This is a genomic window from Candidatus Agathobaculum pullicola, from assembly GCF_052117205.1.
Taxonomy (GTDB): domain Bacteria; phylum Bacillota; class Clostridia; order Oscillospirales; family Butyricicoccaceae; genus Agathobaculum; species Agathobaculum pullicola.
The window spans coordinates 1-101,913 of sequence record NZ_JBQKJP010000005.1 but is presented as its reverse complement, the minus strand read 5'-3'; the positions used below and the strand labels follow the sequence as shown (position 1 = coordinate 101,913).

The window sequence follows — 101,913 nt, the reverse complement described above, 5'->3', positions numbered from 1 at the left end:
TACATGAATATGAAGCACTTGGAGGCGGCTCTGGAAGACGTCTCTATTGCCGGCTGACCTCATTCAGCCAGAATCTGCAAACATTTTTGCGCATAATTCTTGACAGCACCCTGCAAACATTTTTGCGCATAATTCTTGACAGCACCATAATCCGCTGCATTTAGAGCAGTTATAACGTAAAAACCCGACTGCACAACCGGCAGTCGGGTTTTTTATAAGCTATATCAATGTGTTTTTTCGCTGAGCAAGCTGTATATCGCCGCTAATTCCATCGGACGATAATAATAATAACCTTGAATCATATCGCAGCCCGTATCACGGATAATGGTATTCTGGTCAGTCCGCTCTACCCCTTCCATACATACCTTCTTTCCAAATTGATGGCAAGCGTAAACGATACTGCGGATAAAGTGCATTTTCTGATCCGACTCCGTGATTTCCTGCAGCAAAGAACGATCCAACTTGATGATGCTGGACGGATATTGCAGCAGCATACGTAACGAAGAGTAGCCGCTTCCGAAATCATCCAGCGCAATCCGCATACCCATTGCGCTGCAGGCATTTACAAAATGCTCCAACATTTCCGGCTGCTCATCCAGACAGCTTTCGGTCAGCTCTACCACAAGATGAGAACCATCCAACTGATATTTTTCTAAGGTCCGCTGCATGAATTTCAAAAGTTCCGTATCGGAAAGCTGATGTAGGCTCACGTTAAAGGTCAGATAGAATTCCGGATTATACGCAATCATCTGCATACAGCTTCGGGCCGCCTGCTCAAAAACCCAACGGCCGGCCATATGAATCATATTATCCTTTTCCAAAATCGGAATAAAGACGGCTGGAGAAACATCCTTCTCTTTGAACGTCCAACGCAGCAGGGTCTCACCGCCAATGACGCTGCCATCCTTGGCCGATACCACTGGCTGAACCACAACCCGGAAGTTATTCATATCATGAAGGACATCTTGCTCAAGTTCCAATGCCATATTCGACATTTGCTGGATGCGTTTGATGCTTTCTATGGAATATTCCATAAACGACCGATCGGTCTCCTGTTTGGCAATCCGAATTAAGGCAACCAGATTCTCCACCATATCTTCGGGCGTCAAATCTTCACAGGGATACTCCATCAACGCAAATGAGCATACATGATGAATTGCGATTCCCATAGACTCATAACACTCTTCTATGATGTCACGAATCTGTTCGACAACCGCTTTATTTGTTTCCACACACAGCGGATTGACCACCGCCATGCAGCGCATACCCTCCAAACGGTGGAACGTCATTTTCCATGACAGTTCTTCTGTCAGCCGATGGGCAATATTCTTGACCAGCCTATCGGCATAAGCACGTCCCTTTGTACTGTTGATCTCTGTAATGCTGTTGAGGCTAAAGCCAACAATCTGTGTTTTTTGCCCGGATTTCCGCAATTCATTCAACTGGCCAAAAGCAGCGGTTTCCCGCGGAAAATTGGTAATGGGATCAATTACAAATTCGTTATCTTGATGCGAAACACGTCCAGAAAAGAACAAAGGCGTGCTTTTATCTTGACTCCATTTCATGATGCCATAGCACTGAATCCACTTGATATTTCCATGGACATCACGCACCTGATATCTCAGATTATGCGAGGTGCGCTTTTCACGCAACATGGCAGAAACATCCTGCCAGAAGATGTCCTGAAATTCCGGCGTACTAATCCGTCGCGACCATGCCCGGAACAAACCGGGAACAACATTGCTTTCAAAGCCGAAATCGTCTCGCATGTTATCAGAGATATAGAACAAATCCTTTTGCATATCGCCAAAATAAAAATAGCTTGACAAATTATGCTGCGCAATGGATTCAAACACCATTTCCATATCATAGTAGGTGTTTTCCAGAAATTTTCGGAACTGACTTTTGGGTCGATCTGGATGTTCCACATCTTTGGTCACGCCATAGCCTTGGTTTGTATCATGCACCATGTTCTTCCACGCGTAATAATTTTGTTTGTTCTCATACATCATGTGGTCTGCTGTTGCGATTAATTCATCAAATTGCAGCGGCTGCTGATCCGACCACGCATAACCAATCGCAATGTGGTATTCATCCTTATGAATCATCCGCCTTAATCGCCGCACTTTTTCATTAAATTTGCTTTGTTCGCACTCTGGGCACAATACTACAAACTCATCGCCACCGGTTCGGTAAATTAAGTCGGTATCCAATGCTCTATGAATCAGCTCGTAGCAATGCCGTATTATCTGATCGCCTTTCACAGGGCCAAAGGCATCATTAAGCTTTTTCAGGTCGGTAATATCACAATAAATCACACCAACCGGAGCGATGATTGACTGCCGATCATATTCAACGAGCGCATTTCGATTAAAAGCACCGGTTAGCGGGTCACGAAGCCCTGTTTTCTCCAGATACTCAATCCGTTCCCGCCCTTTCAGCAATGAAAGCACAAAGTAGCCAATTACTTCCAGCACCGACTTGATTACCGGCAACATACGTGTATCCGGCTTATCTACACCAACAAACCCGATGATTTCACCATCTCGTTTGATTGGCCCTACGGCAAACGAGGATATATCCTGAGACTTTAAAAAAGCATATGAAGCAGGATATTGCTTTCTAATCTGCGCTACATCATCAATGATTATTACTTTTTCCTTTTCCAATATCGGAAAAAGCCATTGGATACTGTCCACAGACTCGTTCTGCAAAATTTTCTTTTGCGGTACTACGCCCTCTGCACACCATTCATGGACATTACACATCCTGTCCGAATGATTCCATTGAAAAACATAGGCCCGATCGCATAACAAGTTTTCGCCCATATACGATAACACATTGTCTATGGCCACATCCGGACTGGTCGTTGCAATCATCCGCTGCAAACAACCGTTAAAAATTTCAATGACACGCGAAGGCAAAGACTGCAGTTGATTTGTTCCCACCGAATCCATATCAATTGCAACTTCTATCCGATACTTTTTTCCTTCTTGGCAAACCACACTATCCTTTGCCAGAAACTTTCTGTTCAAAATAAAATTTTCACGGGCCCATGTGAGACATTTTCCCGGCTCAAGTTCCGCATTGTTACAAAAAGGGCACTGTGAATCATACCCTTGAAGAATATTGTAGCACTTCTTCCCCACATATTCTTCGCGGGACTGGTATCCCAATACATTTCGCAGGTTTGCATTCATATACACCAACGTATCGGTTTCGAGATCAGAAACATATACCATTTCTCCAAGTTCTTCAAAGAACTCCCACGGAAAAGCCATGCTCAACCTTCTCTCTCTTTCACAGATTATTTTCCATATAACCTTGATAATACCATTATTATATCACAAATCTATAAATTTGTCTCCATCTTATCCTATCTGTGAAAAATTTATTGCATACTCGACTGCGTGAATTCATAATACTTGGCGTAGATTTGCTCAAACGCCTCTGCTGTACGCAATCCTTCCTCCAACACCGCATGATAGATGGAATCGGAGTGATCCTCCAGCATTTTCATTACTCTGGGACAAATTTTTCCTGCATGACACATTTGACCGAGAATATTCATCACTTCATGCAATGGAAATGCCTGCTTATAGCTTCTTTCCTCCGACAGCGCGCTGACAATATCACCGACCGCTACGATACGCTGCGGCAATGTCAACTCTTCCCCACTGATGCCACGCGGATACCCTGAGCCATCCAACGTTTCATGATGACGAATGGCAATTTGCAAAATTTCGTCACTGACGCATCCCTTCAGAATATCCTCCGTAATCATGACATGAGATTTCATAATCTCCCACAAACGGCCATCTAATTTTCCAGGAGATTCCAATATCTCAATCGGGATTGCTATTTTTCCCAAATCATGCAAAATTGCACCAATATGAATTTCATTTTTAACTTTTGGTTCCAATTCAAAGCAGTCTGCCAACATATCACTGGCTCGTACCATCATAGAGCAATGCAACGCTGTATAATGGCTTCGGAAGTCCATGGAGCAAACCAATGTGCGCAGCAGTGCTTCCTTTTCCCCACTGGAAAGCACTTGACGTTTAATTCGCTCCAACAAACGATAGTGTATCGTATCCATATCGCACATCACGGAGAAATCTGTGCTCCCTATTGGTAATCCGGCCGGGAACAATCTACGCGATAGATTCTGGAAATAAGTATAGGCCTTATCGATATCTTTCCGCCCGTTATTGACAAAATACAGATCGGACGCATCCACAATGCGTAGGCATTTAACCACCCATTTTAACTTTTGCTCAATGCAGGCATTCTCAATTTCTGCATCTGTGGAATGGTGGTATCGAACGATTGTCGCGTACTGCGAAAACGGAAAAAAGGTCTTGAGGAACAAAAAGCCATAGATTGCATGCGAATAATCCTGATCGTTTTCCAGCTGCACTAGATTCCAAGTATCCGTTTTACGGAAATTTCCAATGTCGTGGAACAATACTGTCCATACAATCTTACTGATTTCTTCTTCTGAAAAACGTCCATCCTGTTCTAAAAGGCGCATTACACTATAAGCGACTCTTTCGCCATGACCTACCAGCAGATCATTGACACGATTCAATGAACGGATGATAACTTCATATAAATCTTCATTGGGTAACTCTATCATGAGGCTATTTCCTTTGCGATTTCAGATATGCAACAAAATAGATTTGAAATACGACGGCAAGGCTGTTTTGGCTTCCTTGCCGCCGTTATCACTGCAATCATCTTACAATGTTTCCGCTCTAACTTACTTCTGTTCCGTAGGCTGCTCCTGTGCAGTCTCTTGTTTTGCCGACGGAGGGGGATTCAGCATCTGATCCCAAATTCGGTTGACCTCTTCCATGCAGTTAAAATAGATGGTCGAAAGCTGAGCGGATGGAATACCAAGCAATTCCGCATCTTCGGTAATTTTCTTCCAATCGGCTTTTTCATAGCTGACAACCAGTTCCAACAGCAAGCCGCCTTGCCCTTCATGATGAAGCAACGCATTCTTCAGTTCATCCACCATCGGAATATCTGCAATGATTTCTTCCATCGGCGCATCGATCAAATACTCCAATGTCGAGAACATACCGAGCAAAGACGCCTCAGAGCGCGTCAGCACAGGTTTCTTCACATATTTTTGCAACTCGCTTGCAAAACTTGCGCGCATAAAGGAAATCTTGATAAACTCCTCAGAATCGCTCAGATGCGCTTCATCCTGCTCCCCGGCGCTCAACAGGTAAACCCAACGCTTGAGCTGACTCAAACCAAGTGTCACAATCGCCTGCTGAATGGAAGTTGTCTGTGTTCTGCGCGCAAAATATGCAGAGTTAGCGATTTTCAGCAAGCTGTATGACAACGTAACATCGGTTGATACAATCTGCTCAATCTCATGAATATCCGGTTCTTCCCTTGTGACCGCAACCACCAGACGGAAGAAATTGCTGCGCAGATAGGTACTCTGGTGTACCTTATTGGCCATCTTATCAGCAACATATGTACCCTGCATGCCATAAACACCCAGACTAATCGCAATATCACGCAATTCCTGTGTGTCTATACCGGTCGCAATGACTTTTTTGTGCATGCTGTGCGCTACCCGCATAATGTTTTCTGCCGATGCCTGACTGATCTGGTTCAAATCAATTTTGATGTACGCCAAATACTCCATCAGCGCCAGATATCTCGGCATAAATTGAAAATCATTTGCAGCAATTTCATAACCTTCTTTGACATACTGCTGCACCAAATGCATAGCAAACGGATGAATAATCACGCTATCGTCAATCTGAATCACAAGATCCTTGCTTTTGAACAGATGTGGCGTTCGTTTCGCCAATAGAGAACTGGTAAACGTCATAAAATTGCAGGAGTCACGAAGTGCCTTTTCTGAATTCTGCATCAAAAAATTATAAATCGTTTCCGCTGCTGAAATATCGTTTCCACTTTCTCCGCCATAGGCTTCGTTGCCGGAATATTTGATTTCATATCCAAGGATCCGGTTATCCGCATCCTTAATGGCCTGTCTTACGATGAATCTGCTTCTTTCCATGGTTGCCGCCCCCGTTTTCTCAATTCATGTTACTGCCTTGACGCTCCAGTAGTTCATCCATAACATCTACCAAATGGCCGATTTCCGGTTTGGACAACTGCTCATCTGCACCAAGCTGCTTTCCTTTAATTCGCATTTCCTCAGTGACAAGTGAAGAGAAAATAATAACCGGCACCCGTTTCAGCACATTATTTGACTTAATCAGCTTCGTAAGGCGGTGTCCGTCCATACTTGGCATTTCAATATCCGTAATTACCATCGCCACCTTCTTCGGCAAGGTTTGCGGATCATCTGCCAACGGCTTAATATAGTCCCACAGCTCCTGTCCATTGGAAAACATCGTCAAGTTCATATATCCTGCCTTATTGAGCGCTTCCTGAATCATGCGAGAGAGTAAAATTGAATCCTCCGCAATCAAAATAGGACAATCCCGGTTCACACGGTTCCCCATCTTTTCGATCTCACGCATCTGAATGGTGGTTTCCGGTGCAATCTCCGCCACAATTTTCTCAAAATCCAACACGGTAACCAATTGGTCATCGCACTGCGCGATACCGGTTGCCACGCCCTCTTCTCCACCGGAAATGGTCTTATCCGGCTTTTGAATTGCGGTCCACGAAATACGGCTGATACCCACTACCGTATGCACGCGAAAAGCAATGTGCATCTTGTTGAAGTTTGTTACGATAAACAGTTGCTTCGGATCTGGCTCAGACCGCTTTCCTGTCAGATAATACGGCAGATCCACTACGGTCAGAACAATATCACGAGGCTTAAAGATACCCTCTACTGCGGGATGGGCATGCGGCATCGGCTTGACGGGCGCACTCATCATAATTTCTCTTACCTTCGCCACATTGATACCATACAAGTTATCATCAATCGTGAACTGCATAATCTCGATCTCATTTGTACCGGATTCGAGCAATATCTTACCGCGTTCATTGGTCTGCATTTGTCTCACTCCTTCTCAGTCGCTATCAAAGAATACGCTCCGCCTTGCCATATATTTTAATACAGCCCTCTCCTGTTGCTACATCAAACAAAAGGGTGCGCGCGGTTGACCCGCCAACATCCTCTCGCAACAGTCGGATACGCTCCTGCTGCAGCACATGATGCACACTGTCAATGTTGCGTTGTCCAATATTGCCCAGACTGCCATTACCAGCAACATCAAACATTTTTGCACCGCCCGCAATCTTTGCAACAATGCGGGCACGCCGTGCTCCCATTTGCTCCATTTTGCTTAACGTCAGGCGGATACCTGTATCCGCATATTTTAGCGGAGAAGTCCGATTTGTCTCCATATTGATTGGTAGCATGATATGTACCAATGCACCCAAACGAATGAAGGGATCGTAAAGGCAGATGCCGATGCACGACCCCAACGCATAGGTGATCAACACCCCTTCGTTTCTGGCGATCTTCATATCCGCTATGCCAATAGTCAGCTTATTCATTCACATATCCCCAATTTATGCAACAGATAGTTCAGGGACCGCACATCAGGTGCGAGCAGCAACTTGCACGGCACCTCTTTTCCTTCCACCAAAAAGCTTCCTCCAATCAGCATAATATAATCCGACTGGTTTCCATATGCCGCCATCGGCACTGTAATAATTGCACCCTGCATGTCAATTGACAATTGCGGCACAGAAGGTGTAATACGGACGCCCGACAATTCGGACAACGCATTGATAAATGTAGAAATCAAGATATTTCCAATTTCTATGACAGCGGAATTTTCGATTTCAGTTAATTCGCTGTAATCATTAATTTGCTTGCCCAAGGTTCTTCCAAGCAGCAGATTGATTGCATCCAGCTGGAACAGTGCCAGCATCAGGCCGTTGATTTCACCGCGCAAATCCGACATGATTCCTGCAGAAATCGTCTCAAAACCACCAAGTTTTTCCACCGCGGCGTTAAATTCCAGAATTTGAACTTCCGGCAGCGGAATACGTACTTCAATCCCCAATAAACTAGACAGCGATGTGGCAGCGTTTCCGGTTCCGATGCTACCAATCTCACGCAGCGCATCAATTTGTAAGGAGTTCATCTCCTCATATTTCTTTAATACCAACTACCACACATCCTTTAACCGTTTCGCAATCCATTGATCGTGGACTCAATTTCATCCTGTGTCTGAACCATCTTCAAAGCATAGGAAAATGAACGCTGCGCCTCAATCACTTTTGCAAATTCCGTACCAACATCCGCATTAGACGCTTCCAACATGCCATGGATCGCTCTGCCCGTTCCCGGCATCACCGGACCATTCTTTGCTACTGGTGCAAAACGGTTGCTGCCCAGATGCTGCATATTATCCGTGTTAGCAAAATCAAATACACCCACCGGATAATCGCCTTCCGCATCCTGCCCCAAGGCTATAGGCTGCTGGTTTTGGTTTAACACATAATATCCATCGGGATCACAAAGGTAAAAGGTTTCCTGATCGCCCTGCACAACACTGCCCCAATGGAAATTACCCGCACGGGTATAACTAATTTCTCCTGTTTGCGGATTTTGCAGCGCAAAAAAACCGCTGCCATTGATGGCGTAATTCTGGCCCCCCTGCCGCGCCATCAATGCGCCTTCTGCAAAATCAGTTGTCGTTTGAATCATGCGGCTACCCGAACCGCGAGGCAACTGCGCATCATCCGGCCCGATCCAATTACGGTACAGCAAATCAGAGAAGTTGGCTTGCTCCGACTTGAAGCCAACGGTATTAACGTTGGCCAAATTGTTCGCTGTAACATTAAGCCTTTGCTGCTGCTGTGATGCCGCAACGGCCGCAGCATAGAAAGATTGGTTCATCTGGATTGACTCCTTTCCCCATTATACGCGGCCCAATTCGGTCGCCGTTTTCGACATGATCTGATCGTACATCTTGCTCAGCTGCGACGCGCTTTGCAGCGCACGCTGACAGGTAATCATTTCCGTCATTTGCTGTACCAGATCGGTATTGGCACGTTCAATCATCTCATGGTGTACCACCGTATCAATCGCCAACTGCGGCTGTCCGGCAGCGGTGAACATGCCTTCTCCTGTCTTCTGCAAATCCTGCGCCGGATCAGCAAAGGTGAAAACACCAAGCTGGCCCAATACCTGACCAGCCTCTGTGGAAATGGTCCCATCGGCCGAAGCTTTGATCTTATCTGTTCCCATATAAATCTGTTGTCCATCACGCCCAAGCACGCGGCCTTGTCCGGCCAGAGCCAGATATCCCTGATCATCCAGCATAAACGATCCGTTGCGGGTATACACCCGTCCGGCATCCGTCTGAATGGCAAAATAGCCATCCCCTTCCAGACCAAAATCCAAAGGTAGTCCCGTGGATTGCAAAGCCCCCTGAGAATGGTCGGTATATACCTCATCCAATGCGGTGATGTAGCTGGTTGTCGTTCCCAGTTCCTGCGGATTCTTTTGCTTGTTACCAATCTGGCTACGCATCACTTCATCGAAAGTCGTGTCCGCATACCGGTCAGCCTTATAGCCCGCCGTTGCCGTATTACTCATGTTGTTGCCCACAACATCCAGATTTCTGGTCTGTGTCAGCATTGCGGAACTCAAATCGTAAAACCCTTTAAACATATCCTCAATCTCCTCTGCTTTATGTACCGTATATATATTTTTGCATTGAGGTGCGTAATTTGCGGATCGCATTGGAATGTATCTGTGATACGCGCGGTTCGCTTACGCCGAGTACTTGCGCAATTTCCTTCATCTGAAAGGACTTTTGATAATATAGGGACAAGACAAGTTGTTCCTTTTCCCGTAATTCGCTAATGCTTCGCTTCAGTTCTGCGTACAGCTCTTTTTTCTGATAATTCTCCTCGGGCTGTGCATCTACATCGGACTGCGGTAAATGCTTGGTTGGCACATCCGAATCCCGCTCATCCAGAAGCATATCCAGCGACAAAACGTTGCACAGAGCCGTCTTAGCCAGTTCCTCCTGATAACGCGTCTCGGTCAGACCCATGTGCTCGGCAATTTCCTTATCGGTCGGTACGCGACCAAGCCGGGTAAATAATTCGCTGTTAGCCGTATCAATCTCGCGCATACGCTTGCGAACCGACCGAGGCAGCCAATCCTGCCTACGAGCCAAGTCGATAATCATACCACGCAACCGTTTGGACACATAGGTTTCAAACTTGACATTTTGACTTAAATCAAATTTATCCAATGCACCCATCAGAAGGATAATTCCCTCGTTAATCATATCATCGACCTGCGCGAAGCTTAAATAAACCCCGCGCAGCTTCAATGCAACATTTTTTACAAGATAGGAGTATCGCATCACGAGGATTTTTTTCAGTTCCTGATCTCCGCTTTGCTTATATTCTGTGAGAAGCGCCTCATTCGTCATATTCTCCCATCTCTGTTGTGATTCCAAGGCGTTTCCCCCCTCACTCTAAATCATATCGTTACGAAAGTGTAATGTTGCCCAGCGCCTGTATCTGTACGCTTGTAATCACCTCGTTAAAGGATAGCACAGTAAGGTCTGGATAAAATTGCTCGAGCAGGCGGCTTAAATAGATACGGATAATATGACTGGTGAGCAAAATCGGTTTTTGCGAGAGCTCTGAGAACTTTTTGAGATGCTCGTTCAACTGCGACAGCAGTTTTTGCATCAAATCCGGTCCCAATGCAAGATACACTCCCTGATCATTTTTGGTCAGGCTGGCAACAATCTTTTTCTCCACCTCCGCATCCAACGTAATAACGCTGAGTCGACCATCCTCACAGAAGCGATGCGTAATGGTTCGCTTGAGCTGCGCACGCACACTCTCCGTAATCAGGTCAATGTCGTGGGTGATCGACAATGCGTCGACCGTGGTCTCCACAATTGTGCCCATATCCTTGATCGGAATACCTTCCTTCAGCAGATTGCAGAGAATTTTCTCAAGCATAGCGTAGGATACCACATTGGGGAATGCTTCTTCCACCAGCTGTGGCGCCGAACGCTTGAGGTTTTCTACCAGCTGAATGGTCTCTGCACGGTTGAGCAATTCATAGGTGTGCTTCTTTACGGTTTCAGACAAGTGTGTCAGCATAACAGACAGCGGATCAATAACCGTATAGCCGTAAATTTCGGCCATTTCCTTGTTTTCCGGCAAAATCCACCGCGAAGGAATACCATATGCCGGTTCAATAGTCTCAATACCCTCAATATCACCCGCTGGATTAGCCGGCTCCAACGCAAGGAAATAGTCGAGTAGAATTTCACCGCGGGCGACTTCTTCACCCTTAATTTTGATAATATACTGGTTGGTGCCCAGCATCGAGGCATCACGCAGACGAATAGACGGTACCACAAAGCCCATATCCTGCGCATATTGCCGTCGGAAAATGACAATTCGGCTAATGAGCTTGCCGCCGCGTGACTCATCGACCAACGGAATCAGGCTATAGCCAAACTCCATCTCTATCGGCTCGACGTTAATCAGAGAATAAATATTGTTAACGTCCTTATAGTAATCCATCTCGCTTTGCTGTGCTTCCGCCTGTTTTCGGGCGGCTTCCTGCGCAGCAGGCAATTCTTCTTTTTGCTTTTCTACTGCCTCCATTTGCTGTGCCACACGACGGCTGACAATCAGCAACACTGCGGCAATCAATAAAAGCTGAATATGGGGCGTACCGGGGAAAATTGCAAATACGCCCAGAATCAAGCCGGCGATCATCAGAGCCTGCGGCTGCGCAAGGAACTGCTTAATAACATCGTTATTCAAGCTGCCCTCAGACACTGCTCGGGTAACGATCATACCAGTAGCAGTAGAAATCATCAGTGCTGGCAACTGCGAGACAAGGCCGTCACCGATCGTTGCAATCGAATAGACGCTCAGTACCTCGCTCAGTTCCATACCCGACTGAACAATGCCGATGATAGAACCTGCGATAAAGTTTATCGACGTGATGATGATTGACATGATCGCGTCGCCCTTGACGATCTTCGTTGCACCGTCCATTGCGCCGTAGAAGTCCGCTTCGCGCTGCACCTTATATCGTCTAACCTTGGCTTCCTGCTCATTGATCAGGCCGGAAGACAAATCAGCATCGATAGCCATCTGCTTTCCGGGCATGGAATCAAGCGTAAAGCGGGCTGCAACCTCAGCAACGCGCTCCGCTCCCTTAGTGATAACAATGAACTGCATCAACACGATAATCAGGAAGATGATGACACCGATAACCACATTGCCTTGGATAACAAATTCACCAAATACCTGAATAACTTGACCTGCTTGACCTCCATTAGAAAGGATCAAGCGTGTGGAAGATACGTTCAGTCCCAGTCGGAACAGCGTTGTAATCAACAGGATCGATGGGAAAATTGAAAATTCCAGCGGCTCGTGGATATTCATGGTGATCAACAGAATAATCAGCGCCAGAGCAATATTGATGATAAAAAATACGTCCAACAGAAACGGCGGAAGAGGGATCAACAGGAACAACACGATGACCACGACAAACACCGATATTACGTTGTCAAAAAGTCGTTTCATAACTCCACCATTTCCATACTAGTTTCAAAATTATTGCGGAAAACTCCGCTTATTAAGCTTGTAAACATAAACTAAAATTTCAGCAACCGGACCGTATTGATCGGCCGGAATCAAATGTCCAATCTCAACGGATGCGTATAATGCACGTGCCAGCGGTCTGTTCTCGATCACAGACACGCCGTTTTCTTCTGCCACCGCGACAATGCGGAGCGCCAACTCATCCTGCCCCTTGGCCACCACCACTGGCGCGGCATCCTGCCCCGGTTTATATCTGAGCGCAACCGCAAAGTGTGTCGGGTTACGAATAACGACATCCGCGCCGGGGACAGCCTGCATCATGCGGGACTGTGCCATCTTGCGCTGCGCTTCTTTAATTTTTCCCTTAATCTTCGGGTCGCCTTCGGTCTGCTTATACTCTTCCTTGATTTCCTGCTTGGACATTTTGAGCTGACGCTCAAATTCCCACCATTGATACAAGTAGTCAAAGAAAGAAAGGACCAGAAATGCAACACCAACCTCCAAAATCAGCTTAAAACCCAGATCACGCATCGAGGCCAGCGCAACACCGATATCACTGCTCATATAGCGTGAAAAAACCAGAAGCGATCCGCTGACAAACCTATAGATCAAAACCAGAAGGATTGTGATCTTCAGCACGCCCTTGAGCGACTCAATAATACTTTTCAACGAAAACAACCGTTTAATGCCCTGCAATGGGTTCATCCGGCTGAATTGTGGCTTCAAGGATTCAAATGAGACCAGCAGCTTAGTCTGTGCGAAGGTTGCAATTACAGCCGCCAGTACCGTCGCTATCAGCGGAATAGCAACCGACTGCGCCAACGCCATAATAGATTTGCTGCTCAGTTCAGTCGCAATGGCGCTCGCGCCGTCGGTCGATACGCTGCCAACCAAGCCGATACAATATCGGAAAAATCCGGTCATCGCATCTACCATAAGAGAGAGTCCAAACCGCAGCGCAGCATAGCTTGCAAACAGCGTCGCCACCGCCACGACATCCTGACTCATCATGACGTTACCTTTTTTTCGCTCGTCACGTCGCTTTTTTGGTGTGGCTTTTTCTGTTTTTTCGCCCGATCCGCCCGGCATGCTTGATTCCCCCCTTTGGGCCTACCTAACCACCTGCAACCACTTTTACAGCTTGCTCGATGGCAACCAACATCTGTTTTTCCAGCCCAAGAACAAATTCGCCCATGAGCGGCAAAAGCAGTATCACCATAGCCATCCCCAAAATGATTTTCAACTCAAAATTGATTGCAAAAACATTGATTTGAGGAATTACTTTCATCAAAATACCCATTCCCAACTGACCAATGATCTCAGCCGCCAGGATTGGTAAACACAACTTCATTGCCAGAACGGCACAGGATGCAAACATTTCCAGCATATAGGTGGATGCCGATGTGCCGAACGAGACGCCTCCATAAGGAATTATCTGGCCGGAGTTAAGGAGGATACGAAGCAGGGTGATATGTCCTCCCGCCACAAAAAACAACAGTGCCATCATGATGTTGAGTAGCGTACCTGTCATCGAGACATTGGTTCCCATCGCAGGATCATAAGTCTCCGACATATTCATGCCCATTTGCGCATCAATCATCTGGCCAGCCTGTAGAACCACATAAAAAAAGAAGTGGACCAGCAAAGCAACCAAATATCCTAATGCAAGCTCAAGCAGAGAACGAACAGCAAATTCAATTACTGTCGTTGGTACTGTAGGCAACGGAAGATCGGTTAAAGAATATACTGCCACGGCCAGCATCAAGCTTGCCCCCGCCTTCACCAAGCTAGGAACACCGGATCGGCCGCCCAGTAATGGGTTGAACACCATAAATCCGGTCATACGCATCAGAATAAAAAGGAACAGCGTCAGTTGTGCATAATCTATCATTGTGCTCGCTGTCCCCTTCCTTTCAAGCAATCATTTGGGTAAATATCATCCTGGTAAAATCCTGCACTGTATCGAGCATCCAAGTGCCTGCAAGGAGGAGAAACGCAATGATTAACAAAAGCTTGGGAATGAAAGCCAGCGTTTGTTCGTGAATCTGTGTTGCTGCCTGAAAAATTGCCACCAGAACACCAACCGCCATACTGGCAATCAGCATCGGTCCGCCAATTTTGAGTGCAACCCATATCCCCTCCCGTAGAATATCAATAATCTGGTTCTGATCCAACGCTCAACCTCCTCCCATGTGCTATCGGAAGCTCTGCGCCAGCGTAGAAAACAAAAGCTGCCAGCCATCCACTGTGATAAACAGCAAAAGCTTAAACGGCATGGATATCATCGCAGGCGGAAGCATAATCATACCCATACTCATCAAGGTCGAAGAAACCACAATATCAATCAGCATAAACGGGATATACAGGAAAAAGCCAATCTGAAATGCCGCCTTTAATTCGCTGGTCATATAGGACGGAATGATAACACGCATAGAGAGCTCCATAGCCTCTTCATCCGTTGCCGGTTCGTTTACGCCGGCCAAATCACAGAACAATGTCAGCGACGAAGGCTCTGTATTCCGCAGCATGAACTCCTTCAAAGGAACCGTCGCTCGGTCAATCGCTTCCTCCTGCGTGATTTCCTGCCTTGTATATGGTTCATATGCTGTCTGCTGAATCTGTGTCAACACCGGGTTCATAATAAACAGTGTCAGAAATAATGCAATGCCAATCAGTACCATATTGGGTGGGTTCTGCTGCGTTCCCATAGCCGTTCGCAGAAAAGAAAGCGAAATGATGATTCTTGTAAACGAAGTCATCATGATCAGCATGGACGGAAGCAGTGCAATGACAGTGGTCAAGAAAAGTATTTCCAGTGTTTGTACGCTGTCGCCGTTTACATTAATTAGGCCATCCGGCATAAAACACGCTCCTTCCTACTTCCTGTCATTTTTTCTACGCAGCACATCCGAAATGATATCAGAAAACTTCGGTGCGGCAGCTTCACTACCCACCTGTTTCGTCTGTCTCCAGATCCGCGATTCTTCCTCGGTCAGTTCGGTAAGCAGTGTAATTTGCTCATCTGAAACACCAAGCACAAACCAGCGCAGTCCAATGCGCGCTACAACCACCGCTTTGTTTTGTCCCAGCGGCAACCGATCGTAGAGTCGCATATGACCGCCCGATGTAATGGTCCCACTCAAATTACCCATAGCGATGCGGCGCGTAAACCAATACGCCAGAAATAAAATCACCGCAACGCACAGGCACATACCAATTAAGGAAAGCCATTTCATCCTATCACGGCTGACCTACGATCGAGCTCACCGTTTTGACGATACGCTCCGGCTTAAACGGCTTTACGATAAAGTCCTTCGCACCGGATTTAATGGCTTCGATAACCATTGCCTCCTGACCCATTGCGGAGCACATAACAACCGATGCATTCGGATCTGCCTTGCGAATTGCTTTCAAGGCTTCCAAACCATCCATATTAGGCATGGTAATATCCATAATAACCAGATCAGGCTGGATTTCTGAATATTTATTAACTGCTTCCGCACCGTCGCTCGCTTCATATGTTTCGGTGTAGCCATTCTCATTGAGGGTATTTTTTACCATCATTCTCATGAATGCCGCATCATCTACTAACAAAATCTTTGCCATGATTCATCCCATCCTTTTCGCTTATCAGAATAATATGTCAAGTATTATTGTTCGTTAAAGGTCTTCCAGCGCAAGAGGCTCGATAATTTCGGCAATGCGCAATCCAAAGTTATCATCCACCACAACGATGTCACCTTTGGCGATGCACTTACCATTTACGTAGAGATCCGCTCTGTCACCTGCCAATCGGTCCAACACCACTAGCGAACCCTTGGTATAGTTCAAAATATCCTTTACTCTCCGACGTGTCCGACCAATTTCAACTGCAACATCAACCGGAACAGACATCAGCAGATCCAGATTGCCTTCCTGCTCTTCGTTCAGGATGGTTGTATGCTCTTCAAATGTTGGCATAGCCGGCTTGGTTGTCTTAATGGCTTTCGGCTCCGGAGCAGCCTGCTGAGGCATATAGTACATCGGCGGATACGGCATCTGCATTCCATATGGCGGATATTGCATTGAAGCATATTGCTGCTGCATCTCCGGCGACATCTGTTGCATCGTCTGCGCAGCCGCCTCTTGCTGTGGCTGGGCCACAGGCTGCACGGGTGTTTGCTGTGGCGCAGGTGCTTCAGCTACCTGCGACTGTGCCGATTGCTCCGCAGATGCAGCAGGCTGCGAAGCTGCATTTTTCTGCATCGCCTGCTCTTCTGCAAAACTCTGCGTCATTAGTCTTTCAATCTCCTCCTGGCTCATGGGTGCACCGCTATCGCTAGATGTCTCCGACTCCGCTGCCACAGCAGGCTGAGTTACAGACTTTTCCATCAACTCTTCGCCAATCACACCGACGTCCTCCCCTTCAATACCAAAGCCCTTCAATAGCTCTCGTACCAAATCCATGCTGAGCGCACTCATAAATTCGCTTTCTACCGTATCTTCAATACTAAATTTAAAGCGAACTATCACCAAAATACCGCTTGAAGGAAAATATGTATCAATAAATTCCTCTAAACTGCCGATTTCAAACGCCTGCGGCGTCGAGATGTTGACCATTCTGTTCAAAAAATCGGACATCGCGGTAGATGCAGCACCCATCATCTGATTCATGACTTCACAAATTGCGCTCATGTTCAGTTCATTGATTTTGAAATCCTCATCTTTTGTCGTGCTGCCCATGAGGATATCAACAATTTCCCGCACATCGCTCCGTTTGAGCAACATGATATTGCTGCCACTGAGGCCTGCTACATAGTCAATTTTTACACCAATGGCAGGCTGTAAATCACCTAACGTAAACTCATCTGCAGAAACTACACTCACCGTTGGCGTTGTGATATCAACGCGACGTGCGAGCATATTGGAAACCGCAGTCGCGGAGGAGCCCAGACTGATATTAAAGATTTCCCCAATCGCATCAATTGCTATTGGGCTAAATACATTCGATCCCATTCTTACTGCCTCTCTCCTTCATCCTGCATATTTTCCCTGTCGGATAGCACATAAGTTTTATCTATCCGCACAGCCTTGTTCTTTTGAAATACACCCATCTTGCCGTCGAACCATCGCTTTCCACCAATATTCAAAAAGATTTTTGAATCTTTTGGCTGATCTAAGAAGATTATATCACCAACATGCAGATGGTATATATCCTCCAGCTGCAGGGTAGTATGTTGAAATTCAGCTGTAATCTCCAGATCTGAACCACGCAAGTAATCCATAATCTCTTCGCTGTCATGTTGATTGGTCTGCCTGATGCTTGCCGTTTCCCGGTTCATCAAGCCGAACACATCGCTGAGCATGGTACCTGGCAGAACAATGCTGAAACGCCCTCTGCTGACCGGAGTACGAATTGTGATGCCAACAATGACAACAGCCTCTTCCAATCCGATTAACTGCACCAGAGTGGGATTGACCTCAACTCTTTGGAATTTGAAATTGAGATCAATATAATTCTTCCACGCACTGGACAGACTGTCAATCAAATTATTCATGAGGTCCGTATACAGGCGTAATTCAATATCCGTATATTGATAGTCCGAACTCACTTCCCCCTCGGTTTCACCATCGCCACCGAGCAAACGGTCAAGCATACTTAACATGATGCCTGTTGTAATATGAAAGAGAACCGGTTCCTTCTCCGCCGTATCATCAAACGAATCCTCTGCCAGTGTTAACACATCTCGCTCTGATAAGGCATTGGAAAACTCGAAATACCGTTGTTCTTCTACCGAATCAACCTCTAACTCGCACGACATATGTAGTAAAGCATTCAGCCGAGAGGATAGAATCCGCACATAGCTTTCAAAAATACTGCTGATCATTTTCATGCGATCCCGCGTGAATTTTTTCGGGCTATAGAAATCGTATTTCGGATACTTCTTTTCCTCGGATTTATCCTTTTCGGCCGTTGCCACGTCCATGTCACCGTTTCGAGCGGCAGCAAGCAAGGCATCGATCTGACTTTGTGATAAAACTTCAGACATTTATAACAAATCCTTTAACTCTTAACTCTACTCGGCTTCGCCTTCGCGTATCGTAAAATACTTATCCACGCTGTTTTCCGCGCTGTCCGGATTCATGCCGGTAATCATAATCTCTACACGGCGGTTTTTAGCGCGCTCTGTGTCATTATCAAAACCGGCAATCGGACGCCATTGTCCATATCCGACGCTAACTAACTTATCCGGATCAATTACATTCTTTTCCTGCAAATATACCGTTACCGTTGAAGCACGGTTAGATGCAAGAAAGCGGTCCACTGTAGGATTATTCGGCTTTGTTGGATCACCCTGCGAGGTATGGCCCATCACACGCATTTCATCAATCAGATTATTCTGCGGCGCAATTGCATTGGCCACCTCATCAAGCATACGCTTTCCCGAATCCAACAGCACATAGCTGTCACCTTCAAAAAACACTGCATCGCGGAACGTAATAAACACATAATCCGCGCCTTGTGTGATTGACATCTGCTGTTGCAGATTATTTTTCTCGCTGTATTCATTGAGCGCCATTGCGATTTGATTGAGCGCCTCAGTGACATCCTCCTTCGAAATCTGATCATCAGTCTGATCACCGGATCCCTCACCATGCGTGTCCATCGTTTGCAACGTGGCATCGCGCTTAAAACTTTGCACAATCAGTGCCCATTTCGATTCATTGATGGAGGACATACTATACAGCAGAACGAAAAAGCAGAGAAGCAGCGTGACCATATCGCCATATGTATCCTGCCAGTTAGCTCCGCCCCCACCCTTTCTCCGTCTTTTCACATCTGCAACTTCCTTTCTCTCATTACCAAGGTTGAGCAATTATTCCTGCTCGTTTCCTCGTCTCCCGCGACCTTTTCTCTTCTCAGAACCGCCACCTGTTGCGTTCTGTTCCAAATATCCTTCCAGCTTCTCCCGAATAAACTTGGGATTTTCACCAGACTGAATCGCCATAACACCTTCGACAATTATCTGCCTACAGAGACACTCTTCTTCATCTCGAGTCCTCAGATTGTTGGCAATCGGGTTGAAAACCAGATTTGCCAGAATAACACCATAGAAGGTCGTAATCAACGCAGTGCCCATATCCTGACCAATGCCGGATGAACCATTCTCGACATCCAAATTGACCAGCATATTGATCAGACCAATCAGAGTACCGACCATACCGAAAGCGGGGGCGGCAGCTGACGCCTTTTCATACATCGAAGCAACATCATCATGACGTGCGCTCAGCTGCTCTATATCGCTTGCCAGCATATCCCGCACTTTATCTGAATCGTTGCCATCCACAATCAGCATGATGCTTTTCTTGAAAAATGGGTCTTCCAGTTGATTTGCGCGTTCTTCCAGGGCCAACAGGCCGTTTTTACGAGCAATCTGCGCGAACTCAACAATTTCGTCAATTACAGATGCCGGATTAAATTTTTTCTGATTAAAAATAATTCCTATATGCTTTGGAAATTTTGCAACCATCTTGCCGGGGTTACCGGCGATAATCGTTGCCAAGGTACCGCCCAAAACAATAAAAATACTGGCGGCATCACCGAAGTTTGCAAGCTGTGTAAAATCGAACGGTCCAAAATTGGCCTGACCACCAATCGACATACCTAAGATCAGCAGAATGAAACCGCCTACAATGCCAAGAATAAAAGTTAAATTCATTTTCTCACACGTCCCCCAATCTGAATCCGCCTAAATGACGAGTTGTCAGAATGCAGTTCTATCTATATTCAGTCTCCTCTTTTATCGGAGATCGTGATTTCACGGTAAATATCCCGCACCCTTGCGGTATAATTTTCAATTTGGCGAACCACCGCCTCCGGCGTTTCCCTTACAATGTAATAATCATGATTCATCATAATAATTTTGGTTTCGGGAATCATCTCAATTGTCTCGATCTGCATGTGGTTTAGCAAAAATGGTTCTCTATTTAATTTAGTCAGCCGGATCATGTCGTTCACCTTTCCCCACTTCAAAAGATTTCAGGCCTCGGGAGGGAGGGGATGTTACCCTCCCCCCAGTCGCCTGTCTTTACGTAATATCACCCATTAATGAGATTCATTACCGCTTCATGTTGACCAAATCAGACAACATTTCATCTGTAACAGTGATAATTTTGGTATTGGCCTGAAAACCGCGCTGCGTCGTAATCAGATCGGCAAATTCGGTTGCAATATCTGTTTTCGAAGATTCCAAACCACCGGACAAAATCTTGGTATCGCCTGCACCTGTCAAGGTGATCCGATCGGGATTTGTAGCATTGGTATTATTATTCAAATCGCCTACCACAGTCCCACCGCAAGTACCGACTACAACATCGCCTGCGTTATTGCCTGCCTTATAATAGCCATCGCTTTCCTTTGTAAGACCATTGGGGTTGACAACGCTGCCAATCGGGATAATACCAACAGCAATCGCAAGGTTATCCTGCGTCACCGCAGTGACAACACCATTTTGGTCAACGCTCAGATTAACGCTTTGTACATCAACTCGCTTATCCTGATTGACCGCGGTACCGTTAATATCTGCCGGATAGGCCGGGATGTTTGTATCGACCGCGATCTCAGGATACAGCGCGCCACCCTCTCTAATACCTGTAGCAGTATTGCTTGCGGGCGCTGAAACCGGCAGACGAATCGGGCGCAGGCACGTATCCCACATCACACTACCATCAGCATTTTCTGCCATGGTTCCGTCTGCGGTGCCCTGCGGCATGAAGCCATAAACACAATAGCCGTTGCTATCGACCAGATAACCGTCCGAATCAAGAAAGAAATTACCCACTCGCTTGAGCGTCAGGTTATTCGGATCTGGCTCATAAGTAATTGTCGCATCCGGCTTCGGGCCGACCATAAAGAAACCGTTGCCATCCAGATAAAGATGGGAATTGATGCCGGTCGGCGCATAAGTACCACCGGACATGTTCAAGTCAATCGACGCAACCTGAGAGCCATAGCCAATCTGCGATGCGTTCGTACCACCATATTGGTTGCCGCCCTCGGTACTGTTGCTGATTGAAGTATACATGGACTCGCTGAACGAAGTAACGCCCGGCTTAAAACCATAGGTATTAGCATTGGCGATGTTATTACCGATTACATTCATTTTCTGCATGTGGGTCTGCAAACCCGCAATTGCAGCGTACATAGAACCTGTCATATGTTTTATTTGCTCCTTCCAATTCATACGGTGCCGTCGGCAGCCGTCATACGGACAGACTTCCAAAGCACCCATAAAAGGACCTGCTTTCTTACTTTAGAAGAACAGCACCGTCAATATTGGTAAATACATTGTCACGCATTTCGTCTTGCGAAATCGCCGTGATCACTCTGTTTTGCGGCACATTTACAATAAACGCACGTCCCGCATCCAGCACCAGAATATTCTTAGCACCTTTTTCCTGTGCCTTGCCAACAGAATGAGCAAGTTGGCTCATCAAAGCATCAGTCATTTCAATGCCCCGCTCTTCCGCACGCTGCTGCGCATGCTTGGAAAATTCCACGGTCGGCGCTGTCTGCTGGCCTGTGCCAAGTTGCTCCATGCGCTGTCGGAGCAGATCACTAAAAGTACCCGTTGAAATTTGTGACGTCTGCTGAACCTGCTGGCCAAGCAAATTACCGCCACTAATTCGGTCGATCATGTTTTATCGCCGTCCTCGCCGGAAACGGGGGTGTCAGAACCATCCGTTCCACCCGTTCCTTCCTCTGGCGTTTCCTCTTCCGCCGGCAACTCACCAACCGCCATAATGGAGCTGAGAGCATACGACTTGCCATTTACAAAAATAACCTGCTCGCCGTTATATGTTCCTGTACCTGTCACCTGGCCAACAATTTCCTTCAAACCACTGGCACTGGTATATTCACCGACAGTAACCGTTTTGCCAACCAACGAAGCCGCATAGGACATCGTAGCCGCATCCGTCATGGTGGCCATAGCCTGAATCGTCGACATCGAAAGCAACTGGTTCATCATATCGCTTGTAGATGCCGGATTATCAATATCCTGATTCTGGAATTGAACAATCATCATCTGAAGGAAATCCTCCATTGTCAGCGCCAGATTATCCCCGCTGCTATCCTTCAAATAACCGACATTATTGTCCGTATCCGCACCAGATGCCTTGGTGTTTTTTGTGTTGCCAGTAGTATTAGGGGTGGAAGTTCTTGCTATCGTAGGCATAAACAAATCGCTCATTATATCTTCTCACTTCCTTTCCATCAAATCGTATCCAGTTGATAAAGACCCAAGCGCAGTTGCCCCAAAAAGCTATCCTGCTCTGCCTTGCTCTGCTGCGGGCTGGATTGCCGCTCCTGCTGCTGCCGGTTCTGCTGGTTATGCCCATCGTACTGCGGCTGCTTAGGCTCCTGCTGATGCACCTGAATTTGAACTGTCTGACCCGTACGGTCTTCCAGTATTGCACCCAGATTGCCCATGTGCTGCGCCAGCAGCGAAGTAGTTTTTGAACTTTCTGCGTAGATGACCAGTCCGAGCTTGCTGCCATTCTGGATCAACTCAATCGTAATGTGACCAAGATTCTCCGGCTTCAACTGAATTTGAACCTTATCACCCACAGTGCTCAGATTTGCCTTGATGGTATCTGCCAGTTGCTTTTCCATATCCGGCGCATTGACATCAGCCGTGGGTGTGGCATCGCCTACCTTAACGGGCATTGTCTCCACATCGCGGAACAAAGTCTGCTCCTGCTGCGTCATAACAACAGGCTGATCGTCCTGCTGCGCTGCTTCCATCAGTTTCTGCCCAACAGCGGTATCGGTAGTCGGCTGCTGTTCTGTATGCGCTGCTGCATCTTGCAATCCTTGCTGCTGCACACCTTCCTGCGCTACGACTACTTCAGGAGCGGTCTGCACCTGTTCCGTCACCATCTGCTGTGGAACCTGAACGGTCGGCTGCACTGTCTCCTGCTGGACTGCGGGTGCCATCGTTTCTGCTGCAACCGCTGTCTGCACGGTCTGGGTAACAACCGCATCCACCGTCGGCATCGTAGTTGCAACATCCACATTTTGCTGCGCTGTCTGCTGCACCGCAACATCCTGCACAACATACGGCTGAAGCAACATTCCCGCCAACGCCTGCCGCACCTCATCCGATACCTGAGGAATATTCTCCTGCGGATTTTGCTCGGTTTGCTGCGCGGTATCATTCTGGACTGGCTTGGATTGAGTCTGCTGATCATTCGAGCTGGGTTTATTGGACGATATCGATTCTTGCTTCTGAGACATCATATCCTGAAAAGAATCGCCATTCGAATCCTGTCCCGCACCCGAACCGGACACCTGACCTTGCTGTATCATCAACTGCATCATCATGTTGATCTGCTCCATATTCATTTCACTCTCACCTCCTTTCACCTGAGAATAAAGGCAGGCGCGGCACAAACAACGCCCGCGGTGCCCTTTTAATGGACAGCCGCGCCTGCCATCACACGGGCGTTGGATACAAATTCATCAATAAACTGTTCTTCGCTCTTTTGCACAGATTTTTGATAAAGCTTCCATTTTTTCTCTTTGAGTTTTTCGATAGTCGCTTTATCCGTTTTCGCGTGAATCACTTCGTTGCGCTTGATTTCTTCTTCCTTTTTGCGCAAAAGAAGTATCTCAAGTGCTTTTTGGATTTCTTTTTCCTGTACACGCAGCATCAGGTCATATCCAACCGCATCTGCAATGGTCATACCTTGCTGCTTTCTGTCACGATACTCTTTGTTGACCTCATCAAACCGCTGCTGCAACGCTGCGACAACCGCTTCTTGTTCACGCATACGCGCAATTGCGGCCGCATGTTCAATGCGGAGCGTGTCCAAGAGCTGCTCTCGATAATGCAGCACCGTCTCCATCGAAAAACGAAACTTCTTCATTGGAATCATCCCCTTTTCTTTCGTATTCCTCTACGAATCACTGTAAAATTGACTCCAACTGATGCAGGCTTTCGTCATAGCTGAAAGATTCATTGATACCCTGCATCAAAAACGCGTTGATTTGATCTATTTTTGAAATCGCAAAATCCAATCGCGGGTTTGTCCCTGCCTTATAAGCACCGATAGATAGCAAATCCTCGTTTTTTTCATAGACACTCAGAATATCACGCAATTTACTTGCAAGCTCTCTGTGCTTGGGAGAAACAATCTCAACCATCAGACGGGAAATACTCGCTGATACATCTATTGCTGGAAAATGGTTTGCATTGGCAAGCTTACGAGACAGAACGATATGTCCATCCAGAATACCACGGACGGTATCTGCAATAGGTTCATTCGTGTCATCGCCCTCTACCAATACAGTATAAACACCGGTGATAGAGCCGCGTTCAAAATTACCGCTTCTCTCCAGCAATTTGGGCAACTCCGCGTAAATAGACGGCGTATAGCCACGTGCTACCGGGGGTTCACCGACCGCAAGACCAATTTCACGCTGCGCCATAGCAAAACGCGTCAGCGAATCCATCATCAGAAGAACATCTTTCCCCTGATCCCGAAAATACTCTGCAATTGCAGTCGCAACAGAGGGGCACTTCATACGCAGCATAGCAGGCTGGTCAGAGGTTGCAACCACCAGTACTGAGCGGCGCATGCCTTCTTCACCCAAATCCTTTTGGACAAACTCCAGCACCTCACGTCCTCGTTCGCCAACCAGTGCAATCACATTGATATCAGTTTTTACGTTCTTCGCGATCATACCCATCAGAGTGGATTTACCGACGCCTGAACCTGCAAAAATACCGATACGTTGTCCCTTGCCAATCGTCAGCGTTGAGTCAATCGCGCGCACGCCAAAGTCCACACGTGTGCGAATCGGCGGTCGCGTCAGCGGGTTGATATACGGACTGTCCACGTAGTAGCTATCCCCTTCCGGGAAGGGGGCCAGTCCGTCAATGGGTTTGCCCATCGCATTGATAATTCTCCCACGCAGGAAATCTCCAACCTGCAAACGCAGTCGACGTCCGGTATTCCGCACAAAGCTGCCGGGCGCAAGTCCATTCATATTCTGATACGGCATCAGCAGCATGCGGTCACTCTTGAAGCCAACCACCTCGGCCAGCACCTGACTGTTCGACTCTGCAGAATAGATGCGGCAAATATCGCCGATTGCCCCGCGTCCACCTGACGCTTCAATTGACATGCCGACAATATTCTCGATTTTGCCGGTGCGGCTCAACATATCGCCGTCTTTAATTTGTTGAATGACTTGCTCAAACATAGGTTTTCTCCCCGAACAGGCTATGAAAAATTCTCATGGATGACCGAACGAATATTTTCAAGCTGCGTTGAAGCACTTGCATCGATAATCTCATCCGGCATTTCCACAATGCAGGTTCCTGTCTCGGCATCCCGCATGGGAACAATTTTAATGTGATCTGATAAGCTGGACAATGCCGCTGTCAGGGATGGATCGCTTTGTGCAACCCCTTTCACATCGCAATCTGCAACATAAATCTGTACCCATTCGCGACGCTTCATCTTTTCAGTTGCTGCAATGATCATGCGTTTGATAATCTCTTCACTGCTTTTTAAGCTGACATGGATCACCTTTTCCGCCACAGCTACAGCAACATCCAACACCTCGCCACTAAGCTTATCAATCTTTTCATCACGCATATTGCTTGCCTGCGTGAGGAACTGCTGCACTGCCTCCACAGATTCCTGTGCCGCCTTAAGCATCGCAGCGGATGCTTCTTGCTCACCTTGACGCCGCCCCTCCGCATAGCCTTGGCTATAGCCTTCTTCGGATGCCTGCTGGTGAATTCTCGCTACTTCCGCTTCGGCAGCCTGCTTCGCCTCTTCTATAATATGCTCTGCCTGGGCCTGTGCATTACGGATTAATTCATCTGCCTGTGCCTGCGCCAGCGACAGTGCTTTTTCAAAGCTTCCGCCTTCTGGCTCCTGTATTTCCTGCTCCTGCGCTTCCGCCTTGGCATCATGTTCCGCCTTGCCCTCTTCCGCAGGTTTTCCATCCGCCGCGTCTTCACTATGGATACTTTCCTTGAAGCGGATCATCTCCTCCAGCTGGCTTACCAACTGTTCCTCATCCGGCAGCTCGTATTCTTCAGCCTTCGGTTTCATGAAATACTTCAGAATACTAGGCAATGATCTCATCCTTTCCGCCCTTCAGAATAATGATCTCATTGCGCTCTTCCAGATCACGAATGATACCGACAATACGCTGCTGTGCCTCTTCCACATCACGAATACGCACATTTGTAGTAATTTCGAGGTCTTCTTCGATATTCTGACGCATACGCGTAGACATGTTGGAAAACAGCTTGTTTGTAACATCCTTGTTGGCCCCCTTGAGTGCCAGGACAAGATCGCGCATATCGCAATCGCGAACAAAACGCTGTACAGAACGGTCGTCCATATGTACGATATCCTCGAATACAAACATACGCTTGCGGATTTCTTCGGCCAGCGTACCATCGCTTTTCTCCAGACCGTCGAAAATCGACTTCTCGCTCGAACGCTCCAAATTGTTCATAATCGCAGCAATATGATCCAGACCACCAATCTGCACATTCTCCGTAACAATCAGGCTGGAGAACTTCTTCTGCAGCTCGTCCTCTATCATCTTTACTGCCGTCGGTGAAGCACTCTCCATGCGCGCAATATTCTTTACCACACGCAGTTTCTTCTTAGGCGGTAATTCTTCCAGTACCGAGGCCGCCTTCTCCGGTTCGATATAGGACAAAACCAGAGCAATAGTTTGCGCACGTTCATGCTGCAGCGTAGAAAGCAACGTTTTCGCATCTGTCTTGTTGAGGAACGAAAACGAGCGGTTGCTGAGCGCCTTGGTAACCTTACTGAGCAGCTGCTCTGCCGCCTGTTCACCAAATGCCTTTTGCAATACCGAACGGGCATATTCCATACCACCCTCGGTAATAGCCTTGTTGGTTAGGCACATCTGATAAAAGTCTTCCAGCACCTGCTGTGTTGTTTCGGGATCGACATAGCCAAGCTTCGCTACCTCAATGGTCAGCTGCTCCAACTCGTCCGAATTCATGTACTGATAAATTCGAGATGCCTTTTCCGTGCCAATGGCAACGATCACGGTTGCCGCTTTTTGTGCAGGCGTCAACTCTTGCTCAGCCATTTGCACCCTCCCCTCTAAGCCATGTGCGGATCATCTGTGCCGCAATTTCCGGATTCTCCTCCGTAAACTTGCGAATCTCCTGTTTCAGTTCCATACTCTTCTCGTTCTTGATTTCCAGAACATTATCAATCTGCTCCTGAGCCTGCTCGGCAGCTGCAGCCTCTTGTGCCGCAAGCTCCTCAGCCTGCTGCGCCAACAGCAATTCCTGCGCCTTTCTGCGGCGTTTGGAACGGATCACCAGCAAGACAATCAACAGCAACAGCAGACCAATTACGCCTGCACCAGCATACAGTGCCCACTTCGGAATCTGTAGGCCCGAAAGGAGCGGCGCAGTTACATTCCCTGCATCCGGATTATAGAAAGGTGCGACCAGCACATTGATCTTATCCGCCTGCTGGTCTGTAGAAATACCGGCCGCACGTGCAATATGGCTGATAAGCTGCGCCGTACCCACATTACCGGCAGTATCCTGATTGATGGTAACCGCAATCATTACATCGGTCACGACACCAAAGTTTTGCTCACTCTGCTCGGTAGAGGTGTTGACATTCATGTCCTCGGTACCGCTATTTTTAATATACTGCTCATTGCCATTTATGACATTCTGCGACTCCATATAAGTCGGAATATCAGCATTGGTCGCTGTACCAACGACACCGCCGTTTGCCACATCCTCGCCGCGTATCAGTTCCTGATCGTACTCCCGACGGCCGATGATGCCCTCGCCGTCCGGCGCACCCTCAGGTGTAGTGTACTCAGTGGTCTCCTGCACACGATGGCTGACATCCACTGTACTGGTTACGCTAACGCGTACGTTATCCGAACCGTAAATTGGACTGAGCGCCTGCAAAACTTCATTGCGAACACGATTATTTACCTGATTCTCCAAGCGCATCTTAAGATCCGATGCGGATGCCGTCGAAGTATCCGTATTGCCCGGTGTATAGCTATTGCCAATGGAGTCCGTAATCGTTACGCTTTCAAAATCCAGACCCTTTACACTATGCGCAACAAAGTTACCGATTGCATCCACATAATTTTCCGGCAACGCACCGCCATCCTGCATCTCAACAAAAACAGCAGCGGTCGCAGGTGTCGCGTTATCACTGTCCAGCACATAGCGCTGATCGGAGCCAGGCGTAATATCCACGACTGCATTCTTAACACCCGAGAAGTTGCGGATGACCGCAGCCATGCGATCCTGCAACTCATAATTTCTCAGGGTTTCCCGATCGGATTCGCTCGACATCATACCGACGTTATCCAGATAAGTACCGTACAGGAAGCCACTCTTAGGATATCCGTCCACCAGTAGCTTTGCCTGCAAATTGGTAACCTCATCCTTGGGCACCTTAATCGTGTCACCCTCTATTTTGTAATTTGTCGCACCATATTCATCCAGTTTACCAACAATCGCCGAAGCCTCGTCCGTCGTCAGTCCGGTGACCAGCGTTTCATATGGACGATTGTTCAAGACCAGTGCGAGAATTACGGAAACAGCAATAACCACGACCAATGCGACCGCGGTGATCTTAATATACTTGGACTTGTGTTCCCCTACATATAAGTCTTTTACCTTGTTTAGACCGCTCTGAAATTTCTCTTTCACTATACTTCTCCGCCTCATCCCAGAGTTTCCCTCATACTGGAGGGTTAGCAGTTACATTATATGCTCATGCGCGAAATCTCACTATAGGCATCCAGTGCTTTATTTCTCAATTCCGCAAGCAGCTGAACAGAAAGCTGTGCTTTCGTGCCGGCAATGGTTGCAACAGCTGGATTGTCCAACTGGCCTGTCGCCAACAAATACTGTGCCTGACTATACTCTGCATCGGTTTGCTTCACATTATTAATTGCATTCTGAAATACATCCGCAAAGACCGGAAGACCGTTTTGCGAAGAAGCTGTATTCTCCTGTGAAGTCATTCTATTCAGAGAAATCGAATCCCACAAGGGCTGTATCGAACCAATCGTCGCCATTGTATTTTCCTCCTTATTTATCTACCAATATCAAGTGCCCGCGTGGCAACCGTTTTTAAGGTATTAAATGCTGTGACATTGGCAGAATACGCTTGCGTTGCCGCCATAGCATCCGTAATCTCCTTGACTAAATCCACATTCGGCATTTCCACATACCCGTCCGCATTTGCATCCGGATGGTTAGGATCGTACTGCAACTTAAAAGGGCTGGTATCCTCCACGATTTGCGTGACACGGACACCGCCCGTTTGTGACAAATTATATGTTTGCGCGGGAACACTACCCGCAGCTTGCGCGAGCACCTGACGAAATGTATTTCTTCCTCCATCCGCTTCCATCACCACCATCTTGCGCTGATAAGGGCCTTCTCCCCCTTCTACACGTGTGGTATTGATATTGGAAACATTTTCCGAAATAACATCCAACCGGAGCTGTTGCGCTGTCAGCGCAGAGCCGGTAATGTTCATCGAGCTTAGAAATGCCATGACTTATTCTCCTTTCCCTTATTGTCCGCGAATCGCGGTCCGAATCAGCGCCAAATCCGTAGAAATCGCATTCATCACATGCTGCTGCTGCAAAGCGTTTCTGGCTAACTCAATACTTTGCTCCGTAGCATCCACACCATTACCGTCCATACGGGCGGTTTCGTTGTCGGCAACGTGAATTGTAGCCTGTGCACCTTCCAACGCATCTCGCATATCTAATGCACTGCCATTCGCTGCAGCCTGTAAACGCGACCGGAATGCTTCCTCAAAAGTAACATATTTGGTTTTGTAATTTGGTGTCTCCACATTGGCGAGATTATCCAAAATCGCCGTCTGCTTTGTCCACAAGAAGTCCATGGAACGCTCCATCATCAAAAGCGTATTGTTGGTTATCGAATTCATTTTACCGGACCTCCAATACCAGCGTAATTAAATCAACCTAAAGATTTATTTATATTGTACTATAGATTGTTGACTTTTTCAACTACTTTCGACACCAATTTATAACATTGCTGGGCAAATTGCACAATCATAGTCCATTTTTCATTTTTTACATGCTTTTAGGAATTTAACGCAGCGCATCGCATGCGATTTGCAAAATTTTTTCATTTTGAAAGCATCAGACTATGAAACGATTTGGTAATTTTGTTGGATATATGCACTGTAATGTATTTATACTTGTATAATATCATTACATTTCTGTTCACCTTTCAAATAATTAACGGATCCGGCTTTATTGCCGGATCCGTTACTGTATTATATATAGGAAGATGCAAGCTGAATATAGCGATATGCCCAATATGTATACGGAACATCCTTATAAGATATGCCGCCACCGCCCGATGAGCGATTCAATACTCGGGTCATCATTGTCGCAACCTCGCTGCGTGCAATATAGGCATAGGGCCGGAAGGTGCCGTCCGGATAGCCATTGATCCATCCAGCCGAAGTAGCATAGCGAATCGCATTGCTGTTTGATGTCCCGCTGACATCACTAAATCGCGTCGCGCTGCTGCTCACACTCGGTGAGCCAGATAAGCGATAGAGCATCTCTGTCAATTCTCCGCGTGTAATATATTGATCCGGATAAAAATATGTTGTTTGATCAATAATACCTGCTCGCGCGAAAGCGTTCACTTCCTGCGTACACCACATCCCCAGCGGCACATCACGATAGACACTTGTTGTGTAGTCATTTTCAATATTGACCGTACACATCCGGTAAAGCATCACTACTGCTTCCGCACGTGTCATGTAATTTTCCGGCCGGAAGGTGCCGTCAGAATAGCCGTTCATAAACGCACTGCGAGTGGAGGTATTCAAGCGTATCGTATTTGTTGGTGCCACAGAATCTGTGGAGTAATATGCCCGCCCAGAAACCGTCACATTTTCGTTGATATTTGTCAAATAGAGCGATACGACACCGTTAGAATTACGGCTCATCTGATAGGTAGTGCTGCCGACTCGTATTGATGTTTTTTCCGCGCCCACAGTGCGGCTGTTGTCGCCTATTTTGACAGTAATCTCGTCAATTTGATAATTCCTGTCCGGTGTGAAGTAAAAGATAACATCGTCCCCTGCATCAATTCTGCTTGAGGACACGCTCTTTGTAATTGTCATGCGACTGGAGGAAGATATAGTCAATGTCGGTCTGGAAACGGAACCAGAGGAGGACGAGGTAGCGTATAGCTTTACCGGTTCCGTCACATTACCGACGTACACCACATATTCTCCGCCGCCCAAATCCTCAATCTCATAATTCTTGTTATTCACACGGATTTCGCCAGCCGATGGCTTCACAGAGCTTGAACTGTTGCCAATAGTAAGCGTAATTTTCTCCACTGAATAACGATCTGATGTTGTGCTGACATAAAACTCAACATCATCTCCACGCGCCACGGTATCTCCGCAATTGGTATCTATATTGATGCGCGAGCCTTCCTCGGTTTCAATCGGAATATTATTTTGATCATACGTCGACGCAAAAGTCACCGCAGTGTCGACATACATTTCCGGCAGGAAAAACCAGACCTCGTCTGCGTTCTCATGTACCTGCACACGATCATTGCCCATCGTCAGAAAAGTTTGTCCGGTTGCCCAGCTTGCATAACTTTTTCCGTAAGCCACAGTAAAATCACTGATGATATAGCCAGGGCGCGTGCTCACACGCACCTCGCTCGTATAGCCTTGCCCTACACTGGTCACACTGCTGCTTGGCCGCTCCAGCACCAGTCCATCGCTCACATTTACTGTCAGCTTATACACAATCGGGATCTCTTCTACAACGACTTGTACATCCAGATCTGCATACAGTTCTCCCGAAACCGTACTCTCCCCTTCTGCATTCCACGTCACATTCAAGCCGTTCCAATTTGCGTTGCCCGCTGTCAGTGTTTCCTTAATTGTGCCGTATTGGATAATCAGGCTATTTAGTCGATATCCATCCTCCGGCACAGCACTAAGCGAAATCTTTTTCCCGCGCGCAACCTTGCTGCCCTCATTGCCGTTCACCCTCGCATTCCCGGTTTCCTCATGAATGCGCATATTATAATCCTCAAATGTGCTTTGGCAACTGATCCCAGCATCCATCAAGCCCGATATGGCTCCGGCAGAAACCGTCAGCACAAAGCTGCGCGACCGCTCCGGCCAAGCATTCATCTGGATAGTAACGTCCTTAGCCGTAGCCTCTAGATGCGTACTGTCAAGCGTAACTTCTTCCTGCTGTTCCGGCAAAGAACCCTTTACAGTAAAAGTAATTTTATCCAGTCTCCGCCCCTCGTCCAGCGTAATTTTGAAGTCTTGTTTCTCGTTTGGCTGAATGAATGCCGACGCTTCTTCTGGATCCACAGTAAACGAAGATGTCTGTGTGAATTTCACCGTTACACCATCTTTTTGTTCCTGCTCCACTTCCGAATCAGCCGCAAATGCTGCGGACGGGAGCATGACAAGCGCCGACAAAACCAGCGCCAACAACCTTTTACAGCTCCGTTTCATCTCAGAACACCATCTCCTTCCTATCCCTAAAAGATATATGATAGTATATCGTCAAAACCATAGCAAAAATAAGAATAAAAACGACAACCCCCACCTACAATTGGCGGGGGTTGCACTGCACTTATAAAATTATTCCTGCCGCAGCTGGAAACCGCCAATCAGACTTTTGAGCATCTCAGACTGTCCGGACAGCTCCTCACTCGCTGCCGCAGACTCTTCCGCAGTTGCAGAGTTTGTTTGCACAACGCTGGAGATTTGGTCAATGCCCTGCGTAATCTGGACAATCGAATCCGTCTCACGCTGAACCGCCTCGGCAACCTCATCCATACCGGATACCGCGATGCCTGCCGATTCCATCACACTACCAATTGCCTCGCTTACCTTCTGCATCATGGTAACGCCTTCATTAACCGCGCCAATCGACTTTTCAATCAGATCCTTTGTTGCCTTGGCCGCCTGATCCGACTTGTGAGCCAGATTACGAACCTCATCCGCAACAACCGCAAATCCCTTACCAGCAGCACCCGCGCGTGCAGCTTCAACCGCTGCATTGAGCGCCAAAATGTTAGTCTGGAATGCAATATTCTCAATGGTCGAAATGATCTTGCTGATTTCCTGAGAAGACTCAGAAATATTGCTCATAGCATTACCCAGTGTTGCAATGTATTCTCCGCTCGCTTGTACTTCTCCACCTGCTCTATCCGCAGCTTCTTTCGCCTGCATTGACAATTGCAATGTGCGCTGACTATCAGCCGAAATATCATTAATGGTGGCAGAAAGTTCCTCAACCGCACTTGCCTGCTCCGTTGCACCCTGTGCCAGCGACTGTGCACCGGAAGAAACCTGTTCTGCGCCCGCAGATACCTGAGCGGATGCTGTATTGATTTGCGCCAATGTATTGCTCAACCCAATATTGATACCACGAACATGCTGGAGAAGCTGCTCGTAATCACCAATGTAATAATTGCAATCACGGGAACGAACATTGAAGTTGCCATTCGCCATCTCGCCAAGTAGATAACCAACGTCACCAATCAGATCCTGTAGGTTCTTTACAATGCTTGCCATCTGTTTCGCCAGTCTGCCAGTTTCATCCTTGGTATGGATTTCAGGAACCGGAGAAGAAAGGTCACCCTCACTCAGCTTGCGAATGCGCTCAGCGCAAAGTTGAATCGGCTTACTAATCGACTGTGCCAGACGAATTGCAATGATCGTACCAATCAGAAGAATCACAACAATCAGAATGCCCATAATGATTGCTGAGGTGTAAACCTCACCCATGAAATCCGACTTGGGAACAGAAATGCCCAAACTCCAGCCATCCGTATTATTGACTGGTGCATAAGCGAATAATTTGGTCACCCCATCGAGGCTATACTCACCGACACCGCTGTTTCCTGCTCGCATATCCACCGAGTAAGCAGCCAACTGCTCCAACGAAGAATTTGATTTCGCTTCTTCCTCGATATTTTGAGTAGTAACCGTGTCCATCGTAACATCCGCAATTATAGTACCCGTCTTATCCATCATAAGGGCCGAACTATTGTCGCTGACATTGATAGTTGACATGATATTATTCAAAAAAGTTTCTTCCGGAACAAAATACACGACGCCTACAATTTCATTCCTGCCATCGCCATCCCGATAAACCGGAGCCGCAACCAGAACAGAAAGTTTACCAGTCACCTTACTTATCATCGGCGTGGAGACAAAGCTATCGCCATTTTTTGCACGCTGGAAATACTCTCTATCTGAATAGTTGTTACCATCAAAATAGCTGTTGCCCTGTAAATCAAGCAGATTTCCACGCGTCATATTATTATTGATTGCCAGCTGCTTGATGTACTCCTGCTTTTCTTCCAGCGGAACATCTTCGCTTCCCAACACTTGGCTTTGTCCCGCCGCAGTAGCAATCTCAGAATAGGAAAGCAGTTCATACTCCACGCGGCCCGCAGCAATTTCGGCCGTACCTGCCATCGCCGTTTTGAGCATGGCATTAGAGCTTTGCAGGCTCGTTACAATGCTCACAATGCCGATTACTAGCATACCTATTACTATTGTGGCACTCATGCCTAGCAATATTTTTCCTTTCACACTCTTCATTTCATAACCACCCTTTTACCGTCATAGGATATATCCTATATCGTCAGAATTTGCTTTTAAATAACGACAGATTTCGATTATTTATTATTTTTTATTTATCGCCAGCTTTTTCTTAATATGAATTTTTTTTGCAGGTTTTCCCTTGCGTTTCCTTGCAAAAACATGTACTATTATATTGTAAACTTTTTAAAAGGAGAATCAAAGAGAGCGAATGAAAAAACAAGGATTATTGTTTTCCCTAATCCTGTGTGCGCTGCTTTCTGCCTGTGGCGGCAAGGGGGAGTCGGCCGAGGATCTTCTCGCTTACTATACGTTTGAAGGCGATACCATCCCCTCTATCGAGCAGTTCATAACCGGTGAGACCGGCGGGCGTTTGGTTGCAACGCTCAGCCCGGATACAGCAGCCAGCGATCAAAACGCTACTGCAGGAACCGATGCACAGGATACCTCGGATGGCACCAGCAATGGGGAAACCGGGAACGCCGGAAATGCTGTTGCCGCAACGGAAGCGCACAACTATCTTTCCTACGACTATCAGCAGTTTGTAGAAGGCCAACCGGCTTCTATTGCCAAATCGTATGTCTCTCTTTTAGAGAGTGATGATATTGCACTGCACACCGAAGGCAAGAATGAACCGTCCTTTAATAGTGATGCCGGTTCTGTTATCCTCATACGTCAAGCGGTAGCAACCGACAGCAGCGGTGCACCGCAGAAAAAGCAATCGCCGTCTGCTTCAATGGATATGGAGGCAGATTCCTCAGAAAATACCGAAGCATCTGAAGATTCCGCACCGCTTCCCTACTCTTCCTATGAATATGATACTCAGATGCGTTTTCGGGTGCGCATCGACTGGACTCCTACCAGTTTCCTCATTACATTGGATAAAACCGATGGACAGGATTTCGTCACTTCCTTGGAGGAAGCCGGTACATTCCTTTCTTTCTCCGGCGCAAAAGCGATGATGAGTACGGTCACGCCGGCTGAAATCGGACTTCCCGGCCAATCTATGTCGGAATACAGTCTCAAGCCCGGTCCCGGCTTCGTTATGGTGGACGGGCAAGCATGCTTGACGGTGTATGTATACGGAAAGAATTCTGTGGGAACCAACTCTCTAATGGGTACTTATTTTATATCCTCTGACTACGCCTCCCTGTATCGTCAAGTCGGGGAAACCTCTGACGAAGTGGAGCAAATCGAATTCCCAACCGATATCCCTGATGATCTGCTGACCCAAGGTGAGACTGCGGTTAAAACCACGCCAACTTCCTAATGGAAAACGCATAAAAAAGAACGGCACTTTCGGTGCCGTTCTTTTTTATGCGTATGTGTCAATGACCTGTCCCATGCCGGAAGTATCCGGAAGCATCCTCAATAATTCCTGCGCTGCCAACTCTGTGGAGTCCATTGCTTTCTTCGCTACCGAGATAGAAACGCTCTGCTGAAACTGTGCCGCATACGTGTTCACAGACATTGCGGCAATGCTGTCCATCATTTCAAGCCACCTCCCTTTGCATTTGCGACCCTTTTTGAGAATCGCTATTATTTGTATCGACCACGCAGCAGCGCAGTTAATACCATACATTAATCTTTTAAGATGTACACTTTGGCCGGACGGATGCCAAAATCAGTTGCCTCTTCACCTGTCATAAAAAACAGGTCAATCTTGGCTCCCTTAATCAATCCACCGGTATCCTCTGCCAGACCCGGTCCATAGGACCAAGATTTATCCCCGCCATCCGATACCACATACAGCCTACTGCCAAGCGGAATCACACGCGGATCAACCGCAATGGTTCCGTATTGCGTCACCGTACCGGATGCGGTGATTTCACCGCCATCTTCTATTCGATGATAGGCGGTTGCGGTTACATCAATCACAGCCGTATATTCATAACTCGAACCGTCGCCCGCTGTAATAATTTTCTTCTCTGTATCGTCTTGGATTCCTGCGGGAACAGACCAAACCTGTGAGCGCCCCGCCGTCGACAGTTCACCGGTGCTCTCCGTTTCCGGCTGAATTGCAGGCAAAGTTTGATTGTTTGCTGTTGCCTGTGGCTCCTCAGAAACGGCCAGCTCCTCCTGATTGCTCTGGACAATCCGGATTCCCTGCTTAACAATGCAATTGATGGGGGACTTTACTTCTTCCTCCTTGATAACCTCGCGAGAAACCTCTTCTCCATCATGTTCCTCAACCCAGTATTCAATACTTTTTTCTCCATTTTCACCATATCTGGCAATTTCCTGCTTTCCCTTAAGCAGTTGGTCATCGTACTGTATCTCTACGGAGAATGGGATGTCTTCTGTTTCTGTTGCTGTTGTAAAAGTGACACGCGTGACTGTGATATGGGTGCTTTTCGACAGCCAATCGTCCATATCCGGTGTTACAATATCATCGCTGCCAACACTGATACCGTTTGCCTCCAGAAGCTCCCCTACTGTACAAGGAGCCGTGCGTACGGTTAATGTCTCGTCACTGGTCTCGATTGACACATCAAAGGTTTCTTTGAGTGTCAAATAAATAATACCGTCATCATCTTTCCGATTGACAACCTCAACATTGCGGAACCCGGCTTTACTGCATGCCTCCTCCACCGTTCCGGGATAGAGACGCACAGTTTCATGCCGCTCACCGTCTGTCATCACATATGTGCAGGCTGCACTACGGATAATGATGATCCGGAATAATCCAAAAAGCAGCAAACAAGTCATAACAGCTGCTATAGCAAACAGCTTGAGATCTATTTTACACTTTTTGGACTCTTTCTTATTGCGCAATCCTTCCAATCTGCCAACACCGCCCCCAGTCAATCAATATTCCAATTTATTAATATACTGCTCTCTTCTGGATTTTACAAACACAAATACAGTTTTGTAAATTTAATAATATTATATATGTTAATCCAGATAATTGCAATGGATAAATACCCGGGGGCTTCATTGGATAAATGGATTAGCGCCATATTTTTCTTCCATTTTCCGCAGCGTTATTCCACCAAGTAAAGCCTTAATCTGTGTATCCCGATACCTCATGCTGCTTCACTTGTTGGAATATTAAAACCAAATTTTATGCCTTCTCAAAAACAAGCATTCAATATCTTATACTTTACTCTTGTGAGCATTGACTCATAGTCTGCATCATCCACAGCCCACCTTTGACAATATTAGTGTGACTAATCTTTCTTGTGCATTCCATCTATCCATACGAACTATTGGTGAATGCAGCCAAAATATATATCTATGCAATATTGATGATCTATTCGGTATGCTACAGGCGATCAAAGAAGCGTATCGCAAGAGCCGTCGCAACGGTGGATCGTCCATCAGGTTTGCATTTTCACTCGATACGTCAACTGGTGGGACATCGAAACGTAATCCCTGACCTGGAAAAGAGCTGTACCGCTGTAACCGTGGAAGAAACAGAACAGAATCTGTGCCAGTTTTCTAAAACCTATCGCAAGCAATATCCTTTCTGAAGGTATTTATTCCAACTTTTGTCCGTACCTCCCTAGTCTGAATAATTATTACATGAGCAATTGGTATGGTGGTTTAAAATCATTTCTTCCATCAATCACCACAGCTTTTTTTATTTGGGATCCAATTACACAGCTTCCGTTAAACAATACACCAAAAATATCATCACAAAAATGACGATATGTTCCATCTTCCTCTGTATCAATGAGCTCAGACCAAGCTTGAAAAGATCGATCAAAACATAAAATGCCCTGTTGAATCTGAGCCAGTGCATTACAATCTCTATAGCCATTCACTTCATCCTGATATATAAACTCTCCATTAGCGTCACAGCAGAGCAGAGTTTCATAACGATCAGATAGAATTGCCTCCATGAACATAAATTCTTTGACTGTACTAAATCGTGGATGATATCGTGTACAATCTCCAAATAATGAAATAATACAATTATGCCCATGATCTACATCGTTTTTTAGATCCAAAGTGGCAAAGTACATTCCCAAAATATCCACATCTGATCCTAACAATTTTGATAGTCCAAACTGAACAGTGCCCTTCGAGCAAAAATCGTATAAAACAACTTTTTTAGCATGCAGTAAACCGATTTTTTTCAAATACCCGATATAATTACTCCGCTCTCGCTTGGCGTTTTCCAGTATTCTATCTTGATATCGCAAAACAAACCGTACTGCGTCATCGGGATTATATGTAGAAGATACCTCCTCTAAAGCCTCACCATCGGTTTTATCGGGAGAAATACCAAATCTCACCAACAGCAGTTCTCCTTTTGTTGCATCAAAGGAGTCTGACAACATTGCCAAAATATCAGCCTCACTTGTCAACGCCGCCACTGTTACCGCTCTGCGAGATGTCTTGAAATACAAACCTTTTGGCAGATGCTCCTTATTTTGTATCCATCGCTTACGATATAGCTTTTCTATCAAATAGCCGTCTCTAGCCGAAAAGAGAATCATATCATAGTTTTTATCCCAAACTTTATCACACATCCACCGAACAAAGCAGGAAATAACCGGACCGATAAAGACAAAACCAAATTGAAATAGATCGTCTATACATGCCATGCCCTTAGTGGAACCAAGCACAAACGGATCATCAAACAATTTTCTTGCGGCAATCCCCAGTGTAAGCATGCTATCGGGCGTCTTGGCTTTTGCTACCAGTTTTCCCATAGAAGAGTGAAGAAGCATATCATATGCACTGAAAATAGGATAGGTAACAAAGCCGTGCATACGGGCCATGACATCGTCCACTGCGGCATTATCGCCAATATGCAATATTGTGCCAGAATAGTCCTTGCGCACTGTATCAAAAAGCGCCCCAGACGCTTTGGTTGCCTGATGCTCACAAGAAACATATAATTGATGATAGCCTGTATATCCGGTCATTTTAAGCAGAATCTGCATCTTTTCCATGTTTAGATACATGTCACTTACTAAAATGACTGTTTTTTTTAGCCGCAATGCGTAGTTATAAATATCTTGCATATATTTTCGCGCATGACACGCTTTCTGCTCCAATGCAAATTCCAAAGCGCTTGCCTTATCAACGATTTCCTTTGACCATGCATAATACACACCCAACTGCGCATATACCTGATTAAGATTTGGAACACAGACTTGATTCAGCTGTGCCTCAGCAGCCTGTCTTTGGACGGCAAACTCTTTGCAGGAAATTCCCTCCTTCTGCATCTTGCGCTCCAGAAAGAAAAACAAATCCACAGGCCTGAGAACATCTCTGACTATCAAAGTATCAAAAACATCAAATGATACCACATCAGCCATCGCAATCTTCTGTTTTAAAGCATCGCTGCTGCTATTCCAATACGGAAGATCACTGGAAAAAGATTCCTGCTTTTCCTCTATCAAACGCTTTCCGTCAATATTATAAATCGGAATATGATGAGTAGATTCCAACCCCCGAATTCGGTCGAAGATAATGGGAACAACCGTCGGTCTCGCAATAATTATGATCAATCCCGCTTGCCGGGAAGCATCCTCAACAGAAAGCACCGGCTTTCCCATAACAACACTTCCCTCGCTCAGCGGATCCATTAACCCAATAATATTGGGATCCTGAATCTCCGTCAAAATAGCTTTTGTATTGATTCCAACCCCATAGAGCACAATATTCTTTTTACCCAGAAAATGCGTTTTATACGATTCAATCACATACAAAGTGTCCTGAGACAGTCCCATGCTATCCCTCATCTCCCCTGCTGCTCTGCAACAGGAACATAATCCTGATTCACCGAAAAACATCCTTTACAGCGCGTACAATAGGAGATGTCCCCTGTTTTTGTATAGCCCAAATCAAATTCTGCCAATTCCACCTTGCGTTTCGCATCGAAGTGAGATAGATCAAAATAATCGTTGGCACTGGGTGTAAACAATCCAGCGGCCTCTGCGCTGGCCTCCAAGTGACAATAGTAAAATTTCTTTTGATATAAACCGCGGAATGGTGCATAGCATTCGTCAAAAAATGCAATAGGATCACCCTTCCAGTTGGAAGGTCGTTGATAATCCGGGAAGCCAAAGCTGATCCATTGCTCGTCCACACCATGCCGAAACCGAATACCATGTGCACGCAGCGTATCTTGAAAGCGATCAACTTTTTCGGCTAAATAAGGCAATCCCTTTCTGTAATCGCTCACTTGTACCTCGATATCATATTCACGCATTAACTCCAACAGTTCATCCGAAGGAATTAATGTGCCATTCGAGAAAAAAACAACCTGATGAACACGACTACCATAATTCTCACACAGATATTGTGTCAATTCCAAAATATTGGGATAGAGAAACGGCTCTCCACCTAAAAGAGTAAATACCTGCACTTGGTCCACCCAGCTGAAATACGCATCAATATCTTCTTTCAGCAAGGACAAATTTCGGTGCTTCGGATGCTCAAAATAAGGCATGAGCATATTGCAGTTTTTGCAGCGCAAATTGCAATACTCTGTCACTGAAAGATCCGTTCTAGCCAAGTACAATTTATTTTCCGAAATGACAGCATGTGCAGAGAGGAAATACCTACTATCGCAAAAATCTTCTAGTTCTTTGAGACCTTGCTCACGTAATGCAGCCCGAATCTCTGGATAAGCCAACGAGGCCACAATAATCTTGTGATTCGGAAAAGTTCTTTTGCATTGCTCCCATGAAAACACAGGTTTTCCATGGAACTCCGTTTCCCATTTTTGTGGATCATTATCTATGAAAGCATCACAAATAATACTTGCTCCGCTCATGTTGAGTAAATAATCTGCAGTATTCGATGTTCCCCAAATCAAATACGGTATGCTTTTATTCCATTTCACTACAAATTGATCTAACAAATGGTTTTTATTATCAGACTTCATATCACATACCTCTACTATTTTTGCGCATTGCCGCAAAACACAATTGATTGCCCCATACACAAATTTATTACAAAAAATTCTTAAGACAATATTTTGTTATATGGCATATAATACGGTTTCTGTAGCAGAAAACTTATTATGATGCCTCAAATAAAATTTGTAATCTGGATTCAAATGCTTTAAATAAGACCATATATCAGTAAAATCATTCATTTTATGATACACACAGATAGCCAACATCGGTTTATTCTCTATGATTTGTTTTTCGGCTCCATGCAGAGCTTCCAACTCACAACCTTCAATATCCATTTTCATATATGTAATCGGTTCAGAAATAACATCATCAATGGCAACTACATTTATGGTTTCAGTTGCATGTGACATGTTAGAAACCAAATGCCCATTGCCGGCGATTACATTTCCCTCTAAAGAAAAATATAGTGTAGTTGTATTACTCCATGCGCCCTTTTGTTCTATAATTATTTTATTTACATATTCTTTTTGAGACTGTTTTATTTTCTCCAAAAGCGGGATACAATTTTTGTCAGGCTCAAAACAATAAATTCGTTTAAACTGCGGACAATGTTGTAAAAAACCTAACAGAGTATCTCCATTATTGGATCCAAGTTCCACCATTACTTCATCAGCAGAAAATTCTATCAAATCCTTTGGATAATATTGATCAGGCGCATAACAAATAGAAAAATAATCCGGATTACCAGAGATACGACCTTGCAGAACACAATCAAAAGTTTTCTTGGAGACCTCATCTTTCAGGTCATTTTTAAATGCAATCAACTCTTGCCAGTGTTCAATCAAATAATGACGATACTTGTTTATATTCGGAAAAAAATTCAAATATATCTCGGTTTCAAAGGAATAAATATTTTGCGATTTAAAATTTTGGGTAAGTTTTTCTCTAATTTCCTCCCTATGCGACGGTGCAGTTATCAAAAAGATACAGTCCGGATCTGAATTTCTTTTCAGAAAAGAATCGTATGCTATTACATCAAATTCTCCATATTTCCCGTTATAATTGGTGTCTAATATTGCTATTGGCTTTAAACCAGATTTTTTCAAGTATGCTAAAGAGAATTGTAAATAATGTCCTGCGCCATAACAATAAAAAGGATGCTTTCCATCTTTTACCTTGCGAACAAACTGTTCGCCAAGATTTTCTTCGTTTTGGACGAAATTTAAAATATTATCCAACATATTCAACTACCTCAGCATAGCTTTTAATTTGTTCACGCATTACTGCGGCAATGTTTTCGCCTTGCAGCCATGCTTTTACCCACGCCACAGTCTTTTCAACTGCAGTATCCACATGCCAACGCGGACTCCATCCTATTGCCTCTCTTATTTTCATATGATCCAGACGTAGGCAGTTCGCCTCATGAGGAGCGTTGCGTTCACAATTATGCGTCCAAGAAACGTTTTCTCCCCACGCTTCACAAAAAAGATCTGCCAATGCCCCTGTTGTAATGCAATCACACACATCCGGCCCTATATTGTAGCTTCCGGCAATGTGCGCATCCTCCATCTGCCGTTTCGCCACCAACAGATAGGCCATCAAAGGCTCCAGAACATGCTGGTATGGGCGCACGGAAAATGGATTCCGCAAAAAAATTTTTTCCCCAGATATGACACTCCGGATGCAGTCAGGCAGAATACGATCTGGCGCAAAATCGCCGCCGCCAATCACATTTCCAGCCCTCATAGTACAAAGTGGAATATGAGCATCAGCGAAAAAGCTGCGTACATAGCAGCCGCTAACCAACTCAGAGCAGGATTTGGAGTTGGAATATGGATCGAAGCCATCCAATCGATCCGATTCTCGATATCCCCACACCCACTCTTTATTTTGATATACCTTATCAGTGGTCACATTGACCATACTTCTGACAGTATCAGATTGCCGTACGCATTCCAGTATATGAACGGTTCCCATCACATTGGTTCCATATGTTCCAACAGGGTCTTGATAACCCGCCCTGACAATGGGCTGAGCAGCCAAATGGAAAACAATCTCCGGACGTGTCTGTTGGAAAACGCGTTGGAGATGTGAGAAATCTCTCACATCACCAATAATAGAATTCATGGATCCTTCCAAGTCAGATAAATGATATAAATTAGGCTCCGTATTCGGCAAAAGTGCATAGCCGGTGACCTCAGCACCTGCATCCACAAGAATACGACATAGCCACGCTCCCTTAAACCCGGTATGTCCTGTCACGAAAACCCGTTTTCCGCTATAAAATGACAGCAACTCTTTCACTGTGCTCTCCCCTTCGGCAAAAGTTCAACGTCCGACCGCGCGATGAATCTGCGCAGCAATCTCCCGCAACATAGCTTCACACATACCTGGATATACACCTACCCAAAAGCTATTCAGCAGGATCTGATCTGTTACGGTTAACGGAGCGGCTATTCGATAATCCTTGCCTTGCTCCAGCGCAAGGAAGCACGGATGACGCAGCAAATTTCCGGCAAACAAAGGTCGAGTCTGTACCCCAGCGGTCTCTAATGCAGAAACGATATCGTTTCGAGAAACATGGCATTCCGGCCTTACCGTAATCAAAAATCCAAACCAACTTGCCTGTGCATTCTCTGACTCTTCCGGCAGCAGCAGAATATCACTTAAATCATCCAACGCATCACGAAGAACGCTCCAATTTCGCCGACGCTGTTGAGTAAACAACGGCAGCTTTTTCAGCTGCGCCACCCCTATTGCCGCCTGCATATCTGTTGCTTTCAGATTGAACCCCAAATGCGAATATACATATTTGTGATCGTATCCTTGGGGTAATGTACCAAATTGTCCCGTGAAACGATGTCCACAGGTGTTATCCTGCCCTCCCGGACAAACGCATTCCCGTCCCCAATCTCGCAGAGACCGGATAATCTTATGCAGCAAAGGATCTTTGGTATATACTGCCCCACCCTCGCCCATTGTGATATGGTGCGCCGGATAGAAACTGGAGGTCCCAATATCTCCCACGGTGCCGGTCATTTGCAAGCCGCTTGCCATTCGATACATTGATCCCAAAGCATCACAGTTATCTTCGATGAGCCATAGTCCATGCTGCTTACAGAAAGCCTTTACTGCAGATAAATTAAAGGGGTTTCCCAACGTATGCGCAAGCATCACCGCCTTAGTCTTCGATGAGTATGCATTTTCCATCTGTGACACATCTACATTGCAAGAGGGCAACGACATGTCCACAAACACCGGAACCGCCCCATATTGAACCATAGGCGCCACAGTCGTAGGAAAACCCGCAGCAACTGTGATCACCTCATCTCCCCGCTGAATACGCCGCTCTCCCAAAAGCGGCGATGTAAGAGCAGAAAAGGCTAATAGATTTGCTGATGAGCCGGAATTGACCAAAGAGCAATACGGAACATTCAAGTATTGCGCAAACTCTTTTTCAAACTGATCAGCATATCGTCCTGCAGTCAGCCAGAAATCCAGAGAAGCATCCACCAATGCGCACAGTTCCTCGCTATCGTAAACCCGGCCAGCATATGGAATACGATCTCCACTCTGATATATTTTTTTTGTGTGATAAGTGTCGGCATATTCCCGCACCAGCGCCAGAATCTGCTCCCGTACCAATGCTTCCCCTGTATTTGGCATAACTGTAACCCTTTCATCCGCGGTATCTGATACATCAATAAAACTGTGTTTTAACTTTTATCTTTTAGAAAATAGCAAGACAACGATACGTAATTCTCAACGGAAACACATCAAAACAGATTGAACCGGTATTGTAGCATATCATTCCACTTTAAGCCGCAGCATGTATATTAACATTGTTATTGACTATGTTTGCACTGATTCACTAATTGATTCCTGTTGTCTTTTGGTGCATTTCTGAAGGCCATAGAATTGACCCATTTTGCTTATAATATTCTATGAGCTCATTAATTGCTGTTTTCATTGGTGTCAATACATAGTTACCTCCCATTTCATCTCGCAATCTACTGTTATCACCTGTATACGCAAGTTTCCAGCCTGATTTTTTCTGCAGTATAGCTGGATCTTGATTAAATGATTCACATATCATACATCCAAGGCTATATAGATCGATTTCTCTGCCAGAGCACACGTTATAGGTGTGGTATCTGGGATCATGGTATAAAAACCACTCCAAAATCGGCATTAGATCCTGAATATACAGATAATCAAAATACATATTGGGTCCCATCTGCATAGGCTGTCCAGTTAAATATAGATAGATTAAATTTGAAATAAAGCGACGTTTCCATTCCTCATATTTTCCGAATACGCCAAACAATCGTAGATTGAATAGATTACATGACGTTTCTGCCGCTTTAGACATAATATACTTTGAAAATCCATAGTCATCTGCAGGAATATGTGTGCCAAAATAAGATTCTGGCATCCGCGGAATATAGTGGCGCTGGTCATACTCTGCCCCTGAACCAAAATATAATAGTTTACCATAATATTCAGTGCAATTAGCCAAATTGAAAAACATGCGAAGATTTGCCTCTATAACAACCGAACTTTTCTCTGGATGTGCAAATTTATTGACATTTGCTGCATGGATGATTACATCCGGAGATGCACTACTTAGATATGTCCTGACCGCCACATCATCTGTTAAATCCAATTCTTCATGGCTAGGTGCTAAAATATCGTACTTTTCTTTCCAACTCTCATAAATATTCCGACCTATAAACCCCCTGGCACCAGTCAATACAATTTTCATTCTGCTTGCTCCTTTGCCGGAGAAAAAGCCGTAGTCACTTTCCAACATTTTTGTTATTCGTTTTTATACATGACCCAATTTTCTCCCAGCTCATGCCATTTCCCGAATATATTTATCAATTCTATTGTCTGTCTATGCTTTTTCGCAAAAAAAGTTCCGCCCGAAGCCAAAGATCTTCTCACCAAGGAAATTAGCTCTGCAGAATGAGCATCTACAAGAAAACCATCCTCCCAAATAATATATTGATAACACCGTATAGAAAGAAAGTCTCGTGCCTCAGATACTGAAGATATAATTTGTACTTCGTCACTAACGCCTTCCAAATCTTGTTTATATTGCTCTGCATCTGTGATATTACATAAAGAAACATCCATATTATAGCAATATTCCTTAATTTGTTCTTTTATTTTTAAAGAATTTGCTCCAAAACCACAACTAATACCTAAGATATCAACATGGGCTGATTCATTACCTACTACCCTTTTAAGAAACGGTTTAGCAAAACAAAAACCTGTTCCCCAAGGATCTACGCCATAAGCATTATAAAACGACTTGCGGCCATTTAGATAATATTCCGCTTCTCCCTTTTTTTGAACTTCGCTCTTTAATGTCACTGAGCCGAAATGATGGCAATATGCATCCTTTGCAATCATCATCTTGTATCCATTTCGCCGTAAAAAAAGCGACATCTTATCATCAGGAAATGAATTACTATCAAACGAATGAAATCGTCCGTTAAGGCAAAGGCCTGATGAGGAAACAAAAACTGAATTCCTTATAATATCAATTGGGTTACATAATCGAGTGCGCTGTTCCCACCGAAATGGATTACTTTGGTTATTATGCTCCGTAAATCTTATAAATTCTTCCTCTGTATCATAAGTGGCAGGAATACTCTGAAGATTGCTCACATTTGGTGTGCTTGGAACGACCCAAGCAATTTGAGGATCAGATCTTATACATGCCACTAAATTCTCGATGGTATTTTTCCCAATCAGCACATCATTACTGATGTGTATAGTGAACTCGCCTTCCACCAAGCGGATATATGAAGACACTCCTCCACCATTTACCGAGATATCAAGTTGCTTATCTGGGGACTTGCTTGCAAAATATGCTTTGGTTCCATCTGTAGATCCATGGTTGACAAAAATCAATTCATAGCGCAAATTAGTAGGCAAATTTTCTTCAAGACACTTCACACATTGCTTTGTATATTCCAACTTATTATAGCCTAAAACCATGATAGAAATATCATATTTATAATGTCCTTTTTGGATGGCTTCATCTATATAAGGATTGGCACAAAGTGAATAAATCTTTTCATTATAATATGCCTCTAATTCATCTGAATGTGATGACAAATACCCAAAATAGTAAAACTGCAAATACGTCTCTTGTAATAAAGGTAGCAATTCAAACTCTATTTTTTGAATACATATTTCTCTCTTAAACTGCCAATACAAACAAATTTGTTGCAAGGAATCTAGACACGACTGACTACCTGCATATAGCTTATGTGCACCAATAGATACACTATTTTCCTTTTTAGAAATTTCTACAATACTGGCAAGCCCACGATGGATATCAGAATACATCTGCCTAAACGTTGCATCATCTTCAAATTGAACGCTGGAATATAAGTATTGACAAGCTTCCTGCATTGTGGATAAAAGTGATAAAACCTGCATTACCTTTTTTTCATTCATAATATACCCTATATACCCCAAATTTCAGTTCAAAATACCAAAATGATTCAACTGCAGGATTAGCTAACAATTAAGCAATATCGTCCTACAGCCAATAAGGTTTCTCCAACTGAATATGGTTTTTATAAAATATTCCCAATTCTCTTACCTTCCCTGTCCCTATCGTATCAGAGATCTTTAAATAATGAGAAAAATTCGAATTCTCCTTTATATACCGGATTTCTTTCTCTGGTTGATCACCAGATTCCCAAATCAGGATATCATCAGTAACAGTATCAATGTTCTTCAGTATTCTTAGGCCCATTTCACTATCCATATAAGGATACAATACTGTCAACATAATCGTCAAAGAAAAATGCTGAGATATATCAAAATCATCTAAGCTTGCGCAAACACATTTTATTTCGGAACAATATAATAATTTATTTAACCTCTTTGCAAATTCATGACTTTCTCGATTATACTCTATTGCTGTCACACAAGCACCCAATCTAGCAAAAAATTGCGAAAGATAGCAATAATAGGCACCCGCATCCAAAATTTTTCTGTCAGTAAATTTTATTTGATTATAGCACAGAAACTCTGATATTTTTTGAATTCTTGTATAGCCACCAATATCTCTATATGTAGAAAACTGATAAAAATTGGGGTGTGGTATTGGCGCATAAGCAGCTAGCATATTTTTTCCGAACATGAAATTCCTGCACTGTTCAAGCGCTTCACCGTTAATCCATGAATCATAATCTGATTTGGACATAGATGCAGGAATTAACGGAACTCCCTTTGCAACAAAGAAACTTACTCGATGACCACCATCTTTAATATTAAAGTATCCTTTAGGATTCCATTCTGCCAAAACAGGATGTGCCTCAAAAAAAGCTGCTCCCCGCTTGTATACACTTTCCAGACCATTATATACGGCAATCCGCTCTACGATTCGATTGGTTACAGCATCATCATCTCTTTCGTATAAATTCCATCTGGCTAAAGGGTTCTTCCCAACCCAATCTTTATACGCTTGAACAGCCGCCGTCGCATTGTATTCCATACCCATGCAAGCCTTGAAAAAGTGTATCACTTCATACCAACCCATATAGATCGGCAAATCAATCCTGTCAATAACGCACTGATTCGTTTCTATTTCTACCCACACATTTTGAGCTTGTATTTGCTCTCTCGATGCAGCAAAACAAAGATCAGTGGGAATATAAGCAACAATGAGCTCATCACCCTGTTCTATGACTGCGTCGTTAAAAAGTTTTCCAATGTTCATTTGATCAACATATTTTATAAAAACGCAATCTTCTGTAATATCCCCAGAAATCAAACGCTCATAAGTTTGTTCTAATTGTCTCATTTCACCCGAGTTTGGTATTATCCCCGAGCAAGGGCGATAAATAATTTTATCATACCCAAACTTGTGCAGATATGTAGCAATAGATTCATGCTCAAAAGGAGTTCGAACTGAAATAATGATAACCGTATGCTCTGTGTCACTATGAGGATATATCTCCGGGTCAAACACTTCTAAACCATACAGCGAGCCTATTTCTTTTGCCCGCCTATCAAAAAAGCCCATAATATGATACCCACAACGATTCATATTCTCATAGACAAGCTTTCCCCCCTCAGCTGCACCATAAATGATGTAACGATATGCTTTATCTAAGGTAAATACATCTAACATAGCAAACTCCCCATTTTTAGCTCCTGATGGTATGGTTATATCGTTAAAGAGCTTTTCTTTTACATAACCCTTTTCTAATAAAAATAATAATATGTCATCTACTTACATAACAAAGCTATGGACATATCGTTAACTATCCCCAAAATACAAACAAAACTTTTTATTATATTGGGCATTATCTATGCAAGCGCATATATTACTGTGTCATCACCCCATGGTGAATGGTGCCGCATGTAGATTTTGTATTCTGGGTACATATCTTTTAACAATAGTGGGATTTCCCATATGTCTGTCAGATGGTGGTAAATTGAAGCCATAATAATTGGATGCGCTGACTGAATTGTATGTCTGGCACCATATAGCGCCGGAATTTCTGCACCCTCAATATCCATTTTTATCAGATCCACATGATTGTTTTTGGTAATATTATCAATCGCATCTGCTTGAACCAGTAAATTACCGTTGTCACCAACATGACTTCCTCCACCCTGTGTTTGTGAAAAACTAAGCATTTCTTTTTTTTCCCACGCTGCTAATGGAAGTACACTGATATTATGCTGTTTAAACTTCTTTGCACACTCCTTCAAAATCAAATACTGCATTGGAGAGGGTTCTAACGCAAGATACTTCTTGCAAGAAAAACCGTGAGCCCAAAAATTTTCCATTGAGTCTCCAATATATGCTCCACAATCCACCACAGTATCTCCATCAAAACATGTAAGCACATCATTTCCAAAGTATGTATTTTGATCATATATCGATTCAAGAAAATGACGTTCTAAAGTTATTCTATATGCAAGTACATTTTGTAAAGTATCCTTAGATTTTTGATCTTGTAATAGATGATATAGCTCCTTAACTTGTTCAAAACAATTTATAATTGTTGCTTTAGCTTTATCACACCGTTCAATTCCCAAAAAATTACTACAGAAAAGCAAATTTGTATCAAACATCACATATTCAATTGCGTGTTTATCTAAAATACGATCAATTTTATACAAATAAGAACAAGCAATTATCACGATCACCGACTTGCCCATTTCAAAAACTTTTTCTTTATCTATTAGTGGGATTCCTTTCCAATATTCCCCTTTGTAATGCGGTGAACTATCCGTAACAAAACTCAAACGTAGGCCATGACATTCTAGAAATTGTTTTGCATAATTTGCCGCGCCTGCCGTTCCCCACACAACAATCATTGGAAACTGTTTTAATTTCTCCACCGCAACATCAGAAATCAGGCTATTTTCCTTCATTTCTTCAAAGCTCATCTTTGATAGCATTGTGAGATTCCTCAATTCTGTTTCTTATTGTTGTAGCTGCACTATCAATATTATCAATTGGTTTTCTATCACAGTATCTGCAAACAGTATCGTAATATGCACTTCTATCCAAATGCTTTAATTGCATAGTCCTCAATGTTGAACCAAACCACAAATCGTAGAGGGAATCCTTCGCTGCATTTCCGTATTTTGTTTCAGACTGCCAATCAACACAACAAGAAACAACATTCCCATTCGAATGAATGACCATATCCGTAAATGGAAATGTACAAATTCTACGGTTTTCACCTATAAGATAACATTTTTGTATTGCTTTGACTCCATCTGTTGGCAAATTTTCCATATGAAACTCCGGCCAATAAGATTCTACTTCTTCAATAAAATGAAAATCTGTGATATCTTTGAACAACTGATAAAACAATTTCACATCTTTCTCATTCTTTAATGAAGCATTTACAATTTTGGCAGATATTTTACTTTTAGTCGCGCGACTTAAACGATAAAAATCTGCTATATTTTGTCTTATTACCTGAAAAGAAACAGGTGATTTACATATCGTTTTATAACCCTCATCATTTAATGCCTCCACTGAGACTCGGACTAGATCTATCCCAGCATCAATCAATTTTTGGCTCAATTCTGGTATAAGTAAAGATCCGTTTGTCGTAATTCGGACTTCTCGACAAAGATGATTTTCCTTAATTACAGCGACCATGTCTGAAATTCTATGATTGAGCAATGGCTCTCCAAAACAATAGAGGTTGATCACCTTTATTGTACCATTAAACTTCTTTAACTCTTGAACGATTTTCTCAAAAAGACTCCATTCCATTATGGTATGTCGTTCCTCTTTGTGTTCATCAGAATTATTACACGGACAAAATGCACACTGAAAATTGCAAACACCACACGGATCCAAATAAATTGTAAATGGTGCGGCTAACGGGAGTACATCGCTTAAATTTTGCCGTAAATGTTGTGTTTCCATTCTTTCCATATTAATTCCACCTCGTGATTTTCGGCCACATATCTTCTAATGTACCAGACTTCATACTGCCATCGGGTTGCGGGAAAGCCTTGACGCGGGGAGAAACCGTTTCTTCTGGATCCACCCATACCGCGCACAAACTAGGACCATCCTCTTGCAAAATCTCAGGCAGCCGATCCCCAAGTTCTTGGTTATTGCATACAGTATGGGTCGTAAAACCGTATGCCGCAGCAATTGCACACACATCCGGAACGGTATAGCCACTATCTGGGCCGCTCGCCACACACATACCGAAGTTATTATTCTGCATATTGCGAATGCTGCCATATCCATCGTTGCACCAAATAAACATTTTAACCGGAAGATTCAGCCGATGCAGGGTTTCCATCTCCTGAATATTGAGTTGAAATGCTCCATCACCATTAATTAAAATCGTGCGTCGACCATGATTCGCAATGCAAGATCCAATAGCATACGGCAAACCAAACCCCATAGAGCCAAGACCGGCTGCATTTTTCATTTTCTGTCCGTATTTTAGCTGAAATGCCTGATAGGTGATTTCCCCTGCGCCGCCTGAGCTTTCAGGAACGATAATATCCTGTTCATCCAGATTTCGGCACAACAAATCGATAAAATAATACGGACTGACATATCGGGTTTTGTTCCGATGTTCTTCGGTAACAACAGGATATTTTGCACGCAACAGCTTGGCATGTGACCGCCAAGCCGCCCAGCTTTCTTTAGTCTCTAATGAAACTGTTGTCTGTGTGAAAGCATCATGCAGCGCCTGCAAAAACTCACCAGCGTCTGTAGCCAACGCTATCTCTTTCTTCATATTCATCCGATCCAACTCATGAGGATCGATATCCACTATGATGCGCTTAGCGCATTTTGCAAAATTCGCCTCGTTAAATGCGGTTAGACTAGTGTCCAGACGGCTGCCAATGGACAGTAACAGGTCAGCTTCTTGTAATATCAGATTTGCCCCTCGATCTCCCATAATACCAGGATGACCAGCGTATAGCGGATGTTCTTCTCCCATTAGGTCAATGGACTTCCAAGTCGTTTGCACCGGAATAGGCACCTGCTGCAACAATGCAAACAATGCGTCTTCCGCACCAGAAAGCTTAATTCCATTTCCAGCCAGCAGCAACGGCTTACGGCTCTCTTTCAACAGCTGAACACACCGGCTAACCGCGCCAGAAAGGTCCACACAAGCGCGGGATGGGATAGAAAATCCGCACAGGTCATTTTCTTCTATCTGTGCGCCCTGAACATCCAACGGGATGGACAACCATACCGGACCCGGTCGATTGGAAGTAGCTTCATACCAAGCTCGCTCCAGATGGTAACGAATCTCCTTTGGCTCCATAACTTCTACCGCATATTTGGTGATTGAGCGTACCATCGCAATCGTCTGTACTTCCTGAGATCCAATCTGCCGCACTCCAGTATCACCAATCAGGTCAGAACGTTTTGCCTGTCCAGAAATCACAAACATGGGGGTGGAGTCTATCCAACCAGCCGTCACGCCGGTTATAGCGTTGGTTGCACCCGGCCCGGACGTTACCATCAGCAACGCCGGACGGTTCTGATGCTGTCCATAAGCTTCCGCTGCAATCGCTGCCGCCTGTTCATGCTGAAAGCAAACATATGGGAGCTCATTGCGTCCCACAGAGTCTACCAAATGCATGGCACCTCCGCCAGGAAGCAAAAAACACTGTTCCACTCCTCTGCTTTGCAAAAACTGTATTACATAATCAGATAGTTTCATATAATTAGTGCTCCTGATCTCGCGGGAATAATGTTGCTTCCACATACTCAGCCAATAAATGTCCTAGAAAAATATGGCACTCTTGAATGCGAGGCGTGATGTTTGACGGCGCGTGAATAATCAGTTGCGCCGCTTCCTGCAGTTCTCGAGGCTCCTCTGCGCCGGCAAAAGCCACAGAAAGCATTCCATTTTCTCTAGCATATCTCAAAGCCTGCAAAATGTTAGCTGATCGTCCGCTGGTAGTCAAGCCGATTACCACATCGTTTTCTCTTGCTTTGGCCTCTAACTGCCGAACAAAAACTCGTTCGAATCCGTAATCATTTCCAATTGCAGTCAGCGTAGATGTGTTGACAGATAATGCTTCTGCATTTAGGGCTGCCCTTTCCTGATAAAACCGGCTAATAAACTCCGTAGCAATATGCTGCGCATCCGCAGCACTTCCACCGTTGCCACATAAAAAAATCTGCCCTCCCTGCCGGATGCAGGAAATAGCCTGCTGTGACAACTGTAACATACGATCCATCAGTGTGCGGTCAGATGCCATTTTGTGAAAGAGGAGCCGATGTTCCTCCAACCGGTTCAGGAAAAAGCGCTGTCCGGAGTCTGGCATATTATAATCCCGCAGGATCTCATACATTTCCCATGCACAGCCTTCTCCACCTCTGCGGGACAAAACAATGTCTGCAGCCAACTGCGCTTCTTTTACTGCATCCGCAGGGCAAAAAGATACTCCGGCACAAGGAAGCACATCAATATCATATTTACCGTCCCCGATATAGGCAACGGCTTCACGCCTCAGCTCCAATCTGCGCATCAGTTGCTTCAATGTTTCTGCCTTGCTCTTGCAGCCGCAGAAAAAATAATCCCACGGAAAGCGCTGCTCAAAATAGGACACGATGGGAGAGTTTTCACCCGTAATCGCCGCCAACAAAAAGCCATTCCGTTTTAGTTCATACACAGCATCAATATCTTTCAGATTGATTTTCTTATGCTCATTTCCTTGACTATCCACCTGGATTGATCCATCAGTCAAAACGCCGTCAATATCAAAGACTACCAGCTTAACCATGATTTAACCCCTTAGTTTTTTTCGCACTGCCAGTTCTGCCTCTGACAACGTTTTATCTCCGGTTCCCAAAATTTCTTCTGTCAAACGAATACTCTTAACCAATTCCTTCAATTCATCGGGTTCGATAGAGGCTTTTTGATCAGAGCCGTACATGGAACGATCCAGAGTGATATGCCGTTCGATCGACGTTGCACCGGCAGCAACGGCCAACAAACTAACCAGAATCCCAGTCTCATGCCCACTATAACCAACGTCGCATTGATATTTCTCTTTCAGCGAAGAAATCATTCGGAGATTCGCATCTGTTTCTGCCATCGGATAAGTGCTGTTACAGTGCATCAATGAAAACGGGCATGCGTACTTGCGAAAAACATCAACGGCATGATCAATTTCAGCCATAGTAGACATGCCAGTAGAAATATAGGTATATCGCTTCTCAGCCGCAACCACTTCCAACAATTCATCATTTGTCAACATAGCAGATGCAACTTTGTTGAAACGCAGATTATATTGTTGTAAAAAAAGCTGTGAATCCACGTCCCATGCGGAAGCAGACCATGCCATCCCCTTTTCATGGCAATATGCGTCAATTGCATCATACTCTTCCTTACTAAACTCTAGCCCCTCTTTTTGGGCACGTTGAGTATGTCCCCAGGGACTTTCCCTAGGAGAATCTAACATTTCTTTTGAATAAACCTTGTCAACTGTGCGCTTTTGAAATTTGACTGCATCGCATCCTGCCTCTGCAGCAATGTCGATCAGTTTTTTTGCAATTGATAGATCGCCATTGTGGTTGATACCAATCTCTCCAATAATATAAACGCTCATTCGCCTTATCCTTTCCATTCAGCAAGTCCTGTTTCCCATTAATCTGACCAAATTTTCCAAGGAGCTGCCTTAGAATTCCACAGCGACTCCAGATGTCCTTTATCTCGCTGAGTATCCATACATTGCCAAAAATCATTATGTTTATAGATACCCAGTCTCCCCTCATGTGCTATGGTTTCCAGAGGCATCCTTTCCAGTGTACAGGATTCATCAACGCTCAGATAATCAAACAGCGTCGGCTCAGCAACCATGAAACCACCGTTGATCCAGCCGCCATCCTCTTTGGCCTTCTCCCGAAAGCCCACCACCGTATCGCTGTCCTCAGCTATATCCAGCACACCGAACCGTCCACCAGGTTGGATGCCAGTAAGCGTAACCACCTTACCGCTATGTCGGTGCTGCGCCAGCAGCGCATTCAAATTCACATTACTGACCCCATCACCATAGGTCAGCATAAAGGGCTCATTCCCAATATACTTTTGGACTCGCTTGATACGCGCCCCTGTTTGTGTGTTTAGCCCTGTATCGACGATCGTTACACGCCACGGTTCTGCTACATTGCTATGAACAGTCATGCGGTTTTCTGCTGAAAAGTCAAATGTCACATCCGAGCGATGCAGATAGTAGTCAGCAAAATATTCCTTAATGACGTAACCTTTGTACCCGCAGCAAATAACAAAATCGTTGAAGCCGAATTGTGAATAATATTTCATGATATGCCACAGGATAGGTTGATCGCCGATGGCAATCATGGGCTTAGGTTTTAAATGGCTTTCCTCGCTGATGCGAGTACCCAGTCCGCCAGCCAAAATGACAACTTTCATGTGAACTACTCCTCTTAAACGACCCACATCGTGTCTGGATCTTCAATCAGGTAGGCAACTTTTTTATAAGCAGAGCTTTGCTTTATCGCCTGCACTACAGGATCATCAGACGGGTATTGTTGTAGAATAGTGCGAATTTTGTCAGCTAACTCCAGCAATTCTGGCGGCGCAGAAGCAATGTCAAGCGGAAAACTATTATCCTCGACCATGGGAAGCAATGCTTGCACCATCGCCTTCATCACAGGTGCCTGCACCAAGCTTTGTCTTAGTGCATGGACGCAAGTAGTTGACTCCCCTTGAGCAGCAGCCGTCTGTGCAAGGAGGAAATACCAAGCAAACCTATGCAAGGCAGGAAGGAAACGGATACTCTTCTCATCTTGCAGGCGGTCATGATGATACATATTTTGTAAATAGATGGAGGCAGTTCTCCCAAACCAGACACATAAGGCACGGAACTGACTCTCATCAGCAGACATCTTTTGCAACGCTGCAAGCAAAAGCTGGAAATTGAAAGACTGAATGGCGAAATCCTCAGTGTCCCGTGTGTGCTGAAGCTGTATAAGCGTATGCGCCGCCAAAGCCCTGTCATATTGGGCGAGGCGTGCAGTTGTGTCATGTAGTTCTTCTAAACTCTGTGCGTAGAAACTGAGTGGTAAAGTAGCGCCAATCTGCCATACATGAGCTAACACAGTGGGCGGAATCTCTCCCCAGTTCTCAATTTGATTCAGAACATCCTGTGCCTGCTTACCTGCGGACATAGCAAATAGCCGCGCGCCTCGTCCCTGATCAGTATCCAAATCAGTGTAGATCCGCCAACCAGAATCCTGACGATTCGGTAAAAAGGCTGCGGCGATGCGGGAGTACAGTGCTTGACGGCTTGTTCCAGTAGATTCCTGCGTATCAAGAAGAAGGTTGGAAAGATTCTTAGCTGTAATCGCCGCAGCATCTGGCAAATCAGCAGCATATTCCATCGCATCCAACCAGGCTTCCAACAGGTCGGGACGGGCATGATCCAAATCCACATCTTGCAATAATTGAAGTGCTTCCTTCTCTTTCCCCAATGCAAGATAAGCACGCGCCTTGAATACATTTGCAAAGGATATATAGCGCGCACTAGTATAGTACAGTGATGACATCATAAATTCTTCCGGCCCATATTTCCCATCGTGAAATTCCTGCCAGGCGGCGCAGAAACGGTCAGCAACAGCGGGAATCTGCTCATACTTTTTTAAATTATAGAGCCAGCACAAGCGATAATAGGCGACATCCACTCGGATAAATGGAGAATCCGGTAGGTTTTTTTCACCCCACGTCATCCAGTCATCCCATTCCGGCATTTGATATCGCGCAGCAAAGTTGACAGCTTTTCGGCAGATCGGCCCCGCAACGATATCCCAATACGGAATACGCGGTTCCCGTTGGATGAGTTCCATGCCGCGATGTGAATATTCCACCGCTTCTTGCACAAGCGGACCGCTCGATTCCATGCACTGAAGAATTAACATGCTGTCTTCCGGATTCTCTTTTAATTCGTCCTTCAATAACGCAAGATTCCGCTGTGCTTTGTTGATGTGCTCCTGCTGTGTCCTATAGAAATATCCGTCGTGATGAAAAAGCGTATGTGCTAAATGGTGCCATTTCATATCAGTGGTGATATTCCACCGTTCGTGGATTTTGCCCTCATAACGCAAGCCGAGCGCCATGCGGAGCAACCGAACAGCAGAAAAGAGACTGGCATCCCCATCTGGATCGTTCTGTGTATAGCTGCTGATCACCACTGTGGCTATATCGGTCTTTTTAGCTTGAGGGCCAGTCAAAAACTGAGCAAGCTCCGTTGCATCATCCAGATATTCATCGGCATCCACGGATAAATACCAGACTCCGCGAGCAATATCCATCACAGCATTACGCGCCGCAGAGAAATCATTAGTCCATTCAATATCCAAAACGGTATCAGCATATTGCTCTGCAATGGCGCGTGTGCCATCTGTTGATCCGGTGTCCGCGATGAGAAGTTCACAGGGTATCGCATCACGCAAAGGCTGCAAAGCACGCAAGCATCGTTCCAGCTTTTTTTCCTCATTTTTCACAATCATGCCAATGGAAAGCACGAGTTTTTTTCTTGCCATGGAGCAAAACTCCTTTCGCTGATTTCCGAGCCCATTGGAAAGGGCTTCTAAGGTTAAGCCTTTTCCAATAGGCTTGAAAAAGAAAAAAACGGGGCGGGCAATTGCCCGCCCCGCCGTATGCTATGGAATGAGTGTTCCAGATTACTGCAGCAGCTGGAGTACGCCCTGCGGAACCTGATTTGCCTGCGCCAGCATAGCCTGTGCAGACTGAACGAGGATGTTGTTCTTGGTGTAAGCCATCATCTCGTCAGCAACGTCAGTGTCGCGGATGGTGGACTCAGCATCCTGAATGTTCTCCGTCATGACGGACAGGTTGTTGATGGTGTGATCCAGACGGTTCTGGGTAGCACCGAGGGTACCACGAACGTCAGAAACCATGTTGATCGCATTCTTGATGATATCAACCGCTGCCGCAGCACCATCCTGCGTGCTGATGTCAACAGCATCGATGCCCAGAGAAGCAGCATGCATATCCTGAATCTTTACGCTCAGCTGGTTGAACGCATCCGAGGTATCGCCGATCTGAAGGGTCAGCTCGTTGCCATTCAGGTTCAGCTTATCCTTAGTGAATACGATATCGGTAGCAATGATGTTAGCATCAGCAACCGTCTTATTCGCCATGGTTTCCATGCCGGTCACACGGGTAATCTCAGCCGCGATCTTCCCAGCTTGAGTAGCACCAATGGTGCCAGTGCCGATATCAATAATCGTAACATCATCGCCAAGACCCTTGATCTGGTCATTGCTCAGGCCGTTTGCAACCAAGAACTTGTTGCCATCGAGCTCAAAGATCTTCTTCTGCAGATCCTCCAGTTCATCAGCAGTAGCGCCAACCTGCAGATTTGCAGCATTGAACTTCTGGAGAGAGTCATACGGCTCCTTACTACGGGTAACACCGCCTGCCATCGCAGTAGCAAAGCCAACATTACCTGTCAGGCTGGTGGTCTCGCTCACGCCGATACCAACAACCTGAGCGCCAGCGGAACCTTCCAACTTAGAGGTCAGCGAGATAGCAGTACCGGAAGCAGCAATATCAAAGTTCTCAGAGAATACCTTGTCAGCCTTCAGGCTTGCAACGATTGCAGCCTGAACCTGCGTCTGAGCCAGCGTACCGTCAGCCTGCAGATTATACTTATTACCGTTGATATCCGTGAAGTAGTTCTTGGTAGCAGCAGTATTGTCGATACCAGTGCCATCACCCTGATAGGTCAGCTTAACGGTAGTGGTCTGCTCCGCACCGTTCGCATCCTTCCAAGTAACCGTATAATCAATCGTCTTGCCGATGTCGTCAGTAGACAGATTAGTCAGAGAGGTCGTTGCAGCCGTATTAGCCGTGGTGTAAATGCCCTTTACTGCGGTGCTGGCGTCCATCGCAACGTTGTTGACCTCAGACTTGCCGGCCAGAGAACCATCCAGCAGCTTGATGCCGTTGAAGTTAGCGGAATCAGCGATGCGGTCGATTTCTTCCTGCAGCTGATCAACTTCCTTCTGCAGCTGCAGACGGTCGGTCTCGTTGTTGTAGGTGCCGTTAGCGGACTGGGTAGCCAGCTCGACCATACGGTTGAGCATGTCATGTACTTCGGTCAGCGCGCCTTCAGCGGTCTGCACGAGGGAGATGCCGTCCTTAGCATTCTTCTGCGCGGTCTCCAAGCCGGTGATCTGCGCACGCATCTTCTCGGAAATTGCCAGGCCAGCCGCGTCGTCGCCAGCGCGGTTGATCTTGTAACCGGAAGACAGCTTCTCGAGGTTCTTAGACAGAGCCGAGGTATTGTTGGTGTAATTGCGGTAGGCATTCATTGCCATGATGTTATGTTGGATTCTCATGATTCACTACTCCTTTACAGAATCCGCCCGCAGCAAATCCTTTTGCCGTCGGTCCATTTGGTGGATAATTTTTCTATTTCAGACGAGACAGTTACACCCCGTTTGAAAGCTGGAAATGCATTTCCCCTGCACAATGCCGGGGCTTTAACTTACATTCATATCATCGGTTGCGTACAAAAATAAATAAGGCAAAATTTTATTTTTTATGAAATTTGGCAATATGCGCATTTTAATGATATATTTTTTGTTTGATTTGTGCGCTCTGTCTTTGATGAAGAGCTCAAAAATCAACATATACACAAATTTTGTTTGTTATCTACGCATCACGAAATACATTTGATATCGACTCCAGAATCTGGTTGCGCTCAAACGGCTTATAGACAAAGCCCTTCACGCCTACATCATTTGCTTCGTTGATAGTATCATCATATGCAAGCGAGGATACCATCAAAATGCGGGCGTTCGGATACGCCTTAAGGATTTGACGCGCAGTCTCTAATCCATCGATACCCGGCATCAAAATATCCATTGTCACCAAGTCCGGCTGAATTTCACCGTATCTTTCCAGAGCTTCTTCACCACTTTGACAGAACGCAACAATTTGATACTCTGTATCCGCCAAAATCTTTTTCAATTGCAACTGAACGATACGAGAATCGTCTACTACCATGACTCTCTTTGACATATTGTACAGCTCCTTTTCAAGATTCATCTTCAAATATTCACTTATGCAGAAATCAGTTGATGAATTAGTTGTGCACCTTCATTATGATCGCTCGCGTAATTGATAACGCTCTGCGCCCCTCCATCCTCTGGGATATATCGACCCATATAAAACACCGGAATGCGAAACCGGGATGGAGAATGCGAAATACGATACAATCCAGCAACGATCTGTCCGCATATTATATTGAAATATTCTTTTACAAGGTCCTCAAAATCATTTGGATCCACTGTATCTTCCTGCATAACATAGCGTGCCAAACGAACCAAAAACGTGGTGTCTGCACATAGTATCAAAGTACCGTGGTAGCTCCCCTCAAATGTAGTATACACCGTACACATATCATTGGAAAGTATGGCATCTCGCTTTCGAAGAGAAATACCACCAATACGCTTAGTCATATCCTGCATTACCTGATCCAAGACATTCTGAATCTCTTCTTGCGTGAGCGCACTCAAAGTACTACCTCCCATTTTAACTTCAGAAACCTGTCTCCAACAGTAACATACGCAAATCACGTCTCCCACTCATACGCCATCGGCGCATTATGGAGACGTGAATCAGACAAGCTCAGAATACGCTGGAGAGGCACAGTATACAGCCTATCTCGAACCAGTATCGTTCGAACCCATGGGCTCAGGCTGTATACCGCCAATCTCCTACACGTTCATATTAATATATCTCTTGCCAAATCAATATTGGCAACAACGGATTATCACTCGGTTCCGTTTCTCAAATACGCTGCCAGGCGCTTATCCTCATGACGAATATGATTGATCAAGACACTTGCCTGCGAATTGATTTCACCCAAGCGCTTTACACTTGGTCCGTCCTCACGGATAGCATCGGCCAACTCCCGAATCTTTTCCTTATAGTTCACATGGAAGTCGTGATGCGCCGGATAGTGGGGATAGTGATTTTTGCGCTGCAAATCTTCCTCGTCTGCAAAATGCTTATCAACATAGTCGGCCAAAAAGTCTGCGGTTTCACCGATTTTTTTTCTGCCTTGGCCCGAACTGCATGCATCCATCAAATCATTGATTGCATCAAACAGCATGCGGTGCTCGGAGTCAATCAAATCATGACCGGTCTCCAAATCCGGCGTGACTTCATACCGCTTAGTATTTGCCCGGATCGTCAAAACCCGGGAACGCGGGGTCGTAGTCGTCTGGAAACCTTTCCCCCGATACGGGGGAAGTACCTCCTGCATGAAAGCTGCCGCTGTTTAGAGAAGTAGATGCACTGTTGTCAAATGCCGAAGCTGCTGATGCCTGATAGTCATGCGACGGCGTCGGTGTCACTGTCGGAACGTCATTGCCCCCGACAACACGGAAAGACGCAAATAGCTGATGCAACATATTTGCCTGAGAGGACAGTTCCTCGCTTGCCGCTGCAGATTCCTCGCTGGTTGCAGAATTTGTCTGCACCACCGTTGCGATCTGGTCAATGCCTTGCGTAATCTGCTCAATAGACTCGGATTCACGCTCTGCGGCTGCAGCGATTTGGCTAATTTTTTCAACGGCTTTACTTGCCAACTCTGTGCTCGAAGTAATGGATTCTGCCGCTGCATGCGCAATGCTGGAGCCATTTTCAACGGCTTTGATCGAATTCTCAATCAAAGCAGTCGTATTCTTAGCCGCCTCCGCAGATTTGGACGCCAGATTGCGAACTTCATCTGCAACAACTGCGAAGCCCTTGCCTGCGGAACCGGCACGCGCTGCTTCTACAGCCGCATTGAGCGCCAGAATATTGGTCTGGAACGCGATATCCTCGATAGTCTTGATGATCTTGCTGATTTCCTGCGATGTAGAGGTGATTTCGTTCATTGCCTGAATCATCAACGTCATCTGCTGCTGGCTTTCCGAATTCTGTGAGCCCGCAGCGTCGGCATTTTCCTTTGCCGACTGAGCGTCAGCCGCATTTTTACGAGCCGCAACCGCAATATCATTAATGGTAGCAGATAGCTGCTCTACAGCACTTGCCTGCTCCGTAGCTCCCTGTGCCAAAGACTGCGCTCCCGTAGATACCTGCTCTGCGCCGGAAGATATTTGTTCGATAGACGATTTTACATTGGAGATAATTTGCCGCATTTGATTTGTTAAGAGGGAGAGCGATTCAGAAATTCCATAGAACACACCGGGCAACTCGATTTCGCTTGTTGCGCTGAAGTCTCCGTTTACCATTGACGAGGTAACTCGTGTAATTTCATAACAAACCGACTGAAGCACCTGCTGGCTAGAACGCAGTGCATCTGCCATTTCGCCAATTTCATCCTTTGACTCATATGTAACTTTAAAGCTCAAGTTGCCTTTGCTGATCTCACGCAGTGCCGAATGCGTTTCTTCCAGAGGTCTTGTAATCGAACGAATTAAATTCACCGCAAAAGCAATTACTAATATCAAAAATACAGCAGTCAATACGCACATGATTATCAGCATGCGTGTGATAGCCTGATCCTGAGCGGCAACCGTAGCGGAAATATTTGCAGCAATCGAGTCAGAAAGCGCATTTGCAGCTTCCTCCTGCGCATCCAAAGCCGGCGTACACTCATTTAATAAAATATTTTTAGCTCGTTCAAAATCACCTTGCTGCACTGCGCTGGCGACCTGAGGGACTATATTCTCCCAAGAGGTAACGGCGGAGATAAACGCACTGTCCTTTCCGTCCCCCAGCGTATAGTTATCAGAAACATACTGGTGTGTGTTATCCAGTGCCTCCAAAGCCGCATTCAGATTAGATTGATTTTCCGTATAGTTCGTTTTTTCTGTATCCAGAACTATATCACGAGAATATCGAGCAGCCTTATTAATCTCAATTCGGCTGGACAACACCTGCTGCTGCAATGCAACATCATTGTTAATAAGGCTTTTATACTGATTGCGGAGTGAAAATGTATTTACTCCAGAAATAATTAACAGCACAAGTGCCAGAAAAATCGGAATAGCAAAGCCCAAAATAAGCTTATGCTTAATTTTTATGTCCCTTAGTCGCATACCAGAATTTCCTCCCAACAACATAAACATTATTTATTCAAATCGGTTCGTTGCTTTTAACTCGCCGTATTTGCCCTTTTCAACGTCGCCGGCAACCCTCCCGGCAACTAATGTAACAACCCTGCGGCACATGATATTGACAAAGTCCTTTGCATGCGTTGCCATGATTACAGTGGTTCCGCAGCGGTTGATCTCATTTAGGATGCTCATAATATCCCATCCCGTATCGTAATCGAGGTTCGCGGTGATTTCATCAACAATCAGAATCGGAGGATTACAGATAATCGCGCGTGCCAGCTCCACCATTTTCACCTGACCGCCTGACAACTCAAACGGATAGCGATCCTCCATGGAACGCATACCGACAAGTGACAATGCTTTTCTGGTATTCTCCGGAATCACCTTTGACTTGACGCCAAGCGCCCGCTGAACCAACTCCAGATTTTGCTGCACAGTCTTTTTCCGAATCAGGCTTGCATCCTGCCAAACCTGACCGATGTTTCTCCGATATGCCGGACGTCTCCAGCCGCGTAGCCGCGTCAGTTCCACATCATTTAGCCAGATTTTTCCTTCATCTGCCACAATCTGATTGGCAAGCAAACGAAGCAATGTGGTTTTTCCTGCGCCGCTGCTGCCAATGAGGAAAACGAATTCTCCGCGGTCAATCGAGAGAGAAATATCATCTATTGCCGCAAAACGCCTTTGCTCATTGGTAAAATATTTGGTTACATGCTGCATTTCAATCTGGGGCACAGTAAACCTCCTATGTGAGCGGTCCGGTACCGCTAATCTGTCTGTTTCGATAAAAGCCAAAGCGGTGCGCCTGCCGTTTTGCTGGAACTCAATTCATTTAAAATAATGTCTGCATCCCACTCTTGTAAACTGCGTGCCCTACTGTTTGGATCGGCAACAAGAATATTGCCATCCAACGTGACGCCCCGTAGCAGAATAAAATGTCCTCCACTGGTAAAGTGTCCGGCACTCATCAATGCAATCGCAATGCGGCCGCCGGAAAGTTGCGTTCGCAATTCTTCCGATGTCATGGAGCCTAAAGAGGAGCACTCAAGCCCAAAGGCATCGGATACACCTCGAACAATGCTGTGGTACGACCCACTTCCAGCAGCCCAATACCCGTTTTTGCTGCACCAACTGGCCATTTGACTTGGATCAGTGTTCACCCCGGTCAGACTTTTTACCGCCATTGCCATAGCAGTTGGCCCGCAACCATATGGACCGACACGGTCCGATCCGTAAGGCTGATCCTTCCAGGCCGGATCGCTCTGTGCAAAATAGGCAATTGAAACCGAACCGCCTGTCAGAATCTCCTGTCCATTACGAACCACCAGTTCCGTAATTGTCGGATCTTCTATCAGCACGCCGCCGTCTGGTATGGCTGGTTCCCCCGCCCGCTGGGACTCGATCTGTTCTTGCCGCAGCGCACTGCGTTCTGCGATGCGTTCTTTCACACCCTCAACAGTCACTCGCACCTGTTCGTTCCCAAAGCGCCATAAATCACCGGCTTTCTCTATGACCGGATCTACGATCTTATGGAAAACCGGCGGGTCAAGCCAATAGCAGGCCGCTAGTTCGGCTCCGCCGATAAAAGCAACTGCCATCATACACAATCCTATTCGTTTTGTCCAGCTCTTTTTTCTCACGCTATGACTTTCTTTCAGCAAGCACCTGATTGATTCTGCTATCGATCGGTATCAAACGATCAATTACACGCTTGTTTTGCTGCATTTGATTTACTACCATCTGCTCATCTGCGTTCTGTGGGCTGTCTCCATCGATCAAAGCGCGCCAACGCGCTTCAATATCCGGCGCATCGATTTCCACGATACGCCGGATATTGCCATCCAGTTCCTGCATACGGAGCACAGGCTCCTGACGCATTGCCAACAGCATGCCGAAAGAGGTGCGGTCATTTCTATCCAACGCCTCTCCCATCTGCATGGTTAAGTCAAGCGCCTCTGTCAGAGCCGAATAACGCTTTCTGAGTTGTACCAGCAGCTTCATCCACTGCTCATTCATACACTGCCCGCTTTCTGTGCCTGCCGGAATGTATCCCGCAGGTCGGTCAATCGGGGCTTTATCTCGGCCAGAACCTTTTCGTTCCGTCCCGTCTGTACGCGACTTAACTCGTAAGAAAAGAAATCGTACAGACGGTGCAGGTCATGACTAATCGGATACTGCATATCAAGCGTGTCATCCAGATACCTTATGATTTCCCGGCAGCGGATAATTGATTCATCAAAAACCTCATAATTTTGGTTTTTCAACGCGATTTCTGCACGGGTCAAACGCTTAATCAATTCATCGTACAGCAGCATCAGCAGCTCACCGGGAGTCATCGTATTGATTGACTGTGCTTTGTATTGTTGGTAGCCATGTATATCCATAGCCGGATTACCCCGTCCTTTCTATTTTACACCCTGTGTCAATAGCTGCCGCCGCCCAAACTCATCAAATAAGAGCTCTGCGAATTCATCTGTGCGATCAATGTTTCCAATTTGCTGAATTTAGAGGTGTAAAAATCGATTTTATCATTCAGCTGATCGGTCAGGGAGTCAATCACATCATCGTAGCTGTTGATCTTGTCCTGTAGCGTGTTCTGCAGCAACGCCAGCGGCGAATACTGGGAGCCGGCTTTTTCGATCAAGATACCCTTGGTGGCGCCGGTTGTTGCCGCATATTTATCGAGCTGTATTTTCAGACGCGACATCGCACCGCCCGAAGAAGTGTCATCCACCCATGAAGTGGAACCATCTTTATTCGTGACCTTCTTCTGCTCCAACGGTGCCGCAAACGCCTCTGCCACTGCTTCCGGATCACTGGCCAGCGCAGAGCGCAGCTTTGTCTCATCCAGTGTAATCTTGCCCTTATCCGAATAACTGGTGGACACGCCGATTCCAATTTCATCCAAATCCAGATTGGAGAAAATAAAGCGCAAGCCGTTGGATAAGCCACCCAGGTCGTTGTCGCCGAACAGCAAACCTTCCTTTGCCTTGGCCTCATACTCCTCGATCTGCTTCTCAGTCATGTCTGCCTTCTGATCATCTGTCAGAGGCAAATAATCTTTCTTGTGATCAGGCTGCGTGGAGTATTGTGTATTGATTTCCGCAAGAACCTTGTTGTAGTCCTCTACAAAGCTCTTGACTGCATCAACAATCTTATCTGCATCTACCTTTTTATCAAATGTAACGCGTTCGCCCTCATTTTCCGCCGTAAATGTACCGTTTGCGGTAACCTTGAAGCCGTCAATATTGAAGGTGTTTGTGCCGCTGGTCAAGGTTGTTTCGACACCGTTGATGTAAGCGACCATCTTGGCATCCTGACCCTTAATGATATTCGCCGAAGACTTATTTGTGTCAGAGGGGGAAGTTCCGTTCACCAGTGTAACTTCTCCGTCTGCGTTAAACTTCGTCGTTTCGCCTTCTCGAACGACCGTGAAACCAGTCAACGTACCGTTACTCGGATCCTTGTCATAAGTTACCGAACCAAACAGTTTTGCTGCCAGATTGTCATTATTATCATTATTGATCTCAATTTTACCGCCGGCACCGCCATGCGTGGAGGTAAACACGAACTGATTGGAAGTGGCCGAATAACTGACCTTAACGCCCGCCTTCTCATTCTTATTGATATCGTTCATGATGGTTTCCAGCGTGGTATCCACCGTATATTCATCGCCGATGGTCACACCGTTAATCACCAGAGCATACATTTCATTACCGTTTTCATCTTTTTTGCCCGTCGAAGTTAACTTATCAATAGTTGTTTGACCATCCGGATTTCCCAACAAATCGCCAATTGTTTTGCTGGTATTAACACGGTTGGAAGCGCCGCGGTCGATACCGAAAATACCGCCTTCGCCAACGACGTTCAGCGTACCAGAGTTGATGGAAAGGGTATCACTGCTTGAATTTACTACAAATTCCGGCTTAAAGCTGTTGCCAGAGCCACCCTTAACCGTGATACGGTTATATCCAAACGCCTGATCCAATTGGGTTTGCAGATACTGCTGCATCTGCTCGCCTGCGTTTGTGACCTTTTCCCCGAAGATGGCATTGTACTCATCTGTACCCTCTTCCGGCATCTTAATGGCCACGGTTGTGCCATTATAAGTAAAGTTCATGGTCGCGCCAGCCAGTACTTCGCCTGCGGATTTGGTCGTTGTCAAATCCTTGGCATTATCTACCGCTTGGCTGGAAGACAGCACCTTATCCCCTGTTAGCTTGCTGCCTCCGCTTAAATGCAACGCTTCCAATACAGACTTGGAAGAATAACCCTTGAGTTCCAGCGTGTTGGTTTCTTTGGCGCCATCAACAAAGCTGAGCTCCAGTTTATTATCCGCCGAAACCGATGCTTTAATTTTAGAATTCATCTTGACGCTGGAACCATCCGACATCGTAATGGAGGCATTACCCAGCTGCTTGTTAATTTCATCTGCTACATCGTTCAGATCGGTATATTCGCGGTCGCCATCAAATGTAATGGTAAATGTTTTATTACCATACTCAAACGACATCTGCTGACCTGCAAAGTTGCTGACCTGCACATCTCCCGTAAGGTCAACATTTTTTGAGCCTCTGATGCTGTCCTGATTCTTACCACCATTGAGGCCGGAAAAGCTGATCGTCTCGGTTTTCGCCAGATTTTCCACCTTACTGATCTGAATATCACTGTTCGTGCTGCCGGAGGCGGAAATCATATCCGCATTTTTACCCAGAGATGTGATGATGCTAGGCTCAAAAAATGCCGAGCTCATTAAGTTGGTCGACGAGGTGTACGAAGTATACTTGTTGGAAATCTGCACGAGCTGATCGCTGATGCTGCGATAGGCCTCCTGCTGCCACAGAAGAATTTGCTGATTCTGTTTCTGTGTATCAATTTTGTTTTTGATACCCATGACCATGTTTTCGATCATGGATTCGGTATCCATGCCGCTTACAAGACCGCTGAGTACATTACGGTTTCCATAAATGCTGGAGGAACTGCTGCTGCTTACATTGCTGACTGCCATATCAATCTCTCCTTCCAAGTAACTGTTATCCGCCAACGAAAATTGGCGAAAAAGAAAATATACAATAAAAAAATTTTTATTCTATGTTTTTATTTCGACATGTAGTATACTAAAGATAAGAGAATATTAAGATTTTTTTCAGATAAGGAAGTGTCTTCTATGGCGGAAATCATTGCCATTACTAATCAAAAAGGTGGTGTCGGAAAAACAACCACGGCGGCGGCGCTCATCGCCTCACTTTCCGACCGCGGATATAAGGTTCTTGGCGTTGACCTCGACCCGCAGGGCAATCTTGGTTTCAGCCTTGGAGTAGACATTGAAAACGTACATACTATGTACGAAGTGTTTAAGAAACAGCTTCCCATCGACGAAGCAGTTTGCCCCATAACCTATGGAGACCTTCTCGTGTCTAATATTCTGCTCTCCGGTGTGGAGATGGAATGTAACAAACCTGGGCGCGAATACATGCTCAAAACAGAGTTATCTATGGTTTCCGACCGATATGACTATATTATCATCGATACCCCTCCTGCCCTCAATCTTTTAACTGTGAACGCCTATGTTGCTTCAGACAAACTCATCATTCCGATGGCACCTGAAATTCTCAGTTTATTGGGTGTAACGCAAATCAAGGAAACCATTGAAACCGTCCGGCAATATTACAATCCCAGCCTTAAGGTCATCGGTATCCTGCTCAATAAATTCAACGCTCGTCTGAACCTGAACCGCGATGTTCTGGAGCTTTCCCAACAAATCGCCCAGCAGCTTGACACAAAAGTTTTTGAGGCGAAAATCCGTCAAAGCGTTATGGTGGCAGAAGCACCTGCGCATGGAGAGAGCATCGTTTCCTATTCCCCCACTTGCAAGCCCGCTATGGATTTTGTTGCCCTTGTAGACGAAATCCTCGCTGAAAAATCCTAAACTATGGAAGGAAAGTTGAAAAATGGCTTCAAAACGTAGTAACAAAACCGCACGCGTGCTCAACCTGATTGCAACCCCTAATGATACCACTTCAGCCGAACACGAACAGCCGTCCGTCTCGGCTACACTTGCCGAATCACAAACAGAGACAGCGGAAACCCCTAAAGAAAAAGCTCATTCCAGCACAGCTAAAACCAAAAAGCCCTCAAAAACGGCACCAAAATCCCCCTCCGAATCCGCACCTGAATCGGCAGCGCCAGTTTTTGCTTCGGAAACACCCACAACAGAACAGCCGCAACCTCAGACACCTCCTGCTCCCATGCCACAGCCTGTTGTTCCGATCGTACAGACTGTACGAGAAAAGGAGCAGCAGCTTTCAGATGACATCAAATCAGGACTGTTGCAGGCTTTGAGTGAAGTGGAACATCCCTCACAGCCAGCCGAAGCGGATCACGCAGACGAGCCGCAAGAGCCGCAAGCCGCGGCAGAGATCCCCGAATCGGAAACGGTAGAAACGCGGGCTCCGGAGCCAGAAGACATCGCTGAACCAGCCACAGAACAGGAAGCAGAACAGGCAGCATCCGAAGTACCACAACCAGAGGAAACAGCACTTTCCGCCGAGCCTACAGAGCCTGATTTGACTGGTATAAAGATACCCCAACCTCAAACACCGTCTCAGGAGATTTACACCCCTGCCGGAGAGCAAGACGTTGAATATACCAACGTCCTGCAGGAGCTGGTCGAAAATGCTTCATCACATTATATCACCAATATGCTGCAATGCCAATGTCAGCGCTGCATTGTTGATATGAAAGCGCTTGCACTGACCAATCTTCCATCAAAATATGTGGTACTCGAAAAATCTAAACGAGCCGCTTACATGAGCGTATATGCAGCACGATATGCGAAAGAGTTATCCATTCAGATGATGCGTGCTTGCGTTATTGTTAATGAGCATCCGCATCATTAAAATTAAAAAAATCCTGCGTCATAAAGGCACCTCCGCAAAAGGACAACAAAAAAACCGATTTTGCGCATCAATTGGATATATCTGTACATCTTGTAGATAACCGCATTTTCTAACTTTAAGATGACCGGGGTTTCACACTAGAATGTGGTCTGTCTCTTTCTGCAATTTATGTCCTGGCTCATTGGACAGACATCAAAACACTGTCCACCATTCTAAACAGCTACTCTCATATCACTGATGAGATATGGGAAAAGCAGCGGTAAAAATTGACCAAGGCATCGCAAAGGCTGAGGTGCAAGAGGATGCAACTACCGACCAGCCAGAGCGCACCATGACACCTCCCAGGCCAGAAAACGCTGGAGCCGAACCAGTTGAGACGAAACGACCGACCCATCAGGGAATGCTATCCCTGGTGGGCCGGTTTTCGTTGTCTGTGGGCAAACATATGGTCAAGGGGGGGAGTCTGCAATTCAAACTTACTGTAACAATGCAGGTCTATTGCATATTATGGATGTATGTACTTTGGTACGCATAGTAGTTTCGGAAAATTTATTTTATGATTTCATTATATCCATCATAGTCACAAAAAACATACTAATAACTGGGCTTATTTCTGATAGAGATCGACCCATGTGTCTTTCAACTGCGATCCCGTTGGCTGGGGTTGGTAAACCAGCAGGATCTGATCCACAGATTCCTCGGAAAAAGACCATGGTTTTCCTTCTCTCCAAAAGAGATCATCCGGTACGGGTCGATGGTCGGGACGCTCATCTACCAAACGGGTTATCTGGCTTACACAAATCACAGAAACATTCAGCGTTTCAGCCAGCTTTTTCAGTGATTGGGTATTATGCAAACGGGATTCTCCTGCCATAAGATGAAGATAGTCCACGACGATCAGCCTGAGGCCGCAGATTCCGGAACAGGCCTCATAGATCTTATCGATGGTCATAGGAATCTCATCAATGATCTGGACTTGATCGTCCAGATCAGGAAACCGTCGTTCCAGCATCTCTTTTGATAACTCCAAAGAGAAAACGACAACGCTTCCACCGGGCTTTTTCCTGGCCATATCTTGGGCAATCAGGATAGCAAGATGTGTTTTCCCTGTACCGGGGCGTCCGGCAAGGGCAATGAACTGACCGCCGCCCATACTTTCTGTGATGGAGTCCAGTCCGTTGGCTTCCAGGGAGGGATAGGAGACCGTGATTTTATGTACCATTATCATCATCTCTTTCATTTTTCTCTGATGCCATCTTTCAGCCAGGAAAATACCTCTTCAATTTTTTCAATGCAGGTTCCATCTTGCTTTTTACAATGGATGACCTTCATGCGATCCCACTTGCTTGCCACTGTACTATCAAACACATTTTCTCGGTTGGCAAATGTGTTTGATAAGAGAACCTCATATTCTTGAGGATTCTCACGGATGTGAGGAACAGTCAGCGCATAATTGGGCTTCCCCTCTTGCGTGATGCCATAGAGTAGGTGTAAACTGACAGAATTTTCTCCCTCTTTTTGGATTCGAAGGGCAAACTCCAAATCGCCCTTTTTATGGAGTGTAAAGGTCATGTATTGGTCTGTGCATTCCGTCCATGTCAGGTCGTAATGCTCAGCGAGGGCTTGGTAAATATCATCCAGAATGTCTTCCGGGCCCCAGTGAGAAAAGCTCATATTGTGGTGTTCGCCTCGGATATTGTCCCGCAGCTGCTTCATGATTTCCACGAGATCTATATGAGACTGTGCATCAGTGTTCTTGATACACTCCTCCAGCCAGGGAAGGATATCCTTTCGGAAAGATAAGGTACAGACCGGCAGTTTATCGTCGGCACTGCCCAGGCTCCAATCACTTGGATTGTGTCCGTTAGGGGTCAGATAGTAGATATAGGGCACTTTTTTCCCCAATTTCCGTGCTTCTTCGCAGGCATAGCAGTAGTAGTCATAGAGTTGATTTTTCTGATCCCCGGCCCAGATCTTGACCTCAAAGGGCAGGTAGTAATTTGGCGTGGAAATGACCATGTCGATGCGCCGGACGTTATCAGTGGGCACTTCTGTTTTTACCTTGATCATATTTTCGTCCTTAGTATCCTGGGCCTTTGCCATCTCTTTTGCTTTGGACAAATCTTCGTCCAGCCCCAGCATATCCAGAAACTTTTCCAGAAAAGTGGTACCCATGGCATGAAAGCGGCTGCTGGGGTTGAGCAGTTCCGCGATCACACGGGTGTGAATCTCCTCGGATTTCCAGATCCCAGCCACCTGAAAGATATTGAATGTTTTCATCTTGCATCCCTCCCCAAAATCGTCCAGCAGGTTTTCTACTGTGCAGGTATCATCTGTTTTTGCGGTGTTCGGCGGCTGTGCCAGGCAGGTCAGTTTGTAGATGATCTCGCTGTAAAAGGGCAGGTTCCGGTTGGGAAAGAGGCCCACCAGTTCCGTATGGGTCAGCTGCAGCAGCTGAGCTACCGTATGGACCCCGCTGCGCCGCAGGGAATTGCGCGACGCCACTTCGATGTCCAGCTCCTCGATGGGCAAATCGCTCTCCGTCAGCATAGGAAAAATGGCCGCCAGCTTCGCTTCCACATTCATCTTGTGTTTCCTCCTTCGTTTGATGATCACAAAGAGTTAGGGGCGCACGGTAGAGCTCCCAGCCCTCCCGCAGCGTCTGGGCCAGCTCCTGCCGCAGCCGCTGGGGCGTTCGGATCTCACAGCGTTCCAGGTACTGCACCGCCCAGAATTTCAGCCCTTCCGGCTCGGCGGTGACCACGGCGTCAAAGGTGCCATCCCCGTTATCGTGGAGCATGGTGTCCAGACCAAAGCGGTCTAAAATGTCGCTGAGCAGGCTGTTCTCACAGCGCAGGACAGCCTGAATGCTTTTTCCGGAGATCTGATAGACTCGCTCCCGCACATAGCGGGATAGATCCAGACCTTGGGGCAGCGGTTCCCGGGGCTCCTGTGTCAGGATTGGATTTTGAATGCGGTCCACCCGGTAGTGGCTCAGAGTATCGTACCCAGGGTAACGGCAGATGAGATAGTAATTCCCGTTGGCAAAGCACAAGCCGTATGGATGTACCTGGTAGGGCCGCTCCCGGCGGGGGTGGAGCTTTTTGTCCATCCCATACTCCATATACTGAAAGGATACCTGCCGCCCGGCAGCGATAGCCTCCTCCAGTACTTCTACCGCCAGCAGCACCTCCCGGTTTATCCCCCGGTAGACTGTAGGCAGAGAGAGGGGACGGCAGGCGGCGCGCTGGAAGCAACTCAATCCCCGGAGCAGCTTCTCTTTCAAATCTTGATACTGGCGCTCACCCATCCCGGGAAAGGCAGCGGCGCAGTCCAGCAGCAGCCGAACCTCCGAGGGTTCCAGCCGCCGGGAGAGCAGGTAGTAGCCTGCCCCGCCGTCCTGGAACTCCGAGATGTCAAAGCCCGCCTGGCGCAGGGCCTCCAACCCCCGGTAGACCGTCCGTCGGTCACAGGTCAGGCCGTACTCCAGCCGGAGCAGGCGGCGCAGCTCCCCCATAGAGAGGAGATGGGCATGGTCGCTGTGCTCCTCCAAGAGCTGATAGAGCCGGATGGGAAGCAAATGTGCCGACAAAGAATCGCCTCCTTTCCTGTGTATGTGCCCATTATAGCACAGGGGCTGTACCAAAAAAAGTACAGCCGGTGGTGTATGCTGATTCAGGTACAGTTTGTATTCACAGAAGAAAGGTGGGATGGACATGGAGCGCGAAATGCTGACGAAAGAGGAATTGGTCGGACGGTTGGAATGGCTGTGGGCAGAACCTCCCTATTTTTCTACACATTTTCTGACGAAGGAGGATTTCACACCCTTTCTTCAGGCTGACCAGGTCTGGTGCTGGCAGGCCACAGAGATACCGGCAAAGGAAGTGCCGGATTGGCTGAGGCAGGATCTGAGCGAACTGCGGCAGAAAGAGGGGCGCGGGATCGGGCGCTCCCTGCTGTGTCTCTGGGCATCCACAGCGCATAACCTGGAGACATTGGAGTGGACAATCGGGGCAATCGGTTTGGAATTGGACGTAGGGGACCTGAACTTTGAGGTGTTGCTCCGGGAGGATCTGGAGGAAACCAAGCTGGGCTTGCTGCTTCTGGCCGTAATGAAAAACCGATCCACTCAAAAGGAGATGACGCACCATTCCTCTGTGGCGCTGCCTCTACCCCTGGGTTTAGACCAGAGCGGCCATGCGGTCGAGGGGGATCTGGGAAAGCTCCGCCACCTGCTCGTTGCCGGGCGAACCAGCACAGGGATAGGGGAATATATCGACTCCTTACTACGGTCGCTGCTCCATCAGGACGGCGACCAGGAGATCCGAATGCTCCTGATTCCTTCTCCCGGCGGAAAGTTACTTCGGCATGCCGGTGATCCCCATCTGCTTCTTCCAACTATCACAGATACACGAGAGGCGGTTTATGCCTTGCAGAAGGCTGTGATGGAACTGGAGCAACGCCGTCGACTCTTTTCCATAGCTGGCGTGAAAGACATTCAGGCGTATAACGCTCTGGCTGATACCGCAACGATACCCGCCATCCTGGTGGTTCTTGAGGAACTGGCCGGTCTGATGAATACTGCGGCCAACGAGACGGAAGAAGTCATCTGTCAAATCGCCCAGCAGGGCCATACTGCAGGGATACACCTGATCCTGGCTACGAAGTGCCCTGACCCGGCGGTAATCACTGGGTTTATCAAACTCTATGTTCCCAGTCGAATCTCGTTTGCGGTGGATTCCGCCATGGAATCCCGTATTATAATCGATACCAGTGGGGCGGAGCATCTTGGAGAAGAAGAACTGCTCTATCGGCCTCTGGGGGTGGGTAAGCCCATCCGGCTCAAGATTGAGCAAAGACACTGTTCTAGTAGATGAGCACGATGATTATACCTACACCTGTCGATGTCCTCCATGTCCGCTATGAGAACAGTGTCCAGCAAACTGTTCATGCGTCGTCAGGCCGATTTCTCCCTTATTGTAGCCTCGGGAAGAACTTCCGTACAGGTTGGATTTCAATTCTTGGCTTAAATCTATCTTGGCATTGAAACTACCCCATACTTGGTTCGTCTCTTATTGTCGCAAGCATAGCGTTTTGATGTCAAAACGCGCTTGCAGGGGAAACCCCTGTCCCCAATGCCGCCTGCGGACGGAACTTTCCGGCAAGGTTGCCGAAAAGTTTTCGGAAGATTTTCCACGCAAGATCGGGTTTGACAAAATTGTCAAACCCGATCTCATTTGAACATTTGGCAATTCCGGCGGCAATTCATTGTGCTGAAAATCGGGTTCGGCAACTTTGCCGGACCCGATTTTCACCTGCATCAGGGTGTCGTTTTTTCAATAAACTGTCTAAATTATTGGGTACATTATAATCCGTACAAGGGTGTCCATGTTAGCACCCTGGAGGTCAAGAAATCCAAGGCAGGGTGCATCATGAGACACCCATTTTTCTTTTTTAATGCGGACACAGACTGTCCGCATTATCTGTTAGGATGGGTGCGAGAACCGGGGATGGCCCTGGAGCCGTCTCCCGAGAGGAGGAGCAGCATGAACACACAAACACACCGCACCTGCATCCGGATGAGCCAGGAGGAATACGACCTGCTGAAAGAGAAAAGCAGGGCTGCCGGACTGTCCGCCAACGCCTGGCTGATGAGAGAGCTGGAGCAAAACCGCCCCATGCTCTACCGGGAGAAAGAGACGAAAGCGGCCATCGCCTTTGCGGATGAGGCTGGCCGGGATATCAACGCCGTGGCCAGGGCATTCAACAGCGGCTGCGGCACCGCCCAGCAGTTGGGCTTTTCCGTCCAGCGGCTGGCCCAGGTGGTGGAACAATTCCGGCAGGTGAGAAAGCTGGGGTACCCCTATGCGGCATAAACGCAGGCCACGTCCACCTATGCGGGACAACAGCTGTTCTCTGTCCGTCCGCATGACGGAGGAGCAGTACCAGCGGCTGTGCCGCTATCTGGCCATCACCAGACTGCCGGCCACAACTTATTTCCGCAAGCTAATCCAGGGGGCAACAATCCGCACCCGAATGCCCAGGCAGAAGCTGGACGCGCATCCCGCCGTAAACCATATCTACTCCAACATCCGGCAGATCGCCCGCTGCCCAAGGGCCAGAGAACTCGCCCCGGAGCAGATCGCGCAGCTGGAGTTTCTGGCGGACAAGCTCTGTGAGGAGTGCTTCCTTCTCTCCACCCAGCAATAGCCTCTGTAAGGCCACAGGAGGCCTCGTGTGGCCTCGCAGGCCCAGAGGGGGGATAGGTATGGCCCCAGAGAGAAACTGGGCGCTTTCAGCCGAATCGTCAGGAGCGTCACTTTTATGTCACAGGAGCAGAAAATCGCCTTTGACAATAGTGTCAAAGGCGATCCGCGGGAGGAGCGGAATATACCACAGAGCCGGGAGACCGCTTTTGATGAAATCACCAAAAGCGCTGCCCAGCAAGGTTTGGCAAAGTTGCCGAACCTTCCCGACCAGAGATGGAGGAAACGAAAATGTCAGAAGAAGCGAAAGATGATGTTCAACAGGTAAAAGCGGAACGCCTTCAGCGCTCCCATGGGCGGCTTATCCGTGTGGTGTCTGTGTTCCCGCAGCAAGGCAGCGCCACCCCGGAGGACAAGCTGAAAGCCCTCATCGACCTGGATGCGCAGCAGGGAAAGCTGTGCGCCTAAAGGGCTGGACATTCCCAAGGCTTTGGGGTATTGTGTAGGCGCGATGCGCTAAAACGGTTTGACGAGAAAAAAGGAGGGCTGTATGAAACAGTCAAACCAGAATGAGATCACCGCCCTGTACTGCCGTCTCAGCCAGGATGACGGGGCGGACGGAGAGTCCAACAGCATCCAGAACCAACGGAATATCCTGGAGCGGTACGCACGGGAGCACCGCTTCCCCAACCCCCGCTTTTATGTGGATGACGGCTATTCCGGAGGCAGCTTCAACCGCCCCGGCTTCCAGCAGATGATGACGGATATGGAAAACGGGAAGATCCGCACCATCATCACCAAAGACCTGTCCCGGCTGGGACGCAACCAGCTCCACACGGGGCTGTACATCGAGGAGCGGTTCCCCATGTTTGGCGTCCGCTACATCGCCATCAACGACAATGTGGACACCAACCAGATTGAGAGCACGGAGCTGATGCCCTTCAAGAACCTATTTAACGAGTGGTTCATCCGGGACACCAGCCGGAAGATCCGAGCGGTGCAGCGGGCCAAGGCGGAACGCGGGGAGCGGCTGGGCACCAGAGCGCCCTACGGCTACCGCAAGGACGAGCAGGACCGCAAGAAGCTGGTGGTGGACGAGGAGGCCGCCGCCGTGCTTCGCCGCATCTTCGCCCTGTGCGCCGCCGGGCAGGGACCCAGCCAGATCGCCCGGCTGCTAAAGCGGGAGCAGGTACTGTGTCCCACGACCTACGCTTACAAAACCTTTGGCGTTGCCCATAGCAGCCTGAATTTGAATGATCCCTATGGGTGGTCTGACAGTACGATTGCCAATATGCTGGAGAATGAGATCTACCTGGGCAACACCATCAACCTCCGGTACAGCACCCGTTCCTACAAGGACAAGCGGAAAGTGGAACATCCCAGGGAGGAATGCATGGTGCTGGAAAACACCCACCCCGCCCTGGTGAGCCGGGAAGTCTGGGATATCGTCCAGCGGGTACGCCAGCACAAACGGCGACCTACCAAGATGGACGAGCAGAACAAGTACTCCGGGCTGGTGGTGTGCGCCGACTGCGGGAGCACCATGGTGCTCCACCGCGCCCATACCATGAGCCGGTCCTACAACCACTTCACCTGCCGGACTTACAAGAAGGACGGCACCCTCTGCACCGCCCACTATATTCGGGAGTGTGTACTGGATGATGTGGTCCTGGAGGATCTGCGGCGGGTGACAGCAATGGCCAGGGAGCACACCCAGGAGTTTGCCGCATACATCGGCAGCAGGCAATCCGCAGAAATCCGAAAAGAGATGCGTGGGCTGGAACGGGAACTGGCCGCTATGAAGAAGCGGAGCAGAGAGCTGGACAGCATCTTTAAGCGGCTCTATGAGGACAGCGTCCTGGGGCGGATCACAGCAGAACAGTTCCAGACACTCTCCGGCAGCTACACCCAGGAGATGGAAGTGCTGAACAGGGCCATCCCGGAAAAGGAAACTGCCATCCAGAGGCTGCGGGAGCAGGTGTCCGGCACAAACCACTTTATCTCCCTGGCAAAGCGGTACACAGACATCCAGGAGCTGATGCCGGAGCTGCTGCGGCTGTTCATCCAAAAGATCGTGGTCCACGAAAAGGACGTGAAGTGGAGCAAGCACGCTCAGCAGACAGTGGAGATCCACTACAATGACATTGGTTATGTGGAACTCACCCAGCCGGAAGTTCAGTCCACCACCAAGGGTGCGTGAGACAAAAAGAAGTCCCCGGCAGATACTGCCGAAGCAATATCTGCCGGGGACTCGAACACCTGCAAAGTTACCCCTGTCAGGGGGCGCCAAATGACGCAGGATTTTTTCTGTGCATGTAGGAATGGCAACATTATTTTTCGTTTTCCTTGCGAAGCATTTTCAGTAACTGCATCGGGGATTCCTTCTCCTGCGCAGCTGATCGATTCTCCCGCTGTGCTTCCACCAACTCTGTCCGAAGGACCGCAATGTCGCGCGGCGCATCCACCGACAAGCGCACACGCCCTTGTCCTATTTCCTGAACCGTGACAACAATCCGATCCCCAATCGTAAGCGACTGGCCTTCTTTTCGCTGCAAGATCAGCATGCTCCATCATCCTTCTTTCCCAGTGATGAAAGTAGGCACCGCATCTCATATTCGTCCAGAATTACCTGCCGCGCTTGCCGTGTCTGGTCGTTCAACACCACCGGACAACGCAGGTTGACCGTGCTCTCGGAAACCGGATTTTCCACTCTGCACAACACATAATAGCACAAATCTTCGCTTTTATCGACACCCAATCGCTGCAGTTCCTCCTGCGGCAATGTAGGGCGATATTCTGGCATTACCATAAAAGGATTGAGCAGTGTAAATGCCAAAAATGGCGTTTTTACACTTTGTAAGCATAGCAGGAAGTCCTCCTCTTCTGAAAAAGAGAGGAGGACAAATTCCTTTTCCTGTTCAAACCCAAACAGGCCATCCGGAAAGCGAAGCGTTGTGCTGTCATCAATATTCAACTCACCAAAATATTTGGTTTGTATTTTCATATATCGCTCCTTATCAAGCCCGTTCGTCTAACGGCTCATATTCCGGATCCGAAGACGGTGGAACATAAACCGGCCCGCCAATATATTTGATGATGACATCAGGCTGTTGGGTAACGGTAAACTCAATATTGCCCGGAATGAATTCAACATTTCCATTATCCATTCGCCAATCAAAATTGAGCTTATCCATCTCGTACCGAATATTAAGCTCCCCGCCATCCCAAGAAATATCCGGCCCGGTAGTAGGAAGCCACTTCATCGCAAAATCTGTATTGACCTGTTGCGATTCCATCGCAAACTGAGAAATCAGCTGTTCTCCGATCTTTGCTTCCAACAGTAAATCACCCCGACGAACATAGGTTGCAGTGGTGTCATAAACCGCTTGTTGGCCGCGCTGTGCAGCCTGTTCGATGCTCCGCATCGCAGTCGGTGAAACCGAATTACGCGCCTCAAAAGTATCAATATTCACTTTGATCGGCTTGCTTCGGATCTGCAAGCCTCCCTGATTTCTTGAAATCTCCAAATCAACCGTTGCCCGCTTATAATCCAACCTTGCATGATTAACTTTCATCTCCAGTTCTATCGGAACCGTTTTAATTTCTATTAATCGCTCCATTCACCCATCACTCTTTCCCTTTTATTTCTGCCGAATTCTGTTAGCTCATATAATCAATAAAGGATTGCGACAAGATATCATTTCCCACACGAAGTGCCGCATTATAGCTATACTGAGCATATGCAAACGTAGTCAGCGCATCGGCCAGATCCACTCGATCCAAGCCCTCAAATTGCGTTTGTAGTGTATCGCCAGTCGAGGTCAAGCGCGTATCATTGGATTTAAGAAACTGTGCCTGCGTATCCAGCTTCGTCCAATTAGCGCGAAATTCCGAGTTAGAATCCTGCATCTTGTCAAACAAAGCCGACGCACGTTCCTCATCCTCCGCACTTAATTCGCCCGTCTCAGGATTCGCACGAGTGTAAATTTCGCCGAGTTCAGAAATGATGCCAATCATATTATTTTGGACACCATTTTCATCCTTTCCATATCCAAGCAGGCCAACGCCGGAAATGGCGGAATTAAATGCCGTCGACGGCACCACTTGCTCATTTTCATCCAACTGCATACCAAGACCAATGTCTACATATGCAACCTCATTGGCCATTTCTTCAAAAGCCGCTTCATTGGCTGGATCGTTTACATCCAAGCCACGGAATAATAACTTACCGTCCTTAAGTTCAAACGGGGCATTATCACCATCTGCACCCGCGAAGACAAACTTCTCACCATACTGCGCATTAAGCGTTTGTACCATGCCTTCTGCAATGCCCTTAAGCGTTTCACCTAATTGCACACGCGCGCCTGCCTTGCTGTCGTCCTGTCCTTGCTCGGCCGCATCCAGTGCATCCCGATACTGATCCTGTAGTTTCTGCAAACTGCTGCCTGCCGCCTCGAATTTGCTAATCATTTCCTCGCTCATGCTCTTCTGCGCAGTGTTACGGGCATAGGCCGAATGCAGGCGGAAGGACTGTGTTGCCAAAGACGGCGACTCCGCATAAGACGAAAAGCGCCGTTGTGTCAGTACAGTGTTCATCGATTGAAACTGATTAAGCGTCGCTCTGGCCAAATGGCCACGGTAAGTACGCAATGTACCGTTTGTAGTAACACGTATCATATTAATTCTCACTACTCCTTTCTGTTAGCGTCCAACAATACCCATACCGTTGATAACCTTATCCATCGCTTCATCCAGCGCAGTCATCAATCGGCAAGCAGCTGCGAATGATTTTTGATATTGCAGAAGGTTGATACCCTCATCATTCAGGTCCACACCCGACACACTGTCGCGACTGGTGTTAATCTCATCCGCTGCCGTTGCGTAGGTTTCATAAATCGTCGAAGTCGTGTTGATATGAGAACCCAGAACACCTTCCATATTGGAATAGCAGCTCTCCAGATTACCCTGATAGATATTCGAAGAGGCCACCGCTCCGCCAATTCTACCGGCACCCATTTTGAAAGCATCCGTCGCAGCACCCTGATCATCGGTAATCTGAATATCGGTAACCAAACTGCACAAGACACCGTTTTCAATATCACCGTCATTGGCCGTCATTGTGATCGCCCCATCGTTGACGGTTACAGTAGCAAACTGCGTCAAATTCGGATTGCCTCCAATCGCAGTCTGCAGATTTGCCAGCGTTGCATCCGCATCCGCACCGGATGCAAAATTGACCGTGACAGTATGCTTCTGGTTCATGCTGTCAATATACGTAATTTGCGCCTGCAGGTTTTGGCCTGCTGCCCCCGTTTGCTCTAACTTACCGCTGGTAAACGGCGTATCATCTTGCCGTACAATATCAGTTGCCTGATAATTGTGCGCTTCGTTCAAAATATTCTGGAATCGGTTGATATTATCGTTTTCCGAGCTGACCGCGTCAGGCTTAGTAGAAGGCACAATCGTTGTCTCGCCAGTCTGCCACTTATCCGATAGCGAGATGTTGGATGCTGTAATCAACTTTGTGGGGTTATCCGGATCATCTCCATCCGCAACGAATAGGTTTCCTGCCCCCTCGACACCCAAGTCAGCAAGCGACTCTCCGTTCGCGTTCGTGGTATTGACACGGTTCATCTCGGTAGCGAATTTATTAGCCAGCATATCCAGCGACCGCATATAATACGGAATACCGCGAATGCTTCTATAGGCGGCATCCGTGCTGAATTCACCTGATCCAACCAACATCTGACGGGTTGACTCAAGCGCGCCATATCCCATGCCGTCTGTAATCGCACCTTCATTGCTGAGCACCGCTGCGGTAGCCTTCTGACTGGTGAAGGAAATTTGCGAACCAGCCGGCAACTCCATGCTCGTGATATTGAGTGCATCCGCACCCTGCTGCTGAGACACCAGACTGACACCCGTATTTGTCGGAATTACTGTAAAGCGATCCTTCAGTGTCGCATTCTGTTCTAAAGCCGTCTGTAGATTCTGAATCGTTGCTGCTCTGGCTGCCTCCACCGCATTCTGATCATTCGGATCGGTCGGCGCGATTACATTAAACATCAGATCAACAGAATTTTTATTTCCTGCCGCATCAGTATAATTGACCGTAATTGTTTCCTGATAGTTCGCTGCCAACGCTTTGTCAAAGTACAAGCCACTGAGCGTAAAGCGAGAGGAGGTGTTAGAGGTCTGAATTCCATCCGGATCATGCAGCTCACTGATATTCAGGAACATATCCGGATCGCCATCGACCAGACTGATATCCGCGCGGTTGATGCCGTCAATCAGCATTTGTCCCGGCTTGCCAGTCGTGTTATCCACCAGCTTGATGGTCAGCTTTTCCACTTCAACGCCCGCGCCGACATCTTCCTTGCCATAGGTGACATCAATCTTCATGTACTCAGAGAGCGTGTCGATCAGCGTGTTGCGCTGATCCCGCAACTCAAGTGCAGAATCTCCGTTGATGTCGGCGATACGGATCTGCTCGTTGAGTTCCTGAATCTTTGTCAGCACGTTATTGGCATCTTGAACATTCTCATTGTACTGCTGCAGAATGTTATCATAAACCTGCTGCAGCTTGGACGCGCTGGCATTGAGCAGCGTGCATATATCCTGTGCGGATTCACGCATCAGTGTTTCAAATTCCTGTTCACCCACATGGCTGCCCAGTTCACTGATACGGCTGAACAAATCCTGCAGCTGTGTCACAATGCCCTCTTTATTGACATTGTTGATAACGCTTTGCACCTGATCGAGCACGTTGAGCGTGGCATCGGTTGATCCGACACTCGACATTTCCTTGCGGAAACGAATATCCAGATACGGGTCGCGCAGCTGCGACACGCCTGCGAGCATTACGCCTGAGCCAACCGAAGCTGAACTGCTGGAATGATACAGGCCCGAACTATTTGTGATAAAACTATATTGATCGAGCTGCTGACGGGTATATCCCGGCGTATTGATATTGGAAATATTTTGTCCGGTTACATTGAGTGCCATCTGGCTGGCAATCATACCAAGACGCGCTACTGTAAACTCACCAAAAGTCGCCATATCGGCGGTACCTCCTCTTTAGTCAAGCATGGAAATCCGTGTGCGCACCGCTGACAGAAGCTGTATGCTCCCTCGTCTGCACCGGATCAAATCCCAGATTCGTCATCATACCTTCCACTTCATGCAGGCTACATTCCAAAGCAGAACGTGCCACTTCGGCAGCGCCTTGCAACACGCTATACTGCGTATTCAGCATCTCTCCGGCAGCCTTGATCTCCTGACGCAGTGCCTCATCCGGCACATGCTCGGGCAACTCCGCCAGCCGAATGTTTTCCAGCCCCAACTCCGTCTGGAGCTTAATTCTGCGCTGGTCCGCATTTCGCAACGCCAGCGACAGCGCCTGCTCCTTCTTCATGCACTCGCCCAGTTTTTCCAGGTCATCCGTGCGTACAGCGGCTGCAACGGCCTTCTGTGTATCCGTCAAATCCTTCAGTGTGCGTGTAAGGTCACGAATCAGCTTTAACATATCCTGAAAGCTGCCCGTCATCAGTACGCACCTCCCAACAGCATAATCTGCGCTGCCAGACTGTCAATGTTGATTTGATATTCACCATTTAAGACCTGTTGCCGAACCTGCGACACCTCTTCGGATTGCTGTGTCCGCACCTCTTGCGCGAGGCGGCTGGACAATTCCAGAGAAAAACGCTGTTCCTGAGAATAGTGTGTGGCTTTCAATTCCACACTGTCATATTGTCCGGAAGAGCGGTATTGCCCCTCCACACTTTCCATTTGCATGTGTGGTCTCTGGAGAGGGGTCATTCCTCCTGTTTTTGAAACCATCATCATCGGTCAACTCCTCTGTTCCTCAATACTACCACATAGCTTTTGTTGCTACAGATATCTATTTTATCGGAAAGAAATAAAAAAAAATAAGCGTTAAACCATATTTTTGTTTAACGCTTATTTAATTTATTTTGAGCGACTATTTCAGAGATGTGAGTTGCTTAAATGCCTTACCAGCAGACCGGCAATATTTTCGCATGACGCCTGCTGCATTACCGCACCAATATTATGGGCAACCATCGGCATGCCGTAAACCACGCAGGAGTCCTTATCCTGTCCTATCGTATAGGCGCCCTGCTTGCGCATTTCCAGCAGCCCCTTGGCACCATCGCTTCCCATGCCCGTCATAATAATACCTACCATGTGGCATTGAACATTCTGCGCCATCGAAAGAAACAACGCGTCCACCGATGGACAATGCCCGCTGACTTTTTCCCCTGGCAGGCAGGAAACCGTATATCGATTGCCGCTGCGCACTACGCGCATTTGCTTGTCTCCCGGCGCAATCAACACCCGACCGCGCACAATTTCATCCCCGTGCTCCGCTTCCTTGACTTTCATCCGGCAGATGCGATCCAGTCTTTCCGCATACATCTGGGTAAATCCAGGCGGCATATGCTGCACTATCACCATGCCCGGAATATTGGCAGGCAAACGACGCAACACCTCCAGTGTTGCCTCTGTTCCGCCGGTTGACGCACCCAGACCGATGATCACATCGGTAGGTGCCGCACCCATTTTAAGCGGCAGCGACGTTATCCGGTTTGTGGAAACTGCCGGCCGCAACGGCGGACGACGCACCCGCGCACACGAAGCGACAACAATTTTATTGGCCAAGGCCTCAATAAACCGATCATTTCCTTCGGCGCCGTCCGGCTTTCGCACAAAATCCACCGCACCAACTGCCATTGCGTCAAAAACACGCAGATTCAAAGATGAAACCAAAATAATCGGAATTGGATGAATCGGCAAAATATCCTTGACAAAATCAATACCGTTCATCCCCGGCATTTCTACATCCAACGTCATGACATCCGGATTGAGTGTGGGGAGTTTTTTGCGAGCATCCATTGCGTTGAATGCTTCCCCCACCACTTCAATATTGGGATACTTCGCCAATCCATTCTGGATGATACGGCGTGCAAGCATCGAATCATCCACAATCATTACACGAATTTTCTTCGTGTCAAATCCCATTGTCCCCATCCTTTCAAGCCTTTTGGAACGTCGCCGGGCGCAAAATGCGATACGGGCTGTCCTTACTGATATTCTCCGAATGGCCAATCAGCAGATATCCGCCCGGATTACTTGCATCATAAAACCGCTGTATCAACGCATCCTTGGTCGGCTGATCAAAATATATCATAACATTCCGGCAGAAAATCACATCAAATTTCAGTTTGAACCGGATTGGATCCATCAAGTTGAAGGTCCGGAAAATGACGTTCTTGCGGATCTCCGGTGTCACGGTATAAAGCCCACTGCCGTCTTGTCGCCTGACAAAGTACTTCCTGCGCCATTCGGACGGGATATCAGCCGGGAGTTCATAAGCAGGATCCCGTGCTTTCGCTAAGGCCCGCTGTGAGATATCGGTGGCCAATACACGCGTATCCCATGCCGCAGCATGCGTACCAAAGTACTCCTTGAGACACATGGATATATTATACGGCTCTTCGCCCGTCGAACAGCCGGCACTCCAAATAGAAAGCATCTTTTTGCCCGCGTTGCGCTTGGTAATGTCCGGCAGAATCACCTTCATAAAGAAATCGTAGTGATCCCTCTCGCGCATAAAGTAAGTATAGTTTGTCGTCAGCTTGTTAATCACAAAATCAACCTGCTCTTTATCTTTTTTATTGAGCAGATCGTTTACAAAATCTTTGAAACTGGTATAGCCCTGCGCCTGCAAGGAAGCGGACAGTCGGCTGTTGATGAGCAATCGTTTCTGCTTCAGGTTAATCCCGTAATTGTCCTGCATAAAGCGAACCATTCGTTGGAAATCCGAATCAGATAACTGCATCATATCTCAACACCCCTTTTGCATGTATTTTGCAAAACCGTTTTCAGCTTTGCAGCAGCAGCGGACAATCCAGAACCAGCATGGTACCTGATCCATCCGGCATTGCACACATGCCCGAAACATATTTCTGCGCATTATGCGCCGGCATCGGCAAAATGGTTTCCACCGGTATATCAATGATTTGATTGACCGTATCCACCAAAATACCTATCTGCATATCATTTACATTTAAAACAATGATGCAATCTGTGTCAATCGGCATAAGGCTGAGGCGCAAGCGCATATCGATAAGCGGGATTGTCTGTCCACGCAGGTTGATAATTCCACGTACATAATCCGGCACCATCGGAATTTTCGTAACGGGGTAATTGGTGATAATTTCAATGACACTTTCCGCTTCGATGCCAAACATCAGGTTATCGGTCTGAAAGGTCAGATATTTTTTAGTCACAACTTCGTTTAACTCTTTTTTATTCAGTGCAGCCATCTGCTCATCTTCCGTAGCAAACAGCATATTTTCATCAGACATGTTTGACTCACTCCTTCTCCGGTGCATGTTTGCCGATCAGAATCCCGCGAAACCGGCATTTGATGTAAGCAGGCTGGCAACATCCAGAATCAGGCTGATATTGCCGTCTCCCAGAATGGTGCAGCCGACAATACCCGCTTCTTTAATGCCAAAGCTGTTTAGATAGGTCGGCAAAGGCTTGATGACCACCTGCTGCTCACCAAGCAGTTCATCGACAAACAGGCAGTAGGAACTTTCACTGGTTTCCACCCACACAAAGATTCCATCGTCTGTTTTTCTTGCCCTCGGCTCCAATCCGTATAGTTCATGCAGCCGCACGACCGGATAGAAATTATCCATCTTGCCGATCATTTCGCCCTGCATTGCATCATGGATGATATCCGACTCGGACGCATTGAAGGACTGACGAATAGTCTGCAACGGAATGGTAAAGATCGAATCACCAACCGCAACCTCCATGCCGTCCATAATTGCCGTGGTCAGCGGGATTTTAAGCGTCGTGCATGTGCCTTTACCAAACTCGCTGGTCATCAACACAGTACCCGCGACCGACTCGATGTTCTTTTTCACCACGTCCATACCAACGCCGCGACCTGAGAACTCAGTAACCTCCGTATTGGTCGAAAATCCCGGCATCATCAGGAAGTTCAAGATCTCACGCTGGCTGTAATCGACATCCGGGCTGGCAAGTCCCTGCTTAATGGCCTTACGCAAAACCGCATCGCTGTCCACGCCCGCGCCGTCATCCTCAATTCGGATGATCACCTCACTGCCCGTATTCTGCGCGGACAGGATAATTTCTCCCTCCGGATTTTTTCCTGCTGCAATACGCGTCTCCTCATCAGGCTCAATGCCGTGATCCATGGAATTTCTCACAATGTGCATGATGGGGTCGCTAATCGCATCCACAATCGTCTTATCGATTTCCGTATCTTCGCCAATAATCGTCAGGTTTGCCCGGCGACCCAATTTCTGGCCCATATCACGGACAATGCGACGCATTTTCTGGAACGTACCGGATACCGGAACCATGCGCAGCGACATGGAGATGTCCTGCAATTCGTCGGTCAGCTTGCGCAGCTGACGGGCAGACTTATTAAAGTTATCCAGCTTAGCCGCATCCATCCCCTTTAGGTCAGGCGACGCAGTTACCATGGCCTCAGTGATAACAATTTCTCCTACTACAGCCATAAGCTGATCCAGCTTGGACAGGTTGACGCTGATAAGACTCTGCTTAATCTGATGGTGGGCCGGATTCTGTGTGCCGCTTACATCTGTTTTGGCAGTCTCGGCCGACTCTGCTTTCCTTTTCACCGCCGGAGCGGGTTCCTTTTCCGCAGACTCCGCGACCTTGCTCGGCTCACTTACCGCTTCCGCCTGTGCCGCAGTCTCTTCTGGCGGTTCCTCGTCGATTTCCTGATAGGTCTTGACAAAACCCAGTCCGCCAACCACCTGAATGGCCTGCTTGCGGTCATCGTCCGAGCTAAAGTGCATCACAAATCCGTTCTCGGAAATGGATTCGGACAATGACGAATCATTTTCCAGTCCTTCCGGCTCATAGGTAAACTCATGTATACACTGATCCTTGACATCATTGACCGCCATAAAGGCACGCAGATTTTCCATTCCACAGCCTGCATCCAGAAATACGCGCAACGAATACCGATGGTTAGCATCTGCACCGCTGGTCTTCGCCGCAGGAGCTGCCTGCGCAGACTGTGTCTGCGCCTGCCCCTGCGCTTCGGCAGCCTCTCCGTTAATTTTGTTGATGAACATATTAATTGCATTTAGGAAATTGTCGATATTGTTAGAAAGAGGTTCACCGTTCTCGATCTTGCTTACTTCATTTCGGAAGTAATCAATCGACTTAAACAGCAGGTCAAACAGCTGCGGTCGATCCTGTTCCGGAACAACCTCCATCGTATTTTCACGAATCAGATAGAACAGATCCTCAATCCGATGCGCAATTGTCATCAGAGGTTCAAATTCCATCATTGCCGCAGACCCCTTCAGGGTGTGCATGATTCGGAAGATTTCGTTTACGTCGTCTTCTGAAAGCGTGTCTGCCTGCTCGGCTGACAACATAATATTATCAAGCTGTTCCAGCAGTGTATTTGTTTCATACAAGTACATTTCCAGAACGCTATCGCTGTTATTTTCCATAAAATAAACGCCGCCTTTCTGAATTTTTAAATAACCGTGTTTATTTTAAATTCGACCAAATACGGCAGGAATTAAGACAGCACACAAAACATTACAGAAATTTCTATGGAAACGGAGCCTTACTATGCCAAATATTGCAAGCGTGACCAATCCTGTTCCGGGTCAGGAAGGCAATACATACCGATCGCCAATCACGCCCAACGACACACAAATTCAAAACATTCCCGACCCAACGCGCGTTGGGCGTGCGGATGCCCGGTCTGACCGTCAGGACACGGCCAATATGGATGTCGGACGCCGCTACGACTCCTATTTTCAAACATTTCTGCAGGCGCTGCGCTCCTCCGGCTCGATCACCGAAACCGCTGCGCGTTTTCTGATCGCCCATTCGGGTACTCTGGTGCTCTCCGGCCTTTCCCAAGGCATTGCGCAAGAGCTTTCCCAATTCATGCAGATGCTCAGCGTTGGGCCGGACGAACTGCTTGCCCTGCTGCAAAACCAGATGACCTCCGGCGCCCGCTTCAGCGGCAAGCTGTTTGATGCACTACGGGATGTTTTGCAGCGCAACCCATCTGCCGGTCTGCAAAACGATATACTGCAGTTTCTCAAGCGGTTTAACGATTTTTCATCCACCTCGCATATCGAACGTAATTTGGAGCGCACGATTCGGCAAATGACATGGTTTATGCCCAGCCGCTTCAGCAGCACGCTGGAGGGACACGCTGCCCAGTTGCGGCAGCTGCTTGCGCAGGGCGACCGAGGCGGTGTACTGCAACTGATGCAGGGCACCATTCTCCCCTTCCTTTCGGACTACGTTTCACAGATGCACGACCGCGGTATCGCCCGCAGCCTGCTGAGCCTGCTGATTCTCGATATCGCCCGTTACGAAAACGGAAATCCGCAATCCATGCTGCAATCCTTTTATCAGCTGCTCGGCTATTCCTCCATGAAGGAGCACTTCGGCCAGATGGACAGCACGCAGTTGATTCGTCTGCTGCAAGAGAGCGCGGCCTCCATTAACAATACCAATAATCCGATTGCCGACCATCTCTCACAGATGTCTGCCGCCGCTCTGCGCAGCGATGTCAGCGCGGAACTTCGGCAAACCTTCCAAGCGCTCATTGATTCCATTCTGGTCAATCAGAGCGTCTATATGCCGCTGGCGCACGCCATGCTTCCGGTAGAGATGAACGGTAGAATGATGTTCTCCGAATTGTGGGTCGATCCAAACGCAGAAAACGAAACCGACTCGTTCTCGCAGGAGAAATCCATGCGCATGCTGCTCAAGTTTGATATACAAGAGTTGGGCATGTTCGATCTGGTGCTTACCTATCATGACGGCACTGTGGACGCTTCGCTGCATTGCCCACCGCATTTGGAGAAATTCACTGAGCTGTTTGAGCGAAAAATGGCGGCAATGGCCGAACAGGACGGCCTGAAGGCGGCGGCCATGCGCGCCTCCCCCATGAGGCAGCCGCTTGCTATTTCCGAGGTATTCCCCAAAATATTTGAAAGGAAGGACAGCATCAATGTCGCAATATGATGGCAGTCGCAAGGCGGTAGCCCTGCAATACGAAAACGGCTCACCGGCTCCCGTTGTGGTCGCCTCCGGTATGGGCTATCTTGCCGAAAAGATCGTTGAGGTTGCTGCGGAAAACGGTGTTCCTATTTATGAGGACACCTCGCTGGCCACGATGCTTTCCCAATTGCAGCTCGGTCAGGAAATCCCGGAATCATTATATCGGTTCATCGTGGATGTGTATGTATATTTCCTGCATTTTGACCCTAACAACCCGCAAAAACCGCGCGTTCCGGTTTCCGCGGACACTGCGGTATCTGACAAGGAGGCGTCTGAAACATGAACCGAAGAGTAGCAGAAACGGAAAAATTCGTTTTTCTGGATGATAACCACCAAACGCTTGCCAGCGCTGTTCTACTCGGACAGCAAGGGCAGATCAAATCATTCCGATTGATTTATGCCCCGAACTGCGATTTACAAGCGCTCTCATCCTTTAACGTACTGAGCGTGAATTCCACTGAATTTATGGCTTGGCGCGGCAGGATTCAGCAAATCCGCGGCGACGTTCTGGATTTTGTTGCAGAAGAGAGAATCGATTCTCATCTGCGCAGACAGTTGCGCATCCCCATGGCATTCCGCACCTATCTCTATCCGCTGAAAGGCCATAGTACCCGCCTTCCGATTATCAGCAAGGATATCAGCTGCGGCGGCATCGCTCTGTATTGCGTTACCCCACTTCAGACCGGTGCAAAGTTTGAAATTGCGCTTCCTTGCACCAATCCCCCTCTAATTGTTCGTCTTGAAGTGCTTCGGGTTCTGTCCAAAGAAAAGAATCTGTATTCCTGTCAGTTCATTGATCTTCTCCCTCAGGAGGAGGCCATGATTCAGGAAAGCATTTTTGAATATGACCTACACCATCACACTGCGTAGGCCGATCGCGAATCCAAAAAGAAAAGGTGTTGTAAAAGATTATGATGCACTTTAGAAAAACTATTTTCCCTCTTCGGAAACGCGTATGCGCGTTGCTGCTCTGCCTGTGCATGCTGCTAGGCTTTTTACCTGTTTTTACCCCCACTGCGCAAGCGGCGGAGTCCAACTACTATCTGGACCGACTGGTCGCGTGGAACATTATGCGCGGCGACCAGTACGGTAATCTGGAGCCGGATCGCTCCATTACCCGCGCGGAATTTGTTACCCTGCTCAATCGCACCTTCGGCTATACCAAGACCGGTGCTCAGCCGTTCCGCGATGTGGTAACCCGCGACTGGTATTATGACGATATCAGCACGGCCTATACCGCCGGATATTTTCAAGGCACCTCCAAATCGACCGCTTCTCCCAATGCGACACTGACGCGTGAGGAAGCGGCCACCATGCTGTGCCGCAACCTGATGCTGCAGCCCGTTTCCGGCGAGAATCTGTCATTTACGGACAGCCGTCTGGCCAGCAGCTGGAGCCGTGGCTACATCAAAGCTGCTGCGGACGAAGGTATTCTGCGCGGCGATCCCAGCGGAACATTCCGTCCTCTCGACAACATCACTCGCGGTGAGGTCGCCATTATGCTGGTTCGCGTTATCGGCACTCCCATTCAGAATCCCGGCACCTACTCAACCAGCGTTGCGGGCAACCTGATGGTCTCCACCTCGGGCGTTACGCTTGAAAATATGACCGTTACCGGCGACCTGTATATTACAGGGGGCGTCGGACTGGGATATGTCACGCTCAATAACGTCACCGTATACGGTAAAATCATCGCCAGCGGCGCCGGCGAAAGCAACAAGGGCGACTGTAGTATCATCTTGAAAAACTGCACTGCCCCAGAGATGATCGTCGACAGCCCGTCCAACCAGTATGTCACCATCCGTTCGGTCGGCAACACCGATATTGATAAGGTGTATGTCCGTACTCCTACCTATCTGGAAGGCAAATCCACAGGGCGGCACGGCTTCCTGTATATTGAGGTAGACGGTGAACCCGGCACACGTCTCGATTTGGCCGGCAATATCCACGAGGTTGTCACTGTATCTCCGGAATCCGAAATCAACGTCGGCAGCGGCACCGTGGAAAAGATGACCGTCGATGAAAATGCGGTAGACTCCACCGTAACGATTGCGCAAGGCGCGGTAGTTGAAGAGTTGAATCTGGATACCGGAACAAATGTAACCGGTAAGGGCGATATCAGCACCCTGAACGTCAATGCACCGGGCTGCAAGGTGGAAATGCTGCCGGATGACATCAATATCCGTCCCGGCATCACCGCTGACATCAACGGCATGACGATGGACAGCACGCTGGCCGATCAGATGTCTGATTTCCCCCGCATTTTGAGCGGCTATCCGCGCATGGATGACGTTGCGCCGACACAGGCTGAGACCTCATTCATGACCAACAAGCCCGGTACCCTTTACTGGGCGGTTCGTCTGAGCGGTGACGGTGCGATGGCTGCCAGCGACCTTATCAAGCCGCCCTCCTACGGCGCAAACATTGTCAAAAACGGCAATCTCGCTGTGAAGGACGCAAACGAAGTGCTTTCTCAGGCAATTAACGGCTTGAAAATTGACACTTCCTATGTCCTGTCCGCTGTATTGGTAGACAGCCGCGGCGACCAGAGCATCGTCAAGAGCGTCTACTTCACCACGCCGGACAACAGCAAGCCCGATTTTGCCTCCGGATATCCAAAGGCAACCACCATCGAGGATACTTATGTTGACTTTGATGTGGCAACCACCAAGACCTGCACCCTTTATTGGGCAATCTATAAAAAGGGCATGCCTGCCCCCACCGCAAACGATTTCAAGGACGGCTCGCTGAGCGGTGCAATCGATTCCGGCAGCCGCAAGATGATCCGCAGCGAAGAGGATAGCATCCGCATGGGTGACATCATCGAAACCGCCAAGAACGCGCTTGCTGAGCTGACGGAATATGATGCCTTCTTCTTCCTGACCGATAACGTCAACGACTCGACTGTGAAGAAGGTTTCGATCACCACCGCTGACCGCACTCCGCCGGAGTTCCTCAACAACTATCCACGCATCTCCAAGATCGACAAAACCGCACTGACCGGTGAAGCCGCCATCAACGAGGACGGCAAGGTCTACTGGGCAATCGTTAAGCACGGTGTGGATTATCCGGTAGAAAATGCCGCATTGGATGACGACGCTGCCAGAGAGCTTGACCATAAGCTACAAATCAAGGGCGGCATGTACGCACTCAAGAGCGGTTCCTTCACTGCCAAGGCAAATACTGCCTCATCGTTTAATATGACCGGTCTGGAGGCAGAAACCGCTTACGACATCTATTTTGTCGCTGAAGATAACTCCGGTAACCTGTCTGACATTAAGGTTTTGGAAAATGCCAAGACACTGGATACCACCCCGCCGGAATTGATAGAGCTACGTTTCTCCCAAGCCAACGACGAAGGGATTCCGCTTGCGGATACCGACATTACGCTCGTGTTCAGCGAGGATATCTACAGCACGCAAACCAAGTTGTCACTGGTGGAAATGTACGAATCCGACAGGGAGACGTTTGATGTTGCCGGCAGCAAGGATGGCGAAACGGTTACATGGTCGTCGATCATCGACGGAATGTTCACTCTCAATAATCTGGATATCACCGACCCGGATAAAAAGGTTCCATTGGATCTTGGCTCTCCCTCCGGCAAGGAGAATATGACGGTTTCCCTCAATGAAAACGGTCAGACAGAAGTCACCTTCCATAATATTGCGCTCCCGCTGCTCAGCGGCACACGGTATCAGTTTGTTCTCAACTTTATTACCGACTCTTCCAACAACAATATGGGCCGGAATACCAAGTCTGATGAATTCCGCATCATGGACGCACAGGTGGACTTTAATGAACTGGAGATCGTCACTATTACTCCGCAAGGAAGCCCATCCGTTTCTGTGGATACCACGTTCTCCATGATCCCCTATGCCAACAGTACCGCTAATGCGTCAGCCAACACCCGATACGACCTGATTATTGCATCGGATACCACGATCTCTTTCAATATATACCGTCGATTGCATACGGAGGACGATTCTGGCGTATGGCAACAGGTCAACAAAAACGGCCCAATCTCTATTGTCAATCCGCCGGCTGAAAAATGGTCCGGCAGAAGTTATAACAAGGATATTGAAGTCTTGACAGAGCCTGAGCAGTATCCCACCTTACAGAGCCTGACAGCCGGCTACGACTACGCAGTTGAGTTAAAATCCATCAATGAAATTACCGAACCGGCTAAATGGGATGCAACAGTCAACCTATATCTGTTCTGTGTTGCCGGTTCGCCAAGCAATCTGCGCAATCTGATACAAGGTGATGTGACCGAATCCATCTGGCAGCAGCGCGTAATCACCGATAGAACCGTATCCTCGATCGGTAACCCCTCGGATTTCAGCATTGAAATCGTCCGTTCCAATCAGAGCGCGCCGAATTTCAACCAAGCCTATCCGCGCATTTCGCCGGGCGATTCGCTCACCACTGTGAGCTATCAGCTTGACCGCGCAGGCGACGTTTATTATGTTGTGGCGCCGGAAACCAATCTGCCGCCGAAGAAAGGTAACACAATCATCGATACCGAATACGGGCAGCCTTGGTACCTCAAACCTCCCCAAAGCTCCGGTATCCTGAATCTGGGTAAACTTAACGACACAGATGCACCAAATGTTCTCCCGTCCGATCCACGCGACATGGGCATTACCAGTCCAAACGCCAGCCAGATTATGGCGCCTTCCCAGTTCACCACAGATGCCGGATACCGCACTGGTAAGGTGTCATACTCCGGTGCCGGCACGGCCACCATTCAGATTGAAAACCTGAACGCGAACTCCAATTATTATATCTATTTTGTGCTGAAGGGCTCCTACGCCTTGCCATCCAGCGTAATATGCTATAAGTTCTCTACGACGGATGTGGTATCACCAAACCTTCAGGCAAATGCGCAGAATACCAATGATGTCCAATATCAGGTTTCCTCAGCCACACCGGGCACCATTCTGATTGACAGCTACTGGGTGCTTTATAATGCAAACCGTGACGGTCATCCCTCTATTTTCGAGGACACGATAATGGTAAATGGTAAGCCCGTCAAGATTCTTGATGCTATGAAGGATAACACGTTTGACCTGAATGCTGATTCCACCTTGAAGAGGCAGGTATGGACAACCTTAACAGGTGGTGGAGCTGGTTACCTGAATTCACAATCTGGTCAAAATCTAAATGTCTCAGCAGGCACTGAATGGGTACCCTTCCAGAACTTCTTGGATTCCGAGAAACTGGAATACAACAATACCTATGTTTTCATTGTTGCGGCTCAAAACAAACAGGGCGGCGATCCCGTATTCCGGTCTGTGCAGAACATTACGCGTGTGGATGCGTTTGGTCCCCGTATCGAAACCATTCTTACGCCTCCTATGTCTTCCGCTGCGGATCCCCACCTGTACAGCGGCACCATCACCGTCACCTTCGATAACGCACTCTATGTTCGCAAGAGTAATGGCAGCAAGGCAGCCTATCCTCCCGGGAATACAGATGATGCCTATCCGCTGGGCGAAGGCTGGTGCTATATCAGCAAGGCAAATTCAAAATCGCTGTCTATTACATGTCAAAAAATTCCCGCCGGCAGTATGATTGAAATTTCACCGCATGGACAGAGCGGTGCTGATAAGAGAATCTCTTATCCTTTCTTGGGCGAAAACGATTATTTCAGCAAGCTCGATCCCATCCGTCTGCTCCTTAGTGAAACCGTTAACGAAGACGGAACTTCCACCTTCCAATTTGTTATCAGCGCGCCTAAGCAAGACTGCGACGGTATGACATCGGAAATTATCACTCCGTAAACCCACACAAAAAAAGAATCCCTCGCGGGCTTCTTTTTTGCACTCTCCCCTGTTCCTTTTAATTATACTTTAATTTTTCCTCTGTATGATATATAATATTAATAGGTACAAAATTTTCCTGAAAGGAGAATGCAACGTGAAGGCTGCTTGGGAATTTTTAGAGAATTTCTATGCCGGTGTTTATGTCGCAGATATGAACACCTATGAGTTGATATATATGAACGCCAAGGCCAGGGAATGGTTTCAAATCTCCGATTCTGAGGAGTACAAAGGGCAAAAGTGCTATTCTGTTCTGCAAAAATTCCGCATGCCCTGTCCGTTCTGCACCAATACACAACTCATAGACGATCAGTTCTATGAGTGGGATTACTACAACCCTGTGGTTAACAAAACTTTTCATCTGAAGGATTATATCATCCAGCATGAGGGGCGAAAATACCGCATTGAATTCGCCATTCCCGACGAATCGGTTCCCCAACCCAAAAACAGTGGCAAAGCGAACGATGCCGAAGTGAATCCAGACTTCTTTATCAACAAATGTCTAATGGCCACACACTCCGTATCCGATCCTTCTGTATCGATAGAACTAATGCTGCAGTATATCGGTTCACAGCTCGGGTGTGCAAACATTTTGCTTTACGAACGGATGGATAACGGAGAATTCTTCAGCACCTATCACTGGTCTCCCTCAGCCGCTGAACACCCCGTCAATCTTTCCCTTCAAGTGGAATCTCCTCAACATCTCCAAAGTCTATACCGCAATGAGGTGTTAACTTTCAGCGATAGTGATGATCGTTTACCTAATCCTTCTCGGTTTTCGTCTCAACCGGATTTTTCTAACATCCATACGCTTGTCCTATCCCCCGTACTATCCAAAGGCCGAATCATTGCGCTGTTGCGGCTGGATAACCCAGCTGTACAGAACGTTCGCAAAATATCCGGCACCATCAAAGTCTTGTCCCACTTTATGGGTTCTATTCTGCTGCGCCGGGATTTGATGACGCATCTGGAGGAACTTAGCTATCATGATTCCATGACACAGTTGCTCAATCGGCATGCGCTCAACCGCTATATCAGCAGTGAGAGTTATCAAAAGCGTCAAACGCTTGGCTTAATTTACTGTGACTTGATCGGCCTAAAACGCATCAATGACAACTTGGGCCATAATAACGGTGATCGCCTGATTATGCAAGCCTCTCACATTTTAACCGAGCTGTTTTCCCCCAAGAATGTATACCGCATCGGCGGGGATGAATTTCTTGCCGTCTGTCAGGACATCTCCCAAAAAGGCTTGGAAGAACAAGTGGAGCAACTCCGCGCTCGTGTTGCGCAGGATAATTGTGCGTTGTCCATCGGGCACACATGGTCGGATTCATCTGAGGATGACTTCTCCCAACTCATGTCACTGGCCGACGACAGCATGTATCGGGATAAACTGTCTTATTACGAAAACCAGCAGGCGCACGAGCCGCACATCGAATCCACCAAATCCACTGCGTTTCAGGCGTTCCTGCAAAACTATTACTTTGACGCTGAAACCTTTTTACATTCGATTGCCATGCCGGAAGCGCCGTTTTACCTGTATTGCGGCGATGTGCAGCGCAATATTTACTACATTTCTGACAATCTGAGGGACACTTTCAATTTTGACAGCAACCTCGTCTATGATTTTGTCGGACTCTTGGAACAGCGTATCTACGAACCGGATCGCCAGCTTCATATCAAGGACTCACAAGCCATGTTCCGCGAGAAACACACCACACACAGCATCCGTTATCGTATCTTTGATAAGAATGGACAGCTCATCTGGATTCATTGCCGTGGAATACTCACATGGGACGAACAGAAAACCACGCCGTTGTTTTTCTCCGGCAGTATGATAAGTTTGAAAAACGAATCCGAAGTCGATCCTGTCACCGGCCTTTTAAATCTGTCCTGTGCCCTTAAGGACCTCGAAACACTTTGCCGTCGACAGGCGAAACTCCTGCTTCTCTGCTTCAATCTGCGCAATTTTTCCGATATCAACCTATCTCTGGGTCGGAGTACCGGTGATGCCATGCTTCGCGAAATCGCAAACCGCATGGAAATGGAGTTGGGTGAGCAGTTTCAATTTTTCCGGTTAGATGGCGTACACTTTCTGGTATTGACACAGCTTGACTATGATGTGCGTGTGCTCTCCGACACCATTCGGCAAATCGTTCTTGATATCTATCGACGTAATGGTATTCATATTATGTATCCCTGCGCCATTGGTGTATTGCACGCTCCACAGGATGGTACTTCTCCACAGGAGCTTATCGACAACATCCTGTTGGCCACACAGAATGCTAAAAAATCTCATTCTGCGGATTTTGTCGAATTCTCCACCTATATTTCAAAAGGATATCGGGAACAAACCGATATTAGCATGGCGCTTAATTATAGTGTAAACCACGGCTTTCAAGGTTTTCATATCGTTATGCAGCCTCAGGTAACAGCTGATACCGGCAAGATTTACGGAGGCGAAATTCTGCTTCGATGGAGCAACCACGGTCAGGATGTGCCCGCATCCAAATTCATTCCCATTCTTGAGCAGGTTGGCTTGATTGTTCCTGTAGGAAAATGGGTAATAACACAGATTATGCAGGCCTGTCAGGAAATCATTCTTCGCGCACCCCATTTAAAGATTTCCTTCAATGTCAGTTACCTTCAAATACTCGACTCCTCGTTTTTTGATTATATTCACAATGCCATGCTTCTGTACGGTATTCCCGGTCGCAATCTGATGATTGAATTAACGGAGACACATTTCGACGAAATGCCGGACTACTTGGAGCATTTTATCGATCAATGCGACAAAGTTGGTATCTCCTTTGTTTTGGATGACTTCGGTACGGCTTACTCCAGCCTGCACATGCTGCTGCAATACCCCGCAGACCTCATCAAACTGGATCGCACCCTGATGTGTGAGCTTACCTCTTCTCCGGAAAAGCTGAATTTTATGATGAGCATCATTTATGCCTGCCACCGTTTTGGCAAGAAAGTATGTGTAGAGGGCGTGGAAACCCAAGAGGATCTTCAAATTGTCCGCCAAACCGAATGTGACTTTATACAGGGCTTCTATTTCTACAAACCGCTTGAACTCGCGGATTTCTATCGTATTTTGCGCGGCGATGATAGCAATCCTACACTGAGCTGACTTTATTTGTTTGGAAAGGACCATGACCCATGCAAGAAAATCAAGAAAATATAGATTCTATGCAACAATATCTTGGCACAGCATGTGAAGTACTACAATTGGATAACAAGCTTTTATTCACCGGCTCCATCGACCAGTATGATGCCCGGGTGGATGAATTAACCGTTTCTGCTCGAGATGGCAGCGAAACGCCAAAGGGTATCGTATATCATACCCCTGTAAAGCTGCATGTGCAGACAACCATCTCAATGAATAAGGTGCTCCTGCTCTATGGTCAGGTGTGCCGTTGTACGCCTGAATTCTGGACAATTGTGTTACGGCACACTTTTTCCTGCGCTGAACGGCGCAGCAGTTTCCGTCAGCCTGTCTCCGTCGAAGCAGTTGTTTCGCGCGGCTCCGGTCCGGCTTCTTCTGCAGCAGCCCCTTGCCGAACGATTGACATCAGCTTGAGCGGGCTTTGTTTCATTAGTCGGGCGCGCTACCTTTCTGGAGAAAAAATCTTTGTTTCCTCTCTTCAGCTGCACCATGACGGGCCGATCCATTCCTTCGCGTGTACCGTCCAGCGAGTGCAGACACTGGAATCCGGCGCTTTGCGATATGGATGCCAATTTGATAATATCACCGAGCATCAGGAAGATTTGCTCTTCCATGACATGTTCTTGCTTCAAGTGAATACATTGAAGCAGCAATAGGAATCGCTCAATGTACTCCTCTTCAGATCCGATCCGTTGCCTGCTGGATGTCTACTTTTTCATTCCGCGCAACATCCCAGCAATTTGTATGAATTTCTCTGCCATTTACGAAAGGGACGCTGTTTTTTTCAGCGTCCCTTTTCTAATATTCGAAAACTTTTTTGTTGCAATCCCTCTCCCTATCCGCTGGCAAATTGAGTAACACACAGGAATTTGATAATGTAAGATAAGTTGCGCAAATTGAATAGAGGATAAAAAGAGACATGGTTTGCAGATCTCTGGTAGAATGAAGTTACCACACACCATTCTGAAAGGAGTCTGTAA

Annotated in this window: 89 protein-coding genes and 1 pseudogene; 14 read left to right on the top strand and 76 right to left on the bottom strand. The window is 47.1% G+C overall.

Annotation, left to right across the window (positions count from 1 at the left end):
* Positions 1-224 precede the first annotated feature (224 nt).
* From ACTQ3V_RS03695 to ACTQ3V_RS03525, 35 genes are all read right to left on the bottom strand, one after another.
* A complete protein-coding gene (locus ACTQ3V_RS03695) occupies positions 225-3,281 on the bottom strand; it encodes a bifunctional diguanylate cyclase/phosphodiesterase (protein WP_441466319.1) in 3,057 nt (1,018 codons plus the stop codon).
* A 110-nt stretch (positions 3,282-3,391) separates the two neighbouring features.
* A complete protein-coding gene (locus tag ACTQ3V_RS03690) occupies positions 3,392-4,639 on the bottom strand; it encodes an HD-GYP domain-containing protein (protein ID WP_441466318.1) in 1,248 nt (415 codons plus the stop codon).
* 123 nt (positions 4,640-4,762) lie between these two features.
* The gene (locus ACTQ3V_RS03685) at positions 4,763-6,049 is read right to left on the bottom strand and encodes an EAL and HDOD domain-containing protein (RefSeq protein WP_441466317.1); all 1,287 of its coding nucleotides are present in this window, start codon (positions 6,047-6,049) and stop codon (positions 4,763-4,765) included.
* A 19-nt stretch (positions 6,050-6,068) separates the two neighbouring features.
* A complete protein-coding gene (locus ACTQ3V_RS03680; protein ID WP_441466316.1) occupies positions 6,069-7,004 on the bottom strand; it encodes a chemotaxis protein in 936 nt (311 codons plus the stop codon).
* A gap of 25 nt (positions 7,005-7,029) precedes the next feature.
* Positions 7,030-7,509, bottom strand: a complete 480-nt coding sequence (locus ACTQ3V_RS03675; protein WP_441466315.1) for a chemotaxis protein CheD — start codon at positions 7,507-7,509, stop codon at positions 7,030-7,032.
* Complete coding sequence (locus ACTQ3V_RS03670) at positions 7,506-8,129, bottom strand: chemotaxis protein CheC (RefSeq protein ID WP_441466314.1); 624 nt, start codon at positions 8,127-8,129, stop codon at positions 7,506-7,508. The genes ACTQ3V_RS03675 and ACTQ3V_RS03670 overlap by 4 nt, the downstream gene beginning before the upstream one ends.
* A gap of 14 nt (positions 8,130-8,143) precedes the next feature.
* The gene (locus tag ACTQ3V_RS03665; RefSeq protein ID WP_441466313.1) at positions 8,144-8,863 is read right to left on the bottom strand and encodes a flagellar hook-basal body protein; all 720 of its coding nucleotides are present in this window, start codon (positions 8,861-8,863) and stop codon (positions 8,144-8,146) included.
* A 21-nt stretch (positions 8,864-8,884) separates the two neighbouring features.
* Positions 8,885-9,640 (bottom strand): flagellar hook-basal body protein, encoded by a 756-nt coding sequence (locus ACTQ3V_RS03660; protein ID WP_441466312.1) that lies wholly within the window; start codon positions 9,638-9,640, stop codon positions 8,885-8,887.
* 19 nt (positions 9,641-9,659) lie between these two features.
* The gene (locus tag ACTQ3V_RS03655; protein WP_441466311.1) at positions 9,660-10,442 is read right to left on the bottom strand and encodes a sigma-70 family RNA polymerase sigma factor; all 783 of its coding nucleotides are present in this window, start codon (positions 10,440-10,442) and stop codon (positions 9,660-9,662) included.
* Positions 10,443-10,473: 31 nt separating this feature from the next.
* Positions 10,474-12,549 (bottom strand): flagellar biosynthesis protein FlhA, encoded by a 2,076-nt coding sequence (gene flhA, locus ACTQ3V_RS03650; protein ID WP_441466310.1) that lies wholly within the window; start codon positions 12,547-12,549, stop codon positions 10,474-10,476.
* 30 nt (positions 12,550-12,579) lie between these two features.
* Positions 12,580-13,656: a flagellar biosynthesis protein FlhB gene (flhB, locus tag ACTQ3V_RS03645; protein ID WP_441466309.1), complete on the bottom strand. Its 1,077-nt coding sequence runs from the start codon at positions 13,654-13,656 to the stop codon at positions 12,580-12,582.
* 25 nt (positions 13,657-13,681) lie between these two features.
* Entirely contained in the window at positions 13,682-14,458 is a 777-nt protein-coding gene (locus tag ACTQ3V_RS03640) for a flagellar biosynthetic protein FliR (protein WP_441466308.1), read from the bottom strand.
* A gap of 22 nt (positions 14,459-14,480) precedes the next feature.
* Positions 14,481-14,741, bottom strand: coding sequence for a flagellar biosynthesis protein FliQ (gene fliQ, locus ACTQ3V_RS03635; RefSeq protein WP_441466307.1), 261 nt, complete (start codon positions 14,739-14,741; stop codon positions 14,481-14,483).
* 21 nt (positions 14,742-14,762) lie between these two features.
* Positions 14,763-15,428 (bottom strand): flagellar type III secretion system pore protein FliP, encoded by a 666-nt coding sequence (gene fliP / locus ACTQ3V_RS03630; protein ID WP_441466306.1) that lies wholly within the window; start codon positions 15,426-15,428, stop codon positions 14,763-14,765.
* A 15-nt stretch (positions 15,429-15,443) separates the two neighbouring features.
* Positions 15,444-15,803 carry a flagellar biosynthetic protein FliO gene (gene fliO / locus ACTQ3V_RS03625; protein ID WP_441466305.1) on the bottom strand — a complete coding sequence of 120 codons (360 nt, stop codon included), beginning with the start codon at positions 15,801-15,803 and terminating at the stop codon, positions 15,444-15,446.
* Between the two features lie 4 nt (positions 15,804-15,807).
* Positions 15,808-16,173, bottom strand: coding sequence for a response regulator (locus tag ACTQ3V_RS03620; RefSeq protein ID WP_441466304.1), 366 nt, complete (start codon positions 16,171-16,173; stop codon positions 15,808-15,810).
* A 54-nt stretch (positions 16,174-16,227) separates the two neighbouring features.
* Positions 16,228-17,562, bottom strand: coding sequence for a flagellar motor switch protein FliN (fliN, locus tag ACTQ3V_RS03615; protein WP_441466303.1), 1,335 nt, complete (start codon positions 17,560-17,562; stop codon positions 16,228-16,230).
* Positions 17,563-17,564: 2 nt separating this feature from the next.
* On the bottom strand, positions 17,565-18,596 hold the full coding sequence (locus ACTQ3V_RS03610; protein ID WP_441466302.1) for a flagellar motor switch protein FliM: 1,032 nt from the start codon (positions 18,594-18,596) through the stop codon (positions 17,565-17,567).
* 27 nt (positions 18,597-18,623) lie between these two features.
* On the bottom strand, positions 18,624-19,385 hold the full coding sequence (locus tag ACTQ3V_RS03605) for an OmpA/MotB family protein (protein ID WP_441466301.1): 762 nt from the start codon (positions 19,383-19,385) through the stop codon (positions 18,624-18,626).
* A gap of 39 nt (positions 19,386-19,424) precedes the next feature.
* Positions 19,425-20,267 (bottom strand): motility protein A, encoded by an 843-nt coding sequence (locus ACTQ3V_RS03600; RefSeq protein WP_441466300.1) that lies wholly within the window; start codon positions 20,265-20,267, stop codon positions 19,425-19,427.
* A 68-nt stretch (positions 20,268-20,335) separates the two neighbouring features.
* Complete coding sequence (locus ACTQ3V_RS03595; protein ID WP_297275125.1) at positions 20,336-20,557, bottom strand: flagellar FlbD family protein; 222 nt, start codon at positions 20,555-20,557, stop codon at positions 20,336-20,338.
* A 109-nt stretch (positions 20,558-20,666) separates the two neighbouring features.
* Positions 20,667-21,839 (bottom strand): flagellar hook-basal body complex protein, encoded by a 1,173-nt coding sequence (locus ACTQ3V_RS03590; RefSeq protein WP_441466299.1) that lies wholly within the window; start codon positions 21,837-21,839, stop codon positions 20,667-20,669.
* A gap of 16 nt (positions 21,840-21,855) precedes the next feature.
* Complete coding sequence (locus tag ACTQ3V_RS03585; RefSeq protein ID WP_441466298.1) at positions 21,856-22,245, bottom strand: TIGR02530 family flagellar biosynthesis protein; 390 nt, start codon at positions 22,243-22,245, stop codon at positions 21,856-21,858.
* On the bottom strand, positions 22,242-22,799 hold the full coding sequence (locus tag ACTQ3V_RS03580; protein WP_441466297.1) for a flagellar hook capping FlgD N-terminal domain-containing protein: 558 nt from the start codon (positions 22,797-22,799) through the stop codon (positions 22,242-22,244). Before ACTQ3V_RS03580 ends, ACTQ3V_RS03585 begins: the two co-directional genes overlap by 4 nt.
* A gap of 23 nt (positions 22,800-22,822) precedes the next feature.
* Positions 22,823-23,953 carry a flagellar hook-length control protein FliK gene (locus ACTQ3V_RS03575; protein ID WP_441466296.1) on the bottom strand — a complete coding sequence of 377 codons (1,131 nt, stop codon included), beginning with the start codon at positions 23,951-23,953 and terminating at the stop codon, positions 22,823-22,825.
* Positions 23,954-24,021: 68 nt separating this feature from the next.
* Positions 24,022-24,477 (bottom strand): flagellar export protein FliJ, encoded by a 456-nt coding sequence (locus ACTQ3V_RS03570; protein WP_441466295.1) that lies wholly within the window; start codon positions 24,475-24,477, stop codon positions 24,022-24,024.
* A gap of 37 nt (positions 24,478-24,514) precedes the next feature.
* Positions 24,515-25,816, bottom strand: a complete 1,302-nt coding sequence (gene fliI, locus ACTQ3V_RS03565) for a flagellar protein export ATPase FliI (protein ID WP_441466294.1) — start codon at positions 25,814-25,816, stop codon at positions 24,515-24,517.
* 20 nt (positions 25,817-25,836) lie between these two features.
* Positions 25,837-26,613, bottom strand: a complete 777-nt coding sequence (locus ACTQ3V_RS03560) for a FliH/SctL family protein (protein WP_441466293.1) — start codon at positions 26,611-26,613, stop codon at positions 25,837-25,839.
* Positions 26,614-26,695: 82 nt separating this feature from the next.
* Positions 26,696-27,703, bottom strand: a complete 1,008-nt coding sequence (fliG, locus tag ACTQ3V_RS03555) for a flagellar motor switch protein FliG (protein ID WP_441466292.1) — start codon at positions 27,701-27,703, stop codon at positions 26,696-26,698.
* Complete coding sequence (gene fliF, locus ACTQ3V_RS03550) at positions 27,696-29,312, bottom strand: flagellar basal-body MS-ring/collar protein FliF (protein WP_441466291.1); 1,617 nt, start codon at positions 29,310-29,312, stop codon at positions 27,696-27,698. Before fliF ends, fliG begins: the two co-directional genes overlap by 8 nt.
* Positions 29,313-29,368: 56 nt before the next feature.
* Positions 29,369-29,683, bottom strand: a complete 315-nt coding sequence (gene fliE / locus ACTQ3V_RS03545) for a flagellar hook-basal body complex protein FliE (RefSeq protein ID WP_441466290.1) — start codon at positions 29,681-29,683, stop codon at positions 29,369-29,371.
* A gap of 17 nt (positions 29,684-29,700) precedes the next feature.
* The gene (flgC, locus tag ACTQ3V_RS03540) at positions 29,701-30,168 is read right to left on the bottom strand and encodes a flagellar basal body rod protein FlgC (RefSeq protein WP_441466289.1); all 468 of its coding nucleotides are present in this window, start codon (positions 30,166-30,168) and stop codon (positions 29,701-29,703) included.
* An 18-nt stretch (positions 30,169-30,186) separates the two neighbouring features.
* The gene (gene flgB / locus ACTQ3V_RS03535) at positions 30,187-30,570 is read right to left on the bottom strand and encodes a flagellar basal body rod protein FlgB (RefSeq protein ID WP_441466288.1); all 384 of its coding nucleotides are present in this window, start codon (positions 30,568-30,570) and stop codon (positions 30,187-30,189) included.
* A 354-nt stretch (positions 30,571-30,924) separates the two neighbouring features.
* Positions 30,925-33,162: an S-layer homology domain-containing protein gene (locus tag ACTQ3V_RS03530; RefSeq protein ID WP_441466287.1), complete on the bottom strand. Its 2,238-nt coding sequence runs from the start codon at positions 33,160-33,162 to the stop codon at positions 30,925-30,927.
* Between the two features lie 129 nt (positions 33,163-33,291).
* Positions 33,292-35,232 carry a methyl-accepting chemotaxis protein gene (locus ACTQ3V_RS03525; RefSeq protein WP_441466286.1) on the bottom strand — a complete coding sequence of 647 codons (1,941 nt, stop codon included), beginning with the start codon at positions 35,230-35,232 and terminating at the stop codon, positions 33,292-33,294.
* A gap of 244 nt (positions 35,233-35,476) precedes the next feature.
* On the opposite strand from ACTQ3V_RS03525, the gene ACTQ3V_RS03520 reads away from it, so the two are divergent.
* Positions 35,477-36,535, top strand: a complete 1,059-nt coding sequence (locus tag ACTQ3V_RS03520) for a hypothetical protein (protein WP_441466285.1) — start codon at positions 35,477-35,479, stop codon at positions 36,533-36,535.
* 45 nt (positions 36,536-36,580) lie between these two features.
* Here ACTQ3V_RS03520 and ACTQ3V_RS03515 read toward each other — a convergent pair whose 3' ends face one another.
* The 27 genes from ACTQ3V_RS03515 to fliD all read right to left on the bottom strand — a co-directional run bounded on the left by ACTQ3V_RS03515 (position 36,581) and on the right by fliD (position 69,709).
* Positions 36,581-36,757 (bottom strand): YjfB family protein, encoded by a 177-nt coding sequence (locus ACTQ3V_RS03515; protein ID WP_441466284.1) that lies wholly within the window; start codon positions 36,755-36,757, stop codon positions 36,581-36,583.
* An 89-nt stretch (positions 36,758-36,846) separates the two neighbouring features.
* On the bottom strand, positions 36,847-37,974 hold the full coding sequence (locus ACTQ3V_RS03510) for a 3D domain-containing protein (protein ID WP_441466283.1): 1,128 nt from the start codon (positions 37,972-37,974) through the stop codon (positions 36,847-36,849).
* Between the two features lie 812 nt (positions 37,975-38,786).
* Complete coding sequence (locus tag ACTQ3V_RS03505) at positions 38,787-40,952, bottom strand: hypothetical protein (RefSeq protein ID WP_441466282.1); 2,166 nt, start codon at positions 40,950-40,952, stop codon at positions 38,787-38,789.
* 8 nt (positions 40,953-40,960) lie between these two features.
* The gene (locus ACTQ3V_RS03500; RefSeq protein ID WP_441466281.1) at positions 40,961-42,112 is read right to left on the bottom strand and encodes a radical SAM protein; all 1,152 of its coding nucleotides are present in this window, start codon (positions 42,110-42,112) and stop codon (positions 40,961-40,963) included.
* Between the two features lie 96 nt (positions 42,113-42,208).
* Entirely contained in the window at positions 42,209-43,327 is a 1,119-nt protein-coding gene (locus tag ACTQ3V_RS03495) for an FkbM family methyltransferase (RefSeq protein ID WP_441466280.1), read from the bottom strand.
* The gene (rfbG, locus tag ACTQ3V_RS03490) at positions 43,317-44,390 is read right to left on the bottom strand and encodes a CDP-glucose 4,6-dehydratase (RefSeq protein ID WP_441466279.1); all 1,074 of its coding nucleotides are present in this window, start codon (positions 44,388-44,390) and stop codon (positions 43,317-43,319) included. The genes ACTQ3V_RS03495 and rfbG overlap by 11 nt, the downstream gene beginning before the upstream one ends.
* Positions 44,391-44,414: 24 nt before the next feature.
* Positions 44,415-45,752, bottom strand: coding sequence for a lipopolysaccharide biosynthesis protein RfbH (gene rfbH / locus ACTQ3V_RS03485; protein WP_441466278.1), 1,338 nt, complete (start codon positions 45,750-45,752; stop codon positions 44,415-44,417).
* 205 nt (positions 45,753-45,957) lie between these two features.
* Positions 45,958-46,851: an NAD-dependent epimerase/dehydratase family protein gene (locus ACTQ3V_RS03480; protein WP_441466277.1), complete on the bottom strand. Its 894-nt coding sequence runs from the start codon at positions 46,849-46,851 to the stop codon at positions 45,958-45,960.
* A gap of 53 nt (positions 46,852-46,904) precedes the next feature.
* On the bottom strand, positions 46,905-48,560 hold the full coding sequence (locus ACTQ3V_RS03475; protein ID WP_441466276.1) for a glycosyltransferase: 1,656 nt from the start codon (positions 48,558-48,560) through the stop codon (positions 46,905-46,907).
* Positions 48,561-48,645: 85 nt separating this feature from the next.
* Positions 48,646-50,247 (bottom strand): hypothetical protein, encoded by a 1,602-nt coding sequence (locus tag ACTQ3V_RS03470; RefSeq protein WP_441466275.1) that lies wholly within the window; start codon positions 50,245-50,247, stop codon positions 48,646-48,648.
* A 179-nt stretch (positions 50,248-50,426) separates the two neighbouring features.
* The gene (locus tag ACTQ3V_RS03465; protein ID WP_441466274.1) at positions 50,427-51,530 is read right to left on the bottom strand and encodes an FkbM family methyltransferase; all 1,104 of its coding nucleotides are present in this window, start codon (positions 51,528-51,530) and stop codon (positions 50,427-50,429) included.
* Complete coding sequence (locus ACTQ3V_RS03460) at positions 51,508-52,527, bottom strand: radical SAM/SPASM domain-containing protein (protein WP_441466273.1); 1,020 nt, start codon at positions 52,525-52,527, stop codon at positions 51,508-51,510. The genes ACTQ3V_RS03465 and ACTQ3V_RS03460 overlap by 23 nt, the downstream gene beginning before the upstream one ends.
* A 1-nt stretch (position 52,528) precedes the next feature.
* Positions 52,529-54,292, bottom strand: coding sequence for a thiamine pyrophosphate-binding protein (locus ACTQ3V_RS03455; protein ID WP_441466272.1), 1,764 nt, complete (start codon positions 54,290-54,292; stop codon positions 52,529-52,531).
* A 4-nt stretch (positions 54,293-54,296) separates the two neighbouring features.
* Entirely contained in the window at positions 54,297-55,361 is a 1,065-nt protein-coding gene (locus ACTQ3V_RS03450) for an SIS domain-containing protein (protein ID WP_441466271.1), read from the bottom strand.
* Between the two features lie 3 nt (positions 55,362-55,364).
* Entirely contained in the window at positions 55,365-56,189 is an 825-nt protein-coding gene (locus tag ACTQ3V_RS03445) for an N-acetylneuraminate synthase family protein (RefSeq protein WP_441466270.1), read from the bottom strand.
* 38 nt (positions 56,190-56,227) lie between these two features.
* On the bottom strand, positions 56,228-57,013 hold the full coding sequence (gene rfbF / locus ACTQ3V_RS03440) for a glucose-1-phosphate cytidylyltransferase (RefSeq protein ID WP_441466269.1): 786 nt from the start codon (positions 57,011-57,013) through the stop codon (positions 56,228-56,230).
* A gap of 14 nt (positions 57,014-57,027) precedes the next feature.
* The gene (locus tag ACTQ3V_RS03435) at positions 57,028-59,142 is read right to left on the bottom strand and encodes a glycosyltransferase (RefSeq protein WP_441466268.1); all 2,115 of its coding nucleotides are present in this window, start codon (positions 59,140-59,142) and stop codon (positions 57,028-57,030) included.
* A gap of 141 nt (positions 59,143-59,283) precedes the next feature.
* The gene (locus ACTQ3V_RS03430; protein WP_441466267.1) at positions 59,284-60,966 is read right to left on the bottom strand and encodes a flagellin N-terminal helical domain-containing protein; all 1,683 of its coding nucleotides are present in this window, start codon (positions 60,964-60,966) and stop codon (positions 59,284-59,286) included.
* Positions 60,967-61,282: 316 nt separating this feature from the next.
* Positions 61,283-61,651, bottom strand: coding sequence for a response regulator (locus ACTQ3V_RS03425; protein WP_441466266.1), 369 nt, complete (start codon positions 61,649-61,651; stop codon positions 61,283-61,285).
* 41 nt (positions 61,652-61,692) lie between these two features.
* Positions 61,693-62,148, bottom strand: a complete 456-nt coding sequence (locus ACTQ3V_RS03420; RefSeq protein ID WP_441466265.1) for a chemotaxis protein CheX — start codon at positions 62,146-62,148, stop codon at positions 61,693-61,695.
* 257 nt (positions 62,149-62,405) lie between these two features.
* Complete coding sequence (locus ACTQ3V_RS03415; protein WP_441466264.1) at positions 62,406-62,831, bottom strand: bacteriohemerythrin; 426 nt, start codon at positions 62,829-62,831, stop codon at positions 62,406-62,408.
* Positions 62,809-64,683, bottom strand: a complete 1,875-nt coding sequence (locus tag ACTQ3V_RS03410; RefSeq protein WP_441466263.1) for a methyl-accepting chemotaxis protein — start codon at positions 64,681-64,683, stop codon at positions 62,809-62,811. The genes ACTQ3V_RS03415 and ACTQ3V_RS03410 overlap by 23 nt, the downstream gene beginning before the upstream one ends.
* A gap of 33 nt (positions 64,684-64,716) precedes the next feature.
* Positions 64,717-65,436 (bottom strand): cell division ATP-binding protein FtsE, encoded by a 720-nt coding sequence (locus ACTQ3V_RS03405; protein WP_441466262.1) that lies wholly within the window; start codon positions 65,434-65,436, stop codon positions 64,717-64,719.
* Positions 65,437-65,468: 32 nt separating this feature from the next.
* Entirely contained in the window at positions 65,469-66,341 is an 873-nt protein-coding gene (locus ACTQ3V_RS03400; protein WP_441466261.1) for a C39 family peptidase, read from the bottom strand.
* Between the two features lies 1 nt (position 66,342).
* Positions 66,343-66,717, bottom strand: a complete 375-nt coding sequence (locus ACTQ3V_RS03395; RefSeq protein ID WP_441466260.1) for a hypothetical protein — start codon at positions 66,715-66,717, stop codon at positions 66,343-66,345.
* The gene (fliS, locus tag ACTQ3V_RS03390) at positions 66,714-67,085 is read right to left on the bottom strand and encodes a flagellar export chaperone FliS (protein WP_441466259.1); all 372 of its coding nucleotides are present in this window, start codon (positions 67,083-67,085) and stop codon (positions 66,714-66,716) included. Before fliS ends, ACTQ3V_RS03395 begins: the two co-directional genes overlap by 4 nt.
* A 38-nt stretch (positions 67,086-67,123) precedes the next feature.
* On the bottom strand, positions 67,124-69,709 hold the full coding sequence (fliD, locus tag ACTQ3V_RS03385; RefSeq protein WP_441466258.1) for a flagellar filament capping protein FliD: 2,586 nt from the start codon (positions 69,707-69,709) through the stop codon (positions 67,124-67,126).
* 159 nt (positions 69,710-69,868) lie between these two features.
* Between fliD and ACTQ3V_RS03380 the strand changes: the two genes are divergently transcribed.
* Both ACTQ3V_RS03380 and ACTQ3V_RS03375 read left to right on the top strand, forming a co-directional pair.
* The gene (locus tag ACTQ3V_RS03380) at positions 69,869-70,630 is read left to right on the top strand and encodes a ParA family protein (RefSeq protein WP_441466257.1); all 762 of its coding nucleotides are present in this window, start codon (positions 69,869-69,871) and stop codon (positions 70,628-70,630) included.
* A 22-nt stretch (positions 70,631-70,652) separates the two neighbouring features.
* The gene (locus ACTQ3V_RS03375) at positions 70,653-71,600 is read left to right on the top strand and encodes a late competence development ComFB family protein (protein ID WP_441466256.1); all 948 of its coding nucleotides are present in this window, start codon (positions 70,653-70,655) and stop codon (positions 71,598-71,600) included.
* A gap of 607 nt (positions 71,601-72,207) precedes the next feature.
* Here the strand turns inward: ACTQ3V_RS03375 and ACTQ3V_RS03370 are convergent.
* From ACTQ3V_RS03370 to ACTQ3V_RS03360, 3 genes and pseudogenes are all read right to left on the bottom strand, one after another.
* Positions 72,208-72,822 carry a DnaB-like helicase C-terminal domain-containing protein gene (locus tag ACTQ3V_RS03370; protein ID WP_441466255.1) on the bottom strand — a complete coding sequence of 205 codons (615 nt, stop codon included), beginning with the start codon at positions 72,820-72,822 and terminating at the stop codon, positions 72,208-72,210.
* A 14-nt stretch (positions 72,823-72,836) separates the two neighbouring features.
* Entirely contained in the window at positions 72,837-74,186 is a 1,350-nt protein-coding gene (locus ACTQ3V_RS03365) for a PD-(D/E)XK nuclease family protein (protein WP_441466254.1), read from the bottom strand.
* A 76-nt stretch (positions 74,187-74,262) separates the two neighbouring features.
* Positions 74,263-74,910 (bottom strand): annotated as a pseudogene (locus ACTQ3V_RS03360) (helix-turn-helix transcriptional regulator); the annotation flags it as partial.
* A gap of 406 nt (positions 74,911-75,316) precedes the next feature.
* On the opposite strand from ACTQ3V_RS03360, the gene ACTQ3V_RS03355 reads away from it, so the two are divergent.
* From ACTQ3V_RS03355 to ACTQ3V_RS03335, 5 genes are all read left to right on the top strand, one after another.
* Entirely contained in the window at positions 75,317-76,477 is a 1,161-nt protein-coding gene (locus ACTQ3V_RS03355) for an FtsK/SpoIIIE domain-containing protein (RefSeq protein WP_441466253.1), read from the top strand.
* 669 nt (positions 76,478-77,146) lie between these two features.
* Complete coding sequence (locus ACTQ3V_RS03350; protein WP_441466252.1) at positions 77,147-77,476, top strand: plasmid mobilization protein; 330 nt, start codon at positions 77,147-77,149, stop codon at positions 77,474-77,476.
* Between the two features lie 19 nt (positions 77,477-77,495).
* On the top strand, positions 77,496-77,810 hold the full coding sequence (locus ACTQ3V_RS03345; protein ID WP_441466251.1) for a hypothetical protein: 315 nt from the start codon (positions 77,496-77,498) through the stop codon (positions 77,808-77,810).
* 287 nt (positions 77,811-78,097) lie between these two features.
* Positions 78,098-78,274: a hypothetical protein gene (locus ACTQ3V_RS03340; RefSeq protein ID WP_162612239.1), complete on the top strand. Its 177-nt coding sequence runs from the start codon at positions 78,098-78,100 to the stop codon at positions 78,272-78,274.
* A gap of 82 nt (positions 78,275-78,356) precedes the next feature.
* Entirely contained in the window at positions 78,357-80,006 is a 1,650-nt protein-coding gene (locus ACTQ3V_RS03335; protein WP_441466250.1) for a recombinase family protein, read from the top strand.
* Positions 80,007-80,136: 130 nt separating this feature from the next.
* Here the strand turns inward: ACTQ3V_RS03335 and ACTQ3V_RS03330 are convergent, their stop codons facing one another.
* The 11 genes from ACTQ3V_RS03330 to ACTQ3V_RS03280 form a co-directional block, all read right to left on the bottom strand.
* Positions 80,137-80,370 (bottom strand): carbon storage regulator, encoded by a 234-nt coding sequence (locus ACTQ3V_RS03330; RefSeq protein ID WP_441466249.1) that lies wholly within the window; start codon positions 80,368-80,370, stop codon positions 80,137-80,139.
* A complete protein-coding gene (gene fliW, locus ACTQ3V_RS03325; RefSeq protein ID WP_441466248.1) occupies positions 80,364-80,810 on the bottom strand; it encodes a flagellar assembly protein FliW in 447 nt (148 codons plus the stop codon). Before fliW ends, ACTQ3V_RS03330 begins: the two co-directional genes overlap by 7 nt.
* 13 nt (positions 80,811-80,823) lie before the next feature.
* A complete protein-coding gene (locus ACTQ3V_RS03320; RefSeq protein WP_441466247.1) occupies positions 80,824-81,426 on the bottom strand; it encodes a DUF6470 family protein in 603 nt (200 codons plus the stop codon).
* Between the two features lie 40 nt (positions 81,427-81,466).
* A complete protein-coding gene (locus ACTQ3V_RS03315) occupies positions 81,467-82,483 on the bottom strand; it encodes a flagellin family protein (RefSeq protein ID WP_441466246.1) in 1,017 nt (338 codons plus the stop codon).
* A 24-nt stretch (positions 82,484-82,507) separates the two neighbouring features.
* The gene (locus ACTQ3V_RS03310; protein ID WP_441466245.1) at positions 82,508-84,865 is read right to left on the bottom strand and encodes a FlgK family flagellar hook-associated protein; all 2,358 of its coding nucleotides are present in this window, start codon (positions 84,863-84,865) and stop codon (positions 82,508-82,510) included.
* A 22-nt stretch (positions 84,866-84,887) separates the two neighbouring features.
* Positions 84,888-85,352: a hypothetical protein gene (locus ACTQ3V_RS03305; protein ID WP_441466244.1), complete on the bottom strand. Its 465-nt coding sequence runs from the start codon at positions 85,350-85,352 to the stop codon at positions 84,888-84,890.
* Entirely contained in the window at positions 85,352-85,600 is a 249-nt protein-coding gene (locus ACTQ3V_RS03300; RefSeq protein ID WP_441466243.1) for a flagellar biosynthesis anti-sigma factor FlgM, read from the bottom strand. The genes ACTQ3V_RS03305 and ACTQ3V_RS03300 overlap by 1 nt, the downstream gene beginning before the upstream one ends.
* 192 nt (positions 85,601-85,792) lie before the next feature.
* On the bottom strand, positions 85,793-86,845 hold the full coding sequence (locus tag ACTQ3V_RS03295) for a protein-glutamate methylesterase/protein-glutamine glutaminase (protein WP_441466242.1): 1,053 nt from the start codon (positions 86,843-86,845) through the stop codon (positions 85,793-85,795).
* A 13-nt stretch (positions 86,846-86,858) separates the two neighbouring features.
* Positions 86,859-87,668: a CheR family methyltransferase gene (locus ACTQ3V_RS03290; RefSeq protein ID WP_441466241.1), complete on the bottom strand. Its 810-nt coding sequence runs from the start codon at positions 87,666-87,668 to the stop codon at positions 86,859-86,861.
* A gap of 40 nt (positions 87,669-87,708) precedes the next feature.
* Positions 87,709-88,194, bottom strand: a complete 486-nt coding sequence (locus ACTQ3V_RS03285; RefSeq protein ID WP_441466240.1) for a chemotaxis protein CheW — start codon at positions 88,192-88,194, stop codon at positions 87,709-87,711.
* Positions 88,195-88,230: 36 nt separating this feature from the next.
* Positions 88,231-90,357 (bottom strand): chemotaxis protein CheW, encoded by a 2,127-nt coding sequence (locus ACTQ3V_RS03280; RefSeq protein ID WP_441466239.1) that lies wholly within the window; start codon positions 90,355-90,357, stop codon positions 88,231-88,233.
* A 124-nt stretch (positions 90,358-90,481) separates the two neighbouring features.
* On the opposite strand from ACTQ3V_RS03280, the gene ACTQ3V_RS03275 reads away from it, so the two are divergent.
* The 6 genes from ACTQ3V_RS03275 (at position 90,482) to ACTQ3V_RS03250 (ending at position 101,589) form a co-directional block, all read left to right on the top strand.
* Positions 90,482-91,900, top strand: coding sequence for a hypothetical protein (locus ACTQ3V_RS03275; protein WP_441466238.1), 1,419 nt, complete (start codon positions 90,482-90,484; stop codon positions 91,898-91,900).
* Complete coding sequence (locus ACTQ3V_RS03270; protein WP_441466237.1) at positions 91,887-92,219, top strand: EscU/YscU/HrcU family type III secretion system export apparatus switch protein; 333 nt, start codon at positions 91,887-91,889, stop codon at positions 92,217-92,219. The genes ACTQ3V_RS03275 and ACTQ3V_RS03270 overlap by 14 nt, the downstream gene beginning before the upstream one ends.
* The gene (locus tag ACTQ3V_RS03265; RefSeq protein ID WP_441466236.1) at positions 92,216-92,806 is read left to right on the top strand and encodes a PilZ domain-containing protein; all 591 of its coding nucleotides are present in this window, start codon (positions 92,216-92,218) and stop codon (positions 92,804-92,806) included. Before ACTQ3V_RS03270 ends, ACTQ3V_RS03265 begins: the two co-directional genes overlap by 4 nt.
* A gap of 41 nt (positions 92,807-92,847) precedes the next feature.
* Positions 92,848-97,719, top strand: coding sequence for an S-layer homology domain-containing protein (locus tag ACTQ3V_RS03260; RefSeq protein ID WP_441466235.1), 4,872 nt, complete (start codon positions 92,848-92,850; stop codon positions 97,717-97,719).
* A gap of 136 nt (positions 97,720-97,855) precedes the next feature.
* Positions 97,856-100,897: an EAL domain-containing protein gene (locus ACTQ3V_RS03255; RefSeq protein ID WP_441466234.1), complete on the top strand. Its 3,042-nt coding sequence runs from the start codon at positions 97,856-97,858 to the stop codon at positions 100,895-100,897.
* A 29-nt stretch (positions 100,898-100,926) separates the two neighbouring features.
* Entirely contained in the window at positions 100,927-101,589 is a 663-nt protein-coding gene (locus tag ACTQ3V_RS03250) for a PilZ domain-containing protein (protein WP_441466233.1), read from the top strand.
* Positions 101,590-101,913 lie beyond the last annotated feature (324 nt).

Excerpts from the sequence above, each read along its gene's own strand:
- ACTQ3V_RS03695 (WP_441466319.1), bottom strand. The coding sequence starts at position 3,281 with ATGGCTTTTCCGTGGGAGTTCTTTGAAGAACTTGGAGAAATGGTATAT.
- ACTQ3V_RS03690 (WP_441466318.1), bottom strand. The coding sequence starts at position 4,639 with ATGATAGAGTTACCCAATGAAGATTTATATGAAGTTATCATCCGTTCA.
- ACTQ3V_RS03685 (WP_441466317.1), bottom strand. The coding sequence starts at position 6,049 with ATGGAAAGAAGCAGATTCATCGTAAGACAGGCCATTAAGGATGCGGAT.
- ACTQ3V_RS03680 (WP_441466316.1), bottom strand. The coding sequence starts at position 7,004 with ATGCAGACCAATGAACGCGGTAAGATATTGCTCGAATCCGGTACAAAT.
- ACTQ3V_RS03675 (WP_441466315.1), bottom strand. The coding sequence starts at position 7,509 with ATGAATAAGCTGACTATTGGCATAGCGGATATGAAGATCGCCAGAAAC.
- ACTQ3V_RS03665 (WP_441466313.1), bottom strand. The coding sequence starts at position 8,863 with ATGAACCAATCTTTCTATGCTGCGGCCGTTGCGGCATCACAGCAGCAG.
- ACTQ3V_RS03660 (WP_441466312.1), bottom strand. The coding sequence starts at position 9,640 with ATGTTTAAAGGGTTTTACGATTTGAGTTCCGCAATGCTGACACAGACC.
- flhA (WP_441466310.1), bottom strand. The coding sequence starts at position 12,549 with ATGAAACGACTTTTTGACAACGTAATATCGGTGTTTGTCGTGGTCATC.
- flhB (WP_441466309.1), bottom strand. The coding sequence starts at position 13,656 with ATGCCGGGCGGATCGGGCGAAAAAACAGAAAAAGCCACACCAAAAAAG.
- ACTQ3V_RS03640 (WP_441466308.1), bottom strand. The coding sequence starts at position 14,458 with ATGATAGATTATGCACAACTGACGCTGTTCCTTTTTATTCTGATGCGT.
- fliP (WP_441466306.1), bottom strand. The coding sequence starts at position 15,428 with ATGCCGGATGGCCTAATTAATGTAAACGGCGACAGCGTACAAACACTG.
- fliO (WP_441466305.1), bottom strand. The coding sequence starts at position 15,803 with ATGAAATGGCTTTCCTTAATTGGTATGTGCCTGTGCGTTGCGGTGATT.
- ACTQ3V_RS03620 (WP_441466304.1), bottom strand. The coding sequence starts at position 16,173 with ATGGCAAAGATTTTGTTAGTAGATGATGCGGCATTCATGAGAATGATG.
- fliN (WP_441466303.1), bottom strand. The coding sequence starts at position 17,562 with ATGGGATCGAATGTATTTAGCCCAATAGCAATTGATGCGATTGGGGAA.
- ACTQ3V_RS03610 (WP_441466302.1), bottom strand. The coding sequence starts at position 18,596 with ATGTCTGAAGTTTTATCACAAAGTCAGATCGATGCCTTGCTTGCTGCC.
- ACTQ3V_RS03600 (WP_441466300.1), bottom strand. The coding sequence starts at position 20,267 with ATGAATTTAACTTTTATTCTTGGCATTGTAGGCGGTTTCATTCTGCTG.
- ACTQ3V_RS03595 (WP_297275125.1), bottom strand. The coding sequence starts at position 20,557 with ATGATCCGGCTGACTAAATTAAATAGAGAACCATTTTTGCTAAACCAC.
- ACTQ3V_RS03590 (WP_441466299.1), bottom strand. The coding sequence starts at position 21,839 with ATGGGTGCTTTGGAAGTCTGTCCGTATGACGGCTGCCGACGGCACCGT.
- ACTQ3V_RS03585 (WP_441466298.1), bottom strand. The coding sequence starts at position 22,245 with ATGATCGACCGAATTAGTGGCGGTAATTTGCTTGGCCAGCAGGTTCAG.
- ACTQ3V_RS03580 (WP_441466297.1), bottom strand. The coding sequence starts at position 22,799 with ATGAGCGATTTGTTTATGCCTACGATAGCAAGAACTTCCACCCCTAAT.
- ACTQ3V_RS03575 (WP_441466296.1), bottom strand. The coding sequence starts at position 23,953 with ATGAATATGGAGCAGATCAACATGATGATGCAGTTGATGATACAGCAA.
- ACTQ3V_RS03570 (WP_441466295.1), bottom strand. The coding sequence starts at position 24,477 with ATGAAGAAGTTTCGTTTTTCGATGGAGACGGTGCTGCATTATCGAGAG.
- fliI (WP_441466294.1), bottom strand. The coding sequence starts at position 25,816 with ATGTTTGAGCAAGTCATTCAACAAATTAAAGACGGCGATATGTTGAGC.
- ACTQ3V_RS03560 (WP_441466293.1), bottom strand. The coding sequence starts at position 26,613 with ATGATCCGCTTCAAGGAAAGTATCCATAGTGAAGACGCGGCGGATGGA.
- fliG (WP_441466292.1), bottom strand. The coding sequence starts at position 27,703 with ATGGCTGAGCAAGAGTTGACGCCTGCACAAAAAGCGGCAACCGTGATC.
- fliE (WP_441466290.1), bottom strand. The coding sequence starts at position 29,683 with ATGGCGACGATTGGTTCGATACAGCCCTTGTGGGATTCGATTTCTCTG.
- flgC (WP_441466289.1), bottom strand. The coding sequence starts at position 30,168 with ATGGCATTTCTAAGCTCGATGAACATTACCGGCTCTGCGCTGACAGCG.
- flgB (WP_441466288.1), bottom strand. The coding sequence starts at position 30,570 with ATGAATTCGATAACCAACAATACGCTTTTGATGATGGAGCGTTCCATG.
- ACTQ3V_RS03530 (WP_441466287.1), bottom strand. The coding sequence starts at position 33,162 with ATGAAACGGAGCTGTAAAAGGTTGTTGGCGCTGGTTTTGTCGGCGCTT.
- ACTQ3V_RS03525 (WP_441466286.1), bottom strand. The coding sequence starts at position 35,232 with ATGAGTGCCACAATAGTAATAGGTATGCTAGTAATCGGCATTGTGAGC.
- ACTQ3V_RS03520 (WP_441466285.1), top strand. The coding sequence starts at position 35,477 with ATGAAAAAACAAGGATTATTGTTTTCCCTAATCCTGTGTGCGCTGCTT.
- ACTQ3V_RS03515 (WP_441466284.1), bottom strand. The coding sequence starts at position 36,757 with ATGATGGACAGCATTGCCGCAATGTCTGTGAACACGTATGCGGCACAG.
- ACTQ3V_RS03510 (WP_441466283.1), bottom strand. The coding sequence starts at position 37,974 with ATGACTTGTTTGCTGCTTTTTGGATTATTCCGGATCATCATTATCCGT.
- ACTQ3V_RS03505 (WP_441466282.1), bottom strand. The coding sequence starts at position 40,952 with ATGGGACTGTCTCAGGACACTTTGTATGTGATTGAATCGTATAAAACG.
- ACTQ3V_RS03500 (WP_441466281.1), bottom strand. The coding sequence starts at position 42,112 with ATGAAGTCTGATAATAAAAACCATTTGTTAGATCAATTTGTAGTGAAA.
- ACTQ3V_RS03495 (WP_441466280.1), bottom strand. The coding sequence starts at position 43,327 with ATGTTGGATAATATTTTAAATTTCGTCCAAAACGAAGAAAATCTTGGC.
- rfbH (WP_441466278.1), bottom strand. The coding sequence starts at position 45,752 with ATGCCAAATACAGGGGAAGCATTGGTACGGGAGCAGATTCTGGCGCTG.
- ACTQ3V_RS03480 (WP_441466277.1), bottom strand. The coding sequence starts at position 46,851 with ATGAAAATTGTATTGACTGGTGCCAGGGGGTTTATAGGTCGGAATATT.
- ACTQ3V_RS03475 (WP_441466276.1), bottom strand. The coding sequence starts at position 48,560 with ATGAATGAAAAAAAGGTAATGCAGGTTTTATCACTTTTATCCACAATG.
- ACTQ3V_RS03470 (WP_441466275.1), bottom strand. The coding sequence starts at position 50,247 with ATGTTAGATGTATTTACCTTAGATAAAGCATATCGTTACATCATTTAT.
- ACTQ3V_RS03465 (WP_441466274.1), bottom strand. The coding sequence starts at position 51,530 with ATGCTATCAAAGATGAGCTTTGAAGAAATGAAGGAAAATAGCCTGATT.
- ACTQ3V_RS03460 (WP_441466273.1), bottom strand. The coding sequence starts at position 52,527 with ATGGAAAGAATGGAAACACAACATTTACGGCAAAATTTAAGCGATGTA.
- ACTQ3V_RS03455 (WP_441466272.1), bottom strand. The coding sequence starts at position 54,292 with ATGAAACTATCTGATTATGTAATACAGTTTTTGCAAAGCAGAGGAGTG.
- ACTQ3V_RS03450 (WP_441466271.1), bottom strand. The coding sequence starts at position 55,361 with ATGGTTAAGCTGGTAGTCTTTGATATTGACGGCGTTTTGACTGATGGA.
- ACTQ3V_RS03445 (WP_441466270.1), bottom strand. The coding sequence starts at position 56,189 with ATGAGCGTTTATATTATTGGAGAGATTGGTATCAACCACAATGGCGAT.
- rfbF (WP_441466269.1), bottom strand. The coding sequence starts at position 57,013 with ATGAAAGTTGTCATTTTGGCTGGCGGACTGGGTACTCGCATCAGCGAG.
- ACTQ3V_RS03435 (WP_441466268.1), bottom strand. The coding sequence starts at position 59,142 with ATGGCAAGAAAAAAACTCGTGCTTTCCATTGGCATGATTGTGAAAAAT.
- ACTQ3V_RS03430 (WP_441466267.1), bottom strand. The coding sequence starts at position 60,966 with ATGAGAATCCAACATAACATCATGGCAATGAATGCCTACCGCAATTAC.
- ACTQ3V_RS03425 (WP_441466266.1), bottom strand. The coding sequence starts at position 61,651 with ATGTCAAAGAGAGTCATGGTAGTAGACGATTCTCGTATCGTTCAGTTG.
- ACTQ3V_RS03410 (WP_441466263.1), bottom strand. The coding sequence starts at position 64,683 with ATGCGACTAAGGGACATAAAAATTAAGCATAAGCTTATTTTGGGCTTT.
- ACTQ3V_RS03395 (WP_441466260.1), bottom strand. The coding sequence starts at position 66,717 with ATGAATGAGCAGTGGATGAAGCTGCTGGTACAACTCAGAAAGCGTTAT.
- fliS (WP_441466259.1), bottom strand. The coding sequence starts at position 67,085 with ATGGATATACATGGCTACCAACAATACAAAGCACAGTCAATCAATACG.
- fliD (WP_441466258.1), bottom strand. The coding sequence starts at position 69,709 with ATGGCAGTCAGCAATGTAAGCAGCAGCAGTTCCTCCAGCATTTATGGA.
- ACTQ3V_RS03380 (WP_441466257.1), top strand. The coding sequence starts at position 69,869 with ATGGCGGAAATCATTGCCATTACTAATCAAAAAGGTGGTGTCGGAAAA.
- ACTQ3V_RS03375 (WP_441466256.1), top strand. The coding sequence starts at position 70,653 with ATGGCTTCAAAACGTAGTAACAAAACCGCACGCGTGCTCAACCTGATT.
- ACTQ3V_RS03370 (WP_441466255.1), bottom strand. The coding sequence starts at position 72,822 with ATGGTACATAAAATCACGGTCTCCTATCCCTCCCTGGAAGCCAACGGA.
- ACTQ3V_RS03365 (WP_441466254.1), bottom strand. The coding sequence starts at position 74,186 with ATGAATGTGGAAGCGAAGCTGGCGGCCATTTTTCCTATGCTGACGGAG.
- ACTQ3V_RS03355 (WP_441466253.1), top strand. The coding sequence starts at position 75,317 with ATGGAGCGCGAAATGCTGACGAAAGAGGAATTGGTCGGACGGTTGGAA.
- ACTQ3V_RS03350 (WP_441466252.1), top strand. The coding sequence starts at position 77,147 with ATGAACACACAAACACACCGCACCTGCATCCGGATGAGCCAGGAGGAA.
- ACTQ3V_RS03345 (WP_441466251.1), top strand. The coding sequence starts at position 77,496 with ATGCGGGACAACAGCTGTTCTCTGTCCGTCCGCATGACGGAGGAGCAG.
- ACTQ3V_RS03340 (WP_162612239.1), top strand. The coding sequence starts at position 78,098 with ATGTCAGAAGAAGCGAAAGATGATGTTCAACAGGTAAAAGCGGAACGC.
- ACTQ3V_RS03335 (WP_441466250.1), top strand. The coding sequence starts at position 78,357 with ATGAAACAGTCAAACCAGAATGAGATCACCGCCCTGTACTGCCGTCTC.
- ACTQ3V_RS03330 (WP_441466249.1), bottom strand. The coding sequence starts at position 80,370 with ATGCTGATCTTGCAGCGAAAAGAAGGCCAGTCGCTTACGATTGGGGAT.
- fliW (WP_441466248.1), bottom strand. The coding sequence starts at position 80,810 with ATGAAAATACAAACCAAATATTTTGGTGAGTTGAATATTGATGACAGC.
- ACTQ3V_RS03320 (WP_441466247.1), bottom strand. The coding sequence starts at position 81,426 with ATGGAGCGATTAATAGAAATTAAAACGGTTCCGATAGAACTGGAGATG.
- ACTQ3V_RS03315 (WP_441466246.1), bottom strand. The coding sequence starts at position 82,483 with ATGATACGTGTTACTACAAACGGTACATTGCGTACTTACCGTGGCCAT.
- ACTQ3V_RS03310 (WP_441466245.1), bottom strand. The coding sequence starts at position 84,865 with ATGGCGACTTTTGGTGAGTTTACAGTAGCGCGTCTTGGTATGATTGCC.
- ACTQ3V_RS03305 (WP_441466244.1), bottom strand. The coding sequence starts at position 85,352 with ATGACGGGCAGCTTTCAGGATATGTTAAAGCTGATTCGTGACCTTACA.
- ACTQ3V_RS03300 (WP_441466243.1), bottom strand. The coding sequence starts at position 85,600 with ATGCAAATGGAAAGTGTGGAGGGGCAATACCGCTCTTCCGGACAATAT.
- ACTQ3V_RS03295 (WP_441466242.1), bottom strand. The coding sequence starts at position 86,845 with ATGGGATTTGACACGAAGAAAATTCGTGTAATGATTGTGGATGATTCG.
- ACTQ3V_RS03290 (WP_441466241.1), bottom strand. The coding sequence starts at position 87,668 with ATGATGCAGTTATCTGATTCGGATTTCCAACGAATGGTTCGCTTTATG.
- ACTQ3V_RS03285 (WP_441466240.1), bottom strand. The coding sequence starts at position 88,194 with ATGTCTGATGAAAATATGCTGTTTGCTACGGAAGATGAGCAGATGGCT.
- ACTQ3V_RS03280 (WP_441466239.1), bottom strand. The coding sequence starts at position 90,357 with ATGGAAAATAACAGCGATAGCGTTCTGGAAATGTACTTGTATGAAACA.
- ACTQ3V_RS03275 (WP_441466238.1), top strand. The coding sequence starts at position 90,482 with ATGCCAAATATTGCAAGCGTGACCAATCCTGTTCCGGGTCAGGAAGGC.
- ACTQ3V_RS03270 (WP_441466237.1), top strand. The coding sequence starts at position 91,887 with ATGTCGCAATATGATGGCAGTCGCAAGGCGGTAGCCCTGCAATACGAA.
- ACTQ3V_RS03265 (WP_441466236.1), top strand. The coding sequence starts at position 92,216 with ATGAACCGAAGAGTAGCAGAAACGGAAAAATTCGTTTTTCTGGATGAT.
- ACTQ3V_RS03260 (WP_441466235.1), top strand. The coding sequence starts at position 92,848 with ATGATGCACTTTAGAAAAACTATTTTCCCTCTTCGGAAACGCGTATGC.
- ACTQ3V_RS03250 (WP_441466233.1), top strand. The coding sequence starts at position 100,927 with ATGCAAGAAAATCAAGAAAATATAGATTCTATGCAACAATATCTTGGC.